We start from the raw sequence: 112,291 nt of genomic DNA on the forward strand, positions 1-112,291 counted from the left end.
CCGGCTGACCTGCCCTTCATGAACCTGGACCCCTATGCCCTTGACGGAAAGGAAAACCTTCCAAGTGGCGAACTTCAGGAAGGGCCGCAGGGCAACATTGTCTCGGAGATCCAATCTTCGAACGGAGCGGGTGAGCAGCAACTGGGCTTCGGCCTGGATATGGAGAACTACACGTTCCGAACGGAGGACGGGACCCTTGATGTGCTTGCGCTCAGCGAACAGCGCATGACCGAAATCAAGACCATGAACTACAACGGTCAACTGACCCCTGTGGAGTATCAGAGCGGTCTTGCCTATCACTTCGAAGGAAATTTCTACGACACGCAGCTGAGGCAGCTCTATGTTGCGATGGATGCCGAGGTCGCCACGACGATCCAAACCGAATTGTTCGATACGAATGGCAATCCGGTCCTGACTGCCTACGGATACGAGCAGATGCTCAACGTGGAGGGACAGGCTTTCGACTACGGAATTGAAGAATTCGTCATGGGTTTCGAGATGATGGTCAACCTCGAGAGGCTTGACAGCGGAATTTACCAGATGACGCTTTCCGTCGTCTTTGAAGGTGAAATCGACTACTTGAACGGAGCTGGACGGGACTATCTCTTCGAAGACGAAATCACGGCCTGGTTCTCAGACCTCAGCGAGGTGAATGTTGACCAGTTTCCGCAGGGCCTGTTTGACGAAATTGCCCGTTTTGCCAATGGCATGGGCGAAGCCTGGGATGCGTTTGGCGACCTCAATGACCATCTTGAAGCTATTCTGCTGCAGCTCCATGAAGACGGCCACTATCAGGCCTGGGACGATGCGGGCCAGGGTCTGGACAATCCGTTCGACTTTGATCTGCCCAGTATCGATCCGTTCTCCTGATCGCGGCAACCAGCTTGCCGCAAGTGACCAGGATCACTGAAACCAGGCATTGCCCCTCCGCTCATACGAGCGGGGGGTTCAGCTGATCGTGTCTTGATTTTGACCGGTTCTTCGGTTCAATAGAAACCTGTTGCAAATCAGTCAATTGAGATGCCCGCCAAAGGGTGTTCGAGATACAATCACTGGAGTTCGCCATGCCCCGTCCCATCCGCAGCGCTTTGGAAGCTGCTCGCAGGCTCAAGACAGGTTTGCGGATCGCTCCGGCAATAGCGGCAACATTCGCCCTGGCGGCATGCCAATCCCAGTTCCAGCAACCATCTGACCTGCTGTTTGCTCCCACCTTCAGCAAAACGCGTCAGAACATTCCCTACACCTACAACACGCCCTACGACTGCCGAAACTTCACCGGATCCGGCTACAAGGGGATTGCTGGGGGTGTCGTTTATGATTTCGACAAAAGATACGTGATCTCTCAGGCCGGGTGTTTCCAGTCACAACAGGAATGTCAGGCTTGGTTGTCGGTCATGCGCAGTTACATTGATGTTCCGCGCTTTATCGGCTGCCAATCCTACGTGGCCTAAGGGAACATCAAACCGGAAGCACGCCCTGTAGGATGGGATAACCGGCAACGTAAGTCTCCACATAGTCGCGCAGGCACTTTGCCCGCGCGCTCAGCAAACGGCCTGTTGGCCAGACCATGTAGGCCTCCCGGTTTTGTCCTTGCCATTGCGGCATGACCAGCTGCAGTCTTCCGTTTCTCAGGTCCTCGGACGTTTCACTGACCGGCAACAGGGATATTCCCAGCCCATCCGCAGCCATTTGCCCGGCAAGGCCGATATCGTCCACTGCAATATCTGCGCTCAGGTGCAGCGTTTCAGTGGCCCCCGTTTCCGAGTTTTCCAGTAGCCAGTTAGGCAGCACCGATACGCCAATCAGCCTATGGCCCCTCAAATCTTCGGGTTTCAACGGACTGCCGGCACTCTCCAGATAGTCCGGTGAGGCAACCAACATTGTTGCGACGGAGCCAATGCGCTTTTGAAACAGGTGCAGATCCGTCTGCACCCCGATCCGCAATGCCAGATCAATCCTGTTCTCAAGAAGATCCTTGTTCTGATTGCTCAACTGCAAAGACAGCTGGATTTCAGGATAATCCCTGAGAAATGCCGACCACATCGGTTGCAACAGGCCGACCGAAATATTTGTTGGCGCGGCAACCCGCAGGCGTCCTCGCATTTCATGCAAATCTGCGCTCAGCCCCCGCTTCGCTGCTTCAGCCTGATCCATCAAATCGGCAAAAGCCTCGTAATAGGCCTCTCCTTCCGACGTCAGGGAAAACTTGCGTGCAGAACGGTGGATCAGCTGAGCACCGATCTCTTCCTCCAGCTTGCGCAAACGCCGTGTGACGGTTGCTGCTGGCAACTGCAGGTGTCGCGCTGCTGCCGAAAGAGACCGGTTTTGAGCAATGCAAACAAACAGAGCCAGATCGTCAAGCATGATTCCATTTTCGTAATTTAAGTATCCATGATTCGTTATAGATTCTATTTTTCGGAATAAATAGACCTTCCCGTGCAAACTCATTCACGGAAGGATCCTTCAATGCCCAAACACTACATCAGTGCCTGCATCGAACTTGAGAATGGCGCGGACCTTCAAAAGGCTGAAAAAGGACTGCGGCTCCTTGCGGAGCAAACACAAGACGAACCCGGTTGCCTGCTCTTTGAAATCCGTCAGAACCTGAAAGAGCCGAACAAATTCACTTTGTGGGAATGCTGGACCGACCGGCAGGCCTTGAGCGACCACTTCGAGATGGAGCACACAAAGGCCTATCTCGCGCAAAATCTCACTCGCGTGAACTATATCGAGGAACTTGGCGAGATCGGCATGCCGGCCGATGAGAAGGCAGCGTGAGTTCCGGATGAAACACCGGTTGATCACCACCTTCCTGATGTCACTCGGACTGTCCTTTTTCATGTCGTGCTGGGTGACATTCATAAACCTGGGTTGGAGCGAGACCTTCCTGGAACAGTGGATGGCCGCCTTTCGCCTCGCCTGGCCGGCGGCCGCTGTCATTGCCTTCTTCCTCGGACCTGCCGTGCAAAGAACAGCCACGCTGATTTCCAGGCATTTGCCTTAACATTCACCGGAGCAGACATGATCTTGGAACGTCAAAACTTTGAGCAACTCGGCTTGCCGGTCGGCCCCTATACCCATGCCGTCAGACATCAAAACACACTCTACACCTCTGGTTTCACCGCCTTCGGAACAGATGCCCAGAACGGCAGCGCCAGCGAGCAAACACATGCCGTGCTCGATCAATTGCAGTTCATTGCCCGCCAATACGGGAAAGACCTGAAAGACCTTCTGAAAGTGACCATTTTCGTCACCGATCCTGAGGACATTCCAGGTATTCGGGAAGCTGCACAGTCGCGCTACGGCGATGCGGTTCCGGCAAGTTCCCTGGTCATGACCTCCGGCCTGTTCTCTCCAGAGCTCCGGATCGAGATTGAAGGAATATTTGCCCTTTGATCACCGAGCGGTAAAGAAGAATTGAGATCAACTACTGGAAACTAGGTAGTTCTCTCAAAATACCTAAAAAGAAAAATAGGGTACAATTTTAGTTCAAGCACTAAATAAAAAGCTTACAATTGTGCTCGGACAATACGTCCAAATCAAACAGAACTTAACCACCTGGAACTCAGGTGGTTTTGTTTTGGACCTACTTGATCAGACCATGACCTCAGTCGTCAGCGAGTATCTTGCGAAAGAACAGCGTTTCTTTGATCGGGGTTTCGTAATAGGCGTCGATTTGCTCAAATCCGGCGGCCGTGTAGAGCTTGATGGCTCCGGTCATTGTAGGAAGCGTGTCCAGCACCATCGACCGATATCCCGCAAGTACGGCGGTGTCGAGAATTTGCTCAACCAGCGCGCCACCAACACCTAGTCCCCGGCCTTCGGGCAACACGTAGAGGCGCTTCATTTCGCAAGTGCCGCCCTCATCAAACCGGCGCAACCCGACACACCCCAGGACGATTCCCTGCCTGTCTTTCGCCAGGAACAGAGCCCCTTCCGGGGGAGCGTATTTGCCCGGCATTCCGTGCAGTTCCTCTTCAATCCCCTGATAGGAAAGGTCGATGTCCAGCCAGTCGACATAGGCACGAAACAGCGTCTTGACGATCTCAAGTTCATCGCCCGTTTCGACTGGAGCGATGACAAATCCGGTTTGAGAGGACATGAAAACAAAAAAGCCTGATGTTGTTTGCGGTCAGTTGCCGGGCGCAATCGCTGGAATTGCCTTCAGATAAGCTGCAATTGCCTCACGATCGCTCGCGGGAAGCCGAGCCATGTTCTCCTGAACATGAACCATTTCACCGCCCACGGAATCATAATCCGGCGTGAAGCCACTTTCCAGGTAATAAGCGATGTCCGCAGCGCTCCAGCTACCGAACCCGCCTTCAACCGGCGTGATATCGGGGATCTTGCCATCTCCCGTTGGCGCCGGCGCTCCTCCCAACCACTTGGACAAAACCAGCCCACCCGCGAAGTCGCGTTCGGTGTGGCACTCTCCGCAATGCCCGGGCCCTTCCACAAGGTATCGTCCACGATCCCAAATCACCTGATCAACATCCCCCTCTGAAACGGGAGATGCGATCACCGGAGCCGGATCCAGGAACATACGCTTCCAAAGGCCCAGGCCTCGGCGCATGTTGAACGGAAACCCCAGTTCATGGTCGGCAGCTTTGCCCTCAACTTTCGGCAGGGTCTTCATGAATGCAAAGAGGTCCCCCAAGTCACTGTCCGTCATCCGGGCGTAGGAGGTGTACGGAAATGCCGGATAGTAGTTTTCACCGCCAGGAGATGTGCCGTGGGTCATGGCATTTGCAAAATCGACAAGCGACCAGTTGCCGATGCCATCTGCTTCGCTTGACGAGATATTCGGCACAACAAACACGCCGAATGGTGTTTCAAGCCTGAGACCACCGCCAAGTTTGAGCAGTTCCTCCCCTTTTGCGCCCTTGGCTGCATGACAGGAGGCACAGCCACCGGCCCAGAACACAAGCTCACCCTTTTCGGCATCCCCCTCTTTCAGGGAGGCCGCTTCCTGAGCACTGATTTGTGTTGGAGCGGAGAGCCCCCATGCCGTCCCGGCCGCCACAACAGCAAGCACAAAAAGGACAACTAATGCCTTTTTCATGGGGGCCTCTCCAGAATGTCGCGTCACAAATTTTCGATGTAGAACCGGTCAGTTCTTCTTACGGTAAGTCTCGTGGCACGATTTGCAAGTGCCAAAAACCGGTCCCATGGCGGCCTTGAAGGCATCCAGATCGGCCGGACCGTCTTTACCTGAAGCAGAAGCAGCTTTCTCGGTCGCAGCAGAGAATTTGGCCAGTTCGGCCGCAAAGCCATCCGCATCCTCCCAGATCTTGGCTGTTGCGCCCGTTTCACCCTGGTCCGAACCGGCAGGAAAAAAATCACCGAAGGTAACGGAAGCCGAACGCATTGTTGCGATGACCGCTTTGCCCGCGACCGGATTATAGTCGATTTCACCTTTCATCATTCCGCCGCCAAGACCTGCCGCCGCGCCTACGGACGACATGATGGCTTGCCGGGTTGCGACCGGGTCCTCAGCGGCATGTGCCGCAACTCCAGCCAAACCCAGCCCTGTAACCAGAGCAGTAGACACAACTCTCCCGAGAACGCGCATGACCCTCTCCCTCTCGATTCACGCATCAAACGGTGCCGAAGCACCGGGAAGAGTACAGCCCAGAATTGGCAGGATAATAAAATCACGCTCCCGTGATCAGGGATCGGCGACGCCGGTTTCGACGGCTGTCACGAGACCCCGGACATAAAAAAAACCCCGATCCTTTCGGACCGGGGTTCTAATCATAAGACGATGAATTGTCTTATTTTACAGCAGCTTCATAAAGCTCGAGGACGTAGTCCCAATTGACCATGTTGTCGACAAAGGCTTCCAGGTATTTTGGACGCGCATTGCGGTAATCGATGTAGTAGGAGTGCTCCCAAACATCGCAGCCCAGGACCGGGGTCGCGCCATGAACGAGCGGGTTCTCACCGTTCGGCGTCTTCATGATTTCCAGTTTGCCATCCTTGACAGCAAGCCATGCCCAACCGGAACCGAACTGGCCGATACCGGCAGCAATGAAGTCCGCGCGGAATTTGTCGAAGCCGCCAAGATCACTGTCGATGGCAGAAGCGATTGCGCCCGGCAGCGAGGTGCCGCCACCATCCTTCTTCATCCATTTCCAGAAATGAATGTGGTTGTAATGCTGGCCGGCATTGTTGAAGAGCGGAGCGTTCTTGCCGTAGCTCTCTTTTACGATCTCTTCCAGAGACTTGCCTTCAAGGCCGCTGCCTGCCAGCAGCTCATTGCCCTTGGTGACATAGGCCTGGTGGTGCTTGTCATGGTGAAACTCAAGCGTTTCAGCAGACATGTAAGGGGCCAGCGCATCATATGCGTACGGCAGGTCAGGCAATTCGAAAGACATGACAAACTCCTCAAAAAGGTCATTGACCGGCGGTCTGGACCAAAGGCCCGAAGGGCCGTGTCGAGCGGCAAAATAGGATTGCCGGGCCCGGACGGCAAGCACCGAAGTCCAAAATAAAGAAATTTTTTCTTTTTTTTTAGACCTCGTCCGGCTGGAAGGCGCTGCGAAACAGTTTTCCATCGAAGCTGTCGGGCACCTCACCGTCCCTTGCATAGACGAATAGCGCAGCTCTCAGAATGGCACTGAGAGTGGTCACAAACAGGGCACTGACCAGCATGATAGTGATACCGACGGCCAGAAGGCCGCCGCCCAGCGCCGGGTTGTCATCAAACTCGGACACGCCCCAAAACAGCAGTGGAAGCGCCAACAGAGAGGTGCCCAGGTTCAGGACACCCAGACCGACATAACCGACCAGCGCCTCTCCCCATGTCTTTCGAATTGCACCCACCGAACGTTTGACCGCAGCAACCGGCCCGACACCGTCAACCACCAGGATCGGCATTACAAAATAGGTGGCAACGGCCCAACCTGCCCCAAGCAAATCGACGAACACATTGCCAAGACCACGCATCCGGCTCTCCAGGATCTGCAAAAGCCAACCGACGGTCGCCGTAATCAGTGCCCAGACCAGAATGTGAGGCAATCTGCGTAGCGCGGAACTGAGACCATCCTTGATGGTTGGATTTCCACCGCCAAACCGGATCAAGGCACACGTCAGCAGACCGGCGTTGAAGAAGATCATGACGAAATAGCTGACGAAAAAGAGCACAAACGCCGTCCCCCAAAACCAGGGAGACTGATCGGGTTGAGCCTGGTCCAAGGTGGACTGAGCTAAGCCCTGCAAAGTGGGCGACAGATAGACAACCCAGGCGCCGCTTCCAACAATAGCGACCAATGAGGCTGCGCTCATGATCGGAAACAGCAGCATTTCCTTGTCGAGCATAAGCACCTTCCAGCTTGCTTTGGCAAAGGTGAATGCCCGTTCGAACTTCTCAATCACAATCGGCCTCCTGATCGAAACATTCCGCTACATGACCTAAACCAGAGAGCTAAGGAGAAGAGCGGGATGCAGTTGGCATTGTAGAGTTCAGAAAAATCGAGGAATCATGCGCCATGTACTGGTTAAACTACAAAGCATTTAGAGCACCAGACCAGAACAGGAACTTTCATTTACCTGCCGAAACATAGGTCGCCATAATATCAATCACAAGAATACAGACGGTAACATGAATAATGTTTCACCCACCTGACTGTGTTCTACCTATCGCGTGTTGCATTAAATGCACCTGAAAGCTCAATAAGAGGGCCTTCAAAAAACTGATCAGTGTTTGGTGAAGCAAAATTCGTTGCGAGGTCGAGCAGCCTACCGCTTTGCAGGATATTCAGTCCGCGCTGGAATCAAAATACGAACACACCTCTGCAAACATTTGTTTTTAAACATCCATTTCCCTCTTCCCCCGTCAAATACTCAAGCAACCAGTTATGTAGCTGGCCACTTAATCAACCAAATAGTTGACTATTTCCTGCTACGCTGATAATTCATCCAAATGGTTGAATGATAGATTCATCCGAGCTTCCGGTCCGACAACGAGATCACCGGAACCCGGGTGGCCTGAAGGGAGGCAAGACATGGAATTTGCCAATGTGAATTGGATCGCAGTTATTGCCGGAACAGTTGTAGCATTCCTGTTCGGTTGGCTCGTCTATTCTCCGATGCTCTTTGCCAAGGCCTGGGCAGAAGGGTCTGGCATCGAGCTTACGGCTGAAAGTCGACCTCCCATGGGTGCGATGGTTCTACAGATTGTCGGCCTGTTCTTTCTGGCAACCGTTATCGGTGTGACCGCCACCATCAACGCCTTGTTTGCAGCTATTCTTGCCATACTGGCCGCTGCCTGCCTGACAATTTCAAACGGTGCGTTTTGCGGCAAGTCCAGAGCTGCCCTGACAATCGATGCCGGCTACATCATCGGTGCGGGCATTCTGATGATCGCGGCCCAGGGCATTCTCTAGAGTCTCCATCCCTGACGAGGCCCACAGGAAGCAAATTCCTGCGGGCTTTTTTGCGTCATCCCATGAGTTTGGCAAACAAAGTCGTCCTGCCACGTTCTGGTCGGACGTGTCCGACGCCTCTTTGGCTTTGCCGGTGACAATCTTGCCAATGCGTGGCAGGGTTGAAACATTCGGCCACCCTCCCCGCTCTGGCGCGTTTCCAGCCAGCAATCTCAATTCGAAAGAGGTTCGCATGCCAACACAGGACCGTGCTCCGATCGCACTCGCCCTAGGTGGACTTTTTTCGCTGGCGGCTGCCATGGGCATCGGGCGCTTCGTCTACACACCGATCCTCCCTTTCATGACCGACGGACTGAAGCTTCCCGCCGATGATGCCGGCCTGATCGCATCCGCCAATTTCCTGGGCTATCTTGTCGGTGCACTCGCCGGGGCAGCACGATCTCTCCCGGGCAATCCGCGGCACTGGTTCCTGGCAGGCCTCCTGGTAAGCGCGATTACGAGCGCAGCTATGGCGATCACTTCCACGCTTGCCCTGTTTCTTTTCATCCGCTTCGTCAGCGGAATTGCCAGCGCGTTTGTGCTTGTATTTTCAACAACATTGGTGCTGGAACGCCTGAATGCTGCAGGCCGCGGCAGTCTGTCAGCAGTTCATTTCGGCGGCGTTGGCTGCGGCATCGCATTTTCCGCGCTTCTGATCAGCGGCACTGCACATTATTCAGAAAACTGGCAAACTCTCTGGATCGTCAGCGCAATCGCAACGTTCATTTTCATGGCACTTGCTGCCCGGCTCGTACCGCCGCTGACCAAGGCCGCGCAGGCTGCGGAGAACGACTCTCGGCACGACGGCGAACCGCCGAAACTGATCAACAGCAGTCTGATACGCCTCATCCTGGCATATGGCCTGTTCGGGTTCGGCTATGTCATCACCGCAACATTCGTATCGGCAATCGCAAGATCCATTCCTGCCCTGCAGCCGACGGAGCAATTCGTTTGGCTGGCTGTCGGACTGTGCGCCGCCCCTTCCATCTATATCTGGAACAAGGTTGCGAACGCTGCCGGGGCACGCAAGGCCTTTGCCATTGCCTGTGTCCTGGAGGCAGGTGGTGTCGCGCTGACGGTGCTCAGCACTGCACCTGTCGTGTTTTTGCTGGGAGCCGCTTTGCTCGGCCTGACATTCATGGGCATCACCGCCCTCGGCTTGATGGAGGCGCGCCGCCTCGCCGATGCAGGCGGACCGGCCTCGGTCCGCCAAATGCTGGCGGTCATGACCGCCAGTTTTGGCCTGGGACAGGTAATAGGTCCTTGGTTTGCGGGGAGCCTGCATGCCGTGACGGGCTCGTTCGAAGCCCCGTCACTGGCCGCGGCCGCAGCTCTGCTCGTCGCTGCGGCACTGGTTGTGCGATAAACTTTCCGCGATGATCAGGAGTGCGAGAAGTCCCAGTAGAGATCGCGCGCCCGTGCAGCAATCGGCCCCGGCTGCAGGTCACGTTCCTCGATGCGTTTGACCGGTGTCACCTTGTTGTAGTTGCCGGTCGAGAAAATCTCGTCTGCTTCCAGGAACTCGTCGTAATGCATTGTCCGCTCGAACACTTCGTAACCGGCTGAATCGAGCAACTGGATGACACGCTGACGTGTAATCCCGTTCAGGAAGGTGCCGTTCGGAGCCGGAGTATGCACCTTGCCATCCTTGGCCATGAAAATATTGGCCGAAGTCAGTTCGGCAACGTTTCCAACCATGTCTCGGACAACCGCATTGTCAAAGCCGCGGGACTTGGCTTCCAGCATGGCGCGGGCATTGTTGGGATAAAGACACCCCGCCTTGGCGTTGACAGGCATACATTCCATGGTCGGGCGCCTGTAAGGAGAAAGTGTGATGCTTGATGCGGCATCCTTTGGCGCCATTGGCGCATCGAAGAGACACAGGCAGAAGCGGGTGGTTTCCGGATCACCGGTGATAATGCCGTGACCGTCTCCTTCAATCCAATACATCGGCTTGACGTAGATCTGCTGATGGCTGCCGAATTTTTCGCAGCCTTCCTTGGTCAGCTCGATCATCTCGCCGACCTGCATGGTCGGTTTCATGCCAAGGGCAACAGCTGAATCGTTCACTCGTTTGCAGTGCAAATCGATGTCGGGCATGACGCCCTCGAAGAAGCGGCCGCCATCGAACACGCTCGACCCAAGCCAGGAGGCATGGGTCCGAGGACCCATGATGGGCGGGTTACCTTCGTGCCAGTCTCCATCGATCCAGGTCCAGGTGTCGCTCAAACCGCTCATAAATCGTCCCTCTTCGTCGCTGCTGTTCGGCAGTTCGTTCCGCCGACACAACACCGGCTGTTTCCTTGGGTCAATAGCTTACCAGAACTTTGAGAAAAGTTGCCGCCTTTATTCTCCATCACCACCTGATTGGAGATGGTTTCATTCGAATAATTACGACAAGAGGAATTTTCTTTCTGACATGTTTTACCAGACCGGACTTACTGCCTGTCACACGAAAAATTCTTCTTCAAGGTCACATTCCTGCAATGCGCAGCCTTACTCAAAAGGACCTTTTGTCATCCGCATCGCCCAGCTCACCGCGTTGACACAGCGCGGCGTTCCTTACGGCAAAGTGATGATTGACAATCACTCATTTTTGTTCACTATATGTTCCTTTCAGCTACAGGATGATGGATATGGAACAACGCATCTCGATGACAACGCTTGCAGTACCGGATGTTGCAGAAGCCCGGCGTTTTTTTGAGGAAGGTCTCGGCTGGACCGTAAATGCCGCCCCCTCACCTGAAGTGGTTTTCTTCCAGATTGTCGGAAGCGTTTTCTCCCTTTACAGCCGCGACGCACTTGCCAATGAGATCGGGCGCGAGGTCACGCAGGAAACGACCGGAGCGATGACACTTGCCTGGAACGCCCGATCGAAAGCAGAAGTCGACGAAATGTTTGCCAAGGCAGTCTCGGCGGGCGCTGCGCCCGTCAAACATCCGGAAAAGGCGTTCTGGGGTGGATATTCTTCCTATGTGGAAGTCCCCGGCGGACATCTCCTTGAAATAGCTCACAATCCCTTCTGGGCCATCGAAGAAGACGGCTCGATCACGTTGCCTCCAGCCCAATAGTGCAAAAAAGAGGTTGGATGCGACCTTTGTCGCAGTCAACAGCGCTTGACGCACGGTCTGCCACGGGGTTCTCTTTCGCAATCCCAGAGTGACTTCGGATCAGGACGGTATCGGTCACGATAATTCGGATCGAGTGCAGTTGCTCTATCACGAGAGATACACGGGCAAACCCAGTTTCACGAGCAGCACTTTTGTGCCCTGGTTGTTAAACTCTTGCCCATTGAGCAGGCCAAGGAGGGCCAGAGATGGCGTATGCTGCCTTTGTGTTTGATGCGTATGGAACCTTGTTCGACGTACATGCGGCCGTACGCAAGCACGCAGCCAAGCTTGGTCCGGATGCCCAGCGGTTGTCCTCGCTGTGGCGGGAAAAGCAGCTGGAATATTCCTGGGTCCGCGCTCTCATGGGCCGGTACAAGGACTTTTGGGAACTGACGGAACAGGGGCTGGACACGGCCTTCGCCCTAGTTCCTTCGGCGGACAAGTCCCTGCGCGATGACCTCTTGAATGCTTATTGGAAACTGGATTGTTACCCTGAGGTGCCTCAGGTTCTGACAACACTCAAGGCAACCGGGGCCAAAATCGCGATCCTGTCCAACGGCTCTCCGAAAATGCTTGAGGCGGCTGCGAAGGCGGCCGGCCTGACGGAACTCTTTGACGAGATTTTCTCCGTCGACGAGCTGCGCACCTTCAAGACCGATCCTCAAGTATACGAAATGGTGACGACGCACTTCCGGATCTATCCGGAAGAGGTCTCATTCCAGTCTTCAAACCGATGGGACATCGCCGGAGCAGCCGCGTTCGGCTTCCGCACTGTGTGGATGAACAGAACCGGCATGCCGGACGAATATCCGGATCTTGCCCCCAAAGCGGTTCTGGCCGACCTCACCGGCCTCACAACATTGGGTTAAGCCTGGATCACCTGAAATACGCCCTGCCAGCGGCCATCCGTTGGCAGGGCACTCAAGGGCAACGTGCCGGGACGACTAGAAAGCCCGGGAAATGCCCAGCATGAAGCGGTGATTTCCCGAATTCCGGCTGACGCTGGTTCCGCCAAAATTCGACTTGTCATCAACGATGCCTGTCAACGAATAGTCCGCCCGAACGCGCCAGTTTTCCTGAACTGCAACTTCAAGGCCACCACCGACGACCGGACCGAGAGAAACAGACGACTTCTCCTTTCCGTTGGCCTTCAGGCTGTGCTCAGTCGCTGCCACGCCAACACTCAGATAAGGCATGAAATTGCCCAAGGGCAGCCCGGCCCGCGCCTTGGCATTAACGGTCCATTTCGCTCCTGCTTCGACGGTGCCAAGCGTCGGATGCTTGCTCTTTTCGCGCCCGCCCAGATAGGTCGCGCCACCTTCAACACCAAGCACGAAGCGGGAAACTTCCCAGTTGTAACCACCAAACAATCCAAAGGCGGCATCAACCCGGGACAGGTCCTTTGACCTGCCATTCGCCTTCACATCAGTGACCGTCTGAGAAGGCCCAGCTTCAAATCCGATATACGGTCCGGCCCATAGTGAATCGGGTGCAGCAACAGGAACGAATTCCGGCTCTCCAAACGTTCCCGGATCAGCCGCGTGTGCGCCCGATATCAACACAACCAGAACGCCGCAAAGGATCAGTGGTTCCAGCAGCCAGTGGCGGCGAAGGCCCCGCAGGACCGTCTTGCGCGCGGCCATCTCCCCGACGTTGACGCGCGTTGCCGGAGCAAAAAAATCATAATTGGCAAAAGGACTTACCATAAACGATCTCACTTCATTCTTATGATGATGATCGAATTACAACAGCCATTTCTTATTGTAAAACGATAATTTTAAATATGAAGGCAATAATTTTTTTGTCAATAGCAATATTTTAAATTGCACACTTCAGACAGATGCAGTAGACACGCAGCCATTGAAGCCGGACAAATGGAGTAACCCATGAGCGAACTTGATCGGACCGACCGTGAAAAACGGCTCGCCCGGATTCGCAAACTGTCTGCATTCATGAAGTGGGCAGTTTCGCTGGTCCTTGTCGCCATTATTCTGCTCGGTGGCCTGGTTGTTGTCGAACTGACCTTGCCAACAGAACTGCTGCTTTCGCCGGACGAAACGTTTGATTTTGCGGAGGTTGAACGCCGTCTGGACGAGGTGCCCTATCTTCAAAGGCTTGGCATAGCTGCCCTTTTCGGCATCGCAGTTGCTCTTCTATCACTGGCCGTCTGGAACATCCGTCAGGTGTTCAAGCGGTTCCAGGCAATGGAGTTCTTTTCTCCCAAAACACTGGCCAATGTCATTTCGATCGGTGTCTGGCTGATCGTTTTCGCGATATTCGACCTGATCAGCGACCCCATCGGGTCGGTCATTCTGACTTACGACTTTCCTCCCGGCGAACGCCTGGTCGAAGTCACCTTGGACGGCGCGGAGATTTTCTGCCTGGTGCTGGGAACCTTGATGCTGCTGCTCGGCTGGATCCTGCGGGAAGCTGCGCTGATTGCAGATGAAAACCGCCAGTTCGTGTAAATCTCGGTCACGGAGAAAAAACGTGGTTGCTGACATCTCCTCGCAGCCGGGCAAGCGTCTTCAGCGTATCCAACGCTGCGCACAGGCAATGAAATGGGCTGCCTCCATCTGCCTTGCCGGCCTGGTTCCGCTCTCGGGTCTCCTGGCTCTTTCTGTGTTGTATCCCCATTACGTGCCCTTCATCGGCGACAATCCGGTTTCGATTGGTGAGGAAGAGAGGATGCTCTCTGAGCTTTCACTGGCGCAGCGTGGATCACTGACCGTCCTGCTCATCGTTTCGCTATCCTTGCTTCTGGGAGCGCTTTGGACTTTGAGGGGCTTGTTTGCGCGCTTCCAGAATGCGGAGTTCTTTACCGGTAGAACCCTGGACGCTATGGCGTCTTTGGGATTTTGGCTGATCTCTTACGCAATATTCGACTTTGCCAGCGATCCCGTTTCGACGCTTATCGCAACTATGGACTACCCGGAAGGCCAAAGGGTTGTTGACGTCAGCGTTGATGGTGGGGAAATATTTTGCATGATTCTCGGGACACTGATGCTGTTGCTCGGCTGGGTCATGCGCGAGGCAGCTGCGCTCGCTGAAGAAAACCGACAAATAGTATAGCGACCCTTCATGCCCATCATCATCGAACTGGATGTCATGCTCGCGCGCCGCAAGATGCGGTCGAAGGAGCTCGCAGAACGCATCGGCATCACCGAGCAGAACGTTTCCCTGCTGAAATCAGGCAAGGTTAAGGGCGTCCGCTTCGAAACGCTGGAAAAGATCTGCGAAGTGCTGGACTGCCAACCAGGTGACATTTTGATCTACGAACCAGACAACAGTGCCGAGAGCTAAAGAGAACCGTTTTCAGACCTGTTTTTCATCCCGGGAACTCCAGCCCGGCGCAAGCCAGCCCTTCTACTGCTTCACCGGTAATCCGGACAATCCAGAAAGCACAGGTGACCTGGCGGCCATGGCACTCAAGAAACCCTATTTCGACGAACGGCCTGCACCCGCATCCAGAGCACGCTTTAGAACCGGCAAGCTTCTGAACCTGCAGGAAAAGCCGGTCTGTGATTGCACGCTGTATGACCTTGAAAACGGCAATACCGGCATCATCCTTCAGAACGAAGAACAGGTGGTTCCGGAAACAGTGTTCATTCAGGACGACAAGGACCTGACATTCACGCTCGCCCAGATCCGCTGGCGCATGGGGCCTTACCTCTTCAGCGAGAACCTGGAACGACCAGTGCCTCTAAGCCAGGTCCAGAAGGGATGACCATCGTTTTTGATTTTCAGATAGCTAGAAACCTGCATCAAAGTTCAACCTGTAATTAAGTCTCGCAAGTTACGCTCGCATAGAATGTTACTTGGTTTGAGAAGTTGATGACGTCTGAGCGTTCCTTTCATAAGTATCCAAAAAGCCTTTGGTTTTTTGCATTTACTGCCTTTATTTTCTGTCTTCAGTATTTCCCGACTGTTGGTGTGTTTCTGATGATGGTCGGTGCTATACTTTGGTCGATCCTACTAATAAATCTGGGCTTTTTTGGTATTGCAACTGAAGCGATCATGGGGCGGGTCCACAGGATATGGATAATATTTCCCATCCTTTGGTTTGGCGGTTACTTTCTGTTTGCACTCAACGATCATTTGACCGTCTCACAGTTGCAGACTGAACTTGGTCAAGCAAACGCGGCTGTCGCCATCCCCTTCGACGCCACGTTCGATGAACTGATTTTCACGAACTTCAATGTCGCTGCAGATCTGGTCGAGGACTATAGAGTTCCAGTTGTCTTCATCAACAATGCTGGCAACGGAAAAACGGGTACGGTTGCTGCTCAACTGGCAAAGATGTCTCTTTGTGACCTGGTTCGCTTTGACCCCGCCTTCAGGGAAGCCGGAATTCACATTCGTCTTATTCGGACGAAATCCAAGGGAGACGTTCGTTCGACCTGGGACGAAAGCCGATGCATTCTATTTTTGCCCCTAAAGTCCGAGCCTCAAGGCATAACCGTCGTTGAATCCACTTCCACCCAGATAGAATATGGCTTGCCTGTTGAATTCTCCGAAATGATCATAACCACTATAGACAACAACCAACATGCACTCGTGTATGGAAAGGCTCGCCCCCTAAGCTGGTGGCCTAAACCCATTATTGGCTGCGCCCTAAATTCCTCCAATCCGAGCTGGGATTGCTTTTGGGAATTCTCTCGTGACAACGTGGTACTCGCTGCTCCACCTGATCGAAAATACCGCGTAGCGTCTGATCTTATTGCTAACGTCCTAGGATTAGAACTTGTTACGGCTGAAACCCAACAGGTCGTGCAGTCTTCAGACCTAAAAGCTTTGATGCAAAGCATTGTCGACGAATTCAGGTCAACGGAGCAGCGTTCGGAGTTCCTGCAAAGCACCTCGACGGACTGAGCTCTTGTCAAACTGCTTCTCAATCCGAAGAGACCATCAAAACCATGGCGACAAGGAACTTATTCAGCCGCTTCCGCAGACCCGTAGCCCAACTGTTCGTTCAGCTTGCCGATCAGGCCGATCGCGGCTTCCGCGATAACAGTGCCAGGGGGGAAGATTGCCGCAGCGCCCGACTGGTAGAGTTCGTCATAATCCTGCGGCGGCACGACACCGCCGACAACAATCATGATGTCCTCACGCCCCTCCTCCGCCAGTGCCTTCTTCAAGGCCGGAACGAGGGTCAGATGGCCCGCGGCAAGCGATGACACACCAACCACGTGGACGTCGTTTTCTACGGCCTGACGGGCAGCTTCTTCCGGTGTCTGGAAGAGCGGACCGATATCGACGTCGAAACCAAGATCGGCGAATGCCGAAGCAATCACCTTCTGGCCGCGGTCGTGTCCGTCCTGTCCCATCTTGGCGACAAGAATACGCGGCCGACGGCCATCGTTGTCCTCGAAGGCCTCAACCAGTTTCTGAACCTTTTCCATGGCTCCGGACATGCCACCTGCTTCCCGTTTGTAGACACCGGAGATCGATTTGATTTCCGCCTTGTGGCGATCAAACACTTTTTCCATCGCCAATGATATCTCACCGACGGTCGCTTTGGCACGTGCCGCCTTCACGGAAAGATCCAGAAGGTTGCCGTCCCCGGTCTCGGCGCATTTGGTCAGGGCATCAAGTGCGGCTTGGGTCTCGCTCTCGTCGCGCTCTTCGCGCAGGCGTTTCAGCTTGTCGATCTGCGCGGCCCGAACCTGCGCATTGTCCACTTTCAGGACATCGATTGCCTCTTCACTGTCCGGCTTGAACTTGTTGACGCCGACAACGGTCTGGGCACCGCTGTCAATCCGCGCCTGCGTCTTGGCAGCCGCCTCTTCAATCCGCAGCTTCGGAATGCCTTTTTCAATAGCCTTTGCCATTCCACCAAGCTCTTCCACTTCGCGGATGTGGGCCATTGCCTTTTCAGCAAGATCGGATGTCAGCTTCTCGACATAATAGGAACCGCCCCACGGATCGATGACCTTTGTGGTGCCGCTTTCCTGTTGCAGGAACAATTGGGTGTTTCGGGCAATGCGTGCGGAGAAATCGGTCGGCAACGCCAGAGCTTCATCGAGAGCATTTGTGTGCAGCGACTGGGTGTGCCCCTGCGTTGCGGCCATGGCTTCAACACATGTCCGAATGACGTTGTTGAAGACATCTTGCGCGGTCAGCGACCAACCCGACGTCTGCGAATGCGTCCTCAAGGACAGTGATTTCGGGTTCTTCGGCTGGAAATTCTCCTGCATCAGGGTCGCCCAGATCAGACGCGCAGCCCTCAGTTTGGCAACTTCCATGAAGAAGTTCATGCCAATTGCCCAGAAGAACGACAGGCGCGGCGCGAACTGGTCGATATCCATGCCTGCGGCGACACCTGCGCGAGCATATTCAATGCCGTCGGCAATCGTGTAGGCGAGTTCCAGATCCGCCGTCGCCCCTGCTTCCTGCATGTGATAGCCGGAAATGGAAATCGAATTGAATCTCGGCATGTTCCTGGACGTGAACTCGAAAATATCCGAGATGATCCGCATCGAATGCTTGGGCGGGTAAATGTAGGTATTGCGGACCATGAACTCCTTCAGAATGTCGTTCTGAATGGTGCCCGACAGGTCCTTTTGAGCTACACCCTGCTCTTCCGCCGCAACGATGTAGAGAGCCAGAACCGGCAGAACGGCGCCGTTCATGGTCATGGAGACGCTCATCTTGTCCAGCGGAATGCCGGAAAAAAGCGTACGCATGTCATAGATCGAGTCGATCGCAACACCGGCCATGCCGACATCGCCCGCGACACGCGGATGATCACTGTCATAGCCTCTATGCGTTGCCAGGTCGAAGGCCACCGAAAGGCCCTTTTGACCTGCTGCGAGATTACGGCGGTAGAATGCGTTGGAATCTTCAGCAGTCGAAAAGCCTGCATACTGACGAACAGTCCACGGCTGCTGCACGTACATGGTTGGGTAAGGACCCCGCATGAAAGGCGGCAGGCCCGGCCAGGTTTCAAGGTGTTTCAACCCTTCAAGGTCCTCGGAACCATAGACCGGTGGAACTTCGATCTCTTCGGGTGTGTTCCAACCTTTCTCAGAGCCTGCGTCCGCCTCCTTCAGAAAGTTGCGGAAGGGCTTATCGGAGAAATTCGGGATCCTGCTCATTTTAGGACCTCCTGACCAGATTGTCCGGCGCGTTGCGCCTCATTCAGCCGGGCATGGGCATCTTCCAGCAGGTCAAGCAGATTGCAGCCCGCGAAAAGGAAAGTGTCGATGCCAGCGCTTGCATACGCTGTTTCGCGCTCGCCCGGCTTGCCGGCGAGATAGAGATGAGCTGCCCCGGCCTGTTTCAGCTTCCCGGCAATTGCTTGGGCTTCCGCTTCGTAAACGTCGTCCGACGAAACGAGGCAGGCCAGCACCGCTCCACTCTGCCCGAACGCAGCAATCAGATCATCGTGCGAACTGTAGACCGCCACTCCGGCAGCCTTGAAACCGCCCGCCGCGAAGGCATTCGCAGTCCAGGTGGCCCTAGCGGTGAACTGGGCCAAAGATCCGAGAGTTGCCAGGAACACGGTTGGCGCATTGTCGGTATCCCGCTCGAACTTGTCTGCAGCAGATCGCAGGTTTTCAAACGGCTCGGCAATGCGGCGGCCGGAAACCCCGCTGAAAGACTGCCCTTCTGATGCAGCATCTTCGGAACCGGAAAACTCCAGCAAGGCTGTTTCATCCAAAGCCGACTTGCGCAAGGCATTGAACCATTGACCGTCAGCCGGATCAGGAAGATCAGTCAAAGGAGCCGGCAGACAAACCGTGTCGTTCGCCTCACTGCTCAAGACTTTTACCCCGACCTCAGACAGGTCCGGAAACTCGCTGACGCCGGTTATCGGCCGTTTTCTGCGTGCAACACTCTGGTCGACCTTCGCACTGGCATCACTGATACGCTCTTGCACCAGCCCCTGTCGGAGCGCTTGGGCAATTCCTCCTGCAGCTTCGATTTCCTGGAAGAAGGACCATCCCGCATCACACAGTTTTCCGGTTCTGTCTTCAATGGCTCCGGACCCGGCAGCCGGATCCATCACTTTCGAAAGGCTGCTTTCCTCCAGCAGAATGGACTGGGTATTGCGCGCAAGTCTGCGGGCAAATGCATCCGGCAGACCAACAGCAAGCGTGTGCGGGAGTACGCAGACGCTGTCCGCGCCTCCAACCCCGGCAGCAAAGGTCGCAACCGTGTTGCGAAGCAGGTTCACCCAGGGATCCCTGCGGGTCAGCATCCGATAGGACGTTGTCATGTGCAATTGGGCCGGTTTCTGCGGCAATCCGGCGCCATCAAGAACACATGACCACAATGCTCTGATTGCCCTTGCTTTCGCGATTGTGCCGAACTGGTCGGCATCAGCAACAAGGCTGAGAGAGATCCTATCAGCCCAGGCTTCCGCCGGAAGACCCGTCTCTTCCAGTGTACGCAGATGAGCGGCGGCAGACGCCAGAACCAGGGCAAGCTCCTGCGCCGGAGTGGCTCCCGCATTGTGCCATGCCGAGCCATCGGCCTGCAGAATCCGGGCGGAGTTCCCAAGCCCGTCCAGCACCGCGACGGTATCCCGGATTTCCTTTTGAAAGGCCACGTCATCAATGGAGGAACCTGCCGAGACTGCAGCCACGCTAAAGGGATCGCCCCCTGCAACGAGATTGACGGACGACGGATCAACTCCTTGCTTCTCCAGGTACGCCAGAATCAGGGCAAGTGCCTGGAGAGTGCCCTGCCCTGCCTCGATCCTCAGATCAATCAGGTTGAGCTGCACGCCTTTGAAAAGTTTTTCCAAGGTGCTGACGCGATCCGCCCTGAGGCCAAACCCATGCGCAGCAGCCGCACCTGCAAACACCAGTTCAGCACCACTTGCTCCACCTCCCAGATCATCCAGCAATTGCTCGTTGGCCCGGGACGGATCGGCAATGTCTACTCTCTGGACGATTGACCAGTCCTGCTTTCCCGCACGCAGCAACCGGGCTGGTGTGTCGGTCCTGCGCGCGTATAGCGGCGCAATTTCCACGCCGTCGTCGGTTGCTCCATAGAGCCTTTGTCTAGAAGCACCCTTCAGGGCTTTGTCAACGGACGCCCACCATGCCTCTTCATCGGCAGAGTAGAAGCTTTCAGGTCCGGTAAAACTGAGCGGCATTGCAATCGTCTCCCTTGAGCCTCGTTTTAGTCCGTGGCCGCAAAGGTTGGCAACTCAGCACAAAGGGTAAGTATTGAACCGCCGAACTTCGCCTGATGCGCCGCATTGCCTGCGGAATTGGAGAATCAAAACCCGTCATTCACAAAATTTGCATATGCAAATTCTATCGGCTCAAACGGAGAAATCAGGCTGCAATATGTCAATTTTCTGGCGCATTTTGTCAATTTTGCCAGTTTTCCCTATTGGTACGATCTACAATTGTATTGTAGCGTATAAGTGCTGACGCATGGGAAATTCTACCCGTATAAAAAATGCGCGGCATTCGGGTTCTGTTTTCATCTTGCGGGTTGAAACGGAACGCGTGACCAACCCATCAGCGGAGGCGTGTGGCACAGGCCTGTTCCCCCGCAAATGGCGGTTCTTCGCGGACCGCAAAGGATGTGCACAATGCTTGACCAAGCAGAACTGAAAAGCAAGCTGAGAGCGATCTCGGAAGCGAATGCAGCTCACCATGTTCTGGACATTTTGGAATCAAATCTCCGGCGCATGGGCGCGACCCATATTCTGATTACCGGCCTGCCGATGCCTAACAGGCCGATCGACAATCTTGTTCAACGGTTTAGATGGCCAGATCAACGAAACGACGGCATTGAAAGCACGTCTCTTTCGGCAAATGACAGCGCATTGATGCTGGGGCTGGGCTCCAACCGCGCTCGGGTCTGGACGATTACTGCAGGCGATATGGAGCATTCCGACCTTCTGGCTTCGGCCGGTGAAGGCAGCCAGATCGTCGTCGTGCCGGTTACCGAACTTTACCCGTTCCAGGCTTTCGTATTTGCCAGCGGACCTTCGCTTCAGGTCAACAAGTATGATCTTGCCAATCTTGAAGTTCTTTCAGCTGCCGCTTTCTCGCGTCTGCGCGAACTTGGCGTTGTCTCCGGTCAACGGCCCGGCGCACTTTCGACACGCGAACGCAAGGTTCTGGAATTGACCGCTTATGGGAAAACCGCCGGTGAAATCGCCGATGTGCTCGACATTTCCCAAAGGACGGTTCACGCGCATCTGCAAAATGCCAGCGTGAAACTGAACGCTTCCAACAAGACCCATACTGTGGTTGAGGCTTTGCGCTACGGCCAGATCAGCGTCTGACGCCCTTCAAGCATTTCAAGGTTTCCAAAACAAAAAAGGCGCGCCATTGGCGCGCCTTATTCAAACCGGCATCTGGTCTTTCAGACTCTGATCAATAGGTCATCATTGGCGGCAGTTCTTTTGCCTGCTCGACCCATTTGGTGACCTGGCTCTCGCTCGGCACCTGGCGAACAAGTTTCTTGTCCTCGTTCACTTCGCTCATCTTTTCCGCAAGATTTGCAGCGTTGCGATGCTTGAGTTCCTTCACGGTATCGACACCGGCCGCTTCAAGAAGCTCCGAGTATTCCTCGCCAACGCCGCTGATGCGCATCAGGTCTGCCATATTGGCCCACTTCAGGATGCGCTTACCTTCGATGCCGGTTTCCTCCTCGAGAGCCTTGCGGCCTTTCGGATCTTTCGCGCGCTCCAGATAAGCTTCCGTTGTCTTGATGCCAATTTCGCCGAGTTTCGCAGCGTAAGTTGGACCAATGCCTTCGATTTCATCGATGGAATAAGACATGCGCACTGAACTCCTATAAGACCGGTGATCGAACCCTGGGGCAATTAGACGATCTGGCTCAATCCCGGAATTTGTGAAATCACTTCATCAACAACGTCGTCCCCCGCTTTTTCCTTAGCATAGGAAACCAGTTCTTTCACAACACTTTGCACGCCATTCATATCGAGGCCGGCGCTTGTGAGCTCGTTCAACGCAGCCATTGCGCCCATGCCGCCGCCCATCATGCTTCCCAGCCCGCCGAGCAGACCACCGCCGGACTTTTCCTGCTCACGCTCGGCAACGAGATCGGCAGCTCCCGGCAGCGCATCAAAGATCAGCTGCATCTTATCTTCCGGACCTTCCTTGTTCAGGAACCCGAGAATGATGGCGACTGCCTTCTTCGCGACCTCTTTATCGATCCCGGCTGCCGTCATGATCCGGCTGATGAGCTCTTCCATACCATTCTCCTAATTACCAAAGCAGATGTACCAGCACCTGACTGTATTCTCTGCGCAATCTATTAAAGTCATAAATTTGATCCGTCGATGGGCAATAGCTATTCAGGCTGTTTATGACGCACCATAGGCGCGCTTTTTTGAAATGGCTTTGTTAGGGTTCATTAATTGGTTCGGGATTCGGGGGTTAGCGTGACAAAAAAAGGCAGCATTTTTATTGGCGCCAGCACAAAGGAGGAAACCCTCGCACTGAAACTCGCCAATCGGCACGGGCTGATCGCCGGAGCCACCGGAACAGGAAAAACGGTATCCCTGCAAATTCTGGCTGAAGGATTTTCGAAAGCCGGGGTCCCTGTCTTCTGCGCCGACATCAAGGGCGACCTGTCGGGCCTGGCGATGGAGGGCGTCTCGAAAGACTTCCTGGAAAAACGGGCTCAGGAAGTCGGCCTTGGCAAGACCTATGAATACAAGGCTTTTCCCGCGGTATTCTGGGACCTGCTGGGCGAGCAGGGTCACCCCATCCGCACCACAGTATCGGAAATCGGCCCCCTGCTTCTCGCGCGGCTTCTCGAACTCAACGACACTCAGGAAGGTGTTCTCAACGTTCTGTTTGAGCTGGCCGACGATGAAGGCATGCTGCTGCTGGACCTCAAGGATCTTCGGGCAATGCTTGCGCATGTTGCCGAACGAGCATCCGAGTTGTCCACGCTCTACGGCAATGTTTCCAAAGCCTCGATCGGCGCCATCCAGAGACGCCTGCTCGTGCTCGAACGGCAGGGTGGAGAGAACTTCTTCGGCGAGCCGGCCCTGGACATCAGGGATTTTATCCGGACCGCTCCCGACGGTCGTGGCGTCGTCAACATCCTTGCAGCCGACAAATTGATGACATCGCCCGGGCTCTACGGTGTGTTTCTGTTGTGGCTGTTGTCCGAACTCTTCGAAGAGCTTCCCGAAGTTGGCGACCCTGAAAAGCCGAAGCTTGTTTTCTTTTTCGATGAAGCGCATCTGCTGTTCAGCGATGCTCCCAAGGCCCTGATAGAAAAAGTTGAACAGGTCGTCCGCCTGATCCGGTCCAAGGGTGTCGGTGTCTATTTCGTGACACAAAACCCGTTGGACATTCCCGAAACGGTTCTGGCGCAACTTGGCAACCGCATTCAGCATGCATTGCGCGCGTTTACCCCACGCGATCAGAAGGCCGTCCGGGCGGCTGCAGAAACCTTCCGTCCCAACCCGGACCTCAACACCGAACGCGTAATCACCGAGCTTGGCGTTGGCGAGGCGCTGGTGTCAACGCTCGAGGGCAAGGGTATTCCTTCAATTGTCCAGCGCACACTCATCCGCCCGCCCTCTTCTCGATTGGGACCGGTGACGCAGGCTGAGAGGCGCACTGTCATACAGTCGAGTCCGGTCTTCGGTCTGTATGACCGGACCAAGGACCGGATTTCAGCCTATGAAGTCCTGATGAACCGCGCCGAAGAAGAACAGCGTCAGGAACAGCGCCGTCAGGAGAAGGAAGAGCGTTATGCCCGCAAACACGGCGAAGCCAGACGCTCCCGCTCGGGATTTCAGTTGCCGGATTTCGGGCGCGACGACCGCCCTCGCCGCGACAGTATGGAACGCCGGACACGGCGACGCAGTCAGCGAGACTCGGTTTTGGAGGCCGGCTTGAAATCAGCCGCCAGAAGTCTCGGCTCTTCACTTGGCCGTGCGTTGGTGCGCGGTCTCCTCGGATCTCTCAAACGCGGCAACTGACGACCAATGGCCGGACAGAACGAAGAACACCTGAAGATCGAACGCAATGCCCTGGTCATCGGCAAATGGGCAAACCTTTTCATGGCGTTCGCCGGGGTTCTGACAGCATGGCTCTCCAGGTCCGACGCCATGATGGTGGACGGGCTCTATTCGGCCGTCAATTTTGTCTCGGCAATCGCCGCTGCGCGCATTGGTGCCCGCGTCGGGCTGCCGCCAACCCGAAGCCGTCCCTGGGGACATGACTTCGATGAGGTGCTTTATGTCACCTTCCGCAACCTCATTCTGATCGGCATCCTGATCTTTGCCGCAGTGGTCTCCGGCACAAAGATCTGGACGTTCTTCAACGGCGGAACGGTTCCTGAGCTGATCTTCGGTCCGATCGTGGTCTACTCAATCGTGATCGTTGCCATCTGCCTGGCGCTCGCCTTCAACTTTCATCGGGCCTATCGCAAGGTAGGCAAACGGAGCCAATTGCTGAAAACCGAGGCAAGGGCTGCCATGATCGACGGAGCGCTCAGCGTCGGCTCTGGCGCCGCCCTGCTCTCCTTGCCGTTTCTGGAAGGCACCATTCTGGGACCGTATGTTCCGATTGGGGATGCCGTCATTGTAATCGTGCTTGTTCTGGCATTCTTCTGGCAACCCGTCGCGGCATTTCGCACAACCATCGCCGACCTTGCAGGCGTCAGCGCGCCGGGAAGCACTTATGCCAAGGTAGCGCGCACCGCCCGCGACCTTGCCCGGGAGAACAACTTTTACCTCAACCGGGTGGCAGTTCTACAGGCAGGACGCATGCACTACGCCGCCATTTACATCGATCCAGACAGACCTATCCTGGCATCGGAAATCGATGCATTTCAGGCTGCGATTTCTGCACGACTGGAAGACAAGCTAGGTCCGACCCGCGTCGAAGTGATTGTCACCGCTCGCAACCCGTCTTCAAAAACCGACTGATCTTCGCAAAGAAGCTCAATCCGGAAATTAATTTTGCGGTTACTCTGTTTGTCGAATACTCCCACCCGGAGATACAACCGTAACTTTTAAATTATGAATTTCATCTAAGTAAAACTGGACTATTTTTGCCGAAGCACGGGTGGGAAAATGTTCCAGGTATTGCGTTTTTTCAAACGATTGCACAGCTCCCTGATGTTTGTTCCGGGCACTTGGGCTCGCGCCCTCGGTCTCGCACTTGCGGTTTTGGTTACACTGCCCGCAGCCGGTACGGAGACAGGCCCCAGCACATCCGAAATCGGCAAGACCACCAAGGTGTTCAGCGAAACCCGGCTGGAACAAGCGCGTGCCTTTTTGCGCAACAATCCGATCTCTCCACCCGATACCGCCAGCCCCCGTGCAACGCTGGAAAGTTTTCGCTTCATCATGGGCGAAGTTTCCACCCTTTGGCTCGACGTCCGAAAATCCTATGAGGACGGCGCGAATGTCTTTCTGACCGAGAACCAGAAAGATCAGCTCCTGATGCTGGAAGCACTCATGGAGAAAGCCGAGCGCACTCTTGACCTGTCGGAAATCCCTGAAACGTCTCGGGACCGCGCCGGCATTGAACTCGCGCTTCAACTCCAGGAAATCCTGGACCGAATTCCTCCGATTGACCTGCAATCTGTACCCGGAGAAACGGCCGGCACGTTTCGAACTCCCCACAAGGCAGACAATCTGCCTGAATACTGGACGATCCCGGGAACCAGCCTGAAACTGGCACGGCAGACTGAAGGCGAGCGCAGAGGGCACTATCTCTTTTCGGACGACTCCGTGAAACGGATCCCGGATGACTATGCTGTCGTCAGCGAACTCCCGCTGCACGCCGACCGGGGCGAAGACCTCTTCGCATACTACATCTACACGCCGGGAAATCTGATTGCGCCACGCTGGTACGAATTGCTGGCTGGGGGCCCGGATTGGCTCCACAGCCAGTTTGCCGACCAGGCCTACTGGCAATGGGCCGCCTTTGTCCTTCTGATCGGCCTGTATCTCGTTGCAGCAAGTCTCTATGTCCGCTGGCGAAGATGGCGGGCTGTGCCGGTTTCCGAACGAGCAAGGGTTCTGCAGGCAAACCTTCAACCGATTGTCTTGATCGCAGGTGCTATGTCGTTTCGATATCTGTGCGAAGACCAGATCAACATCACCGGAACACCTTTGCAGGTGGTCAGCACCGCAACGACGGCGATCGTATGGACCGCATTGTCCTGGCTTGTCTATCGCAGCCTGGAAGTCATTTTCGTCTGGTTCGTCCAGGCTCCCACCCAGTCTCGCCCGAGTCTGGATGCAAGCCTTATGCGAACCGGCTTTAGGGTCGGCTCTCTTGCCATCTCTCTTATGGTGCTTGGATATGGTGCCACGAAGATCGGCATTCCGATTTATGGTGTGATTGCCGGTCTTGGTGTCGGCGGCCTCGCCATCGCACTGGCAGCTCAGCCCACGATAGAAAACCTGATCGGCGGTATCATCCTTTATGCCGACCGCATGGTCCGTGTTGGTGAGTATTGTGAGTTTGACGGCTTGTCTGGAACAGTCGAGTCCATCGGCATCAGGTCGACCCGCATTCGGGCGCTCGACAGGACATTGATCACCATTTCGAACGCCGATTTCGCGAAACGCAAGATCGTCAACTACAGTCACCGGGACAAGTTTCATTTCCGGCACAAGATCGGGCTGCGCTACGAAACCTCGCCTGAAGCGATCAAAACAGTCCTTATGGAAATCACTGCTTACCTTGAGCTTCATGAGAAGGTTGCCGCGGAACCGCTCCGCGTTCGGCTTGTCAGTTTCGATGAATACGCGCAGACCGTCGATGTTTTCGCCTATGTCATGGCCGATGACACCGACGCGTTCCTGGAAATACAGCAGGATCTTCTGTTTGAGATCCACGAGATTGTCGTCCGCTGTGGCTCCGATTTCGCGTTCCCATCCTCCACTGTTTACCTCGGGAAGGATGGCGGTTTGCCGGAAGCAAGTCTTCTTGAAGCATCCGTTGAAGAAGACCATTCCGCCCATAGGGCTGCTTGATGTTCTCCCTCTGAATACCTGCAAGGGCCTCTTTTCCTAACGGGAGAAAGAGGCGCCTTCTTGAACCGTCAGTTGTTGTCACCCCACAATTTACTGTTTGCGATTCACGTCGTGATATGGCCTGTTAGGGCCTTCTGAACGGGCCAGAATCTTTGCGGCCCGATCCAATCTGTTCAAAAATCAAGGATCCGTCATGAGTTCCATCGACAAGGTCTTGGCGCGTGTTGACGCCAATCTCGATTCCAGTCTCGACCGCCTGTTCGATCTTCTCAAGATCAAGAGTATTTCGACAGATCCGGCCTTCGCGTCCCCTTGCCGGGAAGCTGCCGAATGGCTTGCGAAGGAGTTGACCGGGATCGGTATCGAGGCATCCGTGCGCGATACGGCCGGTCACCCCATGGTCGTTGGTCACCGCAAGTCCGGCAAATCCGGGCCTCATGTTCTTTTCTACGGTCACTACGACGTTCAGCCGGTCGATCCGCTGGAGCTTTGGGACCAGGATCCGTTCGAGCCGAGCATAAAGACCCGTGAGAACGGCAGCAAAATCATCGTCGCCCGCGGCTCTTCCGACGACAAGGGCCAGCTGATGACCTTCGTCGAAGCAGCTCGTGCATTCATCGAAGAAACCGGTGATCTGCCGATCGACGTCACGATATTGTTTGAAGGAGAGGAAGAATCCGGTTCCCCGTCCCTGCGCCCCTTCCTGGAAGCGCACAAGGACGAACTTTCCTGCGACTTGGCGCTTGTCTGCGACACCGGCATGTGGGACGCCGAAACACCTGCAATTTCCATCATGCTTCGCGGCATGGTCGGTGACGAGATTGTCGTCAAGGCAGCAAGCCGCGATCTTCATTCCGGAATGTATGGCGGCTCTGCGCAAAACCCGAACCACATTGTTGCCGACATCATTGCCGGACTTCACGATGAAAACGGCAAGGTCACGCTTCCCGGCTTCTACGATGGCGTTATCGAAATGCCGGAAAACGTCACCAAAATGTGGGAAAAACTCGGATTTTCCGTAGAGAACTTCCTGGGTGACGTGGGTTTGAAATACCCGCGTGGAGAAAACGACCGCACGCCGCTGGAACACCTTTGGTCCCGTCCGACCGTCGAAGTGAACGGCATGTGGGGCGGTTACCAGGGGGCCGGTTCCAAGACCGTCATCCCGGCAGAAGCCCATGCAAAGTTCACCTTCCGCCTCGTCGGTGATCAGGACCCTGACAAAGTACAGGAAGCGTTCCGCGCCTATGTGCGCTCAAAGATCCCGGCCGACTGCACCGTTGACTTCATCGCCAAGGAAGGCAGCCCTGCTCTAAGACTCGATTTCAACATGCCAGCGCTGGAAAAGGGCAAGATTGCGCTGCAGGATGAGTGGGGCAAGGAGGCCGCTCTCATCGGCATGGGCGGGTCCATTCCGATTGTGGGCGATTTCAAGCGCATGCTGGGCATGGATTCCCTGCTCATCGGCTTTGGTCTTGAAGACGACCAGATCCACTCTCCGAACGAGAAATACAACCTCACCAGCTTCCACCGGGGCATTCGTTCGTGGGCACGCGTCCTCGATGAACTTTCGAAAGACTGATCCGGAAACGACTTCGGCGGGTTGTCACTTCAACCCGCCTCCAATCTCAAGGGTAATGGCATGAAATCCATATGCGTCTTCTGTGGCTCAAGCTACGGTGCGCTCGAAGCTTACGCTGATGCTGCCCGGGAAACCGGACGCGTTATCGCAGAAAACGGCTATCGTCTTGTCTATGGCGGTGCAAAAGTCGGACTGATGGGTACCGTGGCGGATGCCGCGCTTGCCGCGGGTGGAGAGGTGATCGGCGTCCTGCCGAAATCCCTCCAGGACAAGGAAATCGGCCACGAAGGGCTCAATGAGCTGCACCTTGTAGGCTCCATGCACGAGCGCAAGGCCCTTATGGCCGAGTTGTCGGACGGTTTCATCGCCCTGCCCGGCGGCGTCGGCACCCTGGAAGAGATTTTCGAGGTATGGACATGGGGGCAACTCGGCTACCATGAAAAACCGTGCGGGTTTCTCAATATTGAGGGCTATTACGATCAGCTGATCGCTTTCCTGGATCACCAGACACGTGAGGGTTTTACCAAGAAAGCCATGCGTGACATGGCCCAGGTCGCCAGCACCCCTGGCGCGCTGATTGACCTCTTCAAGGCCTATACGCCTCCGAACACGCCGAAGTGGATCAAGAAGGACGAAACCTGAGATCACGGTCCCTTCAGGCCAGCGCACCCCTGCGTAAGTTACGTGAACTGTGTACAGGGCGCCCGGATCACTTTGCAAACAAGGCGTTAGTTGCTAAGCCATATCTAAACCGCGCCCAGATCGCGGACGTTCAACTGATATGTGTGTTTAGTCTATGCGCCTTCGTGATTTGGGTCTGACCCTGCTTGCTGCGGTTTCCGTTATTGCCTGTTCTCCCACTGCCGATTTCGACGGCACGTCAAGCAGGCTCGTTTCAACGTCAAATCTCACGCTTGTGCAGATCACTGAAGACAGCGTCGGCGGCATCACCAAGGAAACCAGCTACGGGTCGAATTCGATCGAAACCGCTTTGCCTGGCTTCACGACCGAAGGTGTGCAAACCGCCGTTGAAAACAACACTGAATGGGCACTGGCCGCGTTCAACACGGACGGTTTTCAGGTGCTGCAGGTCTTCAAGGGTCAAAACGGCAAAGTGCGCTCCGTCCACGGCGTGACCCATCATCTGCAGGGACCGAACGGAGAACGGATCGGCATGACATTTGCCGATATCGGAACAGCTCGTTCCAATTGCCGGGTGGGCAAAAACCTGTGGCGCGGCATGGCCATATGCAAGTCAACGGGCCACCCCAATGTAGAGCTGGTCTACGCGATCCCTGGCTACCAGGGCCCGTTCAACGAACTGCCGGCATCGAATGACCTGTTCGACGCCGAACTACAGCGCATCCTATGGACACCGAAGTCCTGATCCCTGCTAAACGTGAGCGTCAGAACGCACCATCACGTTACCGACCGGACGCCAGACGTTTCTCATCTTGAAGTTTCGTTCCGCAAAATCGGCAAGCGACATCTGCGTGGGCATGCCCCGGTCCTGAAGGAATGGAAGCGCATTGAGGTGCAGTCCGGTCCACGGCAGGAACGGATTCCGGCGCATGTGCCAGTGGATCTCGGAACGTATGGTCGGCTTGTCTGAGGGTGTACGCCCATGAAAGGCAAACGTATCCGCAACCACAAGCGTGTTCTCAGGCACTGACATCTTGACCGGTTGCGGCAATCCAAGTGCCTCAAGCTCCTCGGCCCTGATACGAAAGGAACCGCTGGCATGATGAGACCTGGGGTCTCGGGCAGCTGTCAGTGAGCATTGGTATTCCCACTCAAGCCGCTCCTTCGTCAGTTTGTGAGAGCCGGGAACGAAAAAGAACGGTCCATCTTCTTCACCGACATCCTGAAGGAACAGCCATCCCTTTGAAGTTGCGTGAAACGTATCGGCATGAGCGTCCGACTGAGGATCTTTTGTCTTCACCTTCTTCGGCTCGACCAGAACCGTTTGCAGGAAATTGAGCGGATACCCGCCCTGAGAGGCTGCATAGCGGATCATCTGCAGCGCACGCGGATCGCGCACCGCCTTTGCCAGCGCGGCGTTCTTCTTCAAAACCTCCGGAGGCAACAGCGTCATGCGCGTAACGGCCTGCCCCTGACGCATTTCACGGGTCTCGAATGGCTGCTCGAAAACCTCTTCTTTCAGTCGACTGAACACATCATCCGGCAGAAAGTCCCGAACCAGAAAATAGCCATTCTCGTCAAAAAAGGCCTTTTGCTCCGTATCGAGCGTTTTCGCCAAACGGCGTCTGCGCATCGCTGCCTGGTTCGCAGCAATCTGTACCCTTTTCCTATGAAGGCCCCAGTTGTTCAGTCGTTCACTGCCAAGAAGAGGATTCTTGCGCGGAGACTTGTCGGTTCCGGCAAGGCCGAGAATCCAGATCGGAGCTTTTAAATAGGACAAGGGTGTCATGGACCACCAGAAAGATGAATTTTTGAAACAGGTTTTTCTACCACGTTGAGCTCCTCGGTGTAACAGCGAGTTGGCCTCACCGCACAACTTGTCTCCGCTTTCTCGCCATCCTCACGGCACCTCAGCCAAATGGGGACGGTGACCTTTAATGATTCCTGGTTTATGGCTTTTGTCATGATGAAAAAGGCCTCTTCCCTTGATCCCGAGAAACTGGCAGCTGACCTGACAGCCGGTAAGCGAGCCGCCCTCGCCCGCGCAATCACCTTGGTTGAATCCAAGAAGTCCGAGCACCGGCACATGGCGCACCAGTTAATCCAGAAGGTCCTGCCGCTGACCGGCAGGGCTTTCCGGCTTGGCATCACGGGTGTGCCGGGTGTCGGCAAGTCGACTTCGATCGACACATTGGGGTCCAATCTGACGGCCGCCGGACACAAGGTGGCGGTACTCGCGGTTGATCCCTCCTCAACGCGAACCGGTGGCTCTATCCTGGGTGACAAGACGCGGATGGCGCGTCTCGCCATTGATCCCGACGCCTTTATCCGGCCTTCACCATCAGCAGGAACTCTTGGAGGTGTCGCTGCCAAGACCAGAGAGACGATGCTCCTGTGCGAAGCCGCCGGGTTTGACGTCATCCTGGTAGAAACGGTCGGTATCGGCCAGTCGGAAACAACTGTTGCCGATATGGTGGATTTCTTCCTCGTACTGATGCTGCCAGGCGCCGGTGACGAATTGCAGGGCATCAAGAAAGGTGTCCTGGAAATTGCCGACATGATCGCGGTCAACAAGGCCGAAGGTGAAGGAGCAACGCGCGCGCGCTCGGCCGCCTCCGACTATCGGGCAGCCCTCCATATTCTGGCTCCCAAAAGCCCGACCTGGACCCCACCGGTGATCACCATATCCGGTCTGGAAAACGAAGGCCTCGATCATCTTTGGGAACAGATCGGCATTTTCCGAGAGCGTATGCAGGCAAGCGGTGAATGGCAGGAGAAACGCAGTCAGCAACAGGTTGCATGGATGTGGGACATGCTGCAGCAACGGATGATGGAAGCTCTCAAAACCAACTCGAAAACAGCCGACCGTCTCAAAGTACTGGAAAGCAGCGTCAGGAAAGGGACCACTGCTGTCTCTCTGGCTGTCGATGAACTGTCCGATCTGATGGGACTGCAGGATTAACCTCAAATGGCCGACAAAACAAAAACGATCCTGGTGACCGGCTTTTCTCCGTTTCCCGGCGCGCCGATCAATCCGACGGAAAGATTGATGCGGCGCTTGCCGAAGCGGCTCGGAACGCATCAATTCAATGTCGAGATGGTCTTCCATGTCCTGCCGACCACCTGGGCCGGCAGACGGGAAGTCACGGAAAAGCTTCGAAACGAAATCCGGCCGGACGCGATTGTTCACTTCGGTGTCGACGGAACCCGTCGCACGATGAACATCGAGACGCGCGCCGTAAACAGAGCTATCCGCGTGCGTCCCGACGCAGTCGGCGCTTCTCCAGGCCGCCCGGAGCTTGCAAGTGCTTCAGAACGCGCCAGAAGCGCCACACTGCCCGCACGCGCACTGAGGGACGCGGCGCAAACGGGTGGTGCACCCGCCAGATTGTCGACCGACGCAGGAACCTATCTCTGCAATGCGACCCTTTGGGATTCTGTTGGATCAGGCATTCCCAGCATCTTCGTCCATGTTCCAGCCCTGCCGAAAGGCCCGAGGGACACGAGATCCGGCTATCCGGCAATTGAAGAAGCTGCCGTCAGGCTTTTACGGGAAACCGCGCGGCGGCTGCGGCGATGACGCTTCATCCCGCTTTCTTCAAAAGCCATTCCACCTGCCGGATGCAGTCGTCAGCCATCTGTTTCGCCAGTCCCGCCCGTCCCAGCACCCGCAATCCGAAATAGGCTGACAGAATTCCTCTTGCGGTTTCCCGAGCTGTCGGTTCGCTAACGCCAGTGTCTTCGAGGAGCGCTTTGAAAAAGGCGTTCTCCAGCCTGTGAACCATTGCCTGCAGCTTGGCTTCCGCTTCACCTCCGGCCGCCGCCTTGTCGACCAACGCGTTGCACAGGAAACATCCAAGCCGGTCGCCATCATGATCGATGGCTTCGGCAACTTTTCCGAACAGTCCCAGAATTCGCTCTGCTCCCGAGCCGTTTTCAGGGTCGGAAAGAAAAGCAACCGTGCCGCTGATAACCTTGTCGTTGTAGTGGTCAAGCGATTCCAGATAGATCGAATGCTTGTCCTGAAAGGCCTTGTAGAACGAGCCCTTGGTGATCTCCATTGCCGACAGCAATTCGGCCAGGGAGGCTTCTTCGTAGCCGAGATCCCAAAACAGCGTCATCGCCTTGTCCAGCGCCACTTCAGGATCGAATTCACGCGGTCTTGCCATTCGTTCACCTGAAATCCGACCTCACGATCGGATCACCTTGTCCTCACGCCCTTGTGTTTTGTACCGATTGGTTCCTAACCCTATCTTGGGTTCACCGGCACGGGATTGAGCGCAGCCCGCTCAGTTTGGAACCAAATGGTACCTAAAAACGAATATCAGGGCAATCTCCTCCGCGCTGGCAAAAGTTCAACCCTTTGGGAGTTTTTCGTTATGATCAAGAATCTGGTTCGCGGTTCCGTCGCGGCTCTCGTTGTTGCCGGTGGTCTCATCTCCAGCGCATTCGGTGCTGGTTTCGACGTCAACGCAACTATCACCGGCCTTGCCCTGCGCGGCGTGGATCCCGTCTCCTACTTCACCAACGGTGCACCGCAGGATGGCGATTTTTCCATCACCGAAGTCCACAACGGAGCGACCTACCGTTTCGTGTCTGAAGAAAACCGCGACCTCTTCAAGCAGGACCCGGACAAGTATCTTCCGCAATATGGCGGCTTCTGCGCATTCGGCACCGCAATGGGCGTGAAGGTTGATGGCGATCCGGATCTCTGGAAGATCGTAGACGGCAAGCTTTACCTGAACCTGTCTGAAAGCATCCAGGAACGCTGGAACAAGGACATCCCGGGCTTCGTCAATACAGCAGACGGCAACTGGGGTGGCATCAAGGACACCGATCCGAGCGAACTCTAAGTTTCGCGAACCTTTCTGAGACACAAAAAACCGGTTGGGCGCATGCCTGGCCGGTTTTATTCATTTCAACGAAGATCAGTGCAATTCTGCGCATTCCGGCACGCCTCTTGCTGTTTTCAGGTCAAGAACCAACGCGAATCCCAACTCGGGACGCTGACAGCGATTGGCAAGGCCGATGACACGTGAAAATGCAAAACTGAACCGCCGTGCGTTTCTTGCCGGGACAGCTTTGTTCCTTTCCGGGACAGCAGCACAGGCACAGATGAAGGTCGCGGATCTAAGAGGATCGATCGATTCAGTCGATCTGGGATTGATTCCAAATGCCGCCGACGACCAGACCGCGCAGTTCCAGAATGCCGTGAACAGGGCCGTCGAACGCGGGCGAGCACTGTTTCTGCCCGCAGGCACCTATCCTGTCGCCAATCTCCGCCTGCCCTCCGGCACGCTCATCGTCGGTGTTCCCGGGAGGACAAGACTGGTTTACCAGGGCGGTGGCGGTCAGCTGATCAGAGCCGAAGGGGTCAACAACATCGGTCTCAACGGTATTACCTTTGATGGCGCCAACCGGTCCATCGGTGATTTCACCGAAGGCCTTCTTCATTTCATTGGCGTGCGCAATGTTACCCTCGACAATTGCGAAATCGCCGGATCTTCAAAGACGGGCCTCGTGCTCGATCGGTGTTCCGGCCGTGTCGACAACTGCCGGATATCGGGAGCCGCGGAAGCGGGGCTGCGGTCCAACGAAGCTACCGGTCTTGCCATAACCGGCAATACGGTTTCCGACTGCGCCAATGGCGGTATCTGGGTGCATCGCTGGCGGGAAGGCGAAGATGGAACCATCGTCTCCGGAAACAGGGTTGAGCGGATCGGAGCGCGCTACGGTGGCACCGGTCAATTCGGCAACGGCATCAACGTATTTCGCGCTCACGGCGTGATGATTTCCAACAATCGTGTCGCGGATTGTGCGTTTTCTGCAATACGTTCCAACACAGGCTCAAACGTGCAGATCATCGGCAATTCGTGTTTGCGCTCCGGTGAGGTTGCCATCTACTCCGAGTTCGGCTTTCAGGGGGCCGTGATTTCCAACAATATTGTTGACGGCGGCACCACCGGAATTTCGATTGCCAATTTCATGGATGGCGGCCGGATGGCGGTCTGTTCGGGGAACCTCGTTCGCAACATTTCAGAAGACGGCCCGTACCCTCCGGAAGTTGATGGCTTTGGAATGGGCATCGTGGCAGAAGCTGACACCACCTTGACCGGCAATGTTATCGAAGGTGCCCCCAAATTCGGCATGTTGCTGGGTTGGGGCCCCTACCTGCGTAACATTGCAGCCTCCCAAAACGTAATTCGGGATTGCGGGACTGGGATCGCCGTCACCGTGGTTGATGGTGCCGGCTCTGCCATCATCACCAACAATATTGTTCAAGGTTCGAAATCCGGCGCAATCAACGGGTTTCGATGGATGGAAAAGGCAACAGGCGAGCTCAACAATACGTCCGGGTACCCGAACCTGACGGTCAGCGGCAATCAGATTGCCGCTTAACCGCGTCAGAAGCCTCGGATCAGCTGCCGTCAGCCGGCAAAGCGCAACGACAGACAGGACAGGCCACCGTCAACTTTCCGCGCTTCGTGTGTTGGCAGCACCACTGTGCGGAACCCGGCCTCTTCAATGGCCGCAAGCGTCTTGGGATAGCCTTCCGGCACCAGTACCACGTCGTTGACCCGGATGACATTGGCTGCGTATTCTTCGCCTTCGGGAACAACCACGACCTTGCGATCCCCGAAGAAGCCGCTTTCCGCCATGACCCGGGTTGCGAGAATGACGCCTTCGCCGAGCGTGGAGCAGGCCGTCTTGAAGTGAAGTACGCCGTCAGGAGTTTCGCAGACTTCTGCCTTGTAGCCCCATTCTGCCAGCACTTTGGCAAAGGCTTCTGCTCCTTCCCTGTCCGTCCGGGCAGACAATCCGATCAGGATCACGTCATCCAACATGAGGACGTCGCCGCCATCGACATGCCCTTTTCCCGGCAGCTCAACGACCTGGCCAAACGCTGCGTCCAGGGCTGCACGTATTGCCGCGCCTTCCCCGATACGGCTCGCGGTTCCCGGCCTTAGCTGAATGGCACCTTCCGGCAAACAGAAGGCAGGGTCTTCAACAAAGCAGCTGTCCGGGAACTTTTCCAACGATGGAAGAACCGTAACTTCAAGACCTGCCTCTTGAAGAGCTTTCACGTAAAGCTCATGTTCTTGGCGGAACTTTTCACCACTCGGATCCCCCGCATCCACGGCGCGAATGCCGTCCGAAACGCTGTTGGCAGGGGTTCGGGTGATTGCGTGGGTGAAGCGGAAAGACAGACCGGAACGGTGCGCCATGATGGAACTCCAATGAAAACGACAAGCAACCAACCAGCCATCCGCCGTGCGAAAATGCAAGATGCAAAGGCGCTCAAAGACTGTATCGACCGCGCCTATTCACCGGTAAAGGCACGTCTGCATGACTTGCCGGACGTGTCGGCGGGTATTGAGGAGGATATTACCGGCAAGATTGTGCTTGTTGCCGAAACCAACAGACAGATTGCAGGCGTCGCAATACTTGGCATTGAAACTGGCAGCGCCCATCTGGCGAACATCGCCGTTGATCCTGAGCACAAGGGAAAGGGTATCGGCAAAGCACTCATAGAGGCCGTGGAACACGTCGCCGAACAGCAGGGAGCAACGGAAATCAGGCTCGCCACTCATATTGGCATGCCTGAAAATGTCTCCCTCTACACGCACCTCGGCTGGAGTGAAACATCAAGAACCGGAAATAAGGTATTGATGAAAAAAGCTATATAACCGACTGGAAATTACCTCGGTAGAGCAGATTTGAGAAGAGAGAGGAACTCTTCTCTTGGCCTGATATGCCCAGCCTCTGCGCCACGCCTTGTCAGGATTGACGGATTGACCAGACTGTCCAGCAGTGCCGCCTCATCTTCATTCAGCTCAAGCATGACTTCCAGGATCGTCGCCATCATGACTTCCGAGGCTCGCGTCGCACCGTCCTCGCATTTCAGCGCAACTCCGAAACCGAGTTCAGGAATTGACGCACAAAAAACGCCTTCCGCACCGGTTTTGACAAAAACGCGACCACGAAATCCTTCCATGACCCGCGTGCAGAACCGGCCCGCACCTGCAACCATGTAAGGTTCGTTGATACAGGCGTCATAGATCCGTTCAGCAGCCTCAGCGCGCAAGGGGTCCAGCCCCTCGCCCGCCCCGAACGCGGCAAATGCCCGGGCAAAACTCCTTAGTGGCGATGCATAAGTTGGGATGGAACACCCGTCTGTGCCGCAGACATCCTCCGACAGGGTATCACCGGTCAATTGTTCCATCACCAGGCGCACTTCACGTTGCACCGGATGATCCGGTTCCACGTATCCCTTTGTCTCGACGCCCATGACCTTGGCAAGTCCCAGGAAACCCGCATGCTTGCCAGAGCAATTGTTGTGAAGTCCACAAGGCGTCTCGTCGGCCAGGATAAGCTTGGCGGCGTCTTCCATCCGCTGCGGCCATTGCGGCCCGCACTCCAGAGCATCGTCGCTCAATCCCGCTTTCATGAGCATGACACGCGCCGAATTGGCATGAACTTCTTCGCCATTGTGGGATGCGCAGGCAAGGGACAATTCGGCATCGGTCAGATCAAGGGCGTCTGCCGCTCCAGACTCCACCAGAGGCAAGGCCTGCAACGCTTTGATGGCAGACCGCGGGAACACGCGCGCATCGACATCGCCGATCCCGCAAACCAGCTTGCCTGCCGCATCCACGATCGCGACGCTGCCCCGATGCAGGCTTTCAGTCAGCTTGCCGCGGGTGACGTCTACCAGAGCCGGATTGTCCATGAAGTTTCTCATCCTGATCAGATTACATGTTCCAAGCTAAGCGGATTCGGAATTGGCCGCAGTCAAAAATGCCGAGAGACGCGAAAGAGCTTCATCGATGATCTCATCCTGCTTGCAGAAGCAGAACCGGATGAAGCCCGTCGGTGCATTGTCCCCATAAAAGGCTGAAACCGGAACGGCGGCAACGCCGGCTTCCCTGACCAGCCTCTCGCAGGCCTCCACATCATTGTCACCCAGATTCAGGCCGTCAATTCCGCAGGTCAGAAAGTAAGTTGCAGCGCAAGGCAATACGGAAAAGCCCAGTGCCGCCAATCCCTTTGCCATCCTGTCTCGTTTGCCACTCAACTCGCTAGCGAGCCCCGAATAGTAGCTGTCATCCTTTTGCAGACCGAAGGCAACTGCCTTCTGCAAAGCTGGTGGCGTTGTAAAGGTAACCCATTGATGGGCCTTGGCAATCGGATCCATAAGTTGCGCAGGTCCGGTGACATAGCCGACTTTCCAGCCTGTCAGCGAGAACGTTTTTCCGGCCGAACCGATACGCACGGTTCGTTCGCGCATGCCGTCAAAGGCCATCAAAGGTTTGTGCTGCCGGTTGTCGAAAACCAGGTGCTCGTAAACCTCATCACAGATTGCGTAGGCATCGTGCTCCAGGCACAGATCGGCGATCAGTTGCAACTCTGCTTCGGAAAACACCTTGGCGGTCGGGTTCATCGGATTGTTGATCAGGACCGCCTTGGTCTTTGAAGAAAAGGCCGCCCGAAGCGCGGTTTTGTCGAGGTCCCAGTGGGGAGGTGTCACTCGAACCCGAACCGGGATGCCTCCGGCCTGTTTAACCAGCGGGAGATAACAGTCGTAAAGCGGCTCGATCAGGACCACTTCATCGCCCGGTGAGACAAGAGCGAAAATGCAATCGGCAAGCGCTTCGGTTGCTCCAGAAGTGACCAGCACTTCGCTTTGAGGATCGACTTCCAGACCGTAAAATCGCCTGTTCGCGTCGGCAACGGCCTGACGCAATTCCGGAACGCCCAACATGGGTGGATATTGGTTTGGACCATCGATGAGAGCTTTGGCGGCGGCTTCGCGAATATCCAGCGGCCCGTCCACATCCGGAAACCCCTGTCCCAGATTGACTGCGCCATGAGCCATGGCAAGGCGCGACATGGTTTCGAAGACGGTCGTGTTGATACCGGTAAAGACCGGGCTGGTCGGTTTCATGCTTCCTCCGGCAAGTGGTTATGCCGGTTCTAGTCCGCCCCGGATTTTCCGTCGAGTGTTTTCGTTTGAAGAGCAATCTTCGTTTGACGCAAAACCGTGCGGGAAGCGCTCTACTGAGAGGTGCCGATCTCGTGGCCGGTCTTTCAAAAACCGGCCACTATCGAGGTACTATCTAGTTTTTGGAATGCTGGTGCCACATATCGGTGACAATTTTCCAGCTGCCACCTTCCGGTTTCAGCACAAAAAGATACGTGCCGGTCGCATCCATTCCGGCGCTTGCAATCTCTGCATCGACGGAGCCGATCATGACGGCCAACGTCGCATCCTCGGACACGAACAGATGGTCAATCGTATGACTGACCTTGCCGTTGTTGGATGTGACGAACTCAAACAGCTTGCGAGGTTCTTCAAGCCCTTGCACCGGCGGTTTGTTTTGCGCGATCCAGAGAGTGTCATCAGAATAAAGGTCTACAAGTGCATCTGCATCACCTGCAGCAGCCGCTTCATTGAACCTGTCATTCAGTCCTTTCAGGTCTCTGACGGCCTGTTCCCGGCTACCATCTGCAACCGAGGGTATTGCCATGCAGACAAGCAGGATCAGCATGAGAAAATATCGCATGTGAGGAACTCCAGATTTTGGATAAAGAGTATTAGTGGACAGTCTGGTCCACATCGGGCCTGGAAAAGATCACTTCCCGGACCACTTGCCAGCGGGCATCTTCGAAAGTGAGATCGATGCTCAGGACGAGAACTCGCCGCTCTCCGCCGATAGTCACCTTGCGCGTGATCAGAACGTGCCCGGAGTTACCGTCCGCATCAATCGAGTTGTATTCGGCCCAGGTATTGTCGACACCCGCGTTGGCCTCAATCATCTCTTTCAACATTGCGATGAAGGACGGCTTGTCAGCCTGGGCAAGATTGCCGTCGGTGTCGATCAGGTGGACTTTCATCGCATCGTGATAAATGTCGTTCAGTCCGCTCAGATCTGCTGTTGTTCCGGCCTTTATGAGATCTTCAATCGTGTCTCGTATCTCTTGAACCTTCACATCGCGTGTCATTTCGCATCCTCCTTGCTTTAAGTGTCAGGTCTGGGTGCCATTCACCGGGAATGGATCCGTTCTGCTGCGAAAGAACCGCAACCCGTGAACAATTGAGGCCGGGTTGGGGCGCGCGAAGGGAACGTTGGAGATATCGATTACTTGCAGGTTGCCTGCCTCATTGACAACGAAAAGGCCTGGCTCCGCGAAAGGCCCTTCCACATCAACACCATTTCCCTTGCCGGAGATGTAAAGGCCGAGTTGTTGCATTTGCTCGACGGTCAATCCGTAGGCCACCTTGTAGTCAGCAGCGACTTCCTCCATCTGGTCCCTGGCCCTTTGTTCGGAATCGGCAGAGACGGCGATCACGTCGACACCGAGTTCATTCAACTCCGGAAGCGCGTCGTTCAACTCACGCAGATACCGGGTACACAAGGGACAGTGCTTACCCCGGTAAACCGCAATCAATTTCCAATCATGTCCATCGGCACAGTCGGAAAGTGAGGTGATCCCACCACCAAGCAAAGGAGTATCGATGACCGGAAATGGCTTTCCGGCCTGCAGTTTTGGACTGGTCATGCAGCTCTCTCTGATTTATATATTGCTCGATACATAAAGCAGCCGAACGCAATCGCGTCAAGGATTATATATTGAACGATACAAAAAAATTAGGCCGCCCACGCACTTTCGATTATGATGACGCACTGATCGAGGCGATGGGAGTGTTCTGGGCAAAGGGGTACGATGGAGCTTCGCTGCGTGACCTGACAAAGGCGATGGGGATCACCGGCCCCAGCATGTATTCCGCTTTTGGCGACAAGCGAGAACTCTACCTGAAGACGATCGACCGCTATGCGGATGTGAACGGCTGCGAACCGGTCGTCATCTTTGAAACCGAGCCTGACATCGAAAAAGCGGTGCGGGGCTTTCTCGAAAAGGTCATCAAATACGCGACAGACAACGGCAGTGGAGCCAAGGGCTGTTTTCTGGCGTCCAGCGTTTCAACAAATATCGGTCAGGTCGAAGGTGTCGCTGAACGCGTTGCCGCTGCAATCGATGATACGGACCGGCGCCTGGCGGCAAGATTTGACACCGAGAAGGAGAAAGGCACCCTACCCGCTGACTTTCCGTCGCTCGAGCGTGCAGCACTGCTCTACGACATCAGACAGGGCTACATGTTCCGCGGACGCGCTGGCTGGACAGAAGAGGAGCTCCGAAAAGACCTCGACCATCGGGTGCAGATGATCCTGTCCTGCTGAATTCAGAAATAACGCTTGATTGTATATGCAGTCGAGGAAAATTCAGGATTGTCCGCCGTAATACTCCCGAGCGACCTTGTCGATGAAGCCTTCGTCAAGCAGCTCTCTGACGACTTCATTCAACTCGTCCAGCCGAGCTGCCCAATCGGAGCGTTTTGAAACTCCGAGATAAAGGTCGACCTTGTTGCCGGGATTATAAGGTGTTTTCTCTATCGCCTCGGAAAGCCCCAGCCGTTCGATATGGTAATCGACCTGACAGTCGGTTCCGATCATGACTGCGAAGCGCCCCTTGACCAGCATGTCGACAAGTGTCTGCTCCTGCGGCACGCCAACTTTATCGAGGCCCTGGTCAGCGTCGAACCGTTCGAAATACGCCGAATGAAGAACATAGCCAATCTGGTGCCTGTAGAGATCTTCGTAGGATCTGATCTGATCTCCGCGACCGGCAACCGTATAAAACGCCGTAGTGCATTTGAAATAAGGCGTATCGGTGTAGGCAATGTACTTTGCTCTTTCCTCCCGGTAGGCCAATCCTGTCATCACATCGACAGCACCACTTTCCATCGACGCCAGTCCGCGCCCCCACGGCATCTTGATGACCCTGAGACCGGTATCCGTTCTTCTTGCGATTTCTTGGATTAAATCCAGATCAAGTCCGATCAAGCCGGCATCGCCGGAGATACGGAAGGGAGGCCAGTCATCTGTTGCCAGGATCATTTCCGACGCCCGAGCCGGAACGATTGCCAGGGCAACGGATAGAAACGTAACGATCAGCCGGAAACGAGCACCAAGCAATACAACAACCTCTTGCAACCGCCCCTCGGCAATCATTATGCGGCACCATCAAATAGTATGTAGTTATACTTATCAACATCGTTAATTTTGACCAACCAGATCAGAATAAAATTTCCTAATTTTCAACAATATTCATGATGAAAACTTGCAACTTACTGGATATATACAAGTTGCAGTCTCCTCCTCAAGTTTCCAACCAACTACTTCCAGTACACCACCACAAAGTAATCGCGTGAAACGCTAAATACACCCGAACCGGCAAATCAGCATGGCAGCCATCCAATCGAAACCTTGCTGCCGCGCAGTAAATCAACTACAAGGGCCCAAATTGATTTAGGTCAATAAGCCTGACCCAGGTAACTTGGCTGACCTTCGCAACCATACAAGTGAACGACTGGAGCTCGACTTGTCCGCACGTGCCGAGGCCCCTGCGCCTGTACAATCGACCAAACTTGATGCCTCACGCATCAAAACGGAGCTGCTCGCCGGTCTGACGGTTGCACTGGCTCTGGTGCCTGAAGCTGTCGCCTTTGCCTTTGTTGCCGGTGTAAATCCGCTTGTTGGTCTTTATGCGGCTTTCTTCGTCGGCCTGATCACCGCTTGCATCGGCGGCCGCCCGGGAATGATTTCAGGTGCGACCGGTGCTCTGGCGGTCGTCATGGTTTCGCTTGTTGCCCAGCACGGGGTTGAGTACCTCTTCGCCACGGTGGTGCTGATGGGCATCATGCAAATCATTGTGGGCGTGCTCAAATGGGGCAAGTTTATCCGCATGGTGCCGCACCCGGTCATGCTCGGGTTCGTGAATGGCCTCGCCATCGTTATTTTCCTGGCCCAGCTCGGACAGTTCAAGGTTCCGGACGGCGCTGGCGGACTGGCCTGGATGACCGGTTCTCAGCTCTATCTGATGCTCGGCCTGATCGCACTGACCATGGCCGTGATCTGGTTCCTGCCGAAAATCACCACTGCTTTCCCGGCGCCTCTTGCCGGCATCCTTGTGGTGTCAGCGCTGGTGCTTGGCTTCAACCTCGACACGCGCTCGGTCGGTGACCTTGCTTCCATCGCAGGCGGATTGCCGGAATTCCACATTCCCATGGTACCGCTGAACCTGGAAACCCTGCAGATCATCTTTCCCTATGCGTTGATTCTGGCCGCAATCGGTCTGATTGAATCGCTTTTGACGCTCAATCTTGTTGCCGACCTCACCAACACCAAAGGCGGTGCGTCCAAGGAATGTCTTGCTCAGGGAACAGCAAATATCGTCACCGGTTTCTTCGGCGGCATGGGTGGCTGCGCCATGATCGGTCAGTCGATGATCAACGTGAAGTCAGGTGCCCGCACCCGTATCTCCGGTATCGCCGCGGCTCTCTTCCTGCTGTCCTTCATTGTGATCGCCTCCCCGCTTATTGAGCAGATCCCGGTAGCCGCACTGGTCGGCGTGATGTTTATGGTCGTCATCGGCACCTTTGCCTGGGCGAGCCTCAAGATCATGCACAAGATCCCGTTGACCGACGCTCTGGTGATGATCGTTGTCACCTGCGTGACCGTTTACGCTGACCTTGCGGTGGCCGTTGTCGTCGGCGTTATCATCTCCGCCCTCGCCTACGCCTGGAATGCAGCCAGCCGCATCAGCGCACGCATCGGCAAGAGCAAGGAAGGCTGGAAGGTCTACCGTCTGTCCGGCCCGCTATTCTTCGGCTCCACCACCGGTTTCGTAGATTTGTTCGACCTGCAGAACGACCCGGATGACGTTGTCGTCGACTTTATCGACAGCCGCGTTGTCGACCATTCCGGTCTGGAAGCCATCGACGCACTTGCCTCCAAATATGTAGCAGCCGGCAAACGCCTGCATCTGCGTCACCTGTCACCCGACTGCCAAAAGCTGCTTCACAAAGCCGGCAACCTGGTTGAAGTCTCGGTGCTTGAAGATCCCGACTATGAGGTCGCAGTTGACTACGGTCACACGTTCGACGAACCGCAAAAGGCCTCCTGAAGTCTTCTGAAACGTCAGACCGAACGGACATGATTTTGAACCCCGACGGCTCTTCTGCCATCGGGGTTTTTCTTTGGAACTTGTTTTCAAGTTGGCTTGGGAAGATCATTATGGCTTCGAGCCGAGTTCACGCCTCGTTTCCGAAGTTGCACTATTCCTTTGATAATTCGTGCTGGTAAGGTCTGGCAGCGCTCAAAGATGCAACCGGGAAAACACTGTGTCGTTTCGCACCAAGCTCTTCATTACCCCAACCCTGGCAACGGTCATCGGTACCTTTGTCCTGCTGACCGCCGCTTCAATTCTGATTATTCAGGCGGTGACCTCCGAAAAAGTCATCCGTCAGATGGGCGGCGTTGTGGTCGATCTGGGTATGGAGAGTTCGGAAATAGCGCTTATCGAGCAGCTCCACGCCGTTGTGGAGACCGCAAAATACACTGAAGCCAGCTGGGACAAGAACGACTTCAGCTTCGACAATCCGGACCTGATTATTGCCTATCTCTACGGTGCCCTCGCACCGATGGACCGGGTCTCCTTCCTGGTACTGGTCGACGAACACGGTGAAGGCATTGATGTCGACCGAGGCGACGCGGACGGACAGCTGCTGGCGGGCGCTGTGGAACTGGCGTCTGAAATTCCCTCCCTGGTGCCGCTCACTGAAAAGGCTGCAAAACAGACGACCCCGTTCTGGAGCGATCCGGTGTTCATGCCAAGCCGGGAGCATACCTATTTCGTCTACACGCATCCCTTCTATGAGAATGGAAAATACTACGGCAGTTTGTTGACCGGCATGTCGCTTGAGCGGATGTCCGAAATCACCTGGCACATTTCAACCGAGGACATCACTGTCTTTCTGTTGAAGGAAGGGACCCACGAAGTCATTGCCCATCCGGTGCTTTTCGAAAGCTTCGACAAGCTAACCCCGGAAAACCCACTCCTGCATGTCAGTCAGGTCTCCGACACGTTTCTCGCCGAATTCAGCGATATGCCGAAGGTCAGGAATTCGACTTTCGACATTGCCGAAGGCCTGGATCTGCACGCAGGATACGATAACGAAGGTTACAAGCGCTTCGTCATCATTGAGCAGAACAACGAAAACCTCATGGGAATGCCGGCCCGCATCGGCGTCCACTTTCCGGCAGAATACCTGGACCAACCGCTAAAGCAGCTGACGACCGCGATCATTGTCGGCACCGGCCTGCTGATGCTGTCACTGCTTGGCGCGATCGTGCTTGCGCGCCGGATTGCACGACCAGTTCAAAGAGCCGCGGTTGCAGCAAAGGATGTCGCGAACCTCAACCTAAACGCCGTGGCCCCGCTTCCATCCAGCGTGATCCGGGAACTGGATGATCTGTCCAAGGGCTTCAATGCAATGGTCGGCGGACTGACCGCCTTCAACCGATATGTCCCCAAGACGCTGGTGCAAAAACTGCTTTCGGAAGGCCGTGCCGATGCACCGCCCGAAGAACGCGATGTTGCTGTGCTCTTCACGGATATTGCCGGTTTCACCTCTGCGTCCGAGGGGATGTCGGCAACCGAAACTGCTGCTTTCGTCAACCACCACCTTTCCCTGCTCGGGACAGAGATCACCAGGCAGGACGGCACGATCGACAAGTATATAGGTGACAGCGTCATGGCCTTTTGGGGCGCACCCGATCGGCTGGAAAACCCGGCTGAGCACGCTGCACGTGCGGCCCTCGGAATGGCGGCGGCAATCCATGCGGACAATCAGGAGCGGAAGTCTCATGGCAAGCAGCCGGTGCGCATTCGGATCGGGATTCACCTCGGCCCACTGGTTGTCGGCGATATCGGTGCCCCGGGCCGGGTCAACTACACGGTGATCGGAGACACCGTGAACGCAGCCTCGCGACTTGAAAGCCTCGGCAAGGAAATCGACCCGGATGCCGAAGTCATGATCCTTGCCTCTGAGGAAATTGCCTCCAACCTGAGCAACGACATTCGCCAGGAACGCATCGGACCACAGATGGTCAAGGGACGGGTCGAACCACTCCAGGTGGTCAGGCTACTGTTCTGATACTTGCAACGGGCACCAGTCAGACAATCGCGGCAACAGCCACATAGCTCGCAATACCGTACAGACACAGGAGGCTCAGGCTCATGAAGAGCCCGCGCAGCCCGTCCTTGCCCGCAAGGTAGCTGTACGAATAGCCGAGCCGCGCGACACCAAAACCCGCAATCCAGACAAAAGCAGCTGTTGCAGCCGGTGAAGTGACACTGAAAACAAATGCCAGAAGCGCGAAATAGACAGTGTTCTCGGTGCTGTTGCGATGCGCGTTGTGCCGCCTTTCCAGCTCTTCGAGCCCCTTTGCAGCCGCATCTTCGCGCTTCTTTCCGCTTGCCTGCCACTCTTCAGGGGTTGCGTACATCCCGAATTTCGCACGCGTCAGCTCGGTTGTCGTCATCAGCCAGGTGTGATTGGCCAGAAGCAAAATGGCTGCGATCACCAGCGCCATGATCATCGGTTTGCTCGGTAATGCGATGGCAATCGATTGAATTCCGAAAAGCAGAAAATTTAGAAGCAGACAGATGGCGATCAAGGCAAATGGATAAGCAAGAATGAAGAAACGGGCTCTTTGGCGACGTTCGACCTGCGCGGAATCCATGAATTGAAGGTCTCCATTAAAACTAACTGACGTCAAGAATCATCATGCGACATCGTCTGGCAAATCGAATCCAACTAGTTTCCTCTAATCGGATCAAATTTGAGTGGATCGTGATGAAAAGCAACAAGCATGAATTCGGGATGAATTTTCTGTTTTCAAGAAGAAAGTTCACCAAGATAGCGAATTTGCACGCGATTACTTTGCCCTGACCAATTGCTCGCGATATGGATTGAACTGAGATTGTCGATCTGCAGCAGGAGTTTCTTCATCAACCGGCGCTTTCACATCACCCCGACCCTGACCACGGTGATCGGGGCCTTTGTATCGATAACAGCTGCACTTGTGCTGTTTGTACAGGCCTCTACCTCCGAGAAGGTTGTGCGCGATCTGGGTGGCGAGCTGATAAATGTCGGGCTTGGCGCACTCGATCAGGCTTTTTCAGACCAGATCGAGGCTGTTGAGGAAGCCAGCAAGTTTACCGTCGCCGCTCTCAATACCGGCAGTATTCTGATCGATCATCCGCAGGAGGTTGCCGACTACCTGTTCGGCGCGCTTTCTTCGATGGAACATGTCTCCTTCGTTATCGTCGCGGACCGGAACGGCAACTTCATCCAGATAGACCGGGGTGCAGGAGACGGTATCCTCATTCCGCAATTTGTGCCTGTCACTGACAAGACTCACGCTCTCGCCAACCTTATCCAGTCTTCCGCATCAAGAACGACAGCCTTCTGGACCGAACCGCAATATTACAGCGCTCGCCAGCATACCTATGTCGCCCATGTGCAGCCGGTTCTTGACAAGGGCAACTATGAAGGACTGGTGATCATGGCGATGTCGGTGCAGCGCCTGTCGGAAATCACCAACGAAATTTCGACAAATCTGGTCACGGTCTTCATGATCAATCCGGACAGTAACGATGTGATTGCGCATCCGGAACTGGACAAGGTTTTCGATCAGTTGTCTCCGGTTTATCCGCTCATTGCCCTTGAAAGTGTTCCCGACAGCTTTCTTGCAAATTTTGGCCTGACCGAAGAAGTGGATCCTGCAGATTACGGCATCGGCGAAGGTCATGAGCTGCGCTTCGGCTTTGATGAACATCACGACAAGCGCTTCGTGATTCTGGACAACGATCAGCAGGGCTTGTCAGGATTACCGGTTGCGATCGGCGCTCATTTTCCCGCTGCCATTCTGGAACAACCCTTGGACCAGCTGACCGATTCCATTGTCATAGGCGTCGCGCTTCTGGGCCTTTCCCTGGTAGGGGCCGGTCTTCTGGCGCATCGGATCGGGCAACCCATTCGCCGAGCTGCAACAGGAGCCCGCGCCGTCGCGAAACTCGATCTGGATGCTGTCAAGGAGCTTCCGCGCAGCTCCGTTCGTGAGCTGGATGACCTTGCCAGCGGTTTCAATTCCATGGTCAGCGGCCTCGATGCCTTCCGGCGCTACGTTCCGAAGGCGTTGGTGCTCAAGCTGCTGAAGGAAGGCCGGGCCGACGCGCCTCCTGAAGAACGCGAAGTCGCGGTGCTGTTTACCGACATTGCCGGCTTCACCTCCGCGTCTGAGGGCATGTCAGCCACTGAAACGGCGGCCTTCGTCAACCACCATTTGTCTCTTCTCGGCGCCGAAATCCGCATGAACGGTGGCACGATCGACAAGTATATCGGTGACAGCGTCATGGCTTTCTGGGGGGCACCGGATCATCTGGACAATCCGGCCGAACACGCTGCCCGCGCGGCAATCGGCATGGCAAAAGCAATCCACGCGGATAACCTGAAGAGAAAATCGGAGGGCAAGCCGCCTGTTCGCATTCGGGTTGGATTGCATCTCGGCCCGCTTGTCGTAGGTGATATAGGCGCGCCGGAACGGGTCAACTATACGGTCATCGGCGACACCGTGAATGCCGCAGCACGACTGGAAAGCCTCGGCAAGGAAATAGATCCGGAAGCCGAAGTCGTCATTCTGGTGTCAGAGGAAGTTGCAGAAAATCTCGACGAAGACTTCCTTATGCAGCCAATCGGAGCGCAAAAGGTGAAGGGCAAGACTGAGGCACTGCAAGTGGTTCGCCTGATCCTATCAGACGCCACGTAGCACCCCTTTGTTGGCACTGTCTTCTCAGAAGATCCCTCGACTTGTCCGTCAGTCCGATGGACTCAGGGATGTCCGCCAACAGACGTTCTCAACCGATAGATTTTCCTGAAAAGACCGATTGCCCGAATTTGAACAACACAATGAACGGTAGCTGAACGCCACATTCAGCACGAGTTCCAAACCGGCCGACTAAGTTCGCTCCTGTCATCGCAACGCGGCACCGCCGCACCGACAGGAGGAAGTCAGAAATGTTCCGCAAAGTTGTTCTTGGCACGACTGCAGCCCTTTTCCTTTCCGCAGCTGCCCTGCCCGCATTTGCAAACGGTATCAACATCGAGCAGTTCGGTTTCGGTCACGTTACCGGTGGAAGCCAGGAAGGCTTCAACAACCTGATCGGCGTTTTCCAGGATGGTCATGCCAACGAGGCCATTGCCAAGCAGTTTGGCAACCACAACACAGCTGCTGTCGGTCAGACCGGAGCGCACCATTTCGCTGACACCTGGCAGAACGGCTTTGGCAATTCAGCCGGCGTTGGCCAGTTCGGCACCAACCACAATGCAATCATGACCCAGGACGGCAATGGCAATATTGCAGCCGGTGTCCAGGTTGGTCACGGCTGCGATGCATCGGTGAACCAGACCGGCTCGGACAATGTCGCCGCATTTGTCCAGACCTGCCCTTAATTCCCCACCCGCTCCCCGGACTTCGGTGGCCTGATCAAATGGCCACCGAGGGGCCCCAAGGAGGAAACCATGAAGACCAATATCAAAGCCGCCGGTCTCGCCGCGCTGATCGCAGCCTTCGGCGTCACCTACTACGCAACGGATGCCACCCAGGCCCATGAAACCGGAAATGCCTGCATCATCACCTCGCAAACCGCTCGTGGATCCATCGCCCTCACGGGAATTGCCAACGGAACTCATGGGCAGCAAGGCGAGTACCGCTTCACCGTGAAAGGTGGCAGCGCAGCAGGGTCCACCTCAACAAGCCAGGGCGGCGCCTTTGAAATCGGTAACAACGGCAAGGCAGAAACCGGTCGCGTCGTACTCGGCAAGGATGGCGTCTACGACGCTCGCCTGAAATTCGAGCTGGATGGGGAAACCCATGAATGCAGCGTGCTGATCGGCGACCGGATCTGAATTGAGCTGCCAACCTGAATTTTTTCCCTGAGGAAGAACCAATGAAACTGACTGTCAAACGTATGATGATCGCAGCCGCCGCGCTTGGCACACTAACCGCAACGCCCGCTCTGGCAGGCGGCTCCTTCAGCTTCACCCTGAACCCGCAGAATGCCGAACAGAATCAGTTGATGCGCGCCGGGCTCTTTGCCGCCGCCATTGCCAATGACATGAGCAAGCAAGGCGGCATCAAGCAGAACGGCTTCGGAAATGCCGCTGGCATTCTGCAAAACGGCTTCGGCAACCAGGGCATCGTCGTTCAGGACGGAAATGGTCACAATGGAACGATCCGGCAAAATGGAAACAACAACGCATATGGCCTCTTTCAGTTCGGCCGCAATACTAACGGACATGTCGTACAAAATGGCCATGGCCAGACAGGCACGACATTCCAGTTCGGTTGGTAAATGCGTTCCTTCGTTGAAACCATGCCGCACAGTGCCAGGCCCGGTCTTGCCGGGCTCCGCACTCAGCTCAACCAGTTCCAGCCCGACAGCCGCAGCAAGGGAACATTCTTGTCCCGATGGCTGTTTCTCTCCGCACCCGCACAGACATCCGAACGCCTCAGGAGAATCGCACTTCCCTAACGACACCCCCCATCTGGGGGGCGCGAATTCGGACCGGTTGAATATAGCCTTGCCTGGAAAATCATCTTGAGATTGTGAGCAGGGTTGCAGAACCAATGTCCGCTCTGATCGACAAATGGGCAAAGCATCGCAGCGGACAAGCGAATACTTTATGTATATTGGAGCCTAGGCATCCGGATTCGATTGGATTGCCAAAGCTCTGAAAACCTTACTCAAAATATAGTGTGCTTAGGCGCTGCCGCATTTGCGGCGGCGCTTTTTATGTCTTCTGAAACCTGCTGGTCAACTAGCGCATCTTGAAGAAGCAAAACCGCTCCACCAGACGCAACAGGTCTTTTTGCGAGGAGCAATTGGTTTTCGCCAACACGCTCTTCAGATGCTTTCGCGTGGTATCAACGGCAATCCCGCGCACGCGGCTATGGTTCGAAAGCTCCTGACCGGATGTGAGAGCAGACAGGACAAGTTCTTCGCTCAAGGTCAATCCAAACAGCCCGGCAAACTTCTTGATCTCCTCTGCACCGGGTGCCGAGCCGGTGTCCATCTCAACGAATGTGACCGCGAGCGCACTACCGTGTCCATCCACCCCGCCAAGCATAGGTAAAAATCTGACGCCGATCTGCTGTCCGGTGAGGTCTGCAAGCGCCACACCTTCCTGAGGCCCCATGGAAAGGTGCCCGATAGCATCTGACCCGAGCGAGGACAGCGCCGTCGCAAAGCGGAAATTCAGCTCTGAATCCCGAAAGATGAGATTTTGGTTTGTCATCGTGAACAGTCCGAGTTTCTGCATGCGCTCGGCTTCGGAATTGGCAAAGACGATTTTTCCCTTGGGCGTCACCAGGATCACTCCCATGCCCTTGCGGGAGAAAACCGTGCCAAGCGAACCCGCGCGGGATCGAGCTTCGGACAGTTCAAGATGAATTCTCAGCGCCTGACGCGCATGCCCCAACAGGTGTTGCTGGGCAGATAGTTGCTCCTGCGTCCACGGTTCCTCGTCATAAAGGGAAAATCCGAGCCAACTCAATCGGTCAGGCATCGCCAGCTGACCGCCTGTGACCTCATACAGTTCATAGGGAAGCAGACTCTCGTGATAAACCGGGCTAACCAGACGTTCGTCTTCGGTCCAGAGCATGTCCCCATGCAGCACCTTTCCCACGGGACCATAAAAGATCCTGGGAAAACGGACATCCAGTTCAGCATAGACATCCAGATATTCCCGGTGAAATTCGGGATCGATGCGAACGGTCACGAAGAGATCGTCACGCTCATCGGTAAAACTCTGAGAAAAGAAGTGACAGCTTTTTGCATTCAGCGCGTCGGTCGCTGTCTGCATCGCACCCTGCCAAAGTTCAGGTGTCACTGCGGCTTCATAAAACTGCTCGATGGCCGTGTTCAGCTTCTTGTGATCAACCGTCATTCTGCCCCCTGCCGAATGATGTTTCGCTATTTAGCTAGAGTTGGCTCTTCAAGAAATCAAGACAATCAATACCAGCAACAGCTTAACGCTTCGTCGTTGCATAAACTTCTCCTGAAGTAACAGTCGAGACTTCTCGACGAAATCTACTCCGTCCCCAATCTTCCGCTACCGAAACAGGTGATCCTTGCAATCGCGATAGTAAAAAAGCCAACCGGTTTGAATGGAGAGCGGTTCACCAAAAGCAAGGGATGCTGCAGTCAACTTTCTCTCGCCAACTTGTGACTACTCAAATCCGGAAATTCCGGGTCATTCTTCGCACACAGACGTTAGTCCTATCGCCCGTTCGCCAACCGGCACTTGAGTGAAAGCCAAGAGGAACCGTCGGGCACCTCTTAGGAAGGAAGCAATTTATGCAGAACCGCAGACAAATCTTGAACCTGGCCGCTGGATTTGCAGCTGCCTCCGTGCTGGCCGGCAGCGCTACGGCCTGGGCAGGAAGCAAGGGTCGAACCGGCAAGTTTTCGGGTCTCAGCAATCATGTTACGACCGGCAAAGCCGAGCTGACGTCAAGTTCCGTCGTCCTGTTCAATGACTTCAGCCTCGACGGAGCCCCTGACGCGCGGGTCGGTCTGGGCCGGAACGGGAAATATGATGCAGGAACCGACCTTGGTGCACTGAAAAACCTGAAAGGCAAACAAAGCTATCGGGTCAAAAACGGTGTGAACGTATCCGACTACAATGAAATCTATATCTGGTGCCGGAAATTCAATGTGCCGCTCGGCGTGGCCAAGCTCGGCAACTAGCACCTTCTCCGGTTGGAAACGCGCCATTTCCCGACGCCCCTCCGGAAAATGGTGACATTCCGCAGAGTTGCCCCGGTTATTTGGCCGGGGCATGTCTCGCTTGAGACAATTGCCTGGAGCGTCAGGACGTCTCCAATGGCACCACTGCCCGACGTCTCAAGATGAACTTCGACGCGCCAAAGGCTACCGCAATCGCTGCGGCGACCGCAGACAGGCCAATTGCCAGGTCGGTGTAAGCAGAAAAAGGCAGACGGAAGGCCAAACTGAAAATCTCGATATAGCTGACCGTGAAGACGGCAAAGAGTGCGCCGGCAATCACGAATGCAACGCCATCACCTTTCATGAGCCCGCTTCGCCTTTCCGACTGAAAAAACCGCGAGACAATGAAATAGCCCAAAACGGTCACCGAAAACACAGCCGCGTCCAGCAGCAGCAAGCTTGCATCGAACAGAATGCTCATCACAAGAAATCCTGAAACGTCCAGATTGTTACAGATCATGCTCACCGAAGCCGGGGAAACGGTCCGAGGCCGTCGGCATATGTCGCTGATTTGAAGAGGTTTTGCTCAGCGGCTGGACTTAGGTAGGTAGGAATTGTGTCACATTCCAGACCTAAAAAATTTTTAAGAATAGGCAGTTGTTCGTACAAGGGCGACCAGCTCAGAAGACAGGTCCGCGCGAAATCTCGTCTCTCCGTGCAATGTCATAAGCTCAAATAAAAACCCCGGACTTTTGTCCGGGGCTTCTGATCGTAGCTTGCGCGAAGTTCAACGCACCAGAATATTCCGGAATTGCCACGGATCCTTCTTGTCGAAGTCTTCCCTGTAGAACCCGGGACGGCCATCGAGCGGTGTCCAGTCGGTGTAGTAGCCTTTGACCGGACCAAGATACGGCATCTGGATTTCAAGGCAACGCTTGTAATCCATCTCGTCGGTCTCAACGATTCCTTCTTCCGGATTTTCCAGAGCCCAGACCATGCCGGCAATGACCGCGGAAGTTACCTGCAGGCCTGTGGCATTCTGGTAAGGCGCCAGTTTGCGCGTTTCATCCACCGACAGTTGTGAACCGTACCAGTAGGCGTTCTTGGCGTGCCCGTAGAGCAGCACACCAAGCTCGTCGACACCGTCCTGGATCTCGTTTTCCTCAAGGACATGCAACGTTTCCTGAACCTTGCCGGCGGCACCGAAAAGCTCGTGCAGCGACAGGACCGCATCATTGGCCGGATGGTAGGCATAGTGACAGGTTGGCCGATAGGACAGTTTTTTGCCGTTCTCGAGAGTGAAGTAATCGGCAATCGAGATCGATTCATTGTGTGTCACCAGGAAGCCGAATTGCGGTCCGGGAGTCGGGCACCAGGTGCGAACCCGAGTGTTGGCACCTGGCTGCTCCAGATAAATCGCAGCGTTGCAGCCTTTCTTGTGGCTCTTGGCGTTTTTCGGTTTCCAGGTCTCGTGCGTTCCCCACCCAAGCTCGGCAGGCTGGAAACCTTCGGAAAGAAACCCTTCAACCGACCAGGTGTTCCAGAAGGTGTTGGGCGGCTTCGGTTCCTTGGCACGCTGCGTGTCCCGCTCGGCAATATGGATGCCCTTGACACCGGCCTTCTTCATCAACTTCGCCCAGCCCTTGCGGCTTGTGGGCTCCTTGAATTCCATTCCGGTATCGGTTGCGATATCGACAAGGGCCTTTTTCACGAACCAGGACACCATGCCCGGGTTGGCACCGCAGCACGAAACGGCTGTCGTGCCGCCAGGCTTTTTCTTCTTTTCCCTACGGACGGTTTCACGCAGCGCGTAATTCGTTCTGTCAGCAGCACTGGCGTTGTCGTCAAAATAGAACCCTGGCCATGGTTCAACCACCGTGTCGATGTAAAGCGCACCAAGCTTTCGGCAATGCTTCATCAGGTCGAGCGAAGACGTATCGACCGACAGGTTGACGACAAACCCCTGCCCTTCACCTTCCGAAAGCAGCGAAGTCAGAACGTCCTTGTAGTTCTCCGGTGTCAGCGCGACTTTCTGAAACTTGTAGCCCCGGTCCGTGACCAGCTTGGCATCCGTATCGACAGGGTCGATCACGGTGAAACGGTTCTTGTCGAAATTGAAATGCCGCTCGATCAACGGCAACGTTCCTTTGCCGATCGAACCAAGTCCGATCATGACCAAAGGACCGGTAATCGTACCGTGGATCGGATATTTGACAGCTTCGGTTGCTTTCGAGGTGGGCTTCCTTGCAGGAGCCTTTCGTGCAGGTGCTTTCGTCGCCGACGGCTTTGCGGCTACCGGTTTGGTTGTTGCAGGTTTTGATGCTGCGGGTTTTGCGGCGACAGGTTTCCCGGATGCTGGCTTCGCAGCAGCTCGCGCAGGTGCTGCGCGCTTGCTTGCGGCTGGTTTGCTTGCAGCAGGCTTTGCCGCAGCCGGCTTGGCTGTCGCTGGTTTGCTCGCACCCGATTTTGCCGCGGCCGATCTTGTCGAGAGCGACTTGGCAGCCGCTGGCTTTGCAGCAGCAGGTTTGGAGGCTGTCGGTTTCGCAGCCGGCGCTTTTGCTGCACTTCTCGATTTGGCAGAAGCAGATTTTGTCGGCGCTGAATTGGCGGCAGCTGCTTTTGTCGCGGCAGGTTTCGTGGCAGCTGGCTTGGCGCTTCTGGACTTGGCAGCAGCAGCCTTTGTTGCTGCGGCCGGTTTCGTTGCAGCAGATTTCGTGGCAACAGGCTTGGCTGCCGATTTCGTTGCAGCGGGCTTTGCGGCGGCGGGCTTGGCCCCGGCCCTGCTTGGCGCTGCCTTTGTCGAAGCATCAGTCGGTGCTTTCGCCGTGGCGGTTTTTGTGGAACTTACCCGCGCTGCGGGTCTTTTGGTTGACGCCGGTTTGGAAGTCTGTTTCGTGGCAGATGGCTTGGACGCCGACGGTTTCGCGGCTGAGGTCTTTGACGCGGTGGACTTTGCTGCAGCCGGCTTGGCTGCGGCAGGCTTGCTCGCCGTACGCGACTTTGCGCTCGAAGCCCTGGTCGCGGGCTTGCGTGTGGCAGCCGGCTTTGCGGCGGTTCTGCTGGCTGGCTTGCGGGAGGTCTTCCGGGTCGTCTTCTTTGGCTCGCCGCCGTTGCTCTCGTCGGTCATCTTCCAAACTCCAGTCGTTCTGGAGGCGACATTCCAACGCTCCCTGCAAATCAGGTCAGGGTTCGCAAATCGGACATCGCCCCTTGCACAGAAGCGCACTAATTGCGCCTTCGATTAGCTGTGACCGGTTTTGCGCCAAATTTCAAGTGTTTACTTGAGGTTTCTTGCCGAACTACGCGCCCCGGGCTGAGTTTGACAGGAAAGATCTGCGCACCGGCATGGCAAGAGAATGAACCGGATCGACCGTCCCGGCGGCAGTCAGCTCTCCGCTGAGACCTGCAAGCGCTCCCACGACCAGTTCCAATGCGAGAAACCGTTCCACATCGACAGGTCCCGGCAGCACGATCCCGTCCAGCAGGTTCGCTGAAAACCCGAACCGTTCATAATAGGACAGGTCTCCGACCAGAATGACCGATCCATGCCCGTAAGCAGCCGCCTGCGCCAGCGCATGACGCATCAGACGATCACCCACCTGCCTGCCTTGATGACGCGGAGCAACGGCGAGTGGTCCGAGCAACAGGCTATGAGACCCCTTGCGGTCCACCACAGACCACAGCCGCACCGTACCGGCCAAAGAGCCGGTCTCGTCCAGAGCGGAGAAAGCAAACACGGGTAACCGGCCTTCGCGCACCCGCTCGGACGTTTTTGCAAACCGTTCTTCCCCGAAGCAGAGGTCGAGCAGCCTCTCCCGAGCACCGAAATGCTCCGGCGCCTCATCGACAATCGTAATCACGGCTTGTCGCCTCAGATAACGAAGGACGCCAGCGGCGCGAAACCGTTGAAGCCGACAGAGGAATAAGTGGTCGTATAGGCACCGCAGGCTTCGATCAGGACCTTGTCGCCAATGGACAGACTGACCGGCAGCTCGTAAGGCGTCTTTTCGTAAAGCACATCGACACTGTCGCAGGTCGGCCCGGCCAAGACGCAAGGCGTCGTCGTATCGCCGTCTTTCGGCGTTCGGATCGGATAGCGGATCGCTTCGTCCATCGTTTCGGCAAGGCCGTGGAACTTGCCGATGTCGAGATAGACCCAGCGGACTTCGTCTTCGTCAGATTTGCGGGAAATCAGAACCACTTCGGCTTCGATCACCCCCGCATTGCCAACCATGCCACGGCCTGGCTCAACGATCGTGGACGGCAGGCGGTTGCCGAAGTGTTTGCTCAGCGCGCGGAAGATCGCCTCACCGTAGCTGGGAACACCCGGCACGTCTTTCAGGTAGCGGGTCGGAAAGCCACCACCCATGTTGACCATTTTCAGGTCGATGCCGCGGAGCGCCATTTCCTTGAAGACGCCTGCCGCCATGGCGAGAGCGAGATCCCAGGCTTGCAGGTTGGCTTGCTGGGAACCGACATGGAAGGAGACGCCATAGGCTTCGAGGCCGAGCCGGTGGGCGTGTTCAAGGACGTCGGACGCCATCGCGGGGTCGCAGCCGAACTTGCGGGAGAGCGGCCATTCTGCTCCAACGCCGTCGCACAGGACACGGCAGAAGACTTTTGAGCCTGGAGCGACACGGGCGATTTTTTCAACTTCTTCGACGCAGTCGACCGCGAAGAGCCGGACGCCATATTCAAAGGCACGCGCAATGTCCCTCTCCTTCTTGATGGTGTTGCCATAGGAAATGCGGTCGGCTGTTGCACCGGTTGCCAGAACCATTTCGATTTCGCCGACGGACGCACAGTCGAAGGACGAGCCAAGGCTTTCCAGAAGGGTCAGGATTTCGGGCGCAGGATTGGCCTTCACCGCGTAGTAGACAGAAGTGTCCGGCAGTGACCGGGCAAAAGCACGGAAATTGTCACGCACGATGTCGAGGTCGACAACGACACACGGACCATCTTCGTCGCGTCGTCGCAGAAAGTCGCGGATACGTTCGCTCATGGGGATCACCCCTCTCAAATCTGGCTGCAGGTGCGCTTTCCTTTGGCTGGCGCGCTGCAGTTCACGTCGCAGGGTGCTGCAATACGCACCGGGCCTCCCCCGGGATGGAACCGGAGGCCGGGTTGACTGCAGCGACGGTTGGGCGATTGCAGCTGACAAACAGCGCAACGCTTTCCCGCGTCGGGAATGCCGTTGATTGGATCGGAGATACCGAGCCGCACGTCGGGCAAGGATGTAACAAGTGCCTCTTCAGTGACGCCGGAGGTTGGAAACCCCGGCAGAGACCAAAAAAGCCCTCTTACGTCGTTGCTTTAAGCCGTACGGATCTGCTACCCGCCCCTTGGCGGTGTTTGTGGCAGCAGCCCCTTAAGAGATGTTCGTTGGAATGCATCCCATGAACGACCTCGGGCACGTGCGAATTTGGGCGAGCGCTATATGCGCCCGTTTGCGATCGGGCGCAAGAGAAAATCTTTGCCTGACTTGATTTTTTTCAGGTTCGGCGATTTCGCACCCGCTGATGGCCCTCTCACCTGTTGAAGGTGATTTCGAAGCTGGCGCCTCCACCGTGCCCCGGAGCCAACCGGATGGTCGCGTCATGCGCCTGAAGCAGAGCCTGAATGATGCCGAGCCCCATGCCCGTGCCGCCGCTTTCCCGGCGTGTGGTGAAAAACAGATCGAAGACATGTTCGGCATTTCCCGGCGAAACCCCCTCGCCGTCATCGTTCACGGTGACCGTCAGGCTTTCCCCGCCCCCCGAAACGACAACCTCGACCTTGCTGGCGCCATGGTTCCTTGAATTCTCGATCAGGTTCTCGAACACGATCCGCGCGTTCTCTTCGGACAGTGGCAGCTCGCAATCCTTGTTCCAGGAAACACTCAAACCATCGATGCGGCCCTTGATCTGACCAAGCACCGGTGCCAGATGGCAGGCCCCGCCGATGTCGACGCTCTCGGCGCGGGCCAGCGCCCTCAATCGGTTCAACAGCAGCGAAGCACGCGCGGTGTCGCTCAGTATATTCTCAAGGAACTTCGACCGCTCGGCTTCAGTCAACTCCTCCCCGCCGTCCAGAAGCAGCTCGGCAGCCCCCTGAATGGACGTCAGAGGCGACTTCAGCTCATGCGTGACATGATTGGCAAAGGTGTTGATGTAGTCGTTGCGGTCAAACAGCTTGCGCGACATATCCAGCATGCTGGTCGAAAGGGCATGGATTTCCCGGTTTCCGTGGATGGTAAGCGGTTTCAGCGCTGCCCTGTCTCCGCTGCCGATCTTCAGAGAACGGGCAGTCAGCGCTCTGATCGGCCCTGAGATCGCACGCACGAAGATGAAGCCGACAACAAAGGTTGCGCCCAACACGAAGGCGAGCATCCAGAGCACCGTCTCGCGCTGCAGGAACATCTCTTTCAAGATGTTGCTGGGTGTGCGCGAAGCGTAAACAACGCCGGCAACCCGACCCTCAACCACAATGGGCAAGGCGGTAAACACCCGGACCGCCGTTCCCCGGCTGATGGAATAGATCGGCTGCGGATTGTCCACGATCCGTTCGCGCAACGCACTTGCATACCGTCCGCCAAGCGCTTTCCTGACCTCATCGACATGCGCCAGGGAAAGACCGACCTCTCCGCGCCCGGACACAACGACGCCATTTGCGTCCAAGACGCGAAATCCGGCCAAGGTCAGTTTCTGGGTGTTCACCAGGATCGGAGCCAGCTGCCTGCCGACCTCCTCCAGAACGGGATGAACGTCTTCACCCGTTTCCCTCGCGTCGGGCCGTGCCGGCAGGATCGGTGTCTTGTTGAGATCCAGCATCGAAGTTTGCGGCGACCACTCGCCAATCGTCGTCAGCAGGTAGGAATACTGTGTCTGCGGCGGCTGCGCCGACGGTCCAAGCGGCAGGTTTTCGGGATCAATTGTTTTCAGCTGTTCTGCTGCAGTGGCGGCGATGGCGGCCGACTGGGCAATCAGTTCAGCTTCGGTGGTCTGGATGAGCTGGTTCTCATAAACCCGGAAAAAGACGACGCCTCCGAGCGGCACCAGCAGCATGATGCAAAGAACCATCGCAACGATCACACTGAGCGGCGGGCGCCATCTGTCCCTGAAAGACGGAGAAAGCCGCATCATCCGGTCGATGCATCCGGATCGATCTGGCATGCGCCCAACCGGAACCCGACACCGTGGACCGTATCAATGGCACTTGCGCACCCAACTGCGCCCAGTTTTGCGCGAATGTTGCGGATGTGGCTGTCTATCGTTCGGTCGGAAACGTGAATGTTGTCCTTGTAGGCCTTTTCAAGTATCTGCTCCCGCGTGAACACGATCTTCGGCCGGCTGAGCAGCGCTGCCAGAATGTCGAATTCAATGGCAGTGAGCGTCACCGGGCGTTCGTCAACCTGAACCAGCCTTTCCTCTTTCACCAATTCTACAACGCCATATTTCAGGCTAGCACCGTTGTTGAGCGACGGGTCCTGGACCGGTGCGCTATAGCGCTTCAGAATGGCGCCAACCCTTGCGATCAGCTCCCGGGGACTGAAGGGCTTCGTTACATAATCGTCGGCACCGATTTCCAGACCGACGATCCGGTCGATCTCGTCATCACGCGCGGACAGGAAAAGCACCGGAACATCAGATGTCCTGCGCAAATGCTTGCACACTTCAAGACCGTCCATTTCCGGCAGACCGATATCCAGCACGATCAGGGCCGGATCGCAGAGCGTCACCTTGTCCAGCGCTTCCTTGCCATTGGTGGCAACCTCACAACCGTAAGACGCTTTTTGAAGCGCGAAACAGATCACTTCGCGGATGTGGGGGTCATCATCAACAACAAGAATGGTTTTCGTCTGCAATGTCGTCGGTCCTGAAAGAATGGTTCCGGCAAGCGTTTGCCGGAGCAAAAGAAATACCTGAGCTGCGCCTAGCTTTCCAGCCACCAGCCATCCCGCCGCAAACTGCGCGGCAGGGAAGTATCCAAAAGCACCTCAGTCTTGCATCTCGAATTTGTCAGCCTGGTGTCCGGTTTCCGGAAGAGGTTCCGAGGCAGGATCCTGACCCACAATCCGACCGCAAGCAGCAGAAGCAACCCGATCGCCGCCTCCGAACCAAGGTTTGAACAGCAATTCAGAAAAAGGGAAGCAAAGGCAACCTCAGCGGGAGCGGCCAATGCCTGACCTGCCTCTGCTCCGATCGGCGCTGCAGCGCTGGGGCTCGTCATGGTGACAAGAACGGCGGAAGGCAGAATGGCAGCAAACAGCCGAGCAACGGATTTGGTTTTGAAAAGCGTCGAATAAGTCATGACAGCTTTTCTGATCCATCCGGTTGCAGGATCTGGTCACGACTTTTGCAGATTTTGTGCAAATGGGGAGGCTGTAGGAGTGATACCGAGAGATGGAGCTCGAACCCGCCTTTCGTCAAATATCTTTCTGCAAGAATGGCAAAGCGATTAGCCATGATGAAAGACCGCCGAGGCAACCAGCTACAATCAACACTCTGGTTTCTTTGGCTGAGGCGCTCTGCAACACGCCCAAGACCACCGGTGAGAAGATAGCTGCGAGAACACCAGACGGTACATAGTTCAGCACCCCTCTGCATGAAAATGCGTTTAATATATGCACCAAAAACACAAAGGGTATTAGCGCAAGAAGTATAACATTGAAGAATAAGAAGAGAAGTACCAAAGCACAAATAGCTGCTATTTCTATGATATCACTAAAATTTGGCTTCAGCCAAAATTCAAAAGCAACAAAACCCAAAATGGTTACGCTTACAACAAAGCAATAAACTACCGAAGAGGCTACGCTTGGAACTCTCATGAACCTTGCTCCTAACTTGGCAAACATAGTTCCCAGCCAAATCCCGGCAGCTGCTTTCCAGGTTCACGAACTTGCGCGTCTCTCACGCAAGTGTTCACAGGGTCATTGTAGGCATGAACATACGCAGCACTCACCATGCCGATGGCCACAATTATTGCTGAAATCACCATGGAAACATGCATTTCGGCTCCTCCACGATCACGTTCTTTTTGAAAAGTATTAGGACAACTTCTTCCGCAGATGGTGTTTTTTTAAGCTCGCCCGAAGCGCCCAAAAGGACACTAAAACCGTAAGCATCAATTCTAACAGCCAGGTTGACGCTGTAAAAAATAGTGAGCTCTCAAAAAACTCAAAAAGCTGCAATAGTTCTTGCAACTCGTCAGGATTCGGACTTGGTAAAAACGAGAGAAACACGAAGTTTATTGCTATTGAAAGCACTGTCCAGACAATACAAAACCGCCAAAACATGCTCCACCAAATTGAAATTATTTCTTTGTAGTTCATCAAAGTTCAATTCTTTGCGTATTGAAAATTGTCACTATTGAAGATGCGAACGATGCATCGCCTCCCTATGAGTCACAGCTGCTGAAGCAATTCCAAAAACTTCATTCCATTTACGAAAACGAACCACACAGCCGCTGCCGACAGAAAAAGAAATCCCGCCAGTTTACGCACCTTCGACTCCTTATGAGTCACATTTAGGTAATTACACTCTTCAAAAATGAACAGATTTTCCAATCACCATATTCGGTCACTCCCATCTTTCCTTTCCAGTTTTCTGTACAGCTTAGAAAGAACCTTAAACACAAAATACGCTGATACGACTATTGAAGCGAAAAGAAGCTTATCAGAACGATAGTTTTGAGCATCAGCCACAAAAAAATACATCACCCAACTGGCAACGGATAGAAAGCCGAACAGTAAAAAGAAGGACAACGGTTGCTCTTTTCCCTTCAAGTCAGGCTCCTTTGTTTGCACCTCTATTGGGAAGATTTTAAGCGCTTAAATCCCCTTCTCATCGTTTTCTGATGGGTGATTTGACCGTCCGAATGTATGTAGTCATAAGCAACGACTCCTAAGGCTATAGCGAATTTATCTTTATCAATGTTGCTCTCTTGAAACCTTTTAGCCACATCAAGGTATCTGCGAGCTTCGAATTCGACCTTAAAACAAATGCGCCTCGTCTTTTGGCGCGACCAATCTAATGGATTTCGTTTGTATTCATCCATTTCGGCAATTAAGGCTTCGTTTGCTTCAAGCCACTTTACGAGTTGCCTAAATAGTTCAAAAGAAACCAACTTTCGCTCGATCACACTGGCTCCTTATGAGTCATGGGTGTTTGAGAATTTTTGCCAAAGCGAGTAGCCACAACGAGAAGACAATTAAAGAGCCGAAATAATTCCCGTAAGGTTCTGCAACGAAGATAACGGCAAGGCAATAAAAGACCACAGATGTAAAGAGGATTATGCCGACCCAGAAAGCAACTGTTAGCTCTTTTTGGTCTTTCTCATCCACTTCTAGAGCTCCTTATTAGTCACGGTTTCCTTTTCGAAGAAATTTCTGGGTAGCAAGCACCAAAACCAGAACTGCAATGCCCCACAGACCCAAATAAAAATGTCGCGCATCTTCTCGGATGTAAGCAACACACGTGGCCAATGCAGTGAGTGGTAGCCAAATTTTTATTATCAGACCCAGTCGCCACCGCTCCTTATGACTCACACCGGCTTTCTAAGTTGAACAACCAATTAGAATCTACACCCACCACGGCTGGTGGCTAATCCAAGCCTGCTCCGACAAGGGCATCTCGGCGCAGTGTTCAATGTTGGCAGCTTAACCCGCGACTCCCCCTGGACTCCCAATTCGAACGTGTGCTGTGCGACGACCTGCGCAAGCTTTACGCAAGAGTAGTATGCTTCAAGGAAACTTCGTTTCGAGGAAGATTTCTCTGAGCGAAAGAGTAAATCGCTGGCCAACGCGTTTTGATATGCTGAAATGCTCTCATGTATCTGAGAACTCAATCGGATGAAATCCATCTTGCGATGAAAAGTCTGCTCTGACTGTTCTCCAAGCGCTTCTGCTTTCTCTATCGACGCGTATAGTTGAACAGCCAATTTAAGTGCTTCGGCTTCCGAAGTTGAGTGATCCGCATATGCTTGTGCAGTAAACAATAGAAACAGAATTATTACTCGGAAGATCATATAACAGCTCCTTATGAGTCACAGATAAAATACCGGAGCTTTTGCTGTACTTCTGTTATCGAGCCCAAGACACCAAATGTTCCAGAACATCAACGAAACGAGCAAACCAACTTTTCTCTACGCGATCCTTCAGATAGCGATTTTCTTTCTTCACCTTGTCAGGTTCACTACTGGTTGCGTTCAAATCCGGCACCTTCGCCGGCTCCTCAATAGTAGTCTTCCGATGTCGAATTCCTGATCACTCGGGCAATGAACCAACCGCTATAAAAAACCAGCGGACTAAGCAAGAAAAACAGAGGTCCAGTAGCGAAGCTCAAAATTCCAAGCATGTTAGGCCCGCTTCGCCCAGGAATGAGCGTTAAAGTCAGATTAAATAACGCGCAAAGTGTCGGCGGCAAACTGAAAAACGCAAAGAGCTTTAGTCCACCACTAAGACGACCCGTTGGAGCGGTTGCTCCACCCAGCAATCCAATCACGAACACAAAGTAAGGGGCAAATTCTAGCAACCAGAAAAGTAGTTCTTTAGGCAAAGCTATGGGCTCCTCAACAATTGTTCTAACTTCCGAAATTTTTCCAATCCCAATCAAAAACCAAACATCACAATCATCTGATTTTAGCTGTGAGAAAATAGTGGGCCGCGATCGCTGCTAATATGGTCACTATTGATGCGGAAATTACGGCCCTGAGGAAGTAACGCTTGGCTTGCCCCCGGCAGCTTCCGCAGGGTGATGAACCACATATATTCAAACAGATTCTCGCTACAGTGTTTGCTACAATTTTCTAGATTTTTTTGCCTCAGTTTTCTTCGATCGTTGCCCCTCCATCCAATCTAAAAATCTGTATTTCATATCAATTGTAAAATCTATTACGTAGCCAAATAGAGTTAAAAACAGAGCAGCCATTACTGCACCTGTTATCCCGGCTCCTATATCCCCCGACGTTAGTATCAACACGAAAGCAAACAAGAAGAAAACGAGACCGAAGTAAGAGAAGAACTTTTTCATCCGATAGATTTTGGTTCCTTGTGAGTTATTTCCATTGTTCAGGTGCTCAGCAATCGCAGTTCGGAATAGATGTCGAAAGAAATCTGACACAAACGGTTTACCATCCCCGACTTCAGCGAAGTTGTACCAACGAACATCGTCGTTCCACCACGCTCCAACAACTTGTCTCTCTGAACTTCACAGATCCGACTATTCCGAGCGTGACTTCCCCCGGTTTTTAGGCACGTGCGGCATGCCGTCGCTCCTTAGTGTCTAACCTGTTTTTTGATAGCTGCCCCCATAGAGCCACCAACAAAAATAGAAACCAGAGCGATTATTGGAGAACCCAGAAACAAAACTGGACCTGAAAAAATGGCAAGAATTCCTCCAGTGGTTAGCGACCCAAATAACATTGCCACGTAGAAGAAAATTAGAAGAAATAACAATACTAGAAAAACAGGTACAGAAAAAAGAAGTAATATCTTTACAATAATTCCGCTCTTATCTTTCAAATTAAAACCTATCAAAACTCCCAATACGAAAAATGACACCATTGTTATTGCAGGTATAAAAACTTCCACTCACCCCTCCCTACGAATCAGATCAATTTTTTAATCTTTCGATTGTTTCCGATTGAGTTTCGATAAGGCACTTGTAAAAAGCTAAGTTTCTCTCTGTCGTGTCTACCCAACCCATTCTTGGCCGCTTTTCTTGGCTATTCGCCCCATTTGGTAGTCATGCACAAAGCTCTCGAAGTGCTCCTTTTCTTCTTCCAATTTGGCTATAAAATCTTTCATGCAATCATTTGCTGGCTCTCAACCTTTTCTTTGGATTTCCAGCCGCGCTACCCGACATCCCCAGTTTGTATTTGGTCATCAAATGCTGGGTCCAACCCATCGGCTCCAGCACTGCAAATGCATTGGTTGCATATTGAGTACTAGTCCAGATCAGGCGAGCTTTTTCAATCTCAGCGAGTTCTTTTTCTTTCTGCGACCCACCTAATCCACCGGTCGCAGCCTTATTGCCTGCCAGCTAGTCATAAGCATCCAGCACCATATCAAGCAGGTTATCGCCGTCAGATCAGTGACGATTGGTGGCAACCTCAACAACCTTGCATTTGGCTTCGCGCAGTTTCTTGACCCGATTTCGAAAAGTGGTTCAGGACGTTGGACCGCCTTCTTTTCTTGGGCCTCTCAATCGAAGACGAACCGACCTACCGCGCTTTCCAACGCTTGTATACGCTGCCCCAATGGTGATGATGGATCAGGCCTGCATTTGCAAAACGGAGGAAAGCCTTGCCGGAAGATCTTGTGCTGAGTGAGATCGTCAGGAAACACGCCTGTGAACTCGACATCGGCAATCTCTATTACGGTCTGGTTCAAGGCTTTCCCGACGACGCCAATGCGCCGTATCTTCCACTAGACATTATCAAACGCGTCGTGGCGGACACCGGTTGGGACTTCAAGTACTTCAAGGGGGAGCGGTTCTTTCGCAACACGCGGGTTGAGGGTGATCGCGAAATCTTCTTTCATGTTTCCCTCACGTACCAGATGGCCGAGCTGATAACGTATGCGAAGAGGCGAAGGCAAAAGGCCGTCGGCGGTGATGTCTGGAGCGCTCTGGCGAACCATTGCCTGACGCAACAAGGCGTAGACGGCGAGCATCTGACCCATCCAAAACCGCATTTTTCCAACGAGAGGCAGCTTGCCGACCTGCTCAACAGATGTTGCGACATTCAGCGCAGGCTGTCCGACGCGATCCTCAGCGACCCCGGCTGGACTTCTTGAAACCAAGGCAAAGATATTTGCCCCGTGACTACCCGACTACCGTCTTGTCAGGACAATTTCCCGGCCTTTCGGCAACAGCTCTCCGCGGAACTCATCACGGTTGACCCGGTAGACGCTGGCAACGGGCTTGTCATCCGCCAGGCGGAAAAATTCAATGGTTCCACGGTCACGCTTCCAGCGCCTGATCATGAAGAAATCATCCATGCCGATACAGCCGTAGTCCGTGGCATTGCCTTCCTGGTCATCGTTGTTGCCTGAAACCTTTATGCGACACGACACGACACTGTCGGTTGCCTTGAGGCTCCATTCCCCCACGATGCCATACTCGACGGGCTGATCCTGATCCCCCGGAGAGGGAGATACTCCAGGACCGGTGGACGTGGTGTTGCAGGCAGCAAGAAGCAGCAAGATCAAAGGAACAGAAGCAAATCCAAATCTCATGATGGCCACCGGTCGCCGTGCATTGTCGATTGCCATCAATTGCAGCAAAGCATGATGGCAATTGCAACCATTAAGCGCACGTGGACAAAGTTTCGCGAGAACCCTGGCGCGTTTTTGAATTGATATGCTGAAGGTGACCTGAGAAAACACGGCTGCAAGCGGCGCTCTTCAACGGACCGGGAATTAGCAAGCATGAAAATCAAGATACCTGAAGAACCGACGCACATGGTGACGGCCATCGTCGCTTACGCCGGCATAGCAGCTCGGTTACACAAGGAACTGTCAATTCGTGCTGTCGATACGGACGTGGATCTTGAAGCCATCAAGGCGGATCTGATCAACGAAGCGAAGAAGGCTGTGCCGCATGGTGATTTCGCGAAGGAGGAAATCGGTGTCTACAAGACCATGTTTGAGGCAATCGACACGATTTTCAGTCCTCCCCCTGCCCCGTGAAAAGTGATGTTTGACCAAACGTAAGAACCGCATCTCCCGCACATCCATTCGGGATTTCGTCAAATGCGGGATAATCGCAACCTTAACCTTAATGGTAAGATTTCATTTACCTTTCCCAACGTCACGTGCTTTAGTTTCCTCGTTGCTGATCAAAAATTTTCAGACGTCCCGCGAGCTGTTAAACGGCAGCTCGCGGGATGAATTTCAATAAATTCAGTCACTTTCAGAACGTACTTCAGCCCAGAATTGGATGGAAGGTGAGTTTGGCTTCAAACCTTGATCGAAATGGCAAACTCGTTCCTGCAGCGCACATGGATCTGACACTTGTGCAACTCGCAAGCCGATGGGGCTGCACGACCTCTTCACTTCACGAAAAATGCGAGAAAGGGGAGATCCCACATTTCAGAATTGGAGAGCTTTATTGCTTTCCGCTGTCTCTTGTTGAGGAATTCGAAGCCGGGCTTCTTAAACCCGGCAGAACCAACTGAACGGGTTTTCTCCCTTCCCGACCAAAATTCTGCTCATCCGGCCTCCCCGAAAACCTTGAACAGATGATCCGCGAAGGCGCGCACCCGTCTTGGCTGGGCACGGCTGGGCGGGAAGAGCAGTTGCAGCGGCACCGGCGGTGAAGCGTGGTCGGCGAGAAGTTCGACCAGACGTCCGGCGCGGATGTCCTCGCCCACATCAAATTCCGATTTCAGAATGATCCCTCGCCCCTCCAGGCACCACTGGCGAACCAGTGCGCCATCATTGGCAATGAGATTGCCGCGCACCGTGACGATCTGCTTGGCGGCCGTTGCGCCGAAGCGCCACACATTGTCGATGTTCTGTCCAAAGCGCATCACCAGGCAGTTGTGATCTTTCAGGTCCGCCGGCGTTTTCGGCGTCCCGTACCGTTCCAGATAGCTTGGCGCAGCGCAGAGAATCCGGCGTTTTGACGGCAATTGCCTGACCCGCAACGTGCTGTCGTTGATCAGGCCAAAGCGGACGGCCAGATCAATCCCCATTCCAACGATGTCCACATACCCGTCCGACAGATGAAGATCGATGGAAATGGCCGGATGGTCCTCCAGAAAACTTGCGATGGCATGGGACACGATGTTGCGGCCAAGGTCCTTGGGTGTACTGATCCGGATCGGCCCGGACAGTTTTTCTGCACCGAAGCGGATCCGTGTGTCGAGGTCCTCCACCTCCCCCAGCACCAGCTTGGCCCCCTCAACCAGTGTGCGGCCTTCTTCGGTCAGGCTGATCGACCGTGTGGTCCGGTTGAGCAGGACGACGCCGTAATAGGCCTCAAGCGCTGCCAGACGCTCAGAAACGGTTGTCGGCGACAGACCAGCTTCCCGCCCCGCGGCCACCAGGCTGCCCTTTTCAACGATGAGCAAAAACAGGGAAATATTGTCGAGCAGCATTATTCGGAAAATCCGGATTGTTCATTCGTATTCTTGCTGTTTATTCGAGATTTTCAAGTGACTAGATTTGCCTCACGACAATTCAAGGAGACAAACCAATGTCCAAACTCACCATCGTCGCCAACATCAAGGCCAACCCGGACCAGATCGAGCTCGTGAAGTCCGAACTGCTGAAGTTGATCGACATAACCCGCGCTGAAGAAGGCTGCCTGAATTACGATCTGCATCAGGACAACGACAACCCGGCACACTTCATGTTCTACGAAAACTGGGAAAGCCGCGAACTGTGGCAGACCCATATGAATGCACCGCATCTGGCCGCTTACATGGAAGCGACTGAAGGCGCTGTTGCCGAGTTCACACTGAACGAAATGACCGTCATCGGCTGAGCCGTCCAACAATCCGTTCTCGAATTCAAAAGAGGAAACAGAAGGCCATGAAAGCCGTTGCACTGACCCATTATCTGCCAATCGATGACCCCAACTCCTTTCTGGACGTGGATCTGCCCAGGCCGACGCCACAAGGCCGGGATATCCTGGTCGCCGTGAAGGCCGTGTCGGTCAACCCGGTCGACACCAAGGTCCGCGCACCGAAGGACCAGGTCGAGGAGGCTCCGCGTGTCCTCGGTTGGGACGCGTCGGGAATTGTCGAAGCTGTCGGTCCCGACGTGACGCTGTTTCAGCCCGGCGACGAAGTTTACTACGCCGGAGACATCACCCGCTCCGGTTCCAACTCAGAATATCAGCTCGTCGATGAACGCATTGTCGGCAAAAAGCCGTCGACGCTGAGTTTCGCTGAAGCCGCCGCCCTGCCCCTGACTACGTTGACGGCATACGAGTCCTTTTTCGACAGGCTCGGGATTGACCGCGACGGCGGCAACAAGGGCGAAAGCATCCTGATCATCGGTGCCGGCGGCGGCGTCGGTTCCATTGGTATTCAGCTTGCCAAGGCCGCGGGACTGAAAGTCATCGCAACCGCGTCCCGTCCGGAAACCAGCGCGTGGGTGCGCGAGCTTGGAGCCGATGACGTCGTCAACCACCGTGAAGACATGATCACCCAGGTACGGGCACTCGGATACAAGTTTGTCGATCACATCGCGATTTTTAACGACATGCGCCACTGGACCATAGCGGTTGAACTGATCCGCCCGGAAGGTGGCATCGTGACCATCGACAACACCGACCAGCCGATGCCGATGGACGTGATGAAAATGAAGGCTGCCAGCCTCCACTGGGAGTTCATGTTCGCCCGCGCCATGCACCAGACGCCGGATATGATCGAACAGCACAAGTTGCTGAACTACGTCGGCGAGGAAATTGACGCCGGCCGCATCCGCACCACGCTCGACACAGTGCTCACCCCCATCAATGCGGAAAACATGCGCAAGGCGCATGCGCTTATTGAAACCGGGACGGCAAAGGGTAAAGTTGTCCTGGAAGGATACTGATCCGAAAAAGGGCAGCCGTTTCTCCGGCTGCCTGTTTCCTGCCGCCCCAAAGGAAAGTCTTTCTCATGGCCGCCTTGAACCCGCCCGTATGCGATTTCGACTGGCAAGCACCCCATTTCACGTTACCGGGCACAGATGGCAGGCACCACAGCTTGCCGGACATTGCCGGTGAAAACAGCACTCTGGTGATGTTTATCTGCAACCACTGCCCTTTCGTTCTGGCGGTCATGGACAAGATCGTTCGCGATGCCCATGACATGAAGGCACTCGGGATCGGCGTTGTGGCAATCTGCTCCAACGATCACGTTGCCTACCCGCAAGACAATTTTGAAAACATGCAGCTGATGGCCGAGAAGCATGACTTCCCCTTCCCTTATCTGCACGACGCGGAACAGGAAGTTGCCCGCAGCTATGATGCCGTTTGCACTCCGGACTTCTTCGGCTTCAACAAGGATCTCGGTCTTCAGTATCGTGGCCGCCTTGACGCAACACGGATGAATGCGAGCCCGGCGGAACTGCGCCGCGATTTGTTCGAGGCAATGAAGCTGATCTCTGAAACTGGTCGAGGGCCTGAAGAACAGGTTCCTTCAATCGGCTGCTCGATCAAATGGAAAGCTTGAGGACCAGGGAACGATATGCAGATCCAGAAGTTTGATCACGTCAACATCCGAACCTCCCGGCTCGACGAGCTGATTGAATGGTACACACAGGTCCTGGGTTTGAAGGTGGGTTTCAGACCTCCCTTCTCGTTCCCGGGCGCCTGGCTTTATCTTGGTGACACTGCCTACGTCCACCTTGTGGGCAGGGACGGAGCCGATCCGGTCGGTTCGGAAGTTGAACTGAAGCTGGAGCACTTCGCCTTCCGTGCCACAGGCGCGAAAGCCTTTGAAGAAACGCTGATCGAACGGGGCGAAAAATATCGCAAAAGCGAGATCGAGGCGACCAACACTGTCGCGATCAACGTCTGGGACCCGGATGGAAACCACATCCATGTCGATTTCTTCAGGGATGAATGACCTTAGTTGACGGCAGTTCAGTTCGATCCGTACCCGGGCGATGGCTTCCGGCCCCTCACGCTTTGTTTTTCCTGAGTGATGAAAATCGCCATTGTCTAGAGCCTGCAGCGCGCTAGCTTCACCGCAAGCGCCTGATACAACTAGCATAAGCGGTTACATCCAGGCGCAAAGCGGACAGGCGCAGATCATTTTTCGCGAGGCAGATCATGAACCGTATAATTGCAGGTGCAGCAGTTACGATGCTCGTCGGGTCCCCGGCTCTCGCCGAACCGCACCGCTACGAGCTGGACCCGGAACACACCACCATCGCCTTCATGGTCGATCATCTTGGGTATGCAGACACTCTGGGCCTGTTCCTGACCTTTGAAGGCGGCTTCACCTACGACATGGAAACGCAGGATCTGTCGGACGTGATCATCACGGTTCAGACCGCCAGCGTCGAAAGCTTCAACAAGGCGCGTGACGGACATGTTCGCAGCAAGGATTTTCTAAACGTTGAAGCGTTTCCGGTGATGACCTTCACCGCCACGAGCGGCACGCCCACGAGTGAAACCACAGGAACGGTCGAGGGTGAGTTGAACCTGCTCGGCCAAAGCCATCCGCTGACGCTGGACGTCACCTTGAACAAGGCTGCCAACTACCCCTTCGGGCACGGCCGTTTCACGCTCGGCATCAGCGCCCGAGGCACCGTGAAACGCAGTGCCTACGGGATGACCTATGCCGTTGAAAACGGCTTCGTCGGGGATGACGTTCAGCTGATCCTGGAAACTGAAGCCATGCGCGTGGAATAAAACTCCCCGCTCAGGCAACCTTGTCCATCAACGGTTGCAGTGCCGGATGAATATTCGGACTTTCCTCGCGGATGAACCGCAGCAAGGCCTTTTCGTTTTCATGCAGAACGCCATCACGGCCGATCCGGTTCACCAGCCAGCCTGCTTCATCCTCGGTTACCACCTCATTCACAGCGATCTCCGCCTGCATTGCCACATTGCGGGCCGCATACGGATTGTCACTGTCTGCATAGGCATCCCTGATGGCGCTTGTGCCACCGGAGATCATCCGCTTGAAGAAACCGCCAAGCCCGCCTTCAAATCCGCCTGGTTGCTCCAGCCAGTTCTCACGTACAAGAGCAACTTCACGCGGCGGTGGTGTGAAGCCTGACATTGCCATCAGATGGTTGGCGACCGCTTTCGAGAAAAGCTCCGACCAGGCAGGGTGATTTTCCGCTTCAGCGGTTGCATCGTTCAGATCAAAGAGAACCTCTGCCTCCGCCTTTGAAATGGCGACACCGCCGCAACCGGCGCCGGCATAGAGCACCCGGCGCAGCAGCTCTACTTCACCCTCGGCGATCACACCCGGCTTCAGTTCCGAACCTGAGCGGGTTGCCCCCTGCCCTGAAACGACGGAGTGGGCAACAGCCCGCAGAGCAAACTGTTCAAGATGCGCGGGCGCTTCCCGTGCCTTTTCAAGAACATGCAGGACAGCATCAAGCTCCGTTCTGGAGCAGATGTGCCCGTCCGCGTTGATCTGACGGATTAGCCAGTCCGCATTTTCCGCCGAGACATAGCCTTTTGGCTGAGCCTGGTGCACCAGAATGTCAGCGATTGCTTCGGGAAAAAGCTCGAACCAGGTCCCTGCGAAGGTCAGCTTCGCATTGTTCAAGCTGAACAGTGCAGCTCCTTCTTCCAGGGTTACGGCCATGTCGCCGTAAATGTATCGACGCAACGTGACAACGTCTTCTTCACTGACCTGACCGCTGTTAATCCTGGCGGCCACAAAGTCTTCAAGTCCCGGTTTGGCCATAAGGTCCCCCTAGAAAAAACTGGAAGTACCATCGGCGAAATTCCTTGAGATTCCTGTAACACCAATCGCGAAAGACAAAAGGGAGCCGAAGCCGGCTCCCTTCGCGTTTCCCCGGCTCTGGCGGGAACTTGAGCTATGGGAAACTGTTCCGGAGGATTGGGTCCGGAACTCAGTATCGGACCTCAGCCACGATGCTTCTTGTCGTGACCTTTGCCTTTACCCTTGCCTTTCTTGCCGCCCTTGAAATCGGCCTTGGTGATGACGCCATCCTTGTTGCGGTCAGCGCGTTCCATCAGGCGGTCCAGACGCTTGTCGTGCTCTTCGGCTGTGATGCCGAGACTGCCGTCAGCATCCGCACGCTGGAACATGTTCACGATGCGGTTTTCGTTTACGGCCAGCCACAGCGGACCAAACTCTTCAAGGGTAAACGAACCGCTGCCGTTGGTATCTGCCAGCGCGAAGAGTTCGGCCTTGCGGGCATCAAAATCTTCACGGGTTACCGTGCCATCACCATTGGTGTCGAAAACCTGCATGAACATTCGTGCAGGACCGCCACGCCCATGCTTGGGCCCACCGCGTCCTCGATGTTCGCGCGCATCGGCTCGCTCTCCACGCTCGCCATCATTTTCCGCATTCGCGCCACGCTGGCCACGAACCCGCTCAATGGTGCCGTTGCCGTCACGATCAAGCCTGTTGAACAGCCTGTTCGCTGCGACATCGATCTCTTCCTGAGTCACCACACCGTCGCCGTCGGCATCCAGGAACTGGAACGCGCGGACCATCCGGTCATTGGAGCGGTTAAGGAATTCGGCCTTGAACTCCTCAAGGCTGATTTCGCCGTTTCCATCTGCATCGGCGGTTGCGAAGTCCTGTGCCCGGACCTCATCGATCTCGGCTTGCGTAATCACACCATCCTTGTCGACGTCGAAACGTTCGAACAGACGCTCTGCACGTTTTTCATGGCCACCACGACCATGCCACTTGCCACCGCGTCCGCCGCGCTCACCCATATGCGCAAAACGTTTGCCTTCCGTCTGTTGAATCTGTTTGCCCCCGTCCCCGGTTGCAGCCGCTGTCTGGGCCGAGGCACTCATGCCCGCAGTCAGCGCGGTACCGGCAACGCTCGCAGCCAAAGCGGCAATTGCAATCTTCTTGAACGGTTTCATTCCAACAACTCCTTGGTTCGTTGATGAGCTGAAGGTAGGTGGCAATTGTCGCAGGAATACCCTCTCAAGAGGGCTTAAGTGTCGCCATCTGTCCCGCTGGGCCGCAGCGATACACTTTGTTACAAAGTCGGCTCGCGCTCTTGCGCTTCAGTCATTATTTTGACCTTGGAAACAGGAAGTTCAGCGGTTGCCGTCATTCTTTGCTTTGACGAGGCCGAAAGGAATGGAGAAGAGCGTGAGCGACCCGAGCCCTCATATTCTGGTGGTTGATGATCATCGCGATATTCGCGAGACCCTCGCGCGCTATCTGATCAAGAACGGTCTGCGCGCCACCACAGCCGAAAATGCCGCCCATGCGCGCAAGTCGCTCAAGGCCGCGTCGATCGACCTTGTGGTTCTGGACATCATGATGCCGGGCGAAGACGGCCTGTCTTTGTGCCGTCACCTGGTGGAGACCGGTTCCATGCCGGTGATCCTGCTTACAGCCATGGCTGATGACACGGACCGGGTCATCGGCCTGGAAATCGGTGCGGATGACTATGTGACGAAGCCGTTCAATCCAAGGGAACTCCTGGCGCGCATTCGCGCGGTGCTGAGGCGAACCTCGTTGGCGCCGAAGGAACGTGATCCGATCGAGCAGGAAAAGCTGCACTTTGACGGCTGGGCGCTCAATGTGTCCCGCCGGGAATTGTCCGATCCGGCAGGTGGTGCGGTTGCCCTGTCCAGCGGCGAATTCCAGCTGCTGTGCGCTTTCCTGAAGCGGCCGAAGATGGTGTTGAACCGGGATCAGCTCCTGGACCTGACAACAGGACGGGCACCAACGGTGTTTGACCGATCCATTGACAACCAGGTCTCGCGGCTACGCCGGAAAATCGAAACGGATCCAAAAGATCCGAAACTGATCAAGACCGTGTGGGGTGGCGGCTATATGTTCACGGCCGATGTGAAAGACCGGATTGAATGAAACTGTCCACTCTCTCTCGCAAGGCCTATGAAATCCTGTGGCCGAAGACATTGGCGTCACAGCTGATCATCCTGCTGCTGGCAGCCATTGTCGTGGCGCAGGCACTCAGTATCTGGATTTTCCAGGATGAGCGGCGTATCGCAATGGTCGCGGCAGCCAGAGACAGTCTTCTTTCAAGGGCCGTCTCCATTGCTGCTCTGATTGAGGATACACCGCAAAATCTCCAGGACCGCATTCTTGAAGCAAGCAGCAGCAGGTTTGCTGTTTTCTGGGTGGGGACCACACCGCTCGCACCCGAACCGGGCACATCGAGATTCGAACAACGCCTGCAGGGTTATCTGAGCAAGCAGCTCGACCAGGGGCAGATCGCGCATCTCAACATTCACGCCGACGAGAAACGCGGCCCACGTGATCGGAAGTTCGATCACGACGATGACGACCACGGCCCGAGCTGGCGTGCGGTTCCCAAGAAGGAACGCCCTCATAACCTGCGCAAAATAATGAACAAGCCGGAAGACCTGGCCTTGTCCATCAAGCTGACGGACGGCAGGTGGTTGAACGTTGCGACCAGTTACAAACCACCACCCGGAGCCATGATCCCTCTGCTGGTACAGCTCGCGCTGACAGCGTTGGCGACCGTTCTGATCATTGGAATAGCCGTGAGACGCGTGACACGGCCGCTGAAAGACCTGGCAGTTTCCGCCGAGAAATTCGGCCGAGGCGAAGAACTTGAACCGCTCACCCCCAGCGGGCCAAGCGAGGTTCAGGCTCTCACCTCGTCCTTCAATGACATGCAGGACCGCCTTACGCGTTTCGTGCGCGACCGCACGCGCATGCTGGCCGCCATCAGCCATGACCTGAGAACCCCGATCACATCCTTGCGCATTCGGGCAGAGTTCATCGAGGACGAGGAAAACCGCGAGAAAATGATCGAGACGCTGGAAGAAATGGCAGCGATGACCGAAGCCACCTTGCGGTTTGCACGCGACGAAGCCCATTCTGAAAGCGCTGAAAGGGCGGACCTCAACTCAATGCTGGAAAGCCTTGCCGGAGATCAGCAGGACCTCGGTCACAAATGCTCAGTCCGGATGCAGGAGGAAATCACGCTGTCCTGCCGCCCGGTGGCCTTGAAGCGCGCGCTACGAAATCTCATTGAAAACGGTATCCGATATGGCGACACCGTCGACATCGAAGCCGTTCGAAGCGCCGGAGAAGCCGTCATCCGAATCCTCGACCATGGTCCGGGCATACCGGAGGACCGCCTCAAGGATGTCTTCGAGCCCTTTGTGCGTCTGGACGAATCCCGGAACGAAGAAACCGGCGGCATCGGTCTGGGTTTGGCGATCACCCGCTCGATCATTCATGCCCACGGCGGGACGATCAAGCTCAGCAACCGTGCAGGAACCGGGCTGGAAGCGGAGATCAGGCTGCCGCTTGGTACCTGATCCGGCTTGCGACCTTCCAGGCAGCAACGCGAAAACAAGCTGGCCCGCACCAATTCCGGTGCGGGCTGGACACAAATCGGAAGACAAGAGTTTCACATCGAAACAGATTGTCGGCTCAGGGCTGCTGGCGCGTTGCCGTGATGACCACATCTCGAATGTTCACGCCCTGGGGCTGGGCATACATGAAGACGGCTGTGCGGGCGATATCGTCTGCCTGCAATGCGCCTCCCATCGCCTCTTTCCAGTCCTGGTAACCGTCAATGATGTCCTGGCGTGTCGTATGTCCCAGAAGCTCGGTTTCGACCGCTCCCGGACAGATAGCCATGACCCGGACTCCCGTATCGGCGACCTCCTCACGCACATTCTCGCTAATCGCGGAAACGGCAAACTTGGTCCCGACGTAAGCGGCGTGGTTGGGGAACGACTTTTTGCCGGCGATCGAGCTTACATTCAGTATCGTGCCGTGATTGCGCGCCTTCATCCCTGCCAAAACCACCTGCATGCCGTTCAAGAGCGCCATGACGTTGACGTCGAACATCTTCTGCCATTCACTCGGGTCCTGGCTATCAACCTGACCAAGCAACATGACGCCGGCATTGTTGATCAGGCAATCGACCGGACCGAACCTGGTTTCTGCCTCGGCAATCGCCGACTGCAACTCTTTCGTGTCGGTCACATCCACCTTGCAGCAAAGCGTGTCCGGCAGCTCCAGTGCCTCCAGCATTTCCACGCGGCGTGCCAGCAACAGAAGTGGGTGTCCTTCGGCCGAAAAACGCTTCGCCATCGCCGCCCCGATACCGGAACTGGCCCCTGTGACAACGATTAGAGGTTTGGAATGCGCGGTCATTTGATCCGTCCTTCAATTCGGATTGAAACTGTGCGGAAAGATGATCAAAGACGCGGAAACAGGGAATGACAGCTTCTGTCGAAAAATTGCGCGTTTCTATCATTTGCTCTTTGTTCTGTTTCCCTTGGCCCGCATTTCATGCAGTTTCCTGTCAGGTGAGTTGAAGGCGAGACAAATGGCACTGACGCGACTTAAGGAAAAATACGGATTTCAGCCAGGTGCGGGATATGTGAAGACCAATCTCGACGCGGTACGGTTCTTCTGGTCGACGGAGCCGGTTGAGCGTGCTCCCCTCATCTACAATGCCGGCCTGGTTCTCATACTGCAGGGGCAGAAAGTCGGTTATCTCGGCGACCGCATCTTTCACTACGACACAGACCACTATCTGGTCCTGAGCGTTCCTCTGCCATTCGACTGTGCAACCTTCGCTTCGCCGGAAGATCCGATGCTCGGTCTGTTCATCGACATCAATCGCATTGATCTCCACGAACTTGTGCCGTTGCTGGAAATCGAGCCTCCCTCCAAGACGGCAACGTCGCTTGGTCTCAGCCCTGCTCCTCTCGACGCCGAAATGAAAGATGCGATCCGACGCCTGCTCGACGCCTTGTGCTCAGATGCCGCCAGCAAGGCGCTCGGACCCGGCATCTTGCGTGAGATCGCGTTTCACTGTCTCCAGGGGCCACACGGGTCGGCTTTGAGAGCACTCACGCAGATCGACTCGCATTTCGAACGCATCGCCAAGACGATTGCGGACATTCGCCAGAACTATGCCACTCCCCTTCGAGTTGAGGACCTTGCCCGTGAGGCAGGCATGAGCGAACCGGTGTTTCACAGGGCATTCAAGGCAATTACCGGTGCCTCACCGCACCGTTATCTCAAGACAACGCGGCTGCACAGGGCCAAGGGATTGATCCTTGCTGACAATCTGCCGGTTGCTGAAGCTGCCCGTCTGGTCGGGTACGAAAACGCCGCGCATTTCAGCCGAGAATTCAAGAAGCACTTCAAGGTCAGTCCCAAGGACGCCCAATCGGCCGGATACAGGCCTATTGATTTTTGAGACAACGCTTCTTTCCTGAAGCGTTGTCGGACACATCCCGCTCATCGGACAATGTCGATTACCGCCGGGCTTCGATCTCGCCTGCATAGGTCGCGTCGTCGACCGGTTCCATCCATTCGGCGACCTGACCGTCCAACTCCTCCTGGATGGCCAGGTGGACGAGCGAAGTGTGCGGTCCGGCACCGTGCCAGTGTTTCACCCCCGGAGGGATCCAGATGACGTCACCTGGAAGGATCGACAGTTTCTCCTGCCCCCAAAGGTGCACGAACCCTGTGCCCTCCAGAATTTGCAAGGTCTGTCCAAGTGGATGGGTATGCCAGTTGGTTCGCGACCTTGGCTCAAATGTCACCCGAATGACTCGAACCCTTGCAGGTGCTGGGGCTTCAATGACCGGGTCCTGCCAGACCGTGCCGGTAAAGTAGTCCGGATTGGCCCGCTTTGTCGGCCGTGATCCGGCCTCGTAAACGGTCAGAATGCTCATGATGCCTCCTTGCCGGCAGATACAGCGGTCTGCGATTTCCGGTTACCAGGCCAGTTGATCAGAACAACGCCGAGGATGGCAAGGCAAATTCCTGCAAAGGTTTCAATGTCCAGCGTTTCCGAAAGAAAGACCACGCCGAGAACGACGCCAACTCCTGACCGCAAATAGGCCTGACTGGCGGTCCCCATGGCCCCCAACGTCGTCAGCAGCCGGAAATAGATCAGAAAGGCCAGAGCCGTGCATGCTGCCCCGAGGATCAACGCCGCGAACAGACCTGAAGCATCGGGTGAAAGGGTCCAGGGGCGATCGACAACAAGGCTCGTCGGAACAAGCACTAGCGAAGCACAAATGAGGGTTCCGGTCGCCGGAACAATCGGTAACATTCCCACGAACAGCCGGCCGCGCAATGCCGCAAGTCCGTAAAGTACTGCGCTGAACAGCACAGCAAGCTGAGGCAAGAGGTTCTCGCCAAGGTCTTCCAGCGCGCTAACGCCGACAATCAGAACAATTCCGGCAAAACCGGCCATGGCACCTGTCAGCTGTCTTCCGCCTGGCCTTTGCCCGCTGTTCAAAAGCACGTAGGACAAGGCGAACACCCAAAGCGGAGATGTGGAGTTCAGGACGCTGGATACCGCCGTTCCGGCGTATTGCTGCCCCCAGGCCAAAAGCATCCATGGACCCGTGCTGTTGATGAGCGACTGGACAAGAAACAAGCGCCACGTCCGTGCATCACGCGGCATCCGGATGCCTCGAAAAGACATGATAAATACAAGGATAATCGAAGCCAGACTGACCCTGATGGCAATCAGGGTTGCGGGCGGAATGGTATCCAACGCGATACCAATCCACATGTAAGACGAGCCCCAGAGCAGCGCCAGACAGCCCAGAAGGGCATATTCAATGGAACGGGATTGCATGTCTTCGGGCCGCTAATCGTTGACAGCACGACTGTCTTCTGGTGCCTCTTCCCGGTCCTCCATGCCATAGTCTCGAAGAACGTGAGCGACCCGCAGGCGGTAGTCCTTGAAATAGCCGGATCGCCCGGCCTTCTGGGCCTTGCGATGCTGGGTCAACCGCCGCCATTCGTTCAGTGCTTCTTCATCGCGAAAGAAAGAAACCGAAAGCAGCTTTTCCGGATTGGTCAGGCTCTGAAAGCGTTCGACCGACAGGAACCCGTCAATCTCATCGATCAACGGCCGCAACTCGGCTGCCACGTCCAGATAGTCCTGCTTCTTGTCCGCATGCGGGATGACTTCGAAAATGACTGCAATCATGCGTGTTTTCCTCCCTCGGCATGCGGCACGGAGGCAAGTTTTAAGAAGGTGCGGTCCTCCCGCAAGATGAATTTCTCCTTTTGGGCAAAATCATAGTTCAATTGCCCGAGAGGGTCGGCCGCCAGACGTGCGCGATAAGCTTCATAGGCAGCAAGGTTCTCTACCGAGTAGACACCGTAAGCCAGCGTCGTTGAGCCCTCATGAGGTGAAAAATAGCCGATGAGATCAGCACCGCAACGCGGGATCGCCTGCCCCCAGTTACGCGCATATTCTTCAAAAGCTGCCCTTTTCGTCGGGTCGATGTGGTAGCGAATGAAACAAGTGATCATGGCCGGTTCCTTTTCCTTTGGCTTTGCTGCCTTCTGTGTGGCATGCTCCGATACGACAATGCTTCGATAAGGATCGAACCATGAAAGACGGACCGGACATTGCGCGGATCGGCGCACTCATTGGTGACCCCGCACGTGCAAACATTCTGGGCGCGCTTATGAGCGGCAAGGCCCTGACAGCGACCGAGCTTGCCACCGAGGCCGGGATTACCGGGCAAACTGCAAGTTCCCATCTCAAGAAACTCATGGAAGGCGGATTGCTGACGCAGGCCAAACAGGGACGTCACCGTTATTTCACTCTGGCGGGACCGGAAGTCGGCACCACTCTGGAAGCAATCATGGGGCTTGCGGCCCGCAAAGGGCATTTGCGCACACGAACGGGCCCGAAAGACCCGGCCATGCGAGCTGCCCGTGTCTGCTATGATCATCTGGCTGGAGACATGGCCGTGAGGATCTTCGACAGCCTGCAGGCGCGCGGATTTATTCAAGTCTCTTCGGACAAGGGCGGGATCGGCCTCACCACCGCTGGTGAAAACTTCGTCACAGATTTCGGTATTGACCTTGACCGACTGACTGCAGGTCGTCGCCCGCTATGCCGTGCTTGCCTGGACTGGAGCGAGCGCCGCCACCACCTTGCCGGAAGCCTTGGAGCAGCCCTCCTCGACCGCTTTCAGGAGCAAAGTTGGCTCAGACGTGAAAAGGATAGCCGTGTCGTGCACATTTCAGCTCAGGGAAGCAACGAGCTGAAAAAACTGTTCCCGCTTGATTGAACCGGTCTCCGGCGTCTGCACTGCACTGTTTCAAATCGAAGCCCCGAGAAACAATGCCATTGCGAGAATGAGGAAACCGGACGCCGGATACGCAAGCCGGCCCGCGCGCGCCGTGTGCTTCTGAACAAGTCTGGTTGAAGACAGGCACGCATAAACGCTGAGACACCCGACCCCAACCGCCAGTACGGTCAGACAGATGACCAACAGTTGCGGCAAGAGACCTCTTTCGGGATGAAGGAACACGGGAAGCAGTGAACTGTAAAGCGTCAGTGTTTTCGGATTGGTCAGTCCAATCACAAATGCCGCCTTTCCTGCGCCTGAACGGCCGCGTGCGGACGCTTGCCCCCTTGGCTTTAGTCCGAACATAAGCACGAAGCCGAGAAACCCGAGCAGGAATATGCCCGCCCAGTTTAGGTAAGCAAGAATGTCACGAGACAGCGAAACCGCGAAAAACATGCACAAGCAGGCCGCGGCCAATAAGCATGCATCGCCAGCCTTGGCGGAGAGAACGCATTTCAGCGCCTCGCGCCGGCCATGCCTTGCTGCCTGACCGGCGATGAAGAAGGCACTCGGACCAGGAACAACCGCAACAATCAGGTATGTCGCGACAAAGGTGATCCAATCCACCAGCAACATTTCATTACCCTTGCAGCTGGCAATCGAGGTGCAGGACTGAACCCTCTGGCACTTGTGAGGAGCTTTCGCACCGGATTGACGGAGATCGTCCGCGAAGCAGCCTGCGCCGGTTGCCGGAACAGACTTCTTCGCAAAGGCCACCAGCCGGCACGGAAAACGTTAGGTAAGACATGATCGATGGAGCACTGCTGACAGCGGTTTCGGGCAAAGAAGATTGAAATCCAATTTCCACGAAAGCTATGCGAGATCGCGGTCCCGCACAGTTCCCAAACGGGAGCTTGACAGGCGTCCAAACGAATATTTTTGCTTGCCATCGGGCCTTGGTCACTTGCCACGGCGTCGGCTCTGCGGCTGACATCGTCGACGGCACAACGAAGCCTTGGGCGGCCTATGCTCCGCATTCCCCCTTCGGCCATGACACAAATGATGCTGAGGCAAAACCACGAAAATCGTGTCGCACATTTGCTTCAGACCAAGAACAGATCGTCAGTCGGCAGCCTGGAGAATGTTTTTGACCCTTTCCAGAAGCCAGGTCTGCGCCGGTCCAATGCGCGTGTTCTTGAGAATTACGCACTCGACAGGCGGGCTCCAGAGACTGTGCTCAAAACGCAGGTTCAATCTGGTAACTCGCCCCGACGCGATCGCATCGCTGACCAGATGTTCAGGCAGATACGACCAGCCTATTCCCTGCAAGACCAGTTCCCGAATGGTATGGAAACTGGTCGCGAACCAGGTGTTCACTGACAATGCTGGGAACTGGTCCAGAGCGCTTCCCTGAGGACTGCGCAGCAGAAGCTGGCGAAAGGGCAACAGTTCACTTGCCCCAATCGACTGAACATCCGCCAGCGGATAGCCGGGACTGCAGACTGAAACAAATGGAAGATTGCCGATAAACGCCTGTTCCAAACCCTTTTGAACCTGTGTTCCGGAGAACATCAAGCCAATGTCGGCGTTGCCGCTCGCGATGATTTCCGGAATTTCCGGACTGACTGCAGACAGGAACTCAACCTCGGTCGCGGAGAATTTGTTTCCGAACTCGATCAGTTGGGCACTGAGAGAAGGCAACAGGATCGCATCGTCCATCGCAATCCGAATACGGGTTTCTTCTCCCGCAAAGAGGCCCTGTGCTGCAGCATCAAAGTCCTCGATCTGCACCAACGCAGCCTTTGCGAAGGCAAGCAGTCTTTGTCCTTCCTTTGTCAGGCCGGGCTTTCGGGTTGCCCGGTCGAATAGTTCGAACCCCAAATCCACTTCCAGATTGGAAATACCGAGGCTGACAGCGGACTGCCCCTTTCCCAACACTCTGCCTGCCGCCGAAAAACTGCCGGTTTCGGCTGCCGCTACGAACATTCTCAATTGTTCCAGACTGGTCAGGTCAAGCTTCCTATTATTGATTTTCCCAATAGAAACTAACTTAGTACTACTCGAAATTCGAATTATTTCTCATGAGCTCTTGGCCCGATACCAAGCGCTCATTGCGCGGGAAACTTGCCGACCTGCGCGCACGAGAAACAGGATCGAAAATGCTTACCCTTTTGCAAATCAATGCTGGTCTCCGTGGCTCGGCCTCCACAAGCTCAGTTCTTGCCGATGAGGTCGCCACTGCGATAACCAACCGGTTCTCCGGGACAACTCACATCAAGCGGGAACTCTGCAAAAATCCCATTCCGCACCTGGACGAAGCGACATTTGAAGGTTTTTCGAACTCAGGTGCGGTTACCACGACTTCCGATGGCCTTGCGCTATCCGACAAACTGATATCCGAGCTCAAGCAGGCCGACATGTTGTTGATCGGTGCTCCAATGTACAATTTCATGGTTCCCTCCACATTGAAGGCCTGGATCGATCATGTCGCTCGCGCAGGCGAGACGTTCCGGTTTTCGGAAACCGGACCCGTTGGGCTGCTGACGGGAAAGAGCGCCATCGTTGTCATCGCTCAGGGTGGCGAATTCCTTGGAACATCGGCGGATCTTCAGACGGGTTACCTCAAGATGGCGCTTGGGCATATGGGAATTACCGAGATTGAATTTATCCATGCAATGGGACTGGCAATGGGCCCGGACAAGGCGAAGGCTGGTCTCACGAACGCCCGGCAGAAGATTGCAGGTCTCTTCGAGACCGAGCCGGCGTAGTTCAACGCACATGACAGGCCAGTTTCTCCGGCAAGAAACACTGTGTTCGGGACCACCTGAAGATAAGGACAAGCCATTGAACGAAAAAAACCCGGCCAAGGCCGGGTTTTTCAGGAGGTGGGTAAACGTTTGGGTATCTCAAACGTTTTGCGGGGTCATCGTTACATTGTGTTTTTGGGGCCGTGTCACAATTGGCCCGGCATCAGGAAGTCTTTTTAGCTTCCTGAACACTTGGAGAAGCTTCCCGCCAGGAACGATACAACCGCGCCGGCAACCATGGCAGGCGGTCCCGATTGTAATCCTGACGATGCTTCACCAGCATTAGTTTTGCCGTATGCACATTCATATTGTTCTCCTTCAGTCGGGCGTTTCATTTTCGACGCGTCGACCTGTTGAGACTCATATTAGCGCACATTGTGCACTTTACAAGAGCGCACTCGGTGCATTTTTTATTAATTTTTGTTTATTTTCCCTACGTCAATTAATTTGGTCAAAAAAATAAAAGACCTCCGCAACTTCATGCTGCGAAGGTCAAATTGCTACATAAATTGTGAGCGTTTTCGGCTTACTCGGCTGCTTCCATGCGCGCGGCGTCGTAGTTCAGAATCGGGGCAAGCCAACGCTCTGCATAGGCAATGTCCCATCCCTTTCTGGCGGCATAGTCTTCCACCTGATCTCTCTCGATCTTGCCAACACCGAAGTAATGACTGTCAGCATGCCCGAAATAGAGACCGGAGACCGAAGATCCCGGCATCATCGCCCGGCTCTCGGTCAGTTGGATACCCGTCAGCTTCTCGGCGTCGAGCAACTTGAAAAGGGTGTCCTTTTCGGTGTGATCAGGTTGGGCCGGATAGCCCGCCGCTGGTCGGATTCCATGGTACTTTTCACCGATGATGTCATCGAGTGAGAGGTTTTCGTCCGCAGCATATCCCCAGAGATCCTTGCGCACGATCTCATGGAGCTTTTCGGCAAAGGCTTCAGCCAACCGATCCGCAAGAGCCTGAGAAAGGATCTTGTTGTAATCGTCCCCTTCCCGTGCATAGCGAGCCGCAAGATCATCTTCACCGTGCCCGGCCGTCACTGCAAAGCCACCGATCCAATCCTTGACGCCGCTGTCCAGAGGCGCAACGAAGTCGCTCAGAGCGATATTGGCCCGTCCCCCGGCAGTCCGTGACATCTGCTGGCGCAATGTATGAAATGTGCCCAGGATCTCCGTCCGGCTTTCGTCGGTGAAAAGACGCACGTCGTCTCCGACTGCATTCGCAGGCCAGAGGCAGGCAACGCCCTTTGCGGTCAGAAGTTTCCTTTCAACGATCTCATCCAGCATCCGGCGGGCGTCGTCATAAAGAGCCTTCGCTGCCGGGCCATAGCGGTTGTCCGTCAGAACAGCCGGATACCGTCCCTTGATCTCCCAGGTCGCAAAGAACGGCGTCCAGTCGATCACAGGCACCAGGTCTTCCAGCGGAAAGTCCTCGAACACCTTCGAACCGGGCTTTTTGGGCGCAACCGGCGGCTTGCCGGCAAAGTCCGCCTTGAAGGCGTTTTCCCTGGCAGCAACGATCGACGTCCGCTTCTGGGTGCCCCGGCTTGCGGCATGTTTTTCAGCGACATCGGCATATTCAGACCGCACATCCGCATAGTAGGGTTCACGTCCGCCCTCACTCATCAGCTTTGTGGCAACGCCAACAGCTCTACCGGCATCGGTGACGTATATCGCCTGCCCACGCTCGTAATTCGGGTGGATCTTCACGGCCGTGTGGATCTTGGAAGTCGTCGCCCCGCCGATCAGCAACGGCAGATCCATGCCTTCACGCTCAAGTTCGGCGGCAACGTGGCACATTTCGTCGAGCGAAGGCGTGATCAGACCGCTCAGGCCAATCATGTCCACTTTCTCTTCCCTGGCGGTTTCCAGGATCTTGGCAGCAGGAACCATCACGCCAAGATCGATCACCTCGAAGTTGTTGCACTGAAGCACAACACCAACGATGTTCTTGCCGATGTCGTGGACATCGCCCTTCACCGTTGCCATCAGGATCTTGCCTGCTGAGGAATGGCCGGTCAGGCCGAGCTCTTGCTTTTCCTTCTCCATGAACGGCATCAGATAGGCGACGGCCTTTTTCATGACGCGGGCAGACTTCACCACCTGCGGCAGGAACATCTGGCCGGAGCCGAACAGATCTCCAACCACATTCATTCCGTCCATCAACGGACCTTCGATCACGTGGAGCGGCCGGTCGAATGCCTGACGGGCTTCTTCCGTATCTTCTTCGACAAAATCGGAAATGCCGTGAACCAGCGCATGTTCCAGGCGCTTGGCAACACCCCAGGTCCGCCAGGTCAGGTCTGCTTCGCGTTTCTTGCCGCCTTCGCCCTTCCAGCGTTCAGCTGTTTCCAGCATCCGGTCGGTCGCATCATCACGCCGGTTCAGAACAACGTCTTCGCAGAGGTCGCGCAGTTCTTCGTTGAGATCGTAGTAAACTGCCAGCTGCCCGGCATTGACGATCCCCATATCCATTCCGCGCTGAATGGCGTGGTAAAGGAACACGGAGTGCATCGCCTCGCGCACGGCTTCGTTGCCGCGGAAGGAGAAGGACAGGTTCGAAACACCACCTGAGACATGCGCATGCGGCAAGTTCTCACGGATCCAGCCTGTCGCCTCAATGAAGTCCACACCGTAGTTGTTGTGTTCCTCGATGCCAGTTGCGACCGCAAAGATGTTCGGATCGAAAATGATATCTTCCGGCGGAAACCCAACCTTCTCCGTCAGCACCTTGTAGGAACGCGCGCAGATCTCGGTCTTGCGTTCAAACGTGTCCGCCTGACCGGACTCGTCAAACGCCATGATCACAACAGCAGCACCGTAGCGGCGAACGAGTTTCGCATGTTCGATGAAGGCTTCTTCACCTTCCTTCAGCGAGATTGAGTTGACGACGCCTTTGCCCTGGATACATTTCAGACCGGCTTCGATGACGCTCCATTTGGAGCTGTCAATCATCACGGGCACCTTGGCGATATCCGGCTCCGCCGCCACAAGGTTCAGGAACGTGACCATCGCCTCTTCGGAGTCAAGGAGCCCCTCATCCATATTGACATCGATGATCTGGGCACCGTTTTCCACCTGCTGACGGGCGACATCAAGCGCAGTCGAATAGTCACCTTCCTTGATGAGTTTGCGGAACCGGGCCGACCCGGTCACGTTGGTGCGCTCACCAACATTAACGAAATTGGTATCGTCGGTGACCACGAAGGGCTCGAGGCCGGACAGCCGCATATGGCGTTCGATATCCGGAATTTCACGAGGCTTCTTGTCGGCCACCGCCTCTGCGATGGCTTTGATATGCGCCGGTGTCGTGCCACAACAACCGCCCACAACGTTCACAAGTCCTGCGGAGGCGAATTCCTCGATCAAACCGGCCATGTGTTCCGGGCTTTCGTCATATTCGCCGAATTCGTTCGGCAAACCGGCGTTGGGATAGGCACAAACCAGCGTATCGGCGACGCGGCCCAACTCGTCCACGTGGGCACGCATTTCCTTGGCACCGAGCGCGCAGTTCAACCCGATGGTGAGCGGGTCGGTGTGGCGAACGGAATTCCAGAAAGCTTCCGGGGTCTGGCCGGACAAGGTTCTGCCGGAGAGGTCGGTGATCGTACCGGAAATCATGATCGGCAGGATCTTGCCGGTTTCTTCAAACACTTCCTCGATCGCAAAGAGTGCGGCCTTGGCGTTCAGCGTGTCGAAAATCGTTTCGACCAGCAGGATGTCGGCACCACCGGCAATCAGTCCGCGAACCGCTTCCCCATAGGCGATACGCAGATCATCGAAGGAAACCGCGCGATACCCCGGGTTGTTGACGTCTGGTGAGATTGAGGCGGTCCGGTTTGTTGGTCCAAGTGCCCCGGCAACGAAACGCGGACGAGAAGGATCTCTGGAGACGACAAGGTCACAGGCTTCACGAGCCAGCTTCGCGCTTTCGAAGTTCAGCTCATAGGCCAACTCTTCCATGCCGTAGTCGGCTTGCGCGATGGTCGTGGAAGAAAACGTGTTGGTTTCGAGGATATCGGCACCGGCTTCCAGATAGTCGACATGGATTTTTCGGATCGCATCTGGCTGGGTCAGGCTGAGCAGGTCATTGTTGCCTTTGACATCGCTCGGCCAATCGGCAAACCGGTCACCGCGATAAGCCGCTTCATCCAGTTTCAACAGCTGAATCTCAGTCCCCATCGCACCGTCAAGCACGAGAATACGGTTCTTGGCGAGGTCACGAAGGCGCTCAAAAGCGTCGGACTTGATCACGGGTGTTTCCTTCCGGATGATCTTTAAAGGTTATCTGCTTCAGGCTATCCGCATGCACGAACTGCCTTGGTAATGCTTGTTCTGAAACTGGAGCCCCAGCCACCAGACATCGCGTACTTGCCTGGTGGCGCTTCTGCTCTACCTCTTCGCCTGCGGGAATGAAGGTAGAACAATCGAACCTGGATCCAGATTTCCCTTTCAGGCCGCGGCCTTTTCCGGTGCGTCCTGCCCCATTCCGAGCATGTGGCAGATGGCGTAGGTCAGATCGGCACGGTTCATGGTGTAGAAGTGGAAGTCGTTGAGACCACGGTCGACAAGATCCATGACCTGTTCGCAAGCAATCGACACACCGACAAGCTTGCGGGTTTCCGGATCAGACGCGAGACCCGAGAAACGCCGCGCCAGCCATTGAGGAATCGACGTTCCGCATTTGGCGGAGAAGACCATGGTCTGCTCGAAATTCTGGATCGGCAAAATGCCCGGGATTACCGGAATGTTGATGCCAGCAGCAGCAATTCGATCGAGATAGGCGTCGAACAGATCGTTGTCGAAGAAGTACTGGGTGATGATCCGGTCGGCACCAGCATCGACCTTGCGCTTCAGATTGTCGATCTCGCTCTGCCAGTTGCCGCTCTCCGGGTGCTTCTCCGGATAGCCGGACACGGAGATATCGAAATTCGCGATCTTCTTGATGCCCGCAACAAGATCGGAAGCATATGCATAGCCGCCTTCATAAGGCACATAGCGCGAGCCAATGCCTTCCAACGGGTCACCACGCAGTGCCACCAGATTGCGCACACCCAGGTCCCAGTAATCTTTCACGATCGCATCGACTTCTTCGCGCGAAGCACCGACACAGGTCAGATGCGCGGCGGGCGCCAGATCGGTCTCCTTCAAAATCCGTTCCACCGTCTTGTGTGTCCGTTCCCGGGTTGATCCGCCGGCACCATAAGTTACGGAAACAAAAGAGGGGTTCAGCGGAGCGAGACGCTGCACGGTGCCCCAGAGTGTTTCAGCCATCTTGTCGGACTTTGGCGGAAAAAACTCGAAGGAGGCCGTGATCGGAGAGAGTGCGGCCTGGTGCGACCGGCGGGAGGAAATGTCTGTCATGTCAAGCGACCTCTCGGGACGTGTCTCGGGTGGGCCAGTCGGTGACGACACGTCGGTCACGAGCAAGCCAAAGTGTAACGGTTAGATTGGAATTGGTTTCATCACCCGGAACGAGGTCTGTGACCTGCTCCAGATCAAGGTCGAGAGCCTCCAGCCAACGCTCCATCTGGTCGTGAGCGAAGCCGAGCCGGCGGTGCGCATGTTTGTCGCGCAGGAACTCCAGCTCATGTGGGGCAAAATCAATGATCATCAGTCGTCCGCCAGGCCGCAAAGCACGGGCGGCCTCAGCGAGGGCTCGGGCCGGATCGTCCAGGAAGTGCAGAACCTGATGGATGGAGACCACGTCGAAAGAGCGTGGCGGAACATTCAGGGCGTAGACATCGCCATGGCGCACCTGCGCGTTGGTCAGCCCCGCCTTGGAAAGATTGGCCCGGGCAACAGCAAGCATGTCATGTGATGCGTCGATGCCGAGCGCGGAGACATATTGATCGGCGAAGACTTCCAGAAGACGCCCGGTGCCGGTTCCAAGATCCAGGAAAGACTGAAACGGCTTGTCACCCAGAGCGGTCCGCATCGCTGCTTCCACGTCCTCTTCAGAGACATGAAGCGATCGCTCCCTGTCCCAGGTAAGGGCACGAGCCGCGAAGAAGGCTGCCGCCTCTTCAGCCTTGGCCTTGCGAATTGCCTGAAAACGCTCCTGGTCGGCCGCAAGCACCGGATCATCCTTGGAGATCTGTGCAACGAGCCCTCGTGCCAACTCGCCTTCCGGTCCATTCGCCAGACGATAATAAACCCAGCTTCCTTCCGGAAAGCGCTGAATGAGATCGGCTTCTGCCAGAAGCTTCAGATGACGGGAAATTCGTGGCTGGCTCTGCCCGAGGATTGCTGTGGCGTCCTTGACTGTCAGCTCGCTCTCGGCAAGCAAGGCAATCAGACGCAGGCGCGTCGCCTCGCCAACGGCCCGAAGGGCGGCAAGGGTATCATCTACAGACAGGGTCGGTTCATCAGTCATGCGCGTCGCCATCAATGTCGATATAAAGATATCTTTATATGAATCTGTGAGCTGATGCAAGTGACTGAGACAAAACCGACACAGAATTGTCCAAATTCGCCCAAAGTGGCTAATTCAGGGAATTTCTATCTCTAAAACAGCTGATTTGCGCGCGGCTGGCGCATCATCGGTCGCGTTGTCAGACGGGCAGAACGACCGCCTTCAAACTGATGCGGGCAAAAATTTAACGTGATGGTCCGTGGAACCGACGCCAAACGACCGCCTTCACTCCCGCGAGGCTCGCGAAGAGGCGAGACAACAAGTGCCGGAAATAGACAGGTGTCCGTCCTGCGGTGTTCACATGGAAAGCTTGTTCAGGATGCTTCGAGCTGAAGCATGTGATCGAAGTCGCCTGCCTTCACGCAATCGGGCAAACCATCCGAGGACACAAGCTCCGTGCCCACCAACTCGCGCTCGTAGAGTCTTTGAATATCGCTGGTATCCACGGTCTGGCCGTGCACCACGGATTGAAGCTTCGTGCGAAAAGCTTCCTGCCCTCCCATTGAGGAAAAGTGCCAACCTGCATTCGGGACAATTTTCACCGGACGGCTGATGCCTGAGAGATTGTTGTTGCGGATACGCAGCAAAGGCTGAGCAACAATACCTGGCACGTAAGACTTTTTCGTCATTCGCGCCTTGGTCCGGCGAAGCTGCTGAGGCGTGGTCAGATATTTCTTTTCGATCATTCGGGATCCAAGAAGCCAGGACCTTTTCGGAACGACCCGATTTAGGTGATGCTTGTGCAGGCTCTGCTCGAACACCAGCAGTTTTCCCTTGTAGAGCTGCCGGGCCAAAACATCACCAAGAACGGACTTGCGAACAATTTCGTCTACATCTGACAACAGAATCAGGTCGTTGGGACTGCAAGCCTCCAGTGCGCGGCCAATGCAATTGCGTTGAAAATTTTCCCGCTCCCAATCCTTTTTCCGCCGGTTTTTGTAAACGCCCAGCGCTGGTGGCAACTCGTCGGGAAACTCGATCTGCAAATCGATTATCTTGTCCGACCATTTGGCAAACCGCTCGCGATTTTCATCAAAGTAGTAAGGTTTCGTGCCGCCTCTTTGGGTCTGATTTGCCTCCACCAAAACGAAATGATCGACATGATCGCCCATTTCGCGCAGGCGAATTTCCAGAAGATCAAATTCGTTGTGAAAGACAAAACAGTCGAAAAGCTTCATGTAACCTTTGCCTTAAAGGCTCTTCCAGAGCCGGAATTTCGCGCGCATCGCCTTTTCCTGAAGAAAGCGCTTTAGCTCGAATGCCGTACTAAGCTCAAGTCCATCAGTGAAATAGTCTCAAACACTGAATGCGTAATCATAAAGCGCAACGCTCATGCCGCGTTCGTTTATGGCCCCGGCCTGAAAGCCGATCCGCATTCAAATACCGCTAGTTTGGTTTGCCGGGACCGATAGCGGATATCAAGGCTGCGGTCCATGGAAATACACAAATGGAATGAGGGTGGTACGTTTCACCCTCTTCCAGGCACGGCAACTAGATCTGGTCTGCCGCCCCACCACCATTCGGATCAAACTCGTCTTCACTGACAACACCTGCTGCTGCCGCGCCAGCCGCCGCTGCCTGCGCTGCGGCCTGAGCAGCCGCCTGAGCGGTTGCAGGTGACACCTGTCCGTTTTCCTCGTCAGTCCCCGCAACCCGGACGGTCACCTGGCGGTGCGCAAACTTGATGCCGTTTTTCTCAAACAGGTCGCGCAGACCTGCATAAACAACTTTCCGCAGCTCGAACTGTTTGCCGGGTTTTGTGGTGAACTTGACCCTGGCGATCATGGCCGAGTCTTCCATGGACAAAATCCCCTGGGATTTCAGCGGCGCCAGGAACATCGGACCGTAATACTCATCTTCAAGAAGCTCCTTGCCGAAGTTCTTGATGATCTTGCGCATCTTTTCCACATCGGTGTCATAGGTCACGCGGAAGCCAAGCTTCATCACCGCCCAATCTCGCGAGAAGTTTTCCACCTGCTGAATTTCGCCAAAGGGAACCGTTGTCAGGGCCCCTCTATGGTGACGAAGCTGCATCGACCGGATCGAAATCTTCTCCACCACGCCCTTGGCACTACCGATATCGATGTACTCGCCTTTCCGGAAAGCATCATCGATCAGATAGAAGGCCCCGGAGAAGATATCCCGGATGAGGGTCTGTGCACCGAAGCCGATTGCAAGACCGACGACACCGGCACCCGCAAAGAGCGGGGCAATGTTCACACCGAGTTCGGAAAGCACGACCATCGCGGCGATCACGACAATGGTAATGAGCAGGAAGTTCCGGAAAATCGGCAGCAGCGTCGCAATCCGGCTTTCTCCGGCGCCGCCGACTTCAACTTCCTCGTCCTGCTCCGCCGGCGCTTCCTTGGCGATCTGGCGGTCGATAACGATCTTCACCGCTTCATAAGCCATGTAACCGAGGAACATCACCAGAAGAACCTCAACAAATGACCCGATCAGGGATCCGCTTCCGGCAAGCGGGAGACCCCACAAGGCGGCCAGAAAATCGAGAGATCCAAACAGAACAACAATTGCGGCACCCCGATCAAAGAGATCTCGGAATGGAGACCGCTGCGCTTCGAGGTCAGCTGCTTCGGCCCGGGCTTGGGCCATCGCGCTTTCGGGATCCTCCTCCCCTCCGCCTTCAGTTTCTTCCAACCGCTGGATATCTTCGGCAATCTTCGCCTGCGCATCCGCTGTATCCAGTCGAGGCAACAGCACCCGGTCGATGATAAGGATGAGAAGGCCATAGGCGATTGCCGCCATCAGAATGACTTGGAGCGGCGCTCCCACAAGTCCCGTCGCATCAGGCAGATCGAGCAGGATGCGGACCGCGGAAATCCCCCAGGCGATGAGGAAATAGAAAATCGCGATGAAGTGCCAGATATTCGCCAGCACTTTGCGCCAGACCGGAGCATCAAATCCGTCTTGACCTCTGATCAGACGGGCAATCACCTTGCGATAGGCAATCGAGATACCGATCAGGATGAGCATGGACAATGCAGAGGCCGCGATCAGCGCGATTTTGTGGGCATCTTCGGAAAGTCCCAGCCGCTCCATCCAGAGACAAAAGGCAATCGCGACCAGCGACACTCCGGTTCCCGCGAGCAGCGCTCTGTAAAGACTGTTGGCCTCACTGTCCGAGAGCTTCAGCAGTCGATGACTTTCCGCATCCGGGGCCAGCAGGTTCAGGAAAATGATGCGCACGCACATGAAGACCGAGACAACGCCCAGAACGACCAGGGCAGTCTTGTTGGCGGCTTCCAGGCCAGTCCCGATCGCGAGGTAAACAACGACCGCAATTGCAAAGAAAAGAGCCACTCCAACGATCATCAACAATGCGCGGAGATAAAGGTAGGTAATCTTGTCGGACCTGCTGAAGACATCGGCCCGATACATGCTTGCAAACTGTCGCCTGCCCCACCTGGCAAGAAGCGACGAAGCAGCCAGCCCGAACACGACGGCAATGACGATATCGATCAGTGCGGCCGGGATCCAGCTCAGGCCGCGTTCCTCACCCTCCGCCTGCAACGTGGTCAGCATTGTATCGTGAATGGTTGGAATTTCTTTCAGGATGGACTTGAAGACATCTCGTGCGGCGACGGCTTCATCGACAAATTCATCGACATCCTGGAGTATTCCTGCTCCTTCCCCTTCTTCGCTGTCGGGGTCGCTATTTGCGTCCTTTACGTCCTCTGCGACCTGATTTTCCGCTTGCGGCTGTTCCTCGTTGCTGGAGCTTGTCATGCCGGAAATGACCCCGGTGATCCCCTGCGCCTGTGCCGATCCTGCAACTCCAATGACGGAGAATGTCAGAGCCAGAAAAGCGGCCAGAACATACGCCTTGATCCACGGTAACAAGCCGTTGGAAACAAACCGGCAGAAAAGAGTGCTGAGAGTGCGCATATCGGCCCCACGATGAATCGCAATGTTGAACTGTATCTCTGTTAAGCACGGTTCAGCGGTTTTTGAAAGAAAGCGGCCAGAAAACAAAAGGAAACGGCCCGATCCTTCAATCGAGCCGTGCCATGAAATGCCTCAGAGCCAATCCGTCAGTTCAGAACGTTTGCATTCCAATGCGCGATCTTGCGCTTGGCTTCCGCGACGGTCATACGCTCGAACATGGCCATCGCATTGCTGCGAACTTCGGGCGTCAACCGATGCCGCCAGGGACCGATGGTCAGCAAGGAACCGATTGTGATGGAGGAAAAGCCCGATGCCTTGGCCAACACGACGAATGGCTCAGGATTCGGACGAACCATCCAGTGGCTGACTTCCTCAACCCCGCATCGCACCAGCCAGGCAAAGGTTGCGACCGCTTCGGCAAAACGGTCTTCCGAAGCGAACCGGCGCAAGGCTGCTTCGTTCACCATGCCGCGCTTTGCGAGTAAAAGAACCCGGCTGCGCGCCGTTTCAAAATCATAGCGCCCAAGCCAATACTGGTTGGACATGCGTTGAGCTGCGATATCAGCTGCTTCATCCAGCTGCTCGGCTTCTTCGCTGCGGCCACATGCATGCAGTCTCTTGCGAACTTCTTCGCTAGCAACGGCAACAAGACTTGAGATGTGCGTCTCGGCCAGATCGCCACGCTCGCTCAAGGAAAGTTGCAGGGTCGCATCCGAAGCCGCATCGCTGATCAGAGACATGATCGAAGCGTCCGACAAGGAAGCACCATCGTTGCTGGCAACTTTCCGCTTCACCTTGAGGTCGCCCTGCTGAACAAGGATGTCAGTCACGTTCTCGGACAGGATTTCCCGTTGCGCGATTGCAAAGCAATGGGTGTTCCCGCGCTTTTCTGCAATTTCGATCAGGTCCGTGTCTCGTAGAACGGTCGACCTGAGAAGGATCGGCTCCGCAACTTCGATGTCATCATCAGCAAGACGGCGGATCGTTTCCTCTGGTCCACGGCGCAAACTGGACATCTGCTCTGCCACATAGCGCCGGACTTCAGACTCGACCATGTCAACAAGACGCAAGAGCACCGAGTCATAGATATCAACCTGTTCATCCGAACAGCGATCGGATGTTAGTGCGAACAGGGTTGCGACATGTCGGGCCAGTTCCGCCCTCCGCGCGCTTCCAGCTTCACCGGTCAGCTCCGAAAAGTTCACCAGCTCTGTTTTCAACGCTTCAGTCATTCTTCGATACCAGTTCTCAATTTATGCCTCTCCGGCGGTGGACCCAAAGATGAAGCTGAGAATTAAAGAAGAGAGAAACGTGACTTTGGCGAATGTAATTGTCTTTTTTTAAATCTTTCCGAGAATTCTAGTCGTATTTTATGCGTACACTATAAACATCTGAAAAGAATAGACTTTTCCCCTCACCCCTCACTCAATATCGGTATCAATTCCAGCAAAAAAATCATCGAAAAAATCAAAAAAAAACCAAACTTTTCCGGTTCTCAAAGTCCGGATTCGCAATCACCCTTCAGACTTTGTTAAAGACTGCACCCCTGATTTTCCTTGCGAAACCCGCGCCGTTTACAGTCCGGTTTATCTTCCCGCTCCTATCGTCTCCGAAGAGATCGATTGCAGGATGGCGTTCATCAACAGCCCTGAAATCGATGCCGAGCGAATTGGCTGTTCCCCAATTTCCCGAGGCTGAATAATAAAAAAATGTTTTCTTTCTTTATTGACAAGCCGGTTTGCAAACCCAGATAAAATAAGTGATCACTTTTTAAATTGGAGAGAATTCATGTCGACGCATCCCCCCCTCATCGTACCTTCTCGCCAATCCACGAGCCCTGCCCTCGCACTTGTGCAGGCGACGATCAATGCGGTCGCAACGTGGCGACATCCGCGCAGGAGAGGCATCCTGCGAAATGCCGTGCCACACGATCTGCTTTCCGATGTCCTTTCAGACAATGATCTGAGGCCTCGCGAGTCACAAACGGTACGTCCCTACATAAGTAGCAAGGGGTTCGTGTGAACAGAGACCGGAAGTCTCCCATTCAGTCATTTGGACAAAAGAAAAACCGGCGCCGAGAGCGCCGGTTTCTTTTTTTCTGCTAAACGCAGCCTTTATTCAGCAGCTTCCAGAAACACCTTTGAGGTTTCTGCATCGTCATTACCGCCGTCATCGGTCTTGTTCAGTTGCTCCAACAACAATTGACGCTTGTCGGCAGCTTTTTCCAGATTGGCTTCCTTGACCGGACCAAAACCTCTGATCAGGTCCGGCACACGCGCCAATTCCACAAGCAATCCGTAGTTACCATTCGGAAGCCTTTTGACGATTTCTGCGATGTCTCTCTCGTACTGGCCGATCAATGCGCGCTCCGCCTTGCGTTCAGCGGTCCGGCCGAAAGGATCGTACCATTTGCCGCGCAGGTTCTTGAATTTCGCGAGCAGGTCAAAAGCCTTGAACACCCACGGACCGAAGGCAATTTTTTCGGGGCGACCGGTTTTGGGGTCCTTGCGATTGGCAAGGAATGGCGGCGCAAGATGTACCTTGATCTTTTTCGGGTCTTCGAACCGTTGTGCGATTTTCTCCCTGAAAGCCGGATCTGAATAAAGCCGTGCGACTTCATACTCATCCTTGTAAGCCATCACCTTGTAAAGAAGATCGGCAACGGTCTGGGTCAACCGCAGCGTTCCTGTTCCATGCGCTTCATCAGCCAATTTCACCTTCGCCACGAGTTCCCGATAGCGGGCGGCATAGCCGGCATCCTGGTACGCTGTCAGTTCCTTCGCATTGAAGGCGATTTTCTCATCCAAAGTGAATGACTGCGGTTTGGCTTCCGTTGGAAGCGCGTTCAAAAGCCTTTCCGGATGAGCTGCCAGAACCCGACCGGCGCGGAAGGCCTTGATATTGTTGGCAACGGCAGCACCGTTCAGTTCCAGAGCCGTTTCGATCGCATGATCGGAAATCGGCAAGGCACCTCCCTGGTAAGCCATGCCGACCAGCAGCATGTTGGCGTAAATTGCATCGCCCAGGAGTTTCTCGGCAACGTCAGCTGCATTCATCGCAATGTAAGTGCCGGACGCCTCACGCAAGGCTGTGTCCATACGCTTTTCGTCAAACGAAAGTGTCTGTTTCAGAACGAACTCGGCCGTGGGAGCAACTTTCGTGTTGGCGACTGTCAGCGTATGGCCGCGATGTGCAAGCGACAGCTGATCGGCGTTGGTGGCAACCACCATGTCGCTGGCGATCAAAAGGTCGAGACTTGCTGCCGGGACACGAGGACCTTCAATGGACCTATCGCTGGCGGCGAACCTGACGTGAGACGTAACCGGACCGCCCTTTTGTGCAAGACCGGTCATATCGAGGGTCGACGCCTGCTTGCCATCGACGTGCGCGGCCATGGCCAGAACTGCACTGATGGTGGTGACACCCATACCGCCGATACCGGCGATCAGGGCGTTCTGCGTGCGGTCAAGGGATGGCAAAACCGGTTGGGGCAGCTCTTCAACCAGTTCGTCGATATTGACTTCTGCTCTCTTCGGCTTCTTGAGGGCTGCGCCGTCAATCTCGACAAATGATGGACAGAACCCCTTGATGCAGGAAAAGTCCTTGTTGCAGCTGGACTGGTTGATAACCCGCTTTTCCCCAAACGGGGTCTGCAGCGGTTCAACCGACAGGCAATTCGACTGGACGGAACAGTCGCCGCATCCCTCGCATACCCGATCGTTAATAAAGAGGCGCTTGTCCGGATCCGGAAACTGGCCACGCTTGCGCCGGCGGCGTTTTTCCGCCGCGCATGTCTGGTCGTAGACGATAACCGATACGCCCGGGAAGGACTGCAGTTCTTCCTGGACATCCATCAGTTCATCCCTGTGATGAACTTTTGTACCCGGCGCGATCGGTGTCCAGGAACCGTAATTCTCCGGATTTTCGGAAACGACCGCGATGCGTTCAACACCTTCCGCTTCCAGCTGCCGCGTGATCTGCGGAACGGTCAACTGACCGTCCACCTTCTGACCTCCGGTCATCGCAACCGCATCGTTGTAGAGGATTTTGTACGTGATCGGCACTTTGGACGCGAGCGACTGCCGGATCGCCAGGATTCCGGAGTGGAAATAGGTTCCGTCACCGACATTCGCGAACACATGACTGTCGCCCGAGAAAGGTTGTTGCCCGACCCAGAGAACACCCTCGCCGCCCATGGCGATCTGGCCTTCGGTCGTGCGGCCTGCCATCTCGGTCATGGCGTGACAGCCGATGCCCGGCATGGAGCGGGACCCTTCCGGCGTCTTTGTGGATGTGGAATGCGGGCAACCAGAGCAGAAATAAGGAATACGGGCCGCGCGTTCCGCATGTCCCTGAGCCCACATGGCCTGTTTGGTCATACGGGTCGCAACAGAGCGCATCTCTTCCGAAACCGCCTCTTCCGGCAGCCAGGTCATCAGGCCTTCGATGAGTTCGGCAACTGATATTTCAAGCACGTCCGACAGGAACGGTGTTCCGTTCGGCCGGTGCTTGCCCCAGATCTCAGGCCGGCTCATTTCCGGCCAGTGATAGGAGATGTTCTTGATCTGAGGCTCCATAAAGGCCCGCTTGTGTTCCACAACAAGCAGACGTTCCGCACCACGAGCGAAATCCCTTAGGCCGAGCGGCTCCAGCGGCCAGGTCATAGCGACCTTGTAAACCGCAAGGCCCAGCGCCTTGGCTTTTTCTTCGGTGATGCCCATCAGGTCCAGAGCCTGAAGCAGATCCCGATATGCTTTGCCTGACGCCACGATGCCAAGCTTCACCCTGCGCCGCGTGCCGAAAGTCACGCGGTCAAGTCCGTTGGTGCGCACATAGTTCTGTGCAGCCGGTATCCGAAGGTCCCGCACCAGACGTTCCGTCTCCAGGCGGTTGCCCAGCAACAGATCGCGATTCTGGCGGTAATCCTTGCGCGGATCTCCTTCAAGCGGCCGCACGAGCCGCAACCGGTCCGGCGACACATTGATCGTTGCCGAGGCGTCCATTGTGTCGGCAATACAGATCAGCGCAGTCCAGAGACTGGTGAAGCGGGACATTTCCAGGCCATGCAGGCCGTAGTCCAGAACGTCCTGAATGTCGGCGGGATTGAGCACCGGAATTTCCGCATGCTCAAAGAAGAATTCGCTTTGCGCCGGCAGGATGGATGACTTTGCCAGATGATCGTCGCCCGCAAGTGCCAGCACGCCACCGTTCCGATCCGTTCCCGACGCATTTGCCTGGCGTAGAACGTCTCCGGCCCGGTCGACACCGGGTGCCTTGCCGTACCAGACACCGAAGACACCGTCATAGTCTGTCGGCCGTCCGGAACCGCCCTCACCGCGCAGCTTCTGGCTGCCCCAGACGGCGGTCGCGCCCAGTTCCTCGTTCACTCCGGGTTTGAAGACGACGTCATAACCTTTCAGATGGCGCTCGGCGCGCATCAGCTCCGTGTCGTAGCCGGCAAGCGGCGAGCCGCGATACCCGGATACGAAACCACCCGTTTTCAAGCCGGCCTGTTGATCCAACCGAGCACGATCCATTACCAGGCGGACAAGCGCTTGTATGCCGGTCAGATAGACCCGTCCTTCTGTCGCGACGTATTTGTCCTCCAGGGTCACGGGTGGCATATGCACATTCATCCGACATTCTCCTCAACCGTCGATTTGGGCGGCTGCGTCCCCCGGCAACCTCACTTCAGATAAATATCATCCTTTTCACGGGCAATTTCTGTGCTATCGTCACGGGCAATCACCCAGAGGCCGCATAAAAATTCCTAAAATTGACGATGACCGACAAATATCTTCTCGACCCGTCTGACATCCGCGTTCTCCGCGTCCTGCAAAGGGACGCTTCGCTATCCATTGCCGAGGTCGCAAAGGAAGCGGGAATGAGCCAGACACCATGCTGGCGCAGGATCAAACGCCTGAAGGAACAGGGCATTATTCGCCAGATTACAGCCATTATCGACAGGGAATCGGTCGGCCTTGGCTTCGTTGCCTATTCCTTCGTCAAGCTTGCCGTTCCAAGCCGGGACAACATGGAAACGTTTGACAAGCTGGTGCATCACTGGCCGGAAGTTGTCACGTGCGAACGCATCACCGGCGCAGTCGACTACCTGATCAAGGTCGTCACCGATGATATCAAAACTTACGACAATTTTCTTCGTTTGAAGCTTCTGGACAATACGCTTGTCTCGGACGTGCAGTCCCGCATTGTCGTCAATACGGTCAAGGACACGGTCGCCTTGCCACTGCGCGAAAACTAGTCGGCAGGAAACTGGAAGTCTGACGCCGCATTCTTTCCGACCATCAAATGGTCAGGCTGTCTCAAGGCCGCCGTCAGACTACCAGTGCACTTCCCTGTGGAAGCTCAGTCGTCTTCAATCCGGGTCACCTGACCGGACTGAGGGTCGATCTTGATTTCAAGCTTTTCACCTTCCAGCGTCACTTCCGCCTCGATACGGTCGGTTTTGACTTCGATTTCCCGTATCAGGTAGCCGCTGTTTTCCAGGCTTTTTGCAATGTCGGAGACGGTAAGGCCGATCTTGTCGCCAGGCCGGATCTCCGCCGACGCAATCGCATTGAGACTGAGGAACACGGTCGAGGCAAGAACACCTGCTTTTGCGAGGTGGCTGGCAGAGGTCATTTTGTTTCTCCAGATTTGCTTCGGCTTTGTCGCCGAACTTGAGAAACGAAGTGGGATCGGTCCGGGCAATTACAAATTAACAATCGTACACACTGCCGGCATTTCGCCTCTGCTCACTTTTGGCCGGCCGTTCCTTAGGTCGGAACCGCAGCACGTGCAGGTTGACCGTCGGTTTGCTCGACAAGGGCACCATAAAGCAGTTCATCGATGAACAGCGACAGAAGCTGTGTGCGGCCGGTGACACCTGCCTTGCGGTAGATCGCATTGCACTGCGCTTTCACCGTCCCTTCCGCTGTTTTCCGAACGGACGCCATTTCCGCTATCGAAAACCCTTTCAATGCAAGCAGCGCCACATCCCCTTCAGACGGCGTCAGGCCCCAACTGTCGAAATGTTCTTCAAGCAGGTTCGCAAACTCACCCGAAGCTGCCTTGACCTGCTGCTCCAGTCGCTTTTGCCTCGTCATGACGCGGCGAACTTCGAATGCAGATCCAATCAAACTGACGACAAGCACCACGATGACCAGGTTCTCAAGCACATCATTGCCGATCAGGCCGGTTGTCTGCTCCCCCCATAAGAGGTCGGAAAACTCCTCAAACACCAGGACCAGAACACAGATCGACTGCAGTCCGATCAAAAGCCAGGGCCACGCGGTTTTCCAGTTGTTGAAAGGAGACATTTCCATTCCTCGATTTCGGCAGAGCCACCAATACTACAGCATTGCCCAAATTCACGACGGCTACAAAAGTTCTGATCGATGCGTGTCAATGAGCGTCCATCTGCCTGACTGAAAGCCCCGGCCACCAGGAGGGGCGTACCTGGGTGTGGGTTCGGCCGGGGCAGGCTCAGTCAGATGTTAGTCGTCGTCTTTGTCGCCATCATCCTCATCTTCCAGTTCCAGTTCGAGAACCAGACCGGACTTGGCATCGATAACAACTTCCATCTCCTGGCCATCCTTCATGACCTCGGCTTCCAGCTTGCCGTCTTCGGTCTCAAATTCTTCAACGGTGTAGCCCTGCGACGTCAGCGCAGAACGGATATCTGCTTCTGTCGTCCCCAGATTGTCGCCGAGGGAAACGGCAGCAAGAGCCACCCCCATGCTTGCGATCAGGCCGGTCGCGGAAAGAAGCGTAATTGCTGCGGAGTTAAATGGGGCTTTCATGAGATTTCATTCCTTGACTGATTTGGAGTTCAGATCGCCAACGAACCATCCGCTGGCTAGACCTGAATTGCCTGCGGAAACCTCATTTCGCCATAACCGAAAAGCTTATAAACCGGTCCATAAACCAAGGTTTATGCCCATCGTTCCAGGGTTTAGGGGGAGTTTAGGAAGGAAAACGTGCCTTGGTCAGACTGCAAATCTGGTTGGGGAGAGCCCGGAAGGATCCACGATGGGCGTCTTGTTGCTGATGAGTTCAGCCAACACGCGACCGGTGACCGGACCAAAGGTGAAACCGTCATGGGCATGTCCGAAATTGAACCACAGACCCTTGTGTTTCGGAGACGCACCGACAATCGGCAGCGAGTCCGGCAAACAGGGTCTCGAACCGAGCCAGGGTTCATCCTGAAGAGCCTTTCCGAGCGGAAACAGTTCCTCTGCCCGACGCCTTGCCAGCTTGATGACGTTCGGATTGGATGGAGCGTCCCGTTCGGCGAGTTCCACACCGGTTGTCAGACGGATCCCCTTCTCCGTTGGCGTCATCGCAAAACCATTCTCAACATCCACCACTGGCCGCGACAGCGACACACCTGCCTGTGGCTGAAAGTGCATGTGATATCCACGCTTCACAGCCAGCGGATAGGTTTCACCGAGTTTGCTCAGAACGTCCATTGACCAAGATCCGAGCGCAATGACGGCGTTTTTTGCTGATATGGCCCCTCGCTCGCACTCAAGGGACCAGCTTCCCCGCTGATTTTGCACTTTACGCGCATCTCCTCGAAAATACGCTCCACCTTCCTGGACATACCCACGCCAGAACGCGTCCACCACTGCCCCCGGGTTCGAGACGGAACAGCTTTCGGTCCAGTGAACCGCATTGAGGTCCGGAAGTTTGAGCCCCGGTTCGAGCTTGGTCACATCGCTTGATGCCAATTCTTGGTAGTCGACCCCAAACACCCTGGCATAATACCGTTCGATCTCACTTTCCTTGAAAGAGCTTCTGCTTCGGTAGACGTGAAGCCAACCTCCGGTGCGGTAAAATCTGTCGGCGATTGTGGATCGGGCAAGATCAAGATGCTCCTGCACGACCAGGGCCCTCAAGGGAGCAACCGTCTTGGCGTAATGTTCGACACTCTCACCGCTGCTGGCCAGATGATAGCGGCGCAACCAGGGGAAGAGACGCACCAGCGTCGCCAGATCATAGGAAACAGCACTGGATTGCTTGAGAAAGATACCGAGGAGTTGCTGAGGGTGGGTGGGAACCGCGTGCGGCGTGAACCCGTTCCGCTGAACGATACCGGCATTCCCGAAGGACGCTTCACCACCCGGATGTTTCCAGTCGACAAGGGCGACATCGAGACCTAGCCTGTGAAGATGAATAGCCGTGGACACCCCGACTATTCCTGCCCCAAGGACCATGACATCAAAGGTATTGGGTTTCCGTGCCTGTTTTGTCATGTCCATTCCGGCCAGGTCCAAATTTCGATTAATCTGGTGTCCAGGTTCCGGATCCTTTATGAGGCGCAAGGTGCCTGCCACACTGCGCGGTTTCAGGAGACAAGTTTAGATGATTCGAATGCTCCCGGCAGGTTTGGCTTGGATCGGACGCCACGGCACTGCGGCCCTGGCAGTGAGCATCTTCATCGGCATGGCCGTTCCGGCGCTGTCTGCCCATCTGCGGCCTTATCTTCCTGTTGCCGTGTTCAGCCTTCTCACTCTAGCTTTCCTGCGGGTTGATCAAAATGCGATCAGACAGAGACTGCGACGGCCCGCCCTTCTTGTCGGTGCGCTCATCTGGATGATGCTCGGAGCCCCCCTCCTTACCTATCTGGTGATCGAGTTTTCAGGACTGGCAGCGCTCGGCCCGGACGTGGTTCTGGCGCTCTACATCTCGACAGCAGCTCCACCGGTCATGGCAGCCCCGGCCTTTATCTACTTGCTGGGCCTCGACGGCACGCTCAGCCTTGCATTGTCTGTTGCCGCCCTGATTGTTACTCCGTTGACCGCTCCATTTGTCGGCGAGCTGATGCTTGGCCCGTCATTGCCATTGAGCGTCGGCGGACTGGCCGTTCAACTGTCCATGCTGCTTGCCGGAGCGTTCATTCTTTCGGCGATCTTCCGCAAACTTGCCGGCACCGAACGCCTGGCGCGCAGCACTCTGCACATCAGCGGATTAAACGTACTTCTTCTCTTGTTCTTCGCCGTTGCCGCGATGGACGGTGTTGCCGCAAGCTTTGCCAACAAACCGCTTTACACGCTTGGTCTGACCGCCCTTACCTTCTGCCTGGCTCTGATCCAGATCAGCCTGTCCCTCATAATTTTTGCGCCCGCCTCTCGTGAGGATGCCTATTCGATCGCCCACACATGTGGAACTCGAAACATGGGCCTGATGGTGGCAGCGTTTGGAGGAACTCTTCCGGAGTTTACCTGGCTCTGGTTCGCAGTCGGTCAATTTCCCATCTACATGCTGCCATTGCTGCTGAAGCCTTTTGTGCGGGTGTTCTGCCGCCAAAACACAAAAACTGTGACGCAGCAGACCTGAACGCGGCCGGAAGTGTGCTTAGCTCCTGAAAACACGCATGAAACGTGAGGAGTTGTTTGTGCCATTTATGAATTTGATCCGAACAGCAGGTTTGCGAAAGGTTCTGCCCGCCCTGACGACCGCAATTGGTGTCGCAGTTTTCGGTCCGGCCGCAATCGCAGGCGATGATGCGGAAATCCAGGTGCTGGGTTTTTCCAAGAACGGCAGCTATTTCGCTTTCGAACAATACGGCGTCCAGGACGGTTCCGGTTTTCCCTATTCGGAAATTTTCGTACTCGACGTGATTGGTGACAGCTGGGTCGAGCCATCTCCATTCCGTCGTCGCGATGACATAAATGACCGGGAGGTCTACGACGAGGACCTGTTCCTGAGCGAGACCCGCGCCCAGAACAGAGCAACCGCACAGCCTCTCTTGCAAAGCAAGGCCATTGCCGGAAAGGGCAAGACTGTTGGTATCAATCCGCGCACGGAGCTGTCGTCCGATCCCCACAAGATGGTTGTTTCCCTCTGGAACACGGACCGCCGCGGAGAAATTCCCCTGGAACTTACCATGGAGCAGTATCCGATTTCCTCCGCGAAATGCGAAGGATACGGCACACAGACCAGTGGCTTCCGACTGACGATGACCTTTAACGGTGTCGTCCGAACATTGAACGAAGACAAGTCCGTCCCGAGCAGTCGTCTATGTCCGCATGCCTACCGCATCGAGCGAATTGTTACCCATTACCCTGATCAGGCTCCACCTGTGTTCGCGATACTGATCCAGATGGACAGCTTCGGCTTCGAAGGACCGGACCGCAGATATCTGGCAATAACGGGGCGGCTTTAAGTTCCTAAACCGATTGAGTGACCAGTCTGCATCTTGCCCCGCAACTACAGAAGTGCTAGCGCGGCACCATCAAGTCTGAGCGGACCGAACTCTGCCGCCGTGACCAGTCCGGGAGACCAAAAATGCCGCGCGACATCAAAATCGCTCCATCCATCCTCGCTTCTGACTTTTCCAAACTGGGCCAGGAGGTCCGGGACGTGGTGGGCGCAGGCGCGGACTGGATCCATCTCGATGTCATGGATGGGCATTTCGTCCCGAACATCACCTTCGGGCCGGATGTAATCGCCAAGCTTCGCCCTCATACGGACAAGGTCTTCGACACCCACCTGATGATCGAGCCGGTTGACCCTTACCTGGAAGCATTCGCCAAGGCGGGCTCCGATATCATCACCGTGCACGCCGAAGCCACGACCCATCTTGACCGTTCCTTGCAGGCCATCAGAAACCTCGGCAAGAAAGCTGGCGTCTCGTTGAACCCGGCAACTCCGGAAAGTGTCCTGGAATATGTACTCGACCGCCTGGACCTGATTCTGGTGATGACCGTGAACCCCGGCTTCGGTGGACAGAAATTCATCCAATCCCAGGTCGAAAAAACACGGCGCATCAGAGAAATGATCGGCGAGCGTCCCATCGATCTGGAAATCGATGGCGGTGTGACGCCCGAGACGGCTCCACTTGTTGCAGCTGCCGGCGCCAACGTGCTGGTGGCAGGATCCGCCGTCTTCAAGGGCGGTTCGGTTGAAAGCTACGCCTCCAACATTTCCGCGATCAGGAAGTCGGCACAGGAAGCCTGAGACGGGTCAGCCGAAGCGCATGATTGCTGCGCTTTCGGGCCCTAAGCGGACTTCAGCGGCGCTTTCACAAACTCCGCCCTTTGCATCGTGCGGCCCCGGCTTCAACGGCGCAAATGGATAAACTACAGCTCATGACAAACCAGGAACGAACTTCGGTGAACAACGGCAAATTCGAAACCGACCGTCACGGATGGGCTGAACTGCTGCCGCCGCGACAGGCAACCAGCCCTCTTGAAGGGGAGCATCGGGCCGATTGGGCGGTCGTCGGAGCGGGCGTGACAGGTCTGGCCGCAGCGCGCCAGCTTGCCGAAAACAGGCCGGATCAGAAAATTGTCGTGCTCGACGCACGCGAAATCGGTCAGGGTGCCTCGGGAAGAAATTCAGGTTATGCCGTTGCAGTCAGCCACTTCGGCGGAGGCTTTGCCCGACAGAAGATAGACGAATACCGACGGGTCAATCGGATCAATCAGGCCGGATTGACGTTGTTGCGGGAGCGTATCGAGACGAACAGTATCGCCTGTCAGTGGCGTGAACAGGGTTTCTATCATGCGGCTGCGGACAACCGGTCCCAGGCCGAATGCGATCATTTTCTCGAGTATCTGTCCGCCCTGGAAGTTGCGCACACTCCACTCAGCTCGGATGAGCTCGCGGACCGCCTCGGCACAATAGCCTATAAAGGCGGTGTTCATGTCCATCAAGGTGCGCTGGTTCAACCCGCAGCACTGGTACGCGGTCTGGCCGACACTTTGCCCGCCAATGTGCAGCTCCATGAGAACAGTCCGGTACTGAACATCGATCGCAGCACTCCTCTTCGGCTAATGACGTCTGGCGGCGCGCTGTCAGCGGATAATGTGCTGCTGGCCACCAACTTCGAGGCTCCCAAGCTTGGTTTCCTCGCACGGCGTCTCAGCGCTTCCACACTGACCGGCAGCTTCACACGCATTCTGTCTGAGGAGGAAAGGGCAAGTCTTGGATCACTTGCCGATTGGGGTGTTCTTTCTCTGCACGGCGGTGGCGCAACCGTTCGTCTGACGGTCGACGGACGCATCAGCCTCCGCAACACCGCCGAATACAACGGTGGCAAGCTGCTGGATGCTGCTCAACTGAAGCAGCGGCAGGCCGTCCATCGCGAAAGCTTCGAGCGCCGCTTTCCGCAACTGGCCCATGTGCCCTTCGAATTTGCCTGGTCCGGTGTAGAAGGCATCAGCCGCAACAGCACCAATTTTTTCAGCAAGGCAGCGAAAAACATCTTCATTGCCGGGGGCTACAATGGCTCGGGTGTCAGCCGCGGCACTGCTTTTGGACATGCTCTCGCCGATTACGCATGCGGCGACGACACAGATCTGATCCGTGACTGCCTGGCCTCTGCACCGGCAACCTGGATCCCGCCGCGTCCTCTGGTGGACATTGGAGCCTATTTCACCGTCAAGAAACGCTTTCGCGGCGTTGGACTGGACCGCTGAAGCTCTTATCATCTCAACGGTGGCATTTCGCGCTACGTCCGAATTCGCAAAGCTTGTAAGCCTTGCCGCCACCGTTACAGCAAACCTAAGTCATGCCCGGGAGGGCTGCCCCCCTCGGCCGCAGCTGTTTCAAGCGGAACAGACAATTTGCCTCTGGTCTGACCGCAAGCGGTCCTTCGATGTAAAAGCTGGGTCAACTCCCCCCACAACCTGCTTCCCGCAAAGATGCTCTGTCGGCTACAGTCACTGGAAGTGATTTGGGGGAATCGTCTTGGCGCATATGAAACGCAGCATAGGGCTGCTCAGCCTGACCTTTGTCGCAATCAGCGGAATTCTTGGTTCCGGCTGGCTGTTTGCGCCGCTTCTGGCCGCCCAAGCCGCGGGTCCTTCTGCGATGATCGCCTGGGTCATCGGCGGCTTCGCCATGCTGCTTCTGGCTGCGACCTTTGCAGAGATCGCAACCATTCTGCCTGTTGCCGGCGGCATTGGCCGGGTTCCTCACTTCTCGCATGGCTCCGTGGTCTCCATGACCATGGGCTGGACCGCCTGGATCGGCTACAACACGACAGCCACGATCGAAGTAGAGGCTGTATTGCGATATTCCAAGAGCCTCGCTCCCTGGCTCTATACGCCCGACAACCAACTCTCAGCCTCCGGTCTTGGGGTTGCCTGTCTTCTGCTTTTTGTGTTCACGGTCCTCAATGCCTTTGGCGTCAAGTTCTTCGCCCGGATCAACACCGCCCTCACCTGGGTAAAGATCCTGGTGCCGGCGCTGCTTGCCGCCGTTATCCTGACATCCGAGTTTCGCTACGCCAATTTCAGCGACTATGGAGGATTTGCCCCTGAAGGGATCAAGGGCATTCTCTCGGCCATTTCGACTGGCGGCGTCATATTCGCCCTGATTGGTTTTAGGCACGTGATCGATATGGCAGGGGAAGCGCGCAATCCCAAGGTCAACATTCCGCTCGCTCTCGTATTGAGCCTCGTGGTCTGCCTCTTGATTTATGGCGGTCTGCAACTGGCTTTCCTGGGGGCGCTCGATCATGCCCAGCTCGAGAAAGGCTGGCACTCGCTGCATTTCGCCGGTGAACTTGGCCCCATGGCTTCCCTGGCGACTGCAGTGGGAGCACTCTGGATCGTCAGCATCCTGGATACCAGCGCCCGTATTTCCAGCTTTGCCTCCGGTCTTGTTTCGGTTGGGTCGAATGCCCGTCTCGGCCTTGCTATGGCTCAAAACGGTCTCTTCCCGAAATTCATGGAAACCCTGTCGGAGCGTGGCGTGCCGCTGTTTGCGCTTTTGGTAAACTTCGTCGTCGCGGCCATCTTCTTCATTGCGTTGCCATTCAGAGAGGTCCTGTCTCTCAACACCTCTTCGATCGTCTTGTCCTTCGTTGTCGGTCCGATTGCCGTTCTTGCCTTCCGGCGCCTGCTGCCCAACACTCCGAGGGCCTTCGTCCTCCCGGCCGCGCCTGTTACCGGATGCCTGGCCTTCGTGGTCGCAAGTCTGATCATTTACTGGAGCGGCTGGGACACAATGATCCACCTGGGCATATGCCTTGCCATCGGATTTGCCCTGCTGTTGATCCGCAGCACGCAAGGTGGTTTTGACAGTCTCGACTGGCGCGAAGCCTCCTGGCTGGCGCCTTATCTGGTTGGACTGGTTACCTTGTCATATCTTGGATCGTTTGGCGGTGGCGCCGGTCTCATTCCGGTTGGCCCGGATATTCTGGCGGTCGGCCTGCTTTCAACCTGCGTTTATGTACTCGCAATTCGCCTCAGCCTGCACAAGGACAAGTTCGCCCTCTACCTGGCCGAAGAAGAACTGGAAGAAATTGGTGAGTATGATTCAGCTGAAGACGCACCCGTCGAAAGCACCGACTTCAAGATATAGAAGATTTATTGAAATAAATGAATTAGTTATTTGATTTTTCTAATGCAATATATCAGAAAAGTGAGTATCCATCTGATTAGCAACGAGAGGTCAACCTCTCAAGATTGCCAGCAATCTCGCTTACCGGTCTCGAAACCCGCCGGAGCAACATTCAGGGAAGCAAAGTCAGGCTTTCCAGATAGTACACCCCTTCGGCCTCGATGAACTTGGCAAGCACTCCCTTGTCGTAAAGGTCGTTCCCTTCTTCCCAATCCGGATCGTACTGACACCCGACATAAACATGGTTCGGATTTTCCTTGTCGATGTCCGGATCGTAGCTGATTGTCCATTCCGGTTTGGTATCGCATTGTCCGAGACTTGAGATGGCTGCAGCAAGTCCCGCAGCTCCGGAGGGCGACGACAAGATGGCTTTGAAGTCCGGATCGGCGGCAATTGCAGGAGACGACGCTCCGATCACGGCGGCGGCAAATAAAACATGAATTGACCGGAAAAACACTGTTGTCTCCAATTGTCAGCTGAAATGGCGCGAATTTGAAGGCACCACAGCACAACATTTCTCAACAAAGATTAAACCAAACAGTGACTTTCCGAGGTGAAACTCCTCGGATCAGCTGTATCTGCGCCCGGATTTGATCGGAGCCGTTTTTGCCAGTTTCTCGTTCAAGCCCACCGGATAGAGTTCCAGTTGCTTGGCGGCCAGCTCATCAAGTGACATCCAGGTTGCCAGACCGGTTGTCTCGTCATTCAGGTCGTATGAGAAACTGTCCTTCTGGTAAAAACGGCTCTCGGCAAAATGCGCGTGACAAAGGAACACAACCTCATGCCCCAGGACGCCGTGATGCTCGTAAAGATTTTCCATGACAAAGAAATTGTCGAGAAGCGTGATCCGGGCGCCCAGTTCTTCCAGGAATTCCCTCTGGAGAGCGTCCCGCCAGGGTTCACCGAATTCAACGGTTCCACCAAGTGGGCGCATTCCCGTCACCCTGCCGGCATCGTCCTGAACTTCCGAGAGCAACAAAGCGTCATCCTGCCAGATCAGGGCAAGTGCTTTAACGGTGATCATGTTTGCCGGTCGCCAGATTGTCATTACCGTCTCCAGAAGGCGCAGATAGTCAAACAACGAGCTGTAAAATTCACATTGTGCGTCCTCTCGCAAGCAAAATCGGCGTCCTTCCATTGAAGGCGTCGCCCCCATTTGCTATTCCGCAGCCAGAATTTCCTAAAAAGACGAGGTCTTGCCCGCGATGATTCCGCGCTATTCCCGCCCTGACATGGTTTCCATCTGGTCTCCGGAGTCGAAGTTCCGCATCTGGTTCGAGATCGAGGCCCATGCCTGTGATGCGTTGGCCGAACTCGGCGTCATTCCGAAAGAGGCTGCCAAGACCATTTGGGAAAAAGGCGGCAGCGCCACATTCGATATTGACCGGATTGATGAGATCGAGCGCGAGACCAAGCACGATGTCATCGCATTCCTGACCCATCTGGCAGAGATCGTCGGCCCTGATGCCCGTTTCGTTCACCAGGGCATGACGTCTTCGGACGTCCTTGACACCTGCTTCAACGTTCAGCTGGTCAAGGCAACCGATCTTTTGCTTGCCGACATGGACGCCCTGTTGGCCGCACTGAAGCGCCGGGCAATGGAACACAAGGACACGGTCTGCATCGGCCGCTCGCACGGCATTCACGCCGAGCCGGTGACCTTCGGTCTCAAGATGGCCGAGGCATATGCCGAGTTCGATCGCTGCAAGACCCG

114 protein-coding genes (2 of these 114 only partly in view) are annotated in these 112,291 nt (G+C 55.4%); 56 read left to right on the forward strand and 58 right to left on the reverse strand.

The genetic code is table 11. The features are described from left to right. Together ABLO27_RS14575 and ABLO27_RS14580 are read left to right on the forward strand one after the other, a co-directional pair. Positions 1-870 carry the 3' portion of a hypothetical protein gene (locus ABLO27_RS14575; RefSeq protein WP_353033668.1) on the forward strand. 180 nt of this gene lie to the left of the window's left edge, so 870 of the gene's 1,050 nt are visible here — the last part of the coding sequence; its start codon lies beyond the left edge, outside the window; the stop codon is at positions 868-870. A gap of 194 nt (positions 871-1,064) precedes the next feature. Beyond that, entirely contained in the window at positions 1,065-1,451 is a 387-nt protein-coding gene (locus ABLO27_RS14580; protein WP_353033669.1) for a hypothetical protein, read from the forward strand. 7 nt (positions 1,452-1,458) lie between these two features. Here the strand turns inward: ABLO27_RS14580 and ABLO27_RS14585 are convergent, their stop codons facing one another. Continuing rightward, a complete protein-coding gene (locus ABLO27_RS14585) occupies positions 1,459-2,364 on the reverse strand; it encodes a LysR family transcriptional regulator (protein ID WP_353033670.1) in 906 nt (301 codons plus the stop codon). Between the two features lie 102 nt (positions 2,365-2,466). Here ABLO27_RS14585 and ABLO27_RS14590 point away from each other — a divergent pair, with 102 nt between their 5' ends. The 3 genes from ABLO27_RS14590 to ABLO27_RS14600 are packed head-to-tail and all read left to right on the forward strand — an operon-like array spanning position 2,467 to position 3,396. Then, complete coding sequence (locus tag ABLO27_RS14590; RefSeq protein WP_353033671.1) at positions 2,467-2,778, forward strand: putative quinol monooxygenase; 312 nt, start codon at positions 2,467-2,469, stop codon at positions 2,776-2,778. 7 nt (positions 2,779-2,785) lie between these two features. After that, positions 2,786-3,004 (forward strand): DUF2798 domain-containing protein, encoded by a 219-nt coding sequence (locus ABLO27_RS14595; protein ID WP_353033672.1) that lies wholly within the window; start codon positions 2,786-2,788, stop codon positions 3,002-3,004. A 17-nt stretch (positions 3,005-3,021) separates the two neighbouring features. Beyond that, positions 3,022-3,396 carry a RidA family protein gene (locus ABLO27_RS14600; protein ID WP_353033673.1) on the forward strand — a complete coding sequence of 125 codons (375 nt, stop codon included), beginning with the start codon at positions 3,022-3,024 and terminating at the stop codon, positions 3,394-3,396. A gap of 211 nt (positions 3,397-3,607) precedes the next feature. Here ABLO27_RS14600 and ABLO27_RS14605 read toward each other — a convergent pair whose 3' ends face one another. The 5 genes from ABLO27_RS14605 to ABLO27_RS14625 form a co-directional block, all read right to left on the reverse strand. Further along, a complete protein-coding gene (locus ABLO27_RS14605) occupies positions 3,608-4,102 on the reverse strand; it encodes a GNAT family N-acetyltransferase (protein ID WP_353033674.1) in 495 nt (164 codons plus the stop codon). Positions 4,103-4,132: 30 nt separating this feature from the next. Beyond that, complete coding sequence (locus ABLO27_RS14610; protein ID WP_353033675.1) at positions 4,133-5,062, reverse strand: cytochrome c; 930 nt, start codon at positions 5,060-5,062, stop codon at positions 4,133-4,135. Positions 5,063-5,110: 48 nt separating this feature from the next. Beyond that, positions 5,111-5,572 (reverse strand): c-type cytochrome, encoded by a 462-nt coding sequence (locus tag ABLO27_RS14615; protein ID WP_353033676.1) that lies wholly within the window; start codon positions 5,570-5,572, stop codon positions 5,111-5,113. Positions 5,573-5,774: 202 nt separating this feature from the next. Then, positions 5,775-6,377 (reverse strand): superoxide dismutase, encoded by a 603-nt coding sequence (locus tag ABLO27_RS14620; RefSeq protein ID WP_352945407.1) that lies wholly within the window; start codon positions 6,375-6,377, stop codon positions 5,775-5,777. 136 nt (positions 6,378-6,513) lie between these two features. Then, positions 6,514-7,377, reverse strand: coding sequence for a DUF6159 family protein (locus tag ABLO27_RS14625; RefSeq protein ID WP_353033677.1), 864 nt, complete (start codon positions 7,375-7,377; stop codon positions 6,514-6,516). Between the two features lie 629 nt (positions 7,378-8,006). Here ABLO27_RS14625 and ABLO27_RS14630 point away from each other — a divergent pair. Both ABLO27_RS14630 and ABLO27_RS14635 read left to right on the forward strand, forming a co-directional pair. Then, complete coding sequence (locus ABLO27_RS14630; RefSeq protein ID WP_353033678.1) at positions 8,007-8,387, forward strand: DUF1761 domain-containing protein; 381 nt, start codon at positions 8,007-8,009, stop codon at positions 8,385-8,387. Positions 8,388-8,619: 232 nt separating this feature from the next. After that, positions 8,620-9,792 (forward strand): YbfB/YjiJ family MFS transporter, encoded by a 1,173-nt coding sequence (locus ABLO27_RS14635; protein ID WP_353033679.1) that lies wholly within the window; start codon positions 8,620-8,622, stop codon positions 9,790-9,792. 14 nt (positions 9,793-9,806) lie between these two features. Here the strand turns inward: ABLO27_RS14635 and ABLO27_RS14640 are convergent, their stop codons facing one another. After that, positions 9,807-10,664 (reverse strand): branched-chain amino acid aminotransferase, encoded by an 858-nt coding sequence (locus ABLO27_RS14640; RefSeq protein ID WP_353033680.1) that lies wholly within the window; start codon positions 10,662-10,664, stop codon positions 9,807-9,809. A 398-nt stretch (positions 10,665-11,062) separates the two neighbouring features. Here ABLO27_RS14640 and ABLO27_RS14645 point away from each other — a divergent pair, with 398 nt between their 5' ends. Together ABLO27_RS14645 and ABLO27_RS14650 are read left to right on the forward strand one after the other, a co-directional pair. Beyond that, the gene (locus tag ABLO27_RS14645) at positions 11,063-11,497 is read left to right on the forward strand and encodes a VOC family protein (RefSeq protein ID WP_353033681.1); all 435 of its coding nucleotides are present in this window, start codon (positions 11,063-11,065) and stop codon (positions 11,495-11,497) included. A gap of 245 nt (positions 11,498-11,742) precedes the next feature. Next, positions 11,743-12,405 (forward strand): haloacid dehalogenase type II, encoded by a 663-nt coding sequence (locus ABLO27_RS14650; protein WP_353033682.1) that lies wholly within the window; start codon positions 11,743-11,745, stop codon positions 12,403-12,405. Between the two features lie 75 nt (positions 12,406-12,480). Here the strand turns inward: ABLO27_RS14650 and ABLO27_RS14655 are convergent, their stop codons facing one another. Next, positions 12,481-13,242: an outer membrane protein gene (locus ABLO27_RS14655; RefSeq protein WP_353033683.1), complete on the reverse strand. Its 762-nt coding sequence runs from the start codon at positions 13,240-13,242 to the stop codon at positions 12,481-12,483. A gap of 180 nt (positions 13,243-13,422) precedes the next feature. Between ABLO27_RS14655 and ABLO27_RS14660 the strand changes: the two genes are divergently transcribed. The 5 genes from ABLO27_RS14660 to ABLO27_RS14680 all read left to right on the forward strand — a co-directional run bounded on the left by ABLO27_RS14660 (position 13,423) and on the right by ABLO27_RS14680 (position 16,408). After that, positions 13,423-14,004, forward strand: a complete 582-nt coding sequence (locus ABLO27_RS14660; RefSeq protein ID WP_353033684.1) for a DUF2975 domain-containing protein — start codon at positions 13,423-13,425, stop codon at positions 14,002-14,004. A gap of 22 nt (positions 14,005-14,026) precedes the next feature. Further along, positions 14,027-14,608, forward strand: coding sequence for a DUF2975 domain-containing protein (locus tag ABLO27_RS14665; protein ID WP_353033685.1), 582 nt, complete (start codon positions 14,027-14,029; stop codon positions 14,606-14,608). A 9-nt stretch (positions 14,609-14,617) separates the two neighbouring features. Next, complete coding sequence (locus ABLO27_RS14670) at positions 14,618-14,839, forward strand: helix-turn-helix domain-containing protein (protein ID WP_353033686.1); 222 nt, start codon at positions 14,618-14,620, stop codon at positions 14,837-14,839. Continuing rightward, the gene (locus ABLO27_RS14675; protein WP_353033687.1) at positions 14,826-15,263 is read left to right on the forward strand and encodes a hypothetical protein; all 438 of its coding nucleotides are present in this window, start codon (positions 14,826-14,828) and stop codon (positions 15,261-15,263) included. The genes ABLO27_RS14670 and ABLO27_RS14675 overlap by 14 nt, the downstream gene beginning before the upstream one ends. A gap of 107 nt (positions 15,264-15,370) precedes the next feature. Beyond that, positions 15,371-16,408 carry a hypothetical protein gene (locus ABLO27_RS14680; protein ID WP_353033688.1) on the forward strand — a complete coding sequence of 346 codons (1,038 nt, stop codon included), beginning with the start codon at positions 15,371-15,373 and terminating at the stop codon, positions 16,406-16,408. Positions 16,409-16,467: 59 nt separating this feature from the next. Here the strand turns inward: ABLO27_RS14680 and scpA are convergent, their stop codons facing one another. After that, a complete protein-coding gene (gene scpA / locus ABLO27_RS14685; RefSeq protein ID WP_353033689.1) occupies positions 16,468-18,633 on the reverse strand; it encodes a methylmalonyl-CoA mutase in 2,166 nt (721 codons plus the stop codon). Further along, positions 18,630-20,642, reverse strand: a complete 2,013-nt coding sequence (locus tag ABLO27_RS14690) for a methylmalonyl-CoA mutase family protein (protein WP_353033690.1) — start codon at positions 20,640-20,642, stop codon at positions 18,630-18,632. The genes scpA and ABLO27_RS14690 overlap by 4 nt, the downstream gene beginning before the upstream one ends. Before the next feature lie 447 nt (positions 20,643-21,089). On the opposite strand from ABLO27_RS14690, the gene ABLO27_RS14695 reads away from it, so the two are divergent. Then, complete coding sequence (locus ABLO27_RS14695; protein WP_353033691.1) at positions 21,090-21,791, forward strand: helix-turn-helix domain-containing protein; 702 nt, start codon at positions 21,090-21,092, stop codon at positions 21,789-21,791. A 91-nt stretch (positions 21,792-21,882) separates the two neighbouring features. On the opposite strand, the gene ABLO27_RS14700 is transcribed toward ABLO27_RS14695, so the two are convergent. Then, a complete protein-coding gene (locus ABLO27_RS14700; RefSeq protein ID WP_353033692.1) occupies positions 21,883-22,290 on the reverse strand; it encodes a DUF4332 domain-containing protein in 408 nt (135 codons plus the stop codon). A gap of 44 nt (positions 22,291-22,334) precedes the next feature. Continuing rightward, entirely contained in the window at positions 22,335-22,727 is a 393-nt protein-coding gene (locus ABLO27_RS14705) for a DUF2780 domain-containing protein (protein ID WP_353033693.1), read from the reverse strand. 189 nt (positions 22,728-22,916) lie between these two features. Here ABLO27_RS14705 and ABLO27_RS14710 point away from each other — a divergent pair, with 189 nt between their 5' ends. The 6 genes from ABLO27_RS14710 to ABLO27_RS14735 all read left to right on the forward strand — a co-directional run bounded on the left by ABLO27_RS14710 (position 22,917) and on the right by ABLO27_RS14735 (position 30,460). Further along, positions 22,917-24,476, forward strand: coding sequence for a helicase HerA-like domain-containing protein (locus ABLO27_RS14710; protein WP_353033694.1), 1,560 nt, complete (start codon positions 22,917-22,919; stop codon positions 24,474-24,476). Positions 24,477-24,482: 6 nt separating this feature from the next. After that, entirely contained in the window at positions 24,483-25,427 is a 945-nt protein-coding gene (locus tag ABLO27_RS14715; protein WP_353033695.1) for a cation transporter, read from the forward strand. A gap of 147 nt (positions 25,428-25,574) precedes the next feature. Continuing rightward, positions 25,575-27,491 (forward strand): mechanosensitive ion channel family protein, encoded by a 1,917-nt coding sequence (locus ABLO27_RS14720; RefSeq protein WP_353033696.1) that lies wholly within the window; start codon positions 25,575-25,577, stop codon positions 27,489-27,491. Between the two features lie 193 nt (positions 27,492-27,684). Next, positions 27,685-29,073, forward strand: coding sequence for a dipeptidase (locus tag ABLO27_RS14725; RefSeq protein ID WP_353033697.1), 1,389 nt, complete (start codon positions 27,685-27,687; stop codon positions 29,071-29,073). A gap of 60 nt (positions 29,074-29,133) precedes the next feature. Then, complete coding sequence (locus ABLO27_RS14730) at positions 29,134-29,715, forward strand: TIGR00730 family Rossman fold protein (protein ID WP_353033698.1); 582 nt, start codon at positions 29,134-29,136, stop codon at positions 29,713-29,715. Positions 29,716-29,869: 154 nt separating this feature from the next. Beyond that, positions 29,870-30,460: a DUF1131 family protein gene (locus ABLO27_RS14735; RefSeq protein ID WP_353033699.1), complete on the forward strand. Its 591-nt coding sequence runs from the start codon at positions 29,870-29,872 to the stop codon at positions 30,458-30,460. Between the two features lie 6 nt (positions 30,461-30,466). On the opposite strand, the gene ABLO27_RS14740 is transcribed toward ABLO27_RS14735, so the two are convergent. Next, positions 30,467-31,504 (reverse strand): phytanoyl-CoA dioxygenase family protein, encoded by a 1,038-nt coding sequence (locus ABLO27_RS14740; protein ID WP_353033700.1) that lies wholly within the window; start codon positions 31,502-31,504, stop codon positions 30,467-30,469. 174 nt (positions 31,505-31,678) lie between these two features. On the opposite strand from ABLO27_RS14740, the gene meaB reads away from it, so the two are divergent. Both meaB and ABLO27_RS14750 read left to right on the forward strand, forming a co-directional pair. Next, positions 31,679-32,677: a methylmalonyl Co-A mutase-associated GTPase MeaB gene (gene meaB, locus ABLO27_RS14745; protein ID WP_353033701.1), complete on the forward strand. Its 999-nt coding sequence runs from the start codon at positions 31,679-31,681 to the stop codon at positions 32,675-32,677. Between the two features lie 6 nt (positions 32,678-32,683). After that, positions 32,684-33,295, forward strand: a complete 612-nt coding sequence (locus ABLO27_RS14750) for a peptidase C15 (protein ID WP_353033702.1) — start codon at positions 32,684-32,686, stop codon at positions 33,293-33,295. Between the two features lie 4 nt (positions 33,296-33,299). Here the strand turns inward: ABLO27_RS14750 and ABLO27_RS14755 are convergent, their stop codons facing one another. Then, the gene (locus ABLO27_RS14755) at positions 33,300-33,884 is read right to left on the reverse strand and encodes a TetR/AcrR family transcriptional regulator (RefSeq protein ID WP_353033703.1); all 585 of its coding nucleotides are present in this window, start codon (positions 33,882-33,884) and stop codon (positions 33,300-33,302) included. A 210-nt stretch (positions 33,885-34,094) separates the two neighbouring features. Here ABLO27_RS14755 and ABLO27_RS14760 point away from each other — a divergent pair, with 210 nt between their 5' ends. Further along, positions 34,095-34,568, forward strand: coding sequence for a YHS domain-containing (seleno)protein (locus tag ABLO27_RS14760; RefSeq protein WP_353033704.1), 474 nt, complete (start codon positions 34,095-34,097; stop codon positions 34,566-34,568). A gap of 175 nt (positions 34,569-34,743) precedes the next feature. Continuing rightward, the gene (locus tag ABLO27_RS14765) at positions 34,744-36,114 is read left to right on the forward strand and encodes a TIGR03808 family TAT-translocated repetitive protein (protein ID WP_353033705.1); all 1,371 of its coding nucleotides are present in this window, start codon (positions 34,744-34,746) and stop codon (positions 36,112-36,114) included. A gap of 29 nt (positions 36,115-36,143) precedes the next feature. On the opposite strand, the gene ABLO27_RS14770 is transcribed toward ABLO27_RS14765, so the two are convergent. Further along, positions 36,144-36,941 carry a dimethylarginine dimethylaminohydrolase family protein gene (locus ABLO27_RS14770; RefSeq protein ID WP_353033706.1) on the reverse strand — a complete coding sequence of 266 codons (798 nt, stop codon included), beginning with the start codon at positions 36,939-36,941 and terminating at the stop codon, positions 36,144-36,146. A 12-nt stretch (positions 36,942-36,953) separates the two neighbouring features. Between ABLO27_RS14770 and ABLO27_RS14775 the strand changes: the two genes are divergently transcribed. Beyond that, positions 36,954-37,403 carry a GNAT family N-acetyltransferase gene (locus ABLO27_RS14775; protein ID WP_353033707.1) on the forward strand — a complete coding sequence of 150 codons (450 nt, stop codon included), beginning with the start codon at positions 36,954-36,956 and terminating at the stop codon, positions 37,401-37,403. A gap of 11 nt (positions 37,404-37,414) precedes the next feature. Here ABLO27_RS14775 and ABLO27_RS14780 read toward each other — a convergent pair whose 3' ends face one another. The 5 genes from ABLO27_RS14780 to ABLO27_RS14800 form a co-directional block, all read right to left on the reverse strand. Continuing rightward, complete coding sequence (locus ABLO27_RS14780; RefSeq protein ID WP_353033708.1) at positions 37,415-38,446, reverse strand: asparaginase; 1,032 nt, start codon at positions 38,444-38,446, stop codon at positions 37,415-37,417. 36 nt (positions 38,447-38,482) lie between these two features. Then, positions 38,483-39,661, reverse strand: a complete 1,179-nt coding sequence (locus ABLO27_RS14785) for an aminotransferase (protein ID WP_353033709.1) — start codon at positions 39,659-39,661, stop codon at positions 38,483-38,485. Positions 39,662-39,833: 172 nt separating this feature from the next. Further along, positions 39,834-40,280, reverse strand: a complete 447-nt coding sequence (locus ABLO27_RS14790; RefSeq protein ID WP_353033710.1) for a YybH family protein — start codon at positions 40,278-40,280, stop codon at positions 39,834-39,836. A 31-nt stretch (positions 40,281-40,311) separates the two neighbouring features. After that, entirely contained in the window at positions 40,312-40,719 is a 408-nt protein-coding gene (locus ABLO27_RS14795; protein WP_353033711.1) for a hypothetical protein, read from the reverse strand. Between the two features lie 24 nt (positions 40,720-40,743). Then, the gene (locus ABLO27_RS14800; RefSeq protein WP_353033712.1) at positions 40,744-41,277 is read right to left on the reverse strand and encodes a redoxin domain-containing protein; all 534 of its coding nucleotides are present in this window, start codon (positions 41,275-41,277) and stop codon (positions 40,744-40,746) included. Positions 41,278-41,348: 71 nt separating this feature from the next. Here ABLO27_RS14800 and ABLO27_RS14805 point away from each other — a divergent pair, with 71 nt between their 5' ends. After that, complete coding sequence (locus ABLO27_RS14805; protein ID WP_353033713.1) at positions 41,349-41,957, forward strand: TetR/AcrR family transcriptional regulator; 609 nt, start codon at positions 41,349-41,351, stop codon at positions 41,955-41,957. Positions 41,958-41,999: 42 nt separating this feature from the next. Here the strand turns inward: ABLO27_RS14805 and ABLO27_RS14810 are convergent, their stop codons facing one another. Next, complete coding sequence (locus ABLO27_RS14810) at positions 42,000-42,788, reverse strand: substrate-binding periplasmic protein (protein WP_353033714.1); 789 nt, start codon at positions 42,786-42,788, stop codon at positions 42,000-42,002. A gap of 370 nt (positions 42,789-43,158) precedes the next feature. Between ABLO27_RS14810 and ABLO27_RS14815 the strand changes: the two genes are divergently transcribed. Together ABLO27_RS14815 and ABLO27_RS14820 are read left to right on the forward strand one after the other, a co-directional pair. Beyond that, the gene (locus ABLO27_RS14815; RefSeq protein ID WP_353033715.1) at positions 43,159-44,742 is read left to right on the forward strand and encodes a SulP family inorganic anion transporter; all 1,584 of its coding nucleotides are present in this window, start codon (positions 43,159-43,161) and stop codon (positions 44,740-44,742) included. Between the two features lie 217 nt (positions 44,743-44,959). Then, a complete protein-coding gene (locus ABLO27_RS14820) occupies positions 44,960-46,774 on the forward strand; it encodes an adenylate/guanylate cyclase domain-containing protein (protein WP_353033716.1) in 1,815 nt (604 codons plus the stop codon). Positions 46,775-46,793: 19 nt separating this feature from the next. Here ABLO27_RS14820 and ABLO27_RS14825 read toward each other — a convergent pair whose 3' ends face one another. Beyond that, a complete protein-coding gene (locus ABLO27_RS14825) occupies positions 46,794-47,363 on the reverse strand; it encodes an MAPEG family protein (RefSeq protein ID WP_353033717.1) in 570 nt (189 codons plus the stop codon). A gap of 240 nt (positions 47,364-47,603) precedes the next feature. Between ABLO27_RS14825 and ABLO27_RS14830 the strand changes: the two genes are divergently transcribed. The 5 genes from ABLO27_RS14830 (at position 47,604) to ABLO27_RS14850 (ending at position 51,216) form a co-directional block, all read left to right on the forward strand. Then, positions 47,604-49,451: an adenylate/guanylate cyclase domain-containing protein gene (locus tag ABLO27_RS14830; RefSeq protein ID WP_353033718.1), complete on the forward strand. Its 1,848-nt coding sequence runs from the start codon at positions 47,604-47,606 to the stop codon at positions 49,449-49,451. A 248-nt stretch (positions 49,452-49,699) separates the two neighbouring features. Next, the gene (locus tag ABLO27_RS14835) at positions 49,700-50,134 is read left to right on the forward strand and encodes a curlin (RefSeq protein ID WP_353033719.1); all 435 of its coding nucleotides are present in this window, start codon (positions 49,700-49,702) and stop codon (positions 50,132-50,134) included. 69 nt (positions 50,135-50,203) lie between these two features. Beyond that, positions 50,204-50,590, forward strand: coding sequence for a curli-like amyloid fiber formation chaperone CsgH (csgH, locus tag ABLO27_RS14840; RefSeq protein ID WP_353033720.1), 387 nt, complete (start codon positions 50,204-50,206; stop codon positions 50,588-50,590). A gap of 41 nt (positions 50,591-50,631) precedes the next feature. Continuing rightward, positions 50,632-51,036, forward strand: a complete 405-nt coding sequence (locus ABLO27_RS14845) for a curlin (RefSeq protein ID WP_353033721.1) — start codon at positions 50,632-50,634, stop codon at positions 51,034-51,036. Continuing rightward, entirely contained in the window at positions 51,037-51,216 is a 180-nt protein-coding gene (locus ABLO27_RS14850; RefSeq protein ID WP_353033722.1) for a hypothetical protein, read from the forward strand. Positions 51,217-51,502: 286 nt separating this feature from the next. Here ABLO27_RS14850 and ABLO27_RS14855 read toward each other — a convergent pair whose 3' ends face one another. After that, a complete protein-coding gene (locus tag ABLO27_RS14855) occupies positions 51,503-52,630 on the reverse strand; it encodes a helix-turn-helix transcriptional regulator (protein WP_353033723.1) in 1,128 nt (375 codons plus the stop codon). A gap of 410 nt (positions 52,631-53,040) precedes the next feature. Between ABLO27_RS14855 and ABLO27_RS14860 the strand changes: the two genes are divergently transcribed. Next, the gene (locus tag ABLO27_RS14860) at positions 53,041-53,433 is read left to right on the forward strand and encodes a DM13 domain-containing protein (RefSeq protein WP_353033724.1); all 393 of its coding nucleotides are present in this window, start codon (positions 53,041-53,043) and stop codon (positions 53,431-53,433) included. A gap of 121 nt (positions 53,434-53,554) precedes the next feature. Here ABLO27_RS14860 and ABLO27_RS14865 read toward each other — a convergent pair whose 3' ends face one another. Both ABLO27_RS14865 and ABLO27_RS14870 read right to left on the reverse strand, forming a co-directional pair. After that, positions 53,555-53,893 carry a hypothetical protein gene (locus ABLO27_RS14865; RefSeq protein WP_353033725.1) on the reverse strand — a complete coding sequence of 113 codons (339 nt, stop codon included), beginning with the start codon at positions 53,891-53,893 and terminating at the stop codon, positions 53,555-53,557. Between the two features lie 306 nt (positions 53,894-54,199). Continuing rightward, on the reverse strand, positions 54,200-55,585 hold the full coding sequence (locus ABLO27_RS14870; protein WP_353033726.1) for a homospermidine synthase: 1,386 nt from the start codon (positions 55,583-55,585) through the stop codon (positions 54,200-54,202). On the opposite strand from ABLO27_RS14870, the gene ABLO27_RS14875 reads away from it, so the two are divergent. Continuing rightward, positions 55,584-56,657 (forward strand): hypothetical protein, encoded by a 1,074-nt coding sequence (locus ABLO27_RS14875; RefSeq protein ID WP_353033727.1) that lies wholly within the window; start codon positions 55,584-55,586, stop codon positions 56,655-56,657. The genes ABLO27_RS14870 and ABLO27_RS14875 overlap by 2 nt on opposite strands. A 54-nt stretch (positions 56,658-56,711) precedes the next feature. Here the strand turns inward: ABLO27_RS14875 and ABLO27_RS14880 are convergent, their stop codons facing one another. The 9 genes from ABLO27_RS14880 to ABLO27_RS14920 all read right to left on the reverse strand — a co-directional run bounded on the left by ABLO27_RS14880 (position 56,712) and on the right by ABLO27_RS14920 (position 65,980). Then, positions 56,712-57,272, reverse strand: coding sequence for a GNAT family N-acetyltransferase (locus ABLO27_RS14880; protein WP_353033728.1), 561 nt, complete (start codon positions 57,270-57,272; stop codon positions 56,712-56,714). A gap of 11 nt (positions 57,273-57,283) precedes the next feature. Further along, positions 57,284-58,414 carry a type III PLP-dependent enzyme gene (locus ABLO27_RS14885; protein WP_353033729.1) on the reverse strand — a complete coding sequence of 377 codons (1,131 nt, stop codon included), beginning with the start codon at positions 58,412-58,414 and terminating at the stop codon, positions 57,284-57,286. Between the two features lie 526 nt (positions 58,415-58,940). Continuing rightward, positions 58,941-60,563 carry a sensor histidine kinase gene (locus ABLO27_RS14890; protein ID WP_353033730.1) on the reverse strand — a complete coding sequence of 541 codons (1,623 nt, stop codon included), beginning with the start codon at positions 60,561-60,563 and terminating at the stop codon, positions 58,941-58,943. Further along, entirely contained in the window at positions 60,530-61,255 is a 726-nt protein-coding gene (locus ABLO27_RS14895) for a response regulator transcription factor (protein WP_353035031.1), read from the reverse strand. The genes ABLO27_RS14890 and ABLO27_RS14895 overlap by 34 nt, the downstream gene beginning before the upstream one ends. 68 nt (positions 61,256-61,323) lie before the next feature. Beyond that, on the reverse strand, positions 61,324-61,701 hold the full coding sequence (locus tag ABLO27_RS14900) for a hypothetical protein (protein ID WP_353033731.1): 378 nt from the start codon (positions 61,699-61,701) through the stop codon (positions 61,324-61,326). A gap of 115 nt (positions 61,702-61,816) precedes the next feature. Beyond that, positions 61,817-62,218 (reverse strand): hypothetical protein, encoded by a 402-nt coding sequence (locus tag ABLO27_RS14905; protein ID WP_353033732.1) that lies wholly within the window; start codon positions 62,216-62,218, stop codon positions 61,817-61,819. Between the two features lie 980 nt (positions 62,219-63,198). Further along, positions 63,199-63,531 (reverse strand): hypothetical protein, encoded by a 333-nt coding sequence (locus ABLO27_RS14910; protein ID WP_353033733.1) that lies wholly within the window; start codon positions 63,529-63,531, stop codon positions 63,199-63,201. Between the two features lie 16 nt (positions 63,532-63,547). Next, positions 63,548-63,733 (reverse strand): hypothetical protein, encoded by a 186-nt coding sequence (locus ABLO27_RS14915; protein ID WP_353033734.1) that lies wholly within the window; start codon positions 63,731-63,733, stop codon positions 63,548-63,550. Positions 63,734-65,665: 1,932 nt separating this feature from the next. Then, positions 65,666-65,980: a hypothetical protein gene (locus tag ABLO27_RS14920; protein WP_353033735.1), complete on the reverse strand. Its 315-nt coding sequence runs from the start codon at positions 65,978-65,980 to the stop codon at positions 65,666-65,668. Between the two features lie 714 nt (positions 65,981-66,694). On the opposite strand from ABLO27_RS14920, the gene ABLO27_RS14925 reads away from it, so the two are divergent. Continuing rightward, entirely contained in the window at positions 66,695-67,186 is a 492-nt protein-coding gene (locus tag ABLO27_RS14925; protein WP_353033736.1) for a hypothetical protein, read from the forward strand. A 36-nt stretch (positions 67,187-67,222) separates the two neighbouring features. Here the strand turns inward: ABLO27_RS14925 and ABLO27_RS14930 are convergent, their stop codons facing one another. Next, positions 67,223-67,627, reverse strand: coding sequence for an AprI/Inh family metalloprotease inhibitor (locus ABLO27_RS14930; protein WP_353033737.1), 405 nt, complete (start codon positions 67,625-67,627; stop codon positions 67,223-67,225). 192 nt (positions 67,628-67,819) lie between these two features. On the opposite strand from ABLO27_RS14930, the gene ABLO27_RS14935 reads away from it, so the two are divergent. After that, a complete protein-coding gene (locus ABLO27_RS14935; RefSeq protein WP_353033738.1) occupies positions 67,820-68,080 on the forward strand; it encodes a hypothetical protein in 261 nt (86 codons plus the stop codon). Positions 68,081-68,601: 521 nt separating this feature from the next. On the opposite strand, the gene ABLO27_RS14940 is transcribed toward ABLO27_RS14935, so the two are convergent. Continuing rightward, positions 68,602-69,492 (reverse strand): LysR family transcriptional regulator, encoded by an 891-nt coding sequence (locus ABLO27_RS14940; protein WP_353033739.1) that lies wholly within the window; start codon positions 69,490-69,492, stop codon positions 68,602-68,604. A gap of 98 nt (positions 69,493-69,590) precedes the next feature. Between ABLO27_RS14940 and ABLO27_RS14945 the strand changes: the two genes are divergently transcribed. From ABLO27_RS14945 to ABLO27_RS14965, 5 genes are all read left to right on the forward strand, one after another. Continuing rightward, positions 69,591-69,881: a putative quinol monooxygenase gene (locus ABLO27_RS14945; RefSeq protein WP_353033740.1), complete on the forward strand. Its 291-nt coding sequence runs from the start codon at positions 69,591-69,593 to the stop codon at positions 69,879-69,881. A 47-nt stretch (positions 69,882-69,928) separates the two neighbouring features. After that, complete coding sequence (locus ABLO27_RS14950; protein WP_353033741.1) at positions 69,929-70,939, forward strand: zinc-binding alcohol dehydrogenase family protein; 1,011 nt, start codon at positions 69,929-69,931, stop codon at positions 70,937-70,939. Between the two features lie 65 nt (positions 70,940-71,004). Then, positions 71,005-71,559, forward strand: a complete 555-nt coding sequence (locus ABLO27_RS14955; RefSeq protein WP_353033742.1) for a thioredoxin family protein — start codon at positions 71,005-71,007, stop codon at positions 71,557-71,559. Positions 71,560-71,574: 15 nt separating this feature from the next. Further along, on the forward strand, positions 71,575-71,955 hold the full coding sequence (locus tag ABLO27_RS14960; protein ID WP_353033743.1) for a VOC family protein: 381 nt from the start codon (positions 71,575-71,577) through the stop codon (positions 71,953-71,955). A 206-nt stretch (positions 71,956-72,161) separates the two neighbouring features. Then, complete coding sequence (locus tag ABLO27_RS14965) at positions 72,162-72,746, forward strand: YceI family protein (protein WP_353033744.1); 585 nt, start codon at positions 72,162-72,164, stop codon at positions 72,744-72,746. A 10-nt stretch (positions 72,747-72,756) separates the two neighbouring features. On the opposite strand, the gene ABLO27_RS14970 is transcribed toward ABLO27_RS14965, so the two are convergent. Both ABLO27_RS14970 and ABLO27_RS14975 read right to left on the reverse strand, forming a co-directional pair. After that, positions 72,757-73,758 carry a hypothetical protein gene (locus tag ABLO27_RS14970; protein ID WP_353033745.1) on the reverse strand — a complete coding sequence of 334 codons (1,002 nt, stop codon included), beginning with the start codon at positions 73,756-73,758 and terminating at the stop codon, positions 72,757-72,759. A gap of 182 nt (positions 73,759-73,940) precedes the next feature. Next, positions 73,941-74,924, reverse strand: a complete 984-nt coding sequence (locus tag ABLO27_RS14975; RefSeq protein ID WP_353033746.1) for an EF-hand domain-containing protein — start codon at positions 74,922-74,924, stop codon at positions 73,941-73,943. Between the two features lie 223 nt (positions 74,925-75,147). Between ABLO27_RS14975 and ABLO27_RS14980 the strand changes: the two genes are divergently transcribed. Both ABLO27_RS14980 and ABLO27_RS14985 read left to right on the forward strand, forming a co-directional pair. Continuing rightward, on the forward strand, positions 75,148-75,888 hold the full coding sequence (locus ABLO27_RS14980) for a response regulator (protein ID WP_417714796.1): 741 nt from the start codon (positions 75,148-75,150) through the stop codon (positions 75,886-75,888). Beyond that, positions 75,885-77,333: an ATP-binding protein gene (locus tag ABLO27_RS14985; RefSeq protein WP_353033748.1), complete on the forward strand. Its 1,449-nt coding sequence runs from the start codon at positions 75,885-75,887 to the stop codon at positions 77,331-77,333. The genes ABLO27_RS14980 and ABLO27_RS14985 overlap by 4 nt, the downstream gene beginning before the upstream one ends. Positions 77,334-77,448: 115 nt before the next feature. On the opposite strand, the gene ABLO27_RS14990 is transcribed toward ABLO27_RS14985, so the two are convergent. Further along, the gene (locus ABLO27_RS14990) at positions 77,449-78,180 is read right to left on the reverse strand and encodes an SDR family oxidoreductase (protein ID WP_353033749.1); all 732 of its coding nucleotides are present in this window, start codon (positions 78,178-78,180) and stop codon (positions 77,449-77,451) included. 175 nt (positions 78,181-78,355) lie between these two features. Between ABLO27_RS14990 and ABLO27_RS14995 the strand changes: the two genes are divergently transcribed. Beyond that, positions 78,356-79,237, forward strand: a complete 882-nt coding sequence (locus tag ABLO27_RS14995; protein WP_353033750.1) for an AraC family transcriptional regulator — start codon at positions 78,356-78,358, stop codon at positions 79,235-79,237. A 58-nt stretch (positions 79,238-79,295) separates the two neighbouring features. Here ABLO27_RS14995 and ABLO27_RS15000 read toward each other — a convergent pair whose 3' ends face one another. The 4 genes from ABLO27_RS15000 to ABLO27_RS15015 are packed head-to-tail and all read right to left on the reverse strand — an operon-like array spanning position 79,296 to position 81,321. Beyond that, the gene (locus ABLO27_RS15000) at positions 79,296-79,718 is read right to left on the reverse strand and encodes a (R)-mandelonitrile lyase (RefSeq protein ID WP_353033751.1); all 423 of its coding nucleotides are present in this window, start codon (positions 79,716-79,718) and stop codon (positions 79,296-79,298) included. Beyond that, entirely contained in the window at positions 79,715-80,635 is a 921-nt protein-coding gene (locus ABLO27_RS15005; RefSeq protein WP_353033752.1) for a DMT family transporter, read from the reverse strand. Before ABLO27_RS15005 ends, ABLO27_RS15000 begins: the two co-directional genes overlap by 4 nt. A gap of 12 nt (positions 80,636-80,647) precedes the next feature. After that, complete coding sequence (locus tag ABLO27_RS15010) at positions 80,648-80,992, reverse strand: antibiotic biosynthesis monooxygenase family protein (protein WP_353033753.1); 345 nt, start codon at positions 80,990-80,992, stop codon at positions 80,648-80,650. After that, the gene (locus ABLO27_RS15015; RefSeq protein ID WP_353033754.1) at positions 80,989-81,321 is read right to left on the reverse strand and encodes an NIPSNAP family protein; all 333 of its coding nucleotides are present in this window, start codon (positions 81,319-81,321) and stop codon (positions 80,989-80,991) included. The genes ABLO27_RS15010 and ABLO27_RS15015 overlap by 4 nt, the downstream gene beginning before the upstream one ends. An 80-nt stretch (positions 81,322-81,401) precedes the next feature. Here ABLO27_RS15015 and ABLO27_RS15020 point away from each other — a divergent pair, with 80 nt between their 5' ends. Beyond that, positions 81,402-82,091: an ArsR/SmtB family transcription factor gene (locus ABLO27_RS15020; RefSeq protein ID WP_353033755.1), complete on the forward strand. Its 690-nt coding sequence runs from the start codon at positions 81,402-81,404 to the stop codon at positions 82,089-82,091. 30 nt (positions 82,092-82,121) lie between these two features. Here ABLO27_RS15020 and ABLO27_RS15025 read toward each other — a convergent pair whose 3' ends face one another. Both ABLO27_RS15025 and ABLO27_RS15030 read right to left on the reverse strand, forming a co-directional pair. Continuing rightward, positions 82,122-82,727 carry a LysE family translocator gene (locus tag ABLO27_RS15025; RefSeq protein WP_353033756.1) on the reverse strand — a complete coding sequence of 202 codons (606 nt, stop codon included), beginning with the start codon at positions 82,725-82,727 and terminating at the stop codon, positions 82,122-82,124. A gap of 486 nt (positions 82,728-83,213) precedes the next feature. After that, positions 83,214-84,077: a LysR family transcriptional regulator gene (locus ABLO27_RS15030; protein ID WP_417714797.1), complete on the reverse strand. Its 864-nt coding sequence runs from the start codon at positions 84,075-84,077 to the stop codon at positions 83,214-83,216. Positions 84,078-84,172: 95 nt separating this feature from the next. Between ABLO27_RS15030 and ABLO27_RS15035 the strand changes: the two genes are divergently transcribed. Beyond that, a complete protein-coding gene (locus ABLO27_RS15035) occupies positions 84,173-84,859 on the forward strand; it encodes an FMN-dependent NADH-azoreductase (protein ID WP_353033757.1) in 687 nt (228 codons plus the stop codon). Positions 84,860-85,424: 565 nt separating this feature from the next. Here ABLO27_RS15035 and metH read toward each other — a convergent pair. The 6 genes from metH to ABLO27_RS15065 form a co-directional block, all read right to left on the reverse strand. Further along, the gene (gene metH, locus ABLO27_RS15040; protein ID WP_353033758.1) at positions 85,425-89,153 is read right to left on the reverse strand and encodes a methionine synthase; all 3,729 of its coding nucleotides are present in this window, start codon (positions 89,151-89,153) and stop codon (positions 85,425-85,427) included. Between the two features lie 198 nt (positions 89,154-89,351). Further along, positions 89,352-90,263, reverse strand: coding sequence for a methylenetetrahydrofolate reductase [NAD(P)H] (metF, locus tag ABLO27_RS15045; RefSeq protein WP_353033759.1), 912 nt, complete (start codon positions 90,261-90,263; stop codon positions 89,352-89,354). Position 90,264: 1 nt separating this feature from the next. Beyond that, entirely contained in the window at positions 90,265-91,275 is a 1,011-nt protein-coding gene (locus tag ABLO27_RS15050) for an ArsR/SmtB family transcription factor (RefSeq protein WP_353033760.1), read from the reverse strand. A 353-nt stretch (positions 91,276-91,628) separates the two neighbouring features. Continuing rightward, on the reverse strand, positions 91,629-92,492 hold the full coding sequence (locus ABLO27_RS15055) for a hypothetical protein (RefSeq protein WP_353033761.1): 864 nt from the start codon (positions 92,490-92,492) through the stop codon (positions 91,629-91,631). A 313-nt stretch (positions 92,493-92,805) separates the two neighbouring features. Next, entirely contained in the window at positions 92,806-95,220 is a 2,415-nt protein-coding gene (locus ABLO27_RS15060) for a mechanosensitive ion channel family protein (protein ID WP_353033762.1), read from the reverse strand. A gap of 146 nt (positions 95,221-95,366) precedes the next feature. After that, on the reverse strand, positions 95,367-96,452 hold the full coding sequence (locus ABLO27_RS15065; protein ID WP_353033763.1) for a DUF2336 domain-containing protein: 1,086 nt from the start codon (positions 96,450-96,452) through the stop codon (positions 95,367-95,369). A gap of 556 nt (positions 96,453-97,008) precedes the next feature. Between ABLO27_RS15065 and ABLO27_RS15070 the strand changes: the two genes are divergently transcribed. After that, positions 97,009-97,242, forward strand: coding sequence for a hypothetical protein (locus ABLO27_RS15070; protein ID WP_353033764.1), 234 nt, complete (start codon positions 97,009-97,011; stop codon positions 97,240-97,242). A gap of 92 nt (positions 97,243-97,334) precedes the next feature. Here the strand turns inward: ABLO27_RS15070 and ABLO27_RS15075 are convergent, their stop codons facing one another. Next, positions 97,335-100,856 carry an indolepyruvate ferredoxin oxidoreductase family protein gene (locus ABLO27_RS15075; protein WP_353033765.1) on the reverse strand — a complete coding sequence of 1,174 codons (3,522 nt, stop codon included), beginning with the start codon at positions 100,854-100,856 and terminating at the stop codon, positions 97,335-97,337. A 146-nt stretch (positions 100,857-101,002) separates the two neighbouring features. On the opposite strand from ABLO27_RS15075, the gene ABLO27_RS15080 reads away from it, so the two are divergent. Continuing rightward, complete coding sequence (locus tag ABLO27_RS15080) at positions 101,003-101,482, forward strand: Lrp/AsnC family transcriptional regulator (protein ID WP_029064513.1); 480 nt, start codon at positions 101,003-101,005, stop codon at positions 101,480-101,482. Between the two features lie 104 nt (positions 101,483-101,586). Here the strand turns inward: ABLO27_RS15080 and ABLO27_RS15085 are convergent, their stop codons facing one another. The 4 genes from ABLO27_RS15085 to ABLO27_RS15100 form a co-directional block, all read right to left on the reverse strand. Further along, entirely contained in the window at positions 101,587-101,862 is a 276-nt protein-coding gene (locus ABLO27_RS15085; RefSeq protein WP_353033766.1) for a PepSY domain-containing protein, read from the reverse strand. Between the two features lie 134 nt (positions 101,863-101,996). Further along, positions 101,997-102,539, reverse strand: coding sequence for a helix-turn-helix transcriptional regulator (locus ABLO27_RS15090; RefSeq protein WP_353033767.1), 543 nt, complete (start codon positions 102,537-102,539; stop codon positions 101,997-101,999). A gap of 177 nt (positions 102,540-102,716) precedes the next feature. Further along, positions 102,717-103,022 carry a PepSY domain-containing protein gene (locus ABLO27_RS15095; protein WP_353033768.1) on the reverse strand — a complete coding sequence of 102 codons (306 nt, stop codon included), beginning with the start codon at positions 103,020-103,022 and terminating at the stop codon, positions 102,717-102,719. Positions 103,023-103,208: 186 nt separating this feature from the next. Further along, complete coding sequence (locus ABLO27_RS15100) at positions 103,209-104,477, reverse strand: NAD(P)/FAD-dependent oxidoreductase (RefSeq protein WP_353033769.1); 1,269 nt, start codon at positions 104,475-104,477, stop codon at positions 103,209-103,211. 109 nt (positions 104,478-104,586) lie between these two features. On the opposite strand from ABLO27_RS15100, the gene ABLO27_RS15105 reads away from it, so the two are divergent. The 5 genes from ABLO27_RS15105 (at position 104,587) to ABLO27_RS15125 (ending at position 110,538) form a co-directional block, all read left to right on the forward strand. Next, positions 104,587-105,561 carry a sodium:proton symporter gene (locus tag ABLO27_RS15105; RefSeq protein ID WP_353033770.1) on the forward strand — a complete coding sequence of 325 codons (975 nt, stop codon included), beginning with the start codon at positions 104,587-104,589 and terminating at the stop codon, positions 105,559-105,561. Between the two features lie 67 nt (positions 105,562-105,628). Continuing rightward, positions 105,629-106,390, forward strand: a complete 762-nt coding sequence (locus tag ABLO27_RS15110; protein ID WP_353035033.1) for a DUF2259 domain-containing protein — start codon at positions 105,629-105,631, stop codon at positions 106,388-106,390. A 122-nt stretch (positions 106,391-106,512) separates the two neighbouring features. After that, positions 106,513-107,184 carry a ribulose-phosphate 3-epimerase gene (gene rpe / locus ABLO27_RS15115; protein WP_353033771.1) on the forward strand — a complete coding sequence of 224 codons (672 nt, stop codon included), beginning with the start codon at positions 106,513-106,515 and terminating at the stop codon, positions 107,182-107,184. Positions 107,185-107,315: 131 nt separating this feature from the next. Next, positions 107,316-108,647, forward strand: coding sequence for an NAD(P)/FAD-dependent oxidoreductase (locus ABLO27_RS15120; RefSeq protein WP_353033772.1), 1,332 nt, complete (start codon positions 107,316-107,318; stop codon positions 108,645-108,647). A gap of 280 nt (positions 108,648-108,927) precedes the next feature. Next, positions 108,928-110,538, forward strand: a complete 1,611-nt coding sequence (locus ABLO27_RS15125; protein WP_353035035.1) for an APC family permease — start codon at positions 108,928-108,930, stop codon at positions 110,536-110,538. A gap of 151 nt (positions 110,539-110,689) precedes the next feature. Here the strand turns inward: ABLO27_RS15125 and ABLO27_RS15130 are convergent, their stop codons facing one another. Further along, positions 110,690-111,034: a hypothetical protein gene (locus tag ABLO27_RS15130; protein WP_353033773.1), complete on the reverse strand. Its 345-nt coding sequence runs from the start codon at positions 111,032-111,034 to the stop codon at positions 110,690-110,692. A 111-nt stretch (positions 111,035-111,145) separates the two neighbouring features. Continuing rightward, positions 111,146-111,625: an NUDIX hydrolase gene (locus tag ABLO27_RS15135; RefSeq protein WP_353033774.1), complete on the reverse strand. Its 480-nt coding sequence runs from the start codon at positions 111,623-111,625 to the stop codon at positions 111,146-111,148. Positions 111,626-111,782: 157 nt separating this feature from the next. Here ABLO27_RS15135 and purB point away from each other — a divergent pair, with 157 nt between their 5' ends. Continuing rightward, on the forward strand, positions 111,783-112,291 hold the beginning of the coding sequence (gene purB, locus ABLO27_RS15140) for an adenylosuccinate lyase (RefSeq protein WP_353035037.1). Its footprint extends 820 nt past the window's final position; 509 of the gene's 1,329 nt are visible here — the first part of the coding sequence; its start codon is at positions 111,783-111,785; its stop codon lies beyond the right edge, outside the window.

This window comes from Roseibium sp. SCP15 (assembly GCF_040329435.1).
In the GTDB taxonomy this organism is placed as follows: domain Bacteria; phylum Pseudomonadota; class Alphaproteobacteria; order Rhizobiales; family Stappiaceae; genus Roseibium.

Coding starts and splice junctions, on each gene's coding strand:
- ABLO27_RS14720 (WP_353033696.1), top strand. CDS start 25,575: ATGTTCCAGGTATTGCGTTTTTTCAAACGATTGCACAGCTCCCTGATG.
- ABLO27_RS14945 (WP_353033740.1), top strand. CDS start 69,591: ATGTCCAAACTCACCATCGTCGCCAACATCAAGGCCAACCCGGACCAG.
- ABLO27_RS14800 (WP_353033712.1), bottom strand. CDS start 41,277: ATGACCAGTCCAAAACTGCAGGCCGGAAAGCCATTTCCGGTCATCGAT.
- ABLO27_RS14990 (WP_353033749.1), bottom strand. CDS start 78,180: ATGACCGCGCATTCCAAACCTCTAATCGTTGTCACAGGGGCCAGTTCC.
- ABLO27_RS14790 (WP_353033710.1), bottom strand. CDS start 40,280: ATGCGATATTTTCTCATGCTGATCCTGCTTGTCTGCATGGCAATACCC.
- ABLO27_RS14940 (WP_353033739.1), bottom strand. CDS start 69,492: ATGCTGCTCGACAATATTTCCCTGTTTTTGCTCATCGTTGAAAAGGGC.
- ABLO27_RS14905 (WP_353033732.1), bottom strand. CDS start 62,218: ATGAGAGTTCCAAGCGTAGCCTCTTCGGTAGTTTATTGCTTTGTTGTA.
- ABLO27_RS15135 (WP_353033774.1), bottom strand. CDS start 111,625: ATGACAATCTGGCGACCGGCAAACATGATCACCGTTAAAGCACTTGCC.
- ABLO27_RS14860 (WP_353033724.1), top strand. CDS start 53,041: ATGCAGAACCGCAGACAAATCTTGAACCTGGCCGCTGGATTTGCAGCT.
- ABLO27_RS14680 (WP_353033688.1), top strand. CDS start 15,371: ATGACGTCTGAGCGTTCCTTTCATAAGTATCCAAAAAGCCTTTGGTTT.
- ABLO27_RS14785 (WP_353033709.1), bottom strand. CDS start 39,661: ATGAAACCGACCAGCCCGGTCTTTACCGGTATCAACACGACCGTCTTC.
- ABLO27_RS15125 (WP_353035035.1), top strand. CDS start 108,928: ATGAAACGCAGCATAGGGCTGCTCAGCCTGACCTTTGTCGCAATCAGC.
- ABLO27_RS14605 (WP_353033674.1), bottom strand. CDS start 4,102: ATGTCCTCTCAAACCGGATTTGTCATCGCTCCAGTCGAAACGGGCGAT.
- ABLO27_RS14810 (WP_353033714.1), bottom strand. CDS start 42,788: ATGATTGCCGAGGGGCGGTTGCAAGAGGTTGTTGTATTGCTTGGTGCT.
- ABLO27_RS14735 (WP_353033699.1), top strand. CDS start 29,870: ATGCGCCTTCGTGATTTGGGTCTGACCCTGCTTGCTGCGGTTTCCGTT.
- ABLO27_RS15055 (WP_353033761.1), bottom strand. CDS start 92,492: ATGAAGCTTTTCGACTGTTTTGTCTTTCACAACGAATTTGATCTTCTG.
- ABLO27_RS14855 (WP_353033723.1), bottom strand. CDS start 52,630: ATGACGGTTGATCACAAGAAGCTGAACACGGCCATCGAGCAGTTTTAT.
- ABLO27_RS15050 (WP_353033760.1), bottom strand. CDS start 91,275: ATGACTGATGAACCGACCCTGTCTGTAGATGATACCCTTGCCGCCCTT.
- ABLO27_RS14875 (WP_353033727.1), top strand. CDS start 55,584: ATGACCAAAGGACCGGTAATCGTACCGTGGATCGGATATTTGACAGCT.
- ABLO27_RS14995 (WP_353033750.1), top strand. CDS start 78,356: ATGGCACTGACGCGACTTAAGGAAAAATACGGATTTCAGCCAGGTGCG.
- ABLO27_RS15080 (WP_029064513.1), top strand. CDS start 101,003: ATGACCGACAAATATCTTCTCGACCCGTCTGACATCCGCGTTCTCCGC.
- scpA (WP_353033689.1), bottom strand. CDS start 18,633: ATGAGCAGGATCCCGAATTTCTCCGATAAGCCCTTCCGCAACTTTCTG.
- ABLO27_RS15020 (WP_353033755.1), top strand. CDS start 81,402: ATGAAAGACGGACCGGACATTGCGCGGATCGGCGCACTCATTGGTGAC.
- ABLO27_RS14645 (WP_353033681.1), top strand. CDS start 11,063: ATGGAACAACGCATCTCGATGACAACGCTTGCAGTACCGGATGTTGCA.
- ABLO27_RS14580 (WP_353033669.1), top strand. CDS start 1,065: ATGCCCCGTCCCATCCGCAGCGCTTTGGAAGCTGCTCGCAGGCTCAAG.
- metF (WP_353033759.1), bottom strand. CDS start 90,263: ATGACAGACATTTCCTCCCGCCGGTCGCACCAGGCCGCACTCTCTCCG.
- ABLO27_RS15030 (WP_417714797.1), bottom strand. CDS start 84,077: ATGTTCGTAGCGGCAGCCGAAACCGGCAGTTTTTCGGCGGCAGGCAGA.
- ABLO27_RS14630 (WP_353033678.1), top strand. CDS start 8,007: ATGGAATTTGCCAATGTGAATTGGATCGCAGTTATTGCCGGAACAGTT.
- ABLO27_RS14690 (WP_353033690.1), bottom strand. CDS start 20,642: ATGCCGCTCAGTTTTACCGGACCTGAAAGCTTCTACTCTGCCGATGAA.
- ABLO27_RS14660 (WP_353033684.1), top strand. CDS start 13,423: ATGAGCGAACTTGATCGGACCGACCGTGAAAAACGGCTCGCCCGGATT.
- ABLO27_RS15015 (WP_353033754.1), bottom strand. CDS start 81,321: ATGATCACTTGTTTCATTCGCTACCACATCGACCCGACGAAAAGGGCA.
- meaB (WP_353033701.1), top strand. CDS start 31,679: ATGATGAAAAAGGCCTCTTCCCTTGATCCCGAGAAACTGGCAGCTGAC.
- ABLO27_RS14775 (WP_353033707.1), top strand. CDS start 36,954: ATGAAAACGACAAGCAACCAACCAGCCATCCGCCGTGCGAAAATGCAA.
- ABLO27_RS14900 (WP_353033731.1), bottom strand. CDS start 61,701: ATGACTTATTCGACGCTTTTCAAAACCAAATCCGTTGCTCGGCTGTTT.
- ABLO27_RS14870 (WP_353033726.1), bottom strand. CDS start 55,585: ATGATCGGACTTGGTTCGATCGGCAAAGGAACGTTGCCGTTGATCGAG.
- ABLO27_RS14670 (WP_353033686.1), top strand. CDS start 14,618: ATGCCCATCATCATCGAACTGGATGTCATGCTCGCGCGCCGCAAGATG.
- rpe (WP_353033771.1), top strand. CDS start 106,513: ATGCCGCGCGACATCAAAATCGCTCCATCCATCCTCGCTTCTGACTTT.
- ABLO27_RS15065 (WP_353033763.1), bottom strand. CDS start 96,452: ATGACTGAAGCGTTGAAAACAGAGCTGGTGAACTTTTCGGAGCTGACC.
- ABLO27_RS14795 (WP_353033711.1), bottom strand. CDS start 40,719: ATGACACGCGATGTGAAGGTTCAAGAGATACGAGACACGATTGAAGAT.
- ABLO27_RS14620 (WP_352945407.1), bottom strand. CDS start 6,377: ATGTCTTTCGAATTGCCTGACCTGCCGTACGCATATGATGCGCTGGCC.
- ABLO27_RS15000 (WP_353033751.1), bottom strand. CDS start 79,718: ATGAGCATTCTGACCGTTTACGAGGCCGGATCACGGCCGACAAAGCGG.
- ABLO27_RS14610 (WP_353033675.1), bottom strand. CDS start 5,062: ATGAAAAAGGCATTAGTTGTCCTTTTTGTGCTTGCTGTTGTGGCGGCC.
- ABLO27_RS15025 (WP_353033756.1), bottom strand. CDS start 82,727: ATGTTGCTGGTGGATTGGATCACCTTTGTCGCGACATACCTGATTGTT.
- ABLO27_RS15090 (WP_353033767.1), bottom strand. CDS start 102,539: ATGTCTCCTTTCAACAACTGGAAAACCGCGTGGCCCTGGCTTTTGATC.
- ABLO27_RS14595 (WP_353033672.1), top strand. CDS start 2,786: ATGAAACACCGGTTGATCACCACCTTCCTGATGTCACTCGGACTGTCC.
- ABLO27_RS15070 (WP_353033764.1), top strand. CDS start 97,009: ATGTCGACGCATCCCCCCCTCATCGTACCTTCTCGCCAATCCACGAGC.
- ABLO27_RS14615 (WP_353033676.1), bottom strand. CDS start 5,572: ATGCGCGTTCTCGGGAGAGTTGTGTCTACTGCTCTGGTTACAGGGCTG.
- ABLO27_RS14725 (WP_353033697.1), top strand. CDS start 27,685: ATGAGTTCCATCGACAAGGTCTTGGCGCGTGTTGACGCCAATCTCGAT.
- ABLO27_RS15035 (WP_353033757.1), top strand. CDS start 84,173: ATGAGCTCTTGGCCCGATACCAAGCGCTCATTGCGCGGGAAACTTGCC.
- ABLO27_RS14985 (WP_353033748.1), top strand. CDS start 75,885: ATGAAACTGTCCACTCTCTCTCGCAAGGCCTATGAAATCCTGTGGCCG.
- ABLO27_RS14850 (WP_353033722.1), top strand. CDS start 51,037: ATGCGTTCCTTCGTTGAAACCATGCCGCACAGTGCCAGGCCCGGTCTT.
- ABLO27_RS14655 (WP_353033683.1), bottom strand. CDS start 13,242: ATGGTAAGTCCTTTTGCCAATTATGATTTTTTTGCTCCGGCAACGCGC.
- ABLO27_RS15075 (WP_353033765.1), bottom strand. CDS start 100,856: ATGAATGTGCATATGCCACCCGTGACCCTGGAGGACAAATACGTCGCG.
- ABLO27_RS14760 (WP_353033704.1), top strand. CDS start 34,095: ATGATCAAGAATCTGGTTCGCGGTTCCGTCGCGGCTCTCGTTGTTGCC.
- ABLO27_RS14970 (WP_353033745.1), bottom strand. CDS start 73,758: ATGGCCAAACCGGGACTTGAAGACTTTGTGGCCGCCAGGATTAACAGC.
- ABLO27_RS14750 (WP_353033702.1), top strand. CDS start 32,684: ATGGCCGACAAAACAAAAACGATCCTGGTGACCGGCTTTTCTCCGTTT.
- ABLO27_RS14730 (WP_353033698.1), top strand. CDS start 29,134: ATGAAATCCATATGCGTCTTCTGTGGCTCAAGCTACGGTGCGCTCGAA.
- ABLO27_RS14825 (WP_353033717.1), bottom strand. CDS start 47,363: ATGGATTCCGCGCAGGTCGAACGTCGCCAAAGAGCCCGTTTCTTCATT.
- ABLO27_RS15005 (WP_353033752.1), bottom strand. CDS start 80,635: ATGCAATCCCGTTCCATTGAATATGCCCTTCTGGGCTGTCTGGCGCTG.
- ABLO27_RS14700 (WP_353033692.1), bottom strand. CDS start 22,290: ATGTCTTATTCCATCGATGAAATCGAAGGCATTGGTCCAACTTACGCT.
- ABLO27_RS15105 (WP_353033770.1), top strand. CDS start 104,587: ATGATTCGAATGCTCCCGGCAGGTTTGGCTTGGATCGGACGCCACGGC.
- ABLO27_RS14930 (WP_353033737.1), bottom strand. CDS start 67,627: ATGAGATTTGGATTTGCTTCTGTTCCTTTGATCTTGCTGCTTCTTGCT.
- ABLO27_RS14780 (WP_353033708.1), bottom strand. CDS start 38,446: ATGGACAATCCGGCTCTGGTAGACGTCACCCGCGGCAAGCTGACTGAA.
- ABLO27_RS14885 (WP_353033729.1), bottom strand. CDS start 58,414: ATGAGCGAACGTATCCGCGACTTTCTGCGACGACGCGACGAAGATGGT.
- ABLO27_RS15110 (WP_353035033.1), top strand. CDS start 105,629: ATGAATTTGATCCGAACAGCAGGTTTGCGAAAGGTTCTGCCCGCCCTG.
- ABLO27_RS14865 (WP_353033725.1), bottom strand. CDS start 53,893: ATGAGCATTCTGTTCGATGCAAGCTTGCTGCTGCTGGACGCGGCTGTG.
- ABLO27_RS14845 (WP_353033721.1), top strand. CDS start 50,632: ATGAAACTGACTGTCAAACGTATGATGATCGCAGCCGCCGCGCTTGGC.
- ABLO27_RS14755 (WP_353033703.1), bottom strand. CDS start 33,884: ATGGCAAGACCGCGTGAATTCGATCCTGAAGTGGCGCTGGACAAGGCG.
- ABLO27_RS14770 (WP_353033706.1), bottom strand. CDS start 36,941: ATGGCGCACCGTTCCGGTCTGTCTTTCCGCTTCACCCACGCAATCACC.
- ABLO27_RS15060 (WP_353033762.1), bottom strand. CDS start 95,220: ATGCGCACTCTCAGCACTCTTTTCTGCCGGTTTGTTTCCAACGGCTTG.
- ABLO27_RS14890 (WP_353033730.1), bottom strand. CDS start 60,563: ATGCCAGATCGATCCGGATGCATCGACCGGATGATGCGGCTTTCTCCG.
- ABLO27_RS14740 (WP_353033700.1), bottom strand. CDS start 31,504: ATGACACCCTTGTCCTATTTAAAAGCTCCGATCTGGATTCTCGGCCTT.
- ABLO27_RS14585 (WP_353033670.1), bottom strand. CDS start 2,364: ATGCTTGACGATCTGGCTCTGTTTGTTTGCATTGCTCAAAACCGGTCT.
- ABLO27_RS14980 (WP_417714796.1), top strand. CDS start 75,148: ATGGAGAAGAGCGTGAGCGACCCGAGCCCTCATATTCTGGTGGTTGAT.
- ABLO27_RS14600 (WP_353033673.1), top strand. CDS start 3,022: ATGATCTTGGAACGTCAAAACTTTGAGCAACTCGGCTTGCCGGTCGGC.
- ABLO27_RS14715 (WP_353033695.1), top strand. CDS start 24,483: ATGGCCGGACAGAACGAAGAACACCTGAAGATCGAACGCAATGCCCTG.
- csgH (WP_353033720.1), top strand. CDS start 50,204: ATGAAGACCAATATCAAAGCCGCCGGTCTCGCCGCGCTGATCGCAGCC.
- ABLO27_RS14695 (WP_353033691.1), top strand. CDS start 21,090: ATGCTTGACCAAGCAGAACTGAAAAGCAAGCTGAGAGCGATCTCGGAA.
- ABLO27_RS14935 (WP_353033738.1), top strand. CDS start 67,820: ATGAAAATCAAGATACCTGAAGAACCGACGCACATGGTGACGGCCATC.
- ABLO27_RS14635 (WP_353033679.1), top strand. CDS start 8,620: ATGCCAACACAGGACCGTGCTCCGATCGCACTCGCCCTAGGTGGACTT.
- ABLO27_RS15100 (WP_353033769.1), bottom strand. CDS start 104,477: ATGACAAAACAGGCACGGAAACCCAATACCTTTGATGTCATGGTCCTT.
- ABLO27_RS15085 (WP_353033766.1), bottom strand. CDS start 101,862: ATGACCTCTGCCAGCCACCTCGCAAAAGCAGGTGTTCTTGCCTCGACC.
- ABLO27_RS14950 (WP_353033741.1), top strand. CDS start 69,929: ATGAAAGCCGTTGCACTGACCCATTATCTGCCAATCGATGACCCCAAC.
- ABLO27_RS15120 (WP_353033772.1), top strand. CDS start 107,316: ATGACAAACCAGGAACGAACTTCGGTGAACAACGGCAAATTCGAAACC.
- ABLO27_RS14835 (WP_353033719.1), top strand. CDS start 49,700: ATGTTCCGCAAAGTTGTTCTTGGCACGACTGCAGCCCTTTTCCTTTCC.
- ABLO27_RS14590 (WP_353033671.1), top strand. CDS start 2,467: ATGCCCAAACACTACATCAGTGCCTGCATCGAACTTGAGAATGGCGCG.
- ABLO27_RS15010 (WP_353033753.1), bottom strand. CDS start 80,992: ATGATTGCAGTCATTTTCGAAGTCATCCCGCATGCGGACAAGAAGCAG.
- ABLO27_RS14955 (WP_353033742.1), top strand. CDS start 71,005: ATGGCCGCCTTGAACCCGCCCGTATGCGATTTCGACTGGCAAGCACCC.
- ABLO27_RS14960 (WP_353033743.1), top strand. CDS start 71,575: ATGCAGATCCAGAAGTTTGATCACGTCAACATCCGAACCTCCCGGCTC.
- ABLO27_RS14975 (WP_353033746.1), bottom strand. CDS start 74,924: ATGAAACCGTTCAAGAAGATTGCAATTGCCGCTTTGGCTGCGAGCGTT.
- ABLO27_RS14640 (WP_353033680.1), bottom strand. CDS start 10,664: ATGAGCGGTTTGAGCGACACCTGGACCTGGATCGATGGAGACTGGCAC.
- ABLO27_RS14705 (WP_353033693.1), bottom strand. CDS start 22,727: ATGGAAGAGCTCATCAGCCGGATCATGACGGCAGCCGGGATCGATAAA.
- ABLO27_RS14765 (WP_353033705.1), top strand. CDS start 34,744: ATGACACGTGAAAATGCAAAACTGAACCGCCGTGCGTTTCTTGCCGGG.
- ABLO27_RS15095 (WP_353033768.1), bottom strand. CDS start 103,022: ATGAAAGCCCCATTTAACTCCGCAGCAATTACGCTTCTTTCCGCGACC.
- ABLO27_RS14650 (WP_353033682.1), top strand. CDS start 11,743: ATGGCGTATGCTGCCTTTGTGTTTGATGCGTATGGAACCTTGTTCGAC.
- ABLO27_RS14965 (WP_353033744.1), top strand. CDS start 72,162: ATGAACCGTATAATTGCAGGTGCAGCAGTTACGATGCTCGTCGGGTCC.